Raw genomic sequence first — 115,343 nt, 5'->3', positions numbered from 1 at the left:
AGGTGGCGCCCGGTGTACTGCTCACCGAGTCCATCGCGGCGGCCTACCGGCAGGGTGTGGCCGATCTGGTGGCGGCCGGCGCCACCCCGGTGGCCTCCGTACCGGCGCTCACCGGCGGGTTCGCCGCCGAGCCCACCGTCCTCACGGTGCCCGCGCGGGCACTGCGGCCCGGCTCCCGGCTGCTGGCGGAGTGCTTCGGTCCGGTGGCCCTGGTCGCGGAGTACGGGAGCGTGGCGGAGCTGCGCGAGGTCCTCGCCGCGCTCCAGCCGTCCCTGGCCGCCTCGGTGATCTCCGCCGGTCCGGACGACCCGGATCTGCCGTGGCTGGTGGAACAGCTGGCGCGGCGGACCGGGCGGGTGGTCGTGGACGGCTGGCCGACCGGTGTGGCGACCGCCTGGGCACAGCAGCACGGCGGTCCCTGGCCCGCGACCAGCAGGCCCGAGGCCACGAGTGTCGGGGCGTCGGCCCTCGACCGCTTCACCCGTCCGGTCGCCTACCAGGGCGTGCCCCAGGCCGCGCTGCCGATGGCGCTGCGTGACGGCAACCCGTGGGGTGTGGTGCGGCGGCTGGACGGTGCCCCGGAACCGGCGGGGGCCGCCGCGGCGGGGGGCCGGGCGTGAGCGGGCCGCTGGAGGGCGTGCTGGTCGCGGACTTCAGCCGGGTGCTCGCCGGGCCGCTGTGCACCATGACCCTGGCGGACCTGGGGGCCCGGGTGATCAAGGTGGAGCGGCCCGGCTCCGGTGACGACACCCGCTCGTGGGGGCCGCCGTGGTCGGCCTCGTCCAGTACGTACTTCGAAAGCGTCAACCGTTCCAAGCTGGGTGTGGCCCTCGATCTGGCGGACGACGGGGACCGCGCCCTGGCCCGGGAGCTGGCCCGCCGTGCCGATGTGGTGGTGGAGAACTTCCGTACGGGCTCCCTCGACCGGCTCGGTCTCGGCTACGAGCAGGTGGCCGCCGTCAACCCGGGGGTCGTGTACTGCTCGGTGACCGGTTTCGGCAGTGGCGCCGGGGCCGGGCTGCTGGGGTACGACTTCGTCGTCCAGGCGGTCGGCGGTCTGATGAGCATCACCGGTGAGCCGGACGGCGACCCGGCGAAGGCGGGCGTGGCCCTGGTGGACGTGCTCACCGGCAAGGACGCCGCGATCGGGGTACTGGCCGCGCTGGCGGACCGGGCACGGACCGGGCGGGGCTGCCGGGTGGAGGTCAATCTGCTCTCCAGCCTGCTGGGCTCCCTGGTCAACCAGGCCCAGAGCACTCTGGAGACCGGCCGCCCGCCGGGGCGGATGGGCAACCGCCATCCGTCCATCGCCCCGTACGAGACCCTGCGCTGCCGTGACGGGATGCTGGCGGTGGCCTGTGGCAACGACGGCCAGTTCGCCAGGCTGGCCACCGTGCTCGGTGTCCCGGAGCTGGCGGACGACAAGCGCTTCGCCACGAACGCCGCCCGGGTCGGCCACCGTGAGGAGCTGGTGGCCGCGCTGGAGGAACGCCTCCTGGGAGACGACGGAGCCCGCTGGCAGGAGCGGCTCACGGCGGCGGCCGTCCCGGCCGGACGGGTCGGCACCGTCGCCGACGGCTTCGCGCTGGCCGGGGAACTGGGGCTGTCCCCCACCGTCGCCCCGGACGGGGGCGGGACCCCGGCCCCGAGGCACCCGGTCACGTACTCCACCGGTCTGGTGCGGGGGGCTCAGCCGCCGCCCCGGCTGGACGAGCACGGGGAAGCGGTCCGCGCCTGGCTCGCGGGCCCCGGGACGGGGCCGCCGCCCACCGCCGGCTGAGTCCGCGCACTCCCCCGATGGCCCCGCCCGCGCCACCGCCGGACCCGCCCGCACCACCGCGGGCCGTCCTCCACCGCCGTACCGCGGCAGGGTCCCGTGGACGGTGCACCGATCGTCCGCCCGGCCCCGGCCCCGGACCTCGCCGGAGCCGGCCACGGGCGGGGCAGACGCGGGCCCGCCCACGCACAGCCCCCCGCTCCCCCGACCTCAGACGAATCGTTCTTCCCCCCGCCCCATCATCCGGATCCGCACCTGAAAGGCAGGACGCCCATGTCCACCCCACCCGGCACGTCCACCGGCACCGCCCGTACCAGGATCGACCCGCTCGACCTCGCGGGCATCGACGACATGCTCAGCCCCGAGGAGAAGGCGGTCCGGGCGGCGGTCCGGCAGGTCTGCGACACGGCCGTCGACCCCCATGTCGCCGAGTGGTTCGAGAACGGCGAACTCCCCGCCATCCGCGAACTCGCCAAGGAACTCGGCGGTCTCGGTCTCCTCGGCATGCATCTGGAGGGATACGGCTGCGCGGGCATGAGCGCGGTCGACTACGGGCTGGCCTGTCTGGAGCTGGAGGCCAGTGACTCCGGTATCCGCTCCCTGGTCAGCGTCCAGGGGTCGCTGGCGATGTACGCGATCTGGAAGCACGGCAGCGAGGAGCAGAAGCAGCGGTGGCTGCCCGCGATGGCCGCCGGCGAGGCCATCGGCTGCTTCGGTCTGACCGAGCCCGACCACGGCTCCGATCCGGCCGGTATGCGGACCCGGGCCCGTCGCGACGGCGGCGACTGGGTCATCGACGGCCGCAAGATGTGGATCACCAACGGTTCCGTCGCCGATGTCGCCGTCGTGTGGGCCCGTACGGATGAGGAGGACGGGGCGGTGCGCGGCTTCGTGGTGCCGACCGCCACTGCCGGGTTCTCCGCCCCGCTGATCAAGCACAAGCTCTCCCTGCGGGCGTCGGTGACCAGCGAACTCGTCCTGGACGGGGTCCGGCTGCCCGCCGACGCGGTGCTGCCCGGGGTGCGCGGACTGCGCGGCCCGCTGTCCTGTCTCAACGAGGCGCGCTACGGCATCGTCTGGGGAGCGATGGGGGCCGCGCGCAGCTCGCTGGCGGCGGCACTGGAGTACGCCGGGCAGCGTACGCAGTTCGGAAAGCCGATCGCGGGTTTCCAGCTCACCCAGGAGAAGCTGGCGCACATGGCCGTGGAGCTGACGTGCGGGACGCTGCTGGCACTGCATCTGGGCCGCCGCAAGGACGGTGCGGGGCTGCGGCCGGAGCAGGTCAGCATCGGCAAGCTCAACAATGTGAACAAGGCCCTGGACATCTGCCGTACCGCGCGCACGGTCCTCGGGGCCAACGGGATCTCGCTGGAGTATCCGGTGATCCGGCATATGACCAACCTGGAGTCGGTGCTGACGTACGAGGGCACCCCGGAGATGCACAAGCTGGTGATCGGCCAGGCGATGACGGGGCTGCCCGCCTTCCGCTGAGGGCGGCCCCGGCCAAGAGACACCGGGTGGGCCCGGGCGCTGGATATCGCGCCCGGGCCCACCCGGTGTCTCTGTCGCTTTTCCCGGTGGGGCCGTCGGACGTCGGCCTCCTCGGGGTTGGGCCGTCAGACGTCGGCTGACTCCCGCTCGTCCCTGCCGCCGCTGTCCGTGCCCAGGGGCGCCTGCCGGGGGATGGCGTCGTTGTACGGGGCGTCGCTGCGGCCGTGGGTGCGGTGGACGGCCATATAGACGAGCCCGATGGCGACGACGACCGCGCCGGAGAGCAGCACGATGTAGTTGTCGTACCAGGGCGCCTCGGGCGTACGGGGCCAGACCATGGTGACGATGGCGACGAGGCCGTAGACCAGGGCCGCGATATTGACCGGCAGGCCCCACTTGCCGAGGGTGTACTCCCCGGAGGGCTTCCAGCCCTTGAGCCGCGCCCGCAGTGCGGCGAGAACCACCATCTGGAAGCCCAGATAGATACCGAGCGAGGCAAAGCTGATGGTCTTCGTCAGGGAGTCCTCGGAGAACTTCGCGCCGAGGACGATGACGGCGGGGACGGCCCCGGCGAGCAGGAGGGAGTACGGGGGGATGCGCCGGGCCTGCGAGAACCTGCGCAGCAGACGGCTGCCCACGATCATCTCGTCGCGGCCGTAGCTGTAGGCGAGCCGGCTGGCGGCGGCCTGGAGGCTCATGGCGCAGGAGACGAAGGAGAGCAGGACGATCCCCAGGATGACCTTGGCACCGGCGGTGCCGAAGGAGGCGTCGAGGACGGCGGAGACGGGGTCGGCGTTCTCGCCGGAGATGACGGCGGGGATGTCGGCCACGGCCAGCACGAGTGCCACGGCGACGAAGGTGGCCGCCGCGCCGCCCACGTAGATGGTCCGGCGCATCGCCTTGGGGATCATCCGGCCGGGGTTGCGTACCTCCTCGGCGACGTCGCCGCACGCCTCGAAGCCGTAGTAGTTGTAGATGCCGACCAGGGACGCGGCGGCGAAGGCCCAGAGGTAGTTGGTGCCGTCGCCCGCGCCGAAGCTGTCGAACAGGACGCCGAGGTTGTGGTGCCGGTCCGTCACCAGCAGCCAGACGCCCACGGCCACGGCACCCAGCAGTTCGGCGGCGAAGCCGATGATCGCGGCGGTGGCCAGGACCCGGGTGCCCAGGTAGTTGATGATGGTCGCCAGGGTCAGGATCGCCAGGGAGCAGAGGATGACGGTGTTGACCGAGGTGTCGAAGCCGAACATGGCGGCGAGGTAGGGCCCCGCGCCCGACACCACGCCCGCGATGGTGGTGAAGAGGGCGATCAGATAGATCCAGCCGGTCATCCAGGCGTAGCGCCGGCCCCAGAGGCGGCGTGCCCAGGGGTAGACGCCGCCCGCGACGGGGAACTGGGCCACGACCTCGCTGAAGACCAGGGCGACCATCAGCTGTCCGGCGCCCGCGATGACCAGGGACCAGATCATCGGGGGCCCCGCGGCGGCCAGACCGACGGCGAACATCGTGTAGATGGCGACGACGGGGGACAGATAGGTGAACCCGAGCGAGAAGTTCGCCCAGGCACTCATGTCCCGCTTGAACTCGGAGGCGTACCCGAGCGAGGCGAGGTGCTCGTCGTCGCTGCCGTGATGCCCCGTGGGAATGCTGGGACTCATGGAGACTCCCGTTGATTCGTACCGGAAAAGGAAGAGTGACCGGAAGAGATGAGGAGGGGAAGGCGCGGTGGGGGAACGCGGGTGTGCTGATGTGTGCGGAGCGGCCGGTTCGCCGGCTCCGGAGCACTCAGCGGGATGCGTCGTCGGCCCTTGGGCGGGGCCGGAAGTGCGGTGGCCCGTAGGATGCTCCGTGATGCGTGGGCGAAAAACTACAAGCCCATGTCTTATTGCACAAGAGCCTTCACTGTTACACGCTGGTGTCGGCGTTCCGGGCGCCGGACCAGCGGCGGCCCGGGACGGGCGGCCGGACCGCGGGAGCCCGGGGGCATGGACGAGGAGAGCGGATGACCACGAGCGGCGCACCGGTGATGCGCGCCCTGCTCATCTCCCCGCTGAACGCGGGGGGCCGTGCGGAGGAGGTCGTGGAGCGCATCAGCAGGGCCATCCTGCTGGGCCTCGTCGTGGACGGGGAGCAACTGCCCACCGAGGTGGAGTTCGCGGGCCAGCTCGGTGTCTCCCCGATGACCCTGCGTGAGGCGCTGGCCATCCTGCGGGAGCAGGGCCTGGTCGCGACGCGCCGGGGGCGCAACGGCGGCACCTTCGTCCAGCGGCCGGCCAGTCCGCCGCTCACTCCGCTGAAGGAGCGGCTCGCGTCCACCACCGTCTCGCGGCTGCGCGACCTGGCCGACGAGCAGTTCGCCGTCTCGGGGGCCTCGGCGCTCCTCGCCGCGGAACGCGCCTCGGCGGCCAGTGTGCGGCGTCTGCTGCATCTGGTCGAGCAGCTCGCGTCCGCCGGCGAGTACGGTGCCCGTATCAGGGCCGACAGCCGTTTCCACATCGAGGTGGCGATGGCCTCGCAGTCCGAGCGGCTGACCCGTCTGGAGGTGAACCTCCAGGCGGAGCTGACGGCCCTGCTGTGGCTGCCCGTCGAGCCCCAGACGGTGCTGGAGGAGACGGTCTCCGAGCACCACGCCATCGCCACGGCCATCGCCGAGGAGGACGGAGAGCGTGCCCGCGCCCTGGCCGAGCGGCATGTCCAGCGCAATCTGCGCCGACTGATCGAGTTGCATCTTGTGGTGGCGGAACGATGACTGTGGAGGCGTCCGATGTACCCCGAGAACACCGCGCCCAGCGGAGGGACGGCAGAGGTGGGGAAGGAGTTGGAGACCCTGCTGGAGCAGGTCGGGGGCCTGCTCAGGGAAGTCTTCGACCGCCTGGGGACGATCGCCGGTGAGGTGGTGGGGCTGCGCAGGGCCGCGCTGGCCGAGCGGGGCGCCTTCACCGTACGCGATGTGGCCGCCGTCAAGCCGGCGCTCCTGCGGCAGCTCACCGAGCAGCCCGGCGCGGACGGCTTCGGGTTCTTCACGGCGTCGGGCGTGCTGCGGGACCGCGACCGGCACTTCGAGTGGTGGCAGCGCGGCGGGACGGGGGCCGTCCGGCTCCAGCTGAATCTGGACCCGACCAGCGTGGACGTGTACGACTACTTCGAGATGGAGTGGTTCACCGCGGGGCGTGACCGCGGGCGGCGCTCGGTCTTCGGTCCGTACGTGGACTACTACGGTGCCGACCGGTACGTCATCACCCTCGCCGCGCCCGTCACCGACGAGGTCTTCGTGGGCGTGGCCGGGGCCGATCTGCGAGTCGCCGAGTTCGAGCCGCTGCTGCTCGGGGCGCTGCGCGAGACCGGGCACGACGCGGTGCTGGTCGGACCCGAGCGGCGGGTCATCGCCGCGAACACCTCGCGCTGGCTGGTGGGGTCCCGGCTGCCACGGGTGCCGGTGGCGGGCCAGGACGGATTCGTCGCGGTCGGTGAGGTCGGGCTGGACAGCGACTGGGTGGTGGCGCTGGCGCCCCACGCGTAGGCCGCCGCCGCACGAGTCCCCGCAGGGACCGTACGCGGAGCCCGCCGGCTCCGGCCCGGGGTGCCCTTCCGCGCGCCGGGACGAGGAACCCGCAACGACAAGGAACGGCAGGGCGGGACCGCAGGACAAGGATCCACAGCGCAAGGGACCGCAGGGCCGCCACGGCCGTGCGGTCCCTCGTCGTTTCCGGGCCCCCGTACCCGGCTCGGATGACGTACGGCCGTCCCGCACGGAAACAACTTCCGCGGTATCTATTGACTTACAAACTCTAGGTTTAGAGTATTTGCCTCACCACTGCTCGCCACGAGAGTTGGAGAGTCCCACCATGACGGGCACCGCAACGACCGACGCAGCTCCGTACTTCGACGTCGCCGACCCGGGTTTCTCGATCACCTCCGCCGCCGTGCACGAGGCGCGCGAGAGCGGCTGGTACGCCAGGACCAACTACGGCCTCGCGATCCTGCGCTACGACGAGGTCAGCCGGCTGCTCAAGCACCCCCGGCTCCGTCAGGGCAGCGTCGCCTGGCCCGCGCACAACGGTGTGACCGAGGGCCCGTTCGCCGACTGGTGGGCCAGCTGGGTGCTCAACAAGGAGGGCGAGGAGCACCACCGGCTGCGCAGGCTGATGAACCCCGCCTTCTCCCCCAAGCTCATCGGCTCTCTCGTACCCCGGTTCCAGGCGCTCGCCACCGAGCTGATCGACGGCTTCGCCGAGGCCGGCCGGTGCGAGTTCGTCTCGGAGTTCGCCGAGCCCTACGCGGCGCGCGTAATCGCCATCATGCTCGGTATCCCCGAGTCCGAGTGGCAGGTCATCGCCCGTGAGTCGACCACGATCGGCCTGGCCATGGGCGTGACCATCCGCGAGGACCTCGGCCGGATCGAGGAGGCCCTGGCCTCGCTCTACGCGTACGCCGACGAGCTGATCGCCGACCGCCGCCGCCATGAGCGCGACGACTTCGTCACCCGTCTGGTGCGGGCCAGCCGTGACACCGACAGGCTCAGCGACACCGAACTGCGCGACGGTCTGCTGCTGCTGATCTTCGGCGGCTTCGACACCACCCGCAACCAGCTGGGGCTCGCCCTCCAGTCCTTCGTCCGCCACCCCGGCCAGTGGCGGCTGCTCGCCGAGCGGCCCGAGCTGGGCGGGAAGGCCGTCGAGGAGGTCATGCGCGTCAATCCGACCGTCCGCTGGGTGACCCGCGAGGCCGTCGAGGACTTCACCTTCCAGGGTCTGGACATCGAGGCCGGCACCACGGTTCATCTGTGGAGCGAGTCGGCCGGCACCGACCCCCGTGTGTTCGGCGAGCGCTCCTTCGACATCACCGCCGAGCGCAAGCCGCACTTCGGCTTCGGCGGCGGAGCCCACCACTGCCTCGGCCACTTCGTCGCCCGCAGCGATATGAGTGAGGCCCTGCCGCTGCTGGCCCGCCGTCTGCGCGATCCCCGGATCGGCGAGGGCTCCGAGTGGCTCCCCGACTCGGGCAACACCGGCCCCGTCCGGCTCCCCCTCACCTTCACCCCCGCTTCCTGAACCGGGAGCGGGCGTCCCAGAGCGAGAGGAATCCCCATGAAGGTCACCGTCGACCTGGCCCTGTGCCAGGACCACGGCCAGTGCGCCATCGCCGCGCCCGCCGTCTTCCGCATCAACGACGAGGGCAAGCTGGAGTACGACGGCGAGCCCGACGACTCGCTGCGCGACGAGGTCGAGGAAGCCGCCGACGTCTGCCCCGTCCAGGCCATCCTCGTCCAGGACTGACGGGACCGCGCCCATGACCGCACACGTCGCCGTCGTCGGAGGGTCGCTCGCGGGCCTGCGGACCGCCGAGCAGCTGCGGGCGGCAGGCCACACGGGACCCGTCACCGTCTTCGGTGCCGAGCGCCATCTCCCGTACAACCGGCCCCCGTTGTCCAAGGAGCTGCTGTACGCGCCGGGCGCGGCCTCACCCGGTGAACTGCACGCCAAGGTGGCCTTCCGCCGCCGGGCGTCGGTCGCCGACGTCACCTTCCGGCTCGGTACGCCGGTCGTCGCGGCCGACCTGCCCGGCGGCCGTCTGTCGCTTCAGGACGGCTCCTCCGTCGCGTACGACGGACTCGTCGCCGCCACCGGACTGCGGCCGCGCCGTCTGGAGCTGCCCGGTCCGCACGCCGGACGCCATGTCCTGCGCACCCTTGAGGACTGCGTCGCCCTGCGCGGCGGTCTGCGTCCGGGCGCCGCGGTCGTGGTGCTCGGCGCGGGCTTCATCGGCTGCGAGGTCGCGGCGACCGCGCTGCGGCTGGGCTGCCGGGTCACCGTCGTGGAACCCGGCGGCGGGCCGATGCAACGGGTTCTGGGCGCACGGCTGGCCGACGGGATCCGGCGCCACCACGAGGCCGCCGGAATCACCTTCGTCATCGGACGGTCCGCCGCCCGCTTCCTCGGCGAGGGCTCCGTCACCGGGGTGGGCCTCGACGACGGGAGCACACTCGCCGCCGAGGCCGTCGTCGAGGCGGTCGGCTCCGTACCCAACACCGAGTGGCTGGCGGGGAACGGCTCCCTCGATCTGAGCGACGGAGTCCTGTGCGACAACCGGCTCATGGCGCGGGGAGCCGAACGCCTCGTCGCCGCGGGCGACATCGCCCGCTTCCCCAATCCGCTCTTCGACGACGTACCCCGCCGTGTCGAGCACTGGTCCATCCCCACCGACACCGCCAAGCGGGCCGCGGCCACCCTCACCGAGGCCCTGACCGGAGCCGGAGCGGGCCCCGGCGACCGGGTCCCGTTCGCGCCGGTCCCCTCCTTCTGGAGCGACCAGCTGGATCTGCGGTTCCAGAGCTTCGGCTCACCCGCCCTCGCCGACGAGGTACGGGTGGAGGAGGGCGACCCGGACCGTCCCGCGGACGGCGTCCTGGCCACCTGCCACCGGCGCTCGGCCCATGTCGGAACCATCGCCGTCAACCTTCCGCCCGCCCGGCAGCGCGAACTGCGCGCGGCCTTCACCACCCTCCCCGCGGCCGTCTGACCGCGGGGCAGCCCTCCCGGGGGGCCCGTCCGGCCCCGGGTAACCGATCCCCGCGAACCACCGCCGGGAGCCCCTTCCACCACACCACCGGGAGCCCGGGGCCCTTCCACCAACATCCGTCGCCCGTAACCGCCCGCGACCCCGTTCCTCCCGCCTGCCGCGAGACCACTGCGAGGTACCCATGACCATCACGTCCACGAGCACCATCACGGCGCTGGACCGGCACCGCGAGCGCAATGCCGACCAGGACGCGGTCGACGCCGTGCGCGCCCGCATCGCCGACGCGGGCGTCGAGTACATCTACTACCAGTCGGTGACCGTCAACGGCCGGGTCATCGGCAAGGTGGTGCCCGCCGGGCACCTGCTCCGCAATCTGGAGAAGGGCGTCCAGATGCACCGCACGGTGCTGGCCGACTTCCAGGTCGACCGCGCCGGAAACCTCCTCGGCGGCGGCACCCAGGCGGCCGAGTTCACCGCCGTCCCCGACCTCGACACCTTCGCCGTACTGCCCTGGGACACCGGCGTCGGCCGGTTCTTCTGCCGTCTGTACGAGCCGGAGCACCGGGCGGAGATCGGCGGACGGCCGCTCGCCACCGACGTGCGCGGCAATCTGATGCGGCTCCACGCGGAGTTCACCGCACGGACCGGCCTGGAGATGCGCTCCGGCTGTGAGCCGGAGATGACCTGGACCGGCCCGGGACTGGAGGTGCGCCACCGTCCCGACGACAGCCCGGCCTACCGGGTGGACCTGCTGGAGCGCAGCCGCCCGATCTACCAGAAGGTCATGACGTACGCCCGGGCTCTTGGCCTCGACATGATCGAGGGCGACTACGAGGACCCGGGCCAGATCGAGCTGAACTGGATGTACGACCATGCCGATCTGACCGCCGACCGGCTCATCACCTATCGGCAGATCTGCCGCCAGGTGGCCCGCGAGCTCGGCGTCACGGCCAGCTTTATGCCCAAACCGGCCACCGGCATGATGGGCAACGGCTGCCACCACAACCTCAGTCTGTGGCGCGGCGGGGAGAACGTCCTGGCCGAGCCCGGCCGCCGGGAGCTGCATCTGACCGAGACCGGCCGCCACGCGCTGGGCGGCATCCTGACCCATGCCGCGGGCGCCATGGCCGTGATGGGCCCGACCGTCAACTCCTACAAGCGGTACTGGGACTCGGGCCAGTTCGCCCCCTCGCAGATCAACTGGGGCATGGACAACAAGACCTGCACGGTACGCCTGTCCGCCAACGGACGCCTGGAGTTCAAGCTCCCCGACGCCATGGTCAACCCCTATCTCTCGCACGCCGTCCTCATCGCCGCGATCTCCGACGGTCTGGACAACCGGATCGACCCCGGTCCGCCGCAGCAGGGCTCCAGTTACGGCGCCGAGTCCCGGTTCACGGCCCTGCCGCTGACCCTGGGCGAGGCTCTGACCGCCTTCTCCGGGGACCCGGTGGTCAGGCGGGCGCTGAGCGAGGAGACCGCCGACCTCTACCACGCCTACAAGTCGGACGAGTGGGCCCGCTTCTGCGGGGTCGTCACCGACTGGGAGCACATGATGTATTCGGAGGACACCCCGTGACCACGCCCCTGCGCCTCGCCTGTATCGACTCGGACGCCCCGCCGCTCTTCCTCCTGACCGACCCCGTCAAGGGACGGCTCGGCTATGAACCGGCCGTCGGTGAACTGCTCGCCGCCGAACTGGGCCGCCCGCTGGAGTGGGTCTGTCTTCCGTGGTCCCAGATGCTTCCCGCCGTCCGGCGCGGGGAGGCCGACGCCGTGCTGTGCGGCCAGGGCGTCACCGAGTCCCGGCTGCGCGAGGTCGACTTCACCCGCCCCTACGCGGTGTTCCACGAATCGGTGCTCGTACGCCGGGGCGATCCGGTGCACACCCCCGCTGATCTGCACGGACGCCGGGTCGCCGCGATCGCGGGCAGTACCAATATGACCCTGGCCAAGACCTTCGAGGGCGCGGTCACCGTCTCCTTCGGCGGCGACACCGACGATGTGTTCGGCGATATGCTCGCGGCGCTCAGATCCGGTGAGGTGGACGCGGTCGTCGACGACGACGTGGTGTTCGTACCGCTCGGCGAGCACCCGGACTTCGAGCAGGCCTTCACCGTGCCCACGGGAAATCAATGGGCCGTCGGCGTCGCGAAGGACCGCCCGGGCGACCTGGCGGCGCTGGACGGCGCGCTCGCCCGGATCACCGCCGACGGCAGACTGGAGCGGGTGTGGGCCGAGTGGCTCCCGGGCCTGGAGTACCCGTTCGCGGCTCCGGGCTCCGGGCCGGACCCGGCCGCCGCCGCGCGGGGCCCGGTGTGAGGCCCCGTATCGCCGTCATCGGCCGCCGCTCCGCCTCCGTATCCGGTCTGCGGTTCAGCGCCACCGTCGCCGCCGAGGCCATCGGCGACGCCGTCTTCGCCGCCGGCGGCGAGCCGCTGATCCTGCACGGCGGACCGCGTGAGCGGATGGCCGAACTGCCCGCGCGGCTGGCCGGGTTCGACGGGGTGCTGCTGCCCGGCGGCTCGGACGTCCATCCCGCCCACTACGGACAGGTTCCCGGTCCGAGGACCGTTCCGGACCACGAGGAGCAGGACGCACTCGATCTCGCCGTCGCCCGTGCCGTCATCGCCCTCGGGATCCCGGCGCTCGCCGTCTGCCGGGGCATGCAGGTGCTCAACACCGTCTGCGGCGGCACCCTGCTCCAGGATCTGCCGGACGGCCCGGTGCCCCATCTGGACGCCCTGCACGAGGTCACGGTCGAACCGGGCTCCCGGCTGGCGTCCGTGGTCGGGACCACCGCGTTCAAGGTCTCCTCCTACCACCACCAGGCGATCGACCGGCTCGGCGAAGGACTGCGGGTGGTGGCCAGGGCGCCGGACGGCTGTGCCGAGGCGGTGGAGCACACCGGGGCGGACGTGCTCGCCGTCCAGTGGCACCCGGAGGACCTGTTCGACAGCTCCGGTCAGGACGCGGCCCTCTTCCGCGATCTGACCGGCCGTGCCGCCGCACGGCGTGCCGCGACCCGAAAGGAACGCCCAGCATGACCAAGCCCACCGAGGACCGGGCCCTGGCCGTCCGCGCGGAGCTGGAGAAGCGCTTCGCCGGGCTCGCCCTGCCCACCCGGCCGTATATCGACGGGCGGTGGACCGACCCCGCCGGCGGTGACACGTTCGACCGGATCTCCCCGCGCGACGGACGGCTGATCGCCCGTGTCGGCGCGGGCGGGGCGCGGGACGTCGACCGCGCGGTGGCCGGTGCCCGGCGCGCCTTCGACAGCGGTGTCTGGTCCGGGCGTCCGCCCCGGGAACGGCGCCTGGTGCTCCAGCGGCTGGCCCGGCTGGTCGAGGAACACGCCGAGGAACTGGCCCTCATCGAGTCCGTCGACATGGGCAAGCCGTACACCGACGCGCTCGCCGTCGATCTGCGGGTGACCGTCCAGTCCCTGGACTTCTACGCGGAGGCGGTGGACAAGCGCTACGACGAGGTGGCGCCCACCGCTCAGGACAGGCTCGCCACCATCACCCGGGAGCCGCTCGGGGTGGTCGGCGCGGTCGTGCCGTGGAACTTCCCGCTGATGATGGCCGCCTGGAAGATCGCGCCCGCGCTGGCCGTGGGCAACTCCGTCGTCCTCAAGCCCGCCGAGCAGTCCCCGCTGACGGCGCTGCGGTTCGCGGAGCTGGCAACCGAGGCGGGCGTCCCCGACGGCGTCCTCAATGTGGTGCCCGGCCTCGGACCGACGGCCGGAGCGGCCCTGGGCCGCCACCACGGAGTCGACGCCGTCGCCTTCACCGGCTCCGGCGAGGTGGGCCGCGAGTTCCTGCGTTACGCGGCGGACTCCAACCTCAAGGAGGTCTCGCTCGAACTGGGCGGCAAGTCACCGCAGATCGTCATGCCCGACGCACCGGATCTGAGCGTGGTCGCCCGCGCGGTCGCGAACGGCGTCTTCTTCAACCAGGGGGAGGCGTGCTCGGCCGGGTCACGGCTCCTGGTCCACCGGGACATCGAGGAGGAACTGCTGGAGCTGGTCCTCGCGGAGAGCCGCCGGCTCGTGGTGGGCGATCCGCTCGACCCGCGCACCGACATCGGCGCGCTGGTGGAGGACAGGCATCTGGAACGGGTCCTCGGGTATGTGCGCGGGGCCCTCGACGAGGGGGCGCGGCTCGTCCTCGGCGGTGACCGGATCCTCGCCGGGACCGGGGGCTACTACGTCGAGCCGACCGTCTTCGACCGGGTCGACCCCCGGTCGCGTATCGCCCGCGAGGAGGTCTTCGGACCGGTGCTCTCGGTGTTCTCCTTCGAGAACACCGAGGAGGCGGTACGGCTCGCCAACGACACCGAGTACGGCCTGGCGGCGGCGGTGTGGTCGAGGGACCTGTCGACCGCGCACCGGCTCGCGCGGTCGGTCCGCGCCGGCACCGTGTGGGTCAACTGCTTCGACGACAGCGACATCACGGTCCCGTTCGGCGGCTACGCGCAGTCCGGCCTCGGCGGCCGCGACAAGTCCCTGCACGCGCTGGAGAAGTACACCCAGCTGAAGTCCACCTGGATCAGGCTGTGAGCGCGCGGGAGCGGGTGCCCGTCGTGCTGCGGTCCGAGGTGGAGCCGCCGGGCGGCGCGCCCCCGGGCGGGGATCCGCGGATCGCCGTCCTCGTGTCGCTGAACTTCCCCGGCATGACCGAACCGGTCGCCGGTCTGGTACGGCGCTTCACCCGGACCACACTCGACACCCTGGGCGCCCTCGGAGCGGGTTACGAGCTGATCGACACCTCACTCGACGCCCCCGGTCCGCCGGAGGACGTCACCCGGTACGACGGGCTGCTGCTCCTCGGCGGGGGCGATGTGGACGCGGGCCTGTACGGCTTCCACGGCCCGGTCCCCGGCACCTACGGCGTCGACCGGCGCGCGGACGAGCACGGCCTGGCCGCGATCCGGGCGGCGGTGGCGGCGGAGCGGCCGGTGCTGGGCATCTGCCGGGGGTCGCAGCTGATCAATGTGGCGTACGGCGGCACCCTGGTACCGGATCTGACGGACTACCGGCTGCACCACGGCGGCCCGGGGCAGCCGATGTTCCTCGACGAGAAGGTGAGCGTCGACCCGGACTCCCGCCTCGTGGGGCTGACCGGCACTCCCCTGCTCACCGTCCGCTCGGGCCATCACCAGGCCGTCGACACGGTGGGCGAGGGTCTGGTCGCGGTGGCGCACGCCGCCGACGGGGTGATCGAGGCGACCGAGGACCCCCGGCGCTGGGTGGTGGGCGTCCAGTGGCACCCGGAGGACCCGGACGGACCCGAGGCCGACCGGATGCGGCTGTTCGAGGGCTTTCTCTCCGCCTGCCCCCGCTGATCCCCGCGAACGGCCCCCGGCGGACGGCGATCCCCCGGGGCGTCCGCCTGCGGCACACCGGGGGAACTCCCGTATCCCACCCCTCCGGCGTTCGAGGAGCAGGGCCGGCCATCCCAGCCCCTCCCGCGATCGAGGAGCCGGGTCCGGGGCAGAGCCCCGGGAGTACGGGGGACCGACCCCAGCCCTCGGTGCCACCCGGGGCACATGTCAGCCCTCCCGCGATGGAGGAGCAGGGCCGGTCATTTCAGCCCCTCCGGCGATTGAGGAGCGGGGTCCGGGGCAGAGCCCCGGGAGTACGGGGGGACCGCCACCAGCCCTCGGTGCCACCCGGGGCACATGTCAGCCCTCCCGCGATTGAGGAGCGCGTCCGCCCCGGGAAGCACGCCCGTGAAGCCGCCCGGGGACACACGCCCACGGGCCCCCTCGCACATGACCGTGCGGCCTTCCGGAAAGCTCCGGAAGGCCGCACGTTCCTCATGGCACGGGCCCGCCGTGACCACGGCACCGGCCGCCCCGGGGGTCGGGGCCCGTGGCGGCCGGTGCCTGAAGCCGCGACGCGCGGGATCACCCTCGTACCGGACGTACCCGGGTCACCCCGGCACCACGACGGACATCCGTGCCGGACGCCGTACGCCCGGCGGGATCCCCACGGCACGACGACCTGCCGAACGCCTCACGGACGGTCGTCCCGACGGACAGCCCGACGGCTGCCGGGCCGCCGCCCGGCAGCCGCCGATCCGGCGCCGCCCGCGGGCGGTACCTCAGCGCTTGTGCCGCAGCGCCGCGATGTTGTCGTAGCCGATCCGCGCGTACTCCAGCGACTGGCCGGGTACCGAGCCGCTGGGCGCGTTGTCCTGCTCGACCATCGGGTTGTGGTAGTTCTTCTCCCCGACACGGGAGAAGAACCGCTCGTAGTCGATGTCGCCGGTGCCGAAGGGCACCATGTCGTATCCCATGCCGCTGCCGGTGTTGATCACACCGTCCTTGGCGTGGAACAGCGGGTAGCGCTTGTTGTAGCGGTCGACCAGCCGCGCGGGGTCGAAGACGCTGGTGCGCTTCTGCCCGTCGTGCGCGGTGTAGGTGTGGAACTTGTACCGGGCCACGTGCGCCCAGAAGATGTCCATCTCCAGCCAGACGTTCCGCGGGTCGGTCTCCTGGAGGAAGTACTCCAGCTTGCGGATGCCGGAGCTGCGGGTCGGGCGGCCCTGCGCGTCGAGCGGCCCGCCGTCGAGCAGGAAGTCGTAGGCGCCGTCGTGGTTGTGGGTGTAGAGCTTGATGCCCGCCCTGCGGGCGATGGCGCCCATGGCGTTCCACTTCTCGGCGGCGGCGTCCCATTCGGCCTTGGTGGAGCCCCAGGTGGGGTCGCCACCGGTGCCCATGTGCTCCATACCGAGGATGTTGGCGATCTCCAGGGCCTGCTTGAACCGGTCCAGGTCGGGGGTGCTCAGCGGCCACGAGCCGGGGATGAAGCCGTGGTTGCCCTGGGCCCGCAGCCCGAAGTCGTCCAGCCAGGAGCGCAGCAGATGGGCGCCCTGGACGGAGTCGAGGTTGCCGCCGCCGGGGGCGTTGGCGTGCTGGCCGTAACCGGCGAACTCGACCTGCTTGTAGCCGTAGCGGGCGAGCTGCTTGAAGACCTCGCGGAAGCCGGAGGGGAGGTCGCTGGTGAGCGGGTCCCGGCCGATCGCGTCGCGGACGGTGTAGAGGATGATGCCGCGCTTGTGGGCGGGGACGAGGGCCTTCTTGTCATGGCCGTGCCCCTTGCCGCGGTCCTTGTCGTCCGCGAGGGCGGGCGAGGCGCCGAACACCGGGGCGGCGACGGCCGCGGCCCCGATGGCGGTGCAGGTGCTGAGGAAGCGCCGGCGGTCCACGCCGAGGGTGCGGCGCAGGGAGTCGTCGGTGCCGGGTTCGTCCTTGAACGGGGTCACGGTCTCTCTCTTTCGGCTGGGGTTTGTTCCGGAGCGGAGCCTCGGTTGAGGCCGGCCAGGTGGAGCAGCAGGGACTTCACGTCGGTGGCCGCGACACGGCCCTCGACTGCGCGGGGGGTGGAGCACAGGATGAGCGGACCTTCGTCGTCGCTCGGGGGGAGGCGGCCGTGGCTGCCGCGGATCGGTGAGGGGTCGAGGGGTACGACCGCGAGGCGGTAGCGCATGCCGAGCTTCTTGCGGGCGACCGCCTTGGCCGCCTTCAGCCGGACATAGGGGTCCTCGGGGTCCATGAACAGCTCGACCGGGTCGTAGCCGGGCTTGCGGTGGATCTCGACGAGCTGCGCGAAGTCGGGGGCGCGGTCGTCGTCGAGCCAGTAGTAGTACGTGAACCAGGCGTCGGGCTCCGCGATCGCGACCAGTTCACCGGAGCGCGGATGGTCGAGGCCGTGGGCCTTCTTGCCCTCGTCGTCGAGGATGTCCTCGATCCCGTCGAGCCCGGAGAGTGCTTCGCGGGTGGCGTCGAGGTCCTCGGGCCTCTTGACGTAGACATGGGCGAGCTGGTGGTCGGCGACGGCGAAGGCACGGGAGGCCATCGGGTCCAGGTACTCCATGCCGTCCTGGGTGTGGACCTCCAGCAGCCCGGCCCTGCGCAGGGCGCGGTTGATGTCGACATGGCGGTCGACCCGGGTGATCCCGTACTCGGAGAGGGCGACGACCGTGCGGCCCTCGCGCCGGGCGTCCTCCAGCAGGGGGGCCATGGCGGCGTCGAGCTCGGTGGCGGCGCGATGGGAGCGCGGGTCGTCGGGCCCGTACCGCTGGAGGTCGTAGTCGAGATGCGGAAGGTAGCACAGCGTCAGATCGGGGTGCCGGGTCCGCATGATGTGCCGGGTCGCGTCGATGATCCACTGGCTGGAGACGAGGTCGGCGCCCGGCCCCCAGAAGTGGAAGAGGGGGAACTCACCGAACCGCGAGACGAGTTCGTCGTGGAGCGCCGGGGGGCGGGTGTAGCAGTCGGGCTCCTTGCGGCCGTCGGCGTAGTAGATCGGCCGGGGGGTGACGGTGAAGTCGGTGTCCGCCCCCATCGCGTACCACCAGCAGACATTGGCGACCGTATAGCCGGGGTGGGCCCGGCGTGCCGCGTCCCACACCTTGTCGCCGGAGACCAGCCCGTTGTGCTGGCGCCACAGCAGCACGTCGCCGAGTTCGCGGAAGTACCAGCCGTTGGCGACGATGCCGTGCTCGGACGGCAGGGTGCCGGTGAGGAACGTGGACTGGGCGGCGCAGGTCACGGCGGGCAGCACGGTGGACAGGGGTGCCCGGGAACCGGAGCTGCCGAGCGCCTTGAGATGGGGCATGTGGTCGAGGAGCCGGGGGGTGAGACCGACGACGTCCACGACCAGGAGGGGGGTGGGGCTTGTGGTGTCCGTCATGGCAGCTCCTTCAGCCCGAGGCCGGTCAGCAGATCGCGGGCGAGCGTGAGTTCGGCGGCGATGCCCTCGGCGAGCTGGGTGCGGCTGCGCGGGCGCAGCTCGTCGGGGAGGACCTGCCAGGTGTACGTCTCGACCTCCAGATGACGGGTCAGGGGCACGGGGCCGCCGACGAGCCGGGTGAGGGTGTCCTCGAGCACGGGGAGGGTGGAGGTGAGCGGCGGGGCGGGCGGGGAGTGCAGGGGGATGTGGAAGTGGGAGCGCCAGGGGGACGATTCGGGCAGTACCTGGACGAGTACGGCTTCGTCGAGGTCGTCGGTGCCCCGGAGTCCGGCCGCGGTGCGGGTACGGGTCTGGTGGAGGAAGCGGGGTTCGGCGAAGGCGCCGAGGGCGGCCCGCACCTCGGGCAGATGGGGTTCGCCGGCGTGCAGGGCGGCGGACAGCTGGGCCTTGGGGACGGTGATCGAGGCGGCGGCGAGATCGGCCAGCGCCTGCCGGGGGTCCTCGAACGAGGTGGCGAGGTGGCAGGTGTCGATACAGACGCCGATACGGTCGGAACCGACGGCGGTCAGCGGCCCGATGGCGTCGGCGGTGGTCTCGACGACACAGCCGGGCTCGGGTTCGAGCGCGATCCGGATGGACTTCCCGGTGAGCTCGGCCAGCGCGTCGAGCCGTTCCGCGAGCGTGGTGAGGGCGGCGGTGGCGGTCGCGGCCCCGGTGTCGTCGAAGGCGGTGCGCCAGGCGAGGGGCAGGGTGGAGATCGTGCCCTCGGTGACGTCGTCGGGGAGGAGGGCGGCGAGCAGCCGGGCCAGATCGGTGGTGTGGGCGAGCCGCTCGGGTTCGGTCCAGTCCGGCCGGTAGACGCGGTACTTGACCTCCCCGGAGCCGAACCCCTCGTAGGGGAAGCCGTTGAGGGTGACGACCTCCAGTCCGCGGCGGTCGAGTTCCGCCTTGAGTCCCCGCAGGGCCGACGGGTCGGTGATCAGGGCGCGGGCCGCGTCCCTGGCGAGCCACAGGCCGATACCGAGGCGGTCGCGGCCGAGCCGTCTGCGTACGGGTTCACAGTGGTCGCGGAGCTGGGCGAGGACGCCGTCGAGGGTCTCCGCGGGGTGGACGTTGGTGCAGTAGGAGAGGTGGACGGTCGAACCGTCGGGGTGGCGGAAGCGCATACGTCCCTCCCCTCATTCCCCGCCGCGGAGGATGGAGTTGCCCTCGTGGAGGGCGTCCGGCGCGGGGACGTCGAGCTGGAGCCGGCCGCTGATGCCGTAGAAGGCGACCGGGTTGCGCCACAGGACCCGGTCCACGTCGTCGTCGGAGAATCCGGCGGCGAGCATGGCGTCGCCGACCTTGCGGGTCTTCAGCGGGTCGCTCTTGCCCCAGTCGGCGGCGGAGTTGACCAGCACCTTCTCCGTGCCGTACGTCCGCAGGACGGCGACCATGCGGTCCTCGTCCATCTTGGTGTCCGGGTAGACGGAGAAGCCGAGCCAGCAGCCGCTGTCCTTGGCGTGCTGGACCGTCGTCTCGTTGAGGTGGTCGAGCAGGACGTGCTCGGGGGGAAGGGCGGACTCGCGGACGACGTCGACGGTGCGGTGCAGTCCGGCGAGCTTGTCGCGGTGCGGGGTGTGCACGAGGGCGGGCAGCCCGTGGTCGGCGGCGAGCTGGAGCTGGGCGGCGAGCGCGGTGTCCTCGGCGGGGGTCATCGAGTCGTAGCCGATCTCGCCGACGGCGACGACGGAGTCCTTGACGAGGTAGCGGGGCAGCTCGTCGAGTACGGGGGTGCAGCGCGGGTCGCCCGCCTCCTTGGGGTTCAGCGCGATGGTGCAGTGGTGGGCTATGCCGTACTGGGCGGCCCGGAAGGGCTCCCAGCCGAGCAGCGCGTCGAAGTAGTCGTAGAAGCTCTCGGGCGAGGTACGGGGCTGGCCCAGCCAGAAGGAGGGCTCGACCAGGGCGCGGACTCCGGCCGCGTACATGGCTTCGTAGTCGTCCGTGGTGCGGGAGGTCATATGGATGTGGGGGTCGAAGATGCGCATCAGGACTCCTCGGAGTGCTCACCCGTGAGGGTCAGCACGCGGATCAGATCGGGGGGTGTGGCACGGCCAGCGGCCGTGCGCTCTGCGGCGAAGTCGGTGAGCATCCTGGCGAGTTCGGCATCTCCCGCGGCGCGGCGCTCCAGAGCGGCGACGGCGTCGAGGCCCACACCCGTGAAAAGGCACTTCAGGATGGCGTGCCGCCAGGCGTGGGTGTCCAGGTGCTCGGCGGCGTAGGGGCCGACGGCCGCGGCGACCAGCCGGGTGTCGTTGGTGCGCAAGGCGTCCTCGACGAGCGGGAGCGCGGCGTCGGGCGGGGTGAGGCCGCCGAGGCCGGGCAGGGCGAGGAGGAGCGCGCGGCGCTCGGAGGCGGTGCCCCGCGCGTAGAGCCGGATGAGGGTGCCGGCACCGGGCCCGGCCCCTGCTCCGGCCTCGGTGAGGAGCAGGACGCGTACGGAGTCGGCGTGTTCCTGGCCGCAGCGGCGGCCCGCCTCGGCGAACCGCAGCTCCCAGGCGGGTGTCCGCCCCGGCGGTGAGGTGGTGCCCGCGGTGGGGCCGCCGCGGGCGTCGGCGGCGGTCTTCAGGGCCGCGTCGAGCCAGGCGCGGGCGCTGTCGTCGAGGAGGGCGTCGAGTTCCTCGCGGGACCTCAGCATGCCGTCGCTCCCTTCGCGCGGAGGAACTCGATGGACGCACGGGCCTGTTCGGGGCCCGCGTGGGAGTGCCGGGGCAGTTCCACGACGGTCAGTCCCTGGTAACCGGTTGCGGCGAGCGCCTCCAGCACGGGCGGGAAGTCGATCTCGCCGTCTCCGAACGGAAGGTGCTCATGGACACCCCGGCGCATGTCCTCGATCTGCACATGGCGCAGCCAGGGCGCCGCCTCCCGTACACACTCGGCGGGCGACAGCTCCTCCAGGCACTGGCAGTGCCCGATGTCGAGCGTGAGCCCGAGGTGCCCGGGGTCGCCGAGCAGCGAGCGCAGCCGGTGGAAGTCGTCGATGGTGGCGAGGAGATGCCCGGGTTCGGGCTCCACGGCCAGGGGGACACCGGCGGCTTCGGCGGCGTCGAGCACGGGCGAAAGGGACTCCGCGAGCCGCTTCCACGCGGTGTCCGGGTCGGTGCCCTCGGGGGTGATTCCGCTGAAGCAGTGCAGGGCGCGGGCGCCGAGATCGGCGGCGACGCGTACGGAGGTGATCAGCAGGTCCCTGCGGGCGGCCCGGGCGCCGGGGTCGGCGTCGAGGAGCGTGGGGCCGTGCTTGCGGCGCGGGTCGAGCACATAGCGGGCGCCGGTCTCGACGGTGACGTCGAGCCCCAGTTCGGCGAGGCGGGCGGCGGTCTCCCGGGTGCGCGCGGCGAGGCCGGGCGCGAGCGGGTCGAGATGCATATGGTCGAGGGTCAGTCCGACTCCGTCGTATCCGAGGTCGGCGAGCAGCGCGAGGGCGTCGGTGAGACGGAGGTCGGTGAGCCCGTTGGTGCCGTAGCCGAAACGGAGTCCGGGGGCGGGCGCGGGGGCCCGACCGGGCACGGAGGCGCCATCGGGCATGGGGGCCCGACCGGGCACGGGTGCCGGTGCGGTGCCAAAGGCCGGCGTGGGGCCGGTAGGCGCCGGGCCGGAGGGCGGCGTGGGGCTCATGTGGGGCTGACCTTTCGTGCGAGTGCGCGGGCGAGCGGGACGAGGCCCGTCAGCGCGAGTGCCGTCGCGGTGCCGGTGGTGTTTCCGGCGCGGGCCGCGAGGGCGGCCTGGAGCGGGATCATGGCCCGGATGCCTCCGCCGACGGCCCGCTGGGTGAGCGGCGGGGAGGGGTTGAGCGCGGCGTGCGCGAAGCCCTTCCCGGCGGTACGGACATAGGTGCCCGCGAGCCCGGTGGCGATCAGCGAGGCCGGGGTACGCCCCGTACTCTCCCCCGCGGCGAACAGTCCGGTCCCCAGCGTCGCGGCGAGCGCGGCGAGCGGAACTCCGGTCGATCCTCCCTGGGTCTCGTGCCGTGACACGGAGGTGACGGCGTAGGTGTGCGCGCCGAGCGCGAGCGCGGCGGGCAGGGCGCGGGCGGTCTCGGGGCCGCGGACGGGCCCGCGAGCCCGTCGTGCCGGCTCCGCACGGTTCACCGCCCGGGCGCCGGGGACCGGGCCCGTTGTCCTGACCGCCGGGGACGGGGAGGCGGGCGCCTGACGGAATCCGTGCGGCCGTGCGCCGGTACGGGAGCCGGGCCGGGGGGCGCCCGGCCCGGCGGGGGCGGGGGCCGGGGTTCCGCCGGAGCGGACCGGCCGGCCGGTGCCGGACGCCCGGGACGCCGTGGCCGTGGCACCCAGCAGCAGATCCAGGGATCGCGCCGCCGCCATGGCCGCGGGGCCCGCCTTGGTGTGCTTGAGACGGATGTCGTAGGACCAGACGGTGGCGGCCAGCGCGGTGGCCACGGCCAGCGCGGGGCGGCCAGCGCGGGAGGCGAGGGCGAGGCCGGTGGCCGTGAGGACGGCTGCCGCCGTGAGTGCGGCCCGGGGGGTGATCCGTCCGGAGGGGATCGGGCGGTGCGGGCGGTCGATCGCGTCCTCGTCGCGGTCCGCCCAGTCGTTGAGCGCCATGCCCGCCTCGTACAGGCACAGCGAGGTGCCGATGGCGAGCGCGGTGCCCCGGCCGGGGCGCACTCCGATGGCGGCGGCTCCCGCGAGGGCGTCGCCGGGGACGGTCAGCAGGGCGGACACCCTCAGCAGTTCGGCCCATGCGCCGAGCCGTTCACGGGTGGTGGCACGGCCCGCCGGTTCCGGGCCGTGGTCCCGCGGGGGTCCCGCAGGGGTCCCCGGCCCGTCGCCGCCAGAGGAACGTACCGGCTCGTGCTCGGGCACATCGCCGCTGGACGACCCTGCCGACATCTGCGGGGGCACATCGCCGCTGGACGAACCTGCCGACTCCTGCTCGGGCACAACACCGCTGGACGAACCTGCCGGCACCTGCGCCGGGACCTCGCCGCCCGAGGACCGTACGGCGGCCCCGTGCCCGGCTCCGGACCCCTGACCGGAGTCGGGCACCGCCGGGGCACCGCCGGGATCGTGACCGATGGATCCGGACACGCCGCTGGACTCGTGGCCGGTGTCCCCGGGGCCGTGGCCGATGGCCTCCCGTCCGCCGGGTTCCCGCCCGGCACCCGGGCCCTGGTCACCGACGGCACCGGCGCCGCCGGCAGCGCCCCGGAAGGAGCCCACGGCCGGGCCCGACGGGCCGGACCCGCCGGCCCTGGTCACCGACCCGCCGCTCACGGAGCCGACGGCGACCGCCCCGGCGTCGGGGGACCCGAGGTGCGCCGACCCCGCGTCCGGGGACGCGAGATGCGCACGGGCCGGCCCGGTCACCGCCGGAACCGTCCGCCGCTGCGGAACCGCCGGCATGTCCGGGACCACGGGGATCACCGGAATCTCCGGTATCGCCGGGGAGGTGCCCCGGGGGCGCGCCGACCGCACCCCCGGGACGGACTGCCCGGGCGCCCGGGCTGCTCCGGACGCCCGGAGTTCCCTCTCCCCGTGCCGGGGCGGAGTCCCGCCGGGCTCGGGCGCGAGGCGCCGCGCCAGCCCCGCGAGGGCTTCGGCGGCCACCCGGCGGACGGCCGCCGTGCGGCCGGGGCGCGTACGGAGGAATCCGCCGGCCGCGCCGGGGCCACCGCTCCCGCCCCCGGGGCCCGCGGTGGTCATCCGGCCCAGCAGGGTCACCGGACCTCCCTCAGCCGCCGGGCGAACGCGAGCAGTTCGCCGTACTGCTCGGACAGCGCCGCGGGGCCGTTGTCCGGGTCCTTGAAGTAGAAGCCGAGCCCGGGCAGGGGCCCGGAGAGGCCGGCCTCGTGGGCACGGGCCACCAGCCGGGCGAGATCGAGGACGAGGGGCGCCGCGAGCGCGGAGTCGCAGCCCTGCCAGATGGTCTGGAGGATCATGCGGGAGCCGAGGAAGCCGTCGAAGGCGATGTGGTCCCAGGCGGTCTTCCAGTCGCCGAGCGCGGGAACGTCGTCGATATGGACCTCGCCCTCGGGTGTCCGCCCGAGGACATCGCTCAGTACCCGTTCCTTGCCGGCGTTCTTGGCCGCCGCCGCGGCCGGGTCGGCCAGCGCTGCTCCGTCCCCGCCGCCGAGGAGATTCGTGCCGGACCAGGCCCGTACGGGCAGGGCGCGTTGCACGAACATCGGGGCGAGCACGGAACGGAGCAGCGTCTGACCTGTCTTGCCGTCGCGGCCGGCGTGGGGAAGTCCGCCGGCCTCGGCGGCGTCCATGAGGTCCGGGGTGCGCAGCCCGGTGGACGGGGTGAAGTTCACGAACGGGCAGCCGGCTCGGACCGCGGCCGCCGCGTAGAGGGAGCTGGGGGCGAGCCGCTGGGCGCCCGGCTCGGGAAGGGGCTCGGTGGAGGCCACATTGACGACCACGACGCGGGCCAGTTCATGGCGGTCGCGGAAGGCGTGGAGGTCGGCGGCGAAGGTGCCGATGAGTTCCTCGTCGGTGCGGCCGTCGCCGGGCAGCGGGCCTCCGGGGCGTATCTCCCCGTCGGCCGCTTCGAGTTCGCCGCGGATCGCGGTGGCGAGGCCGTGCGGCAGTACTCCGGCCCAGGTCAGCTCCTCGGCCCGCTTGGTCAGCGGGGTGCAGGCGGTGTCATGACCGCCGAAGACCAGGGACGGCAGGGAGGGCAGTCCGGCGTGGGTGAACGGATCGGTCTCGGTGACCATGCCGGTCGGCGGATGCAGCCCGGCGGTGACCGCCGCGCATCCGGCGACGGCCGTGGTGGCCACGGAACCGCGCGCTCCGACGAACCAGACTCCGGTGCGTACCCGGTCACCGCCGCCTGCGTGCTCGACGGTGCGTGCTGTGTCGCTCGTCACGGACTGCCTCCCTGCCAGAATCACGTACTCGTGTCACCGATGGTCACTGCTGTGACGGGGTTGGTTGGGTGACGGCGGGCGGGGGGTACGGCGCCTCCCCGCCCGCCGCCGTCTCGGGTCCTCTAGGAGGACAGCTCCTTGAGGGTGATGTTGCGGAAGGACACCTGGTCACCGGCTCCGTGGTTCTGGAGGCCGATGTAGCCGTCCTTCAGGCTGCGCTTCGGGTCCTTGTTGGTGAAGTCGTTGATCTTCGCGCCGTTCAGGAAGACCTGGACACGCTCACCCTGGACCTTGATCTCGTACTGGTTCCACTGCCCCGGAGGCCGCAGCACCCGGTCGCGGGCCTTGAGGTCCGCCGACTTGAAGCCGTAGACCGAACCGGTGGTCCGCGCGGGGGCGTCCGTGGCGTCGATCTGGATCTCGTAGCCGTTGTTCACGGCCGACCAGGGGTCGTCGGAGGCGGGGAAGCCGATGAAGATCCCGGAGTTGTCGTCACCGTCGAGCTTCCAGTCCATCTTCAGGGAGTACGACTTCAGCTCCTTGGCCTGGTACCAGAGCATTCCCATGCCGCCCTCGGACCGCAGCTCACCGTTGACCACGTTGAACTTGCCGGGACCGGCCTGCTTCCAGCCGTTGGTGGTCTTGCCGTTGAAGATGGTCCGCTCACCCGTGTCGGGCTTGCAGTCCGCCTTCACCTGGCCGGACGCGTAGCGCAGACCGCCCAGCAGGTGGTCGCGGAAGGCCGGCTCGGCGTACGACTCCTTGGTGTGGCCGCCGCCGGTGTAGAAGGAACGGCCGCCCTCGTAGGTCTGGCACCAGGCGATGGGGTGGTCGCCCTTCATGGTGCCGCCCTGGTAGGTGGTCTCGTCGAGGGACGCCAGCACCTTGGCCTGCTCACGCGGGTTGGTGCCGTAGTTGTACCACTCGTCGGTCCGCACCCACTCCTCGCCCAGGTGCTTGGTGGCGGGGTGCTTGTGGTCCTCGACCCGCACGGTCGCGGGCTGGATCTGCGGGTGACCGGAGAAGTAGGCGCCGACGAGGCCGCCGTAGAACTTCCAGTCGTACTCGGTGTCGGCCGCCGCGTGGACGCCCATGTAGCCGCCGCCGGTGGCGACGTAGTTCTCGAACGCCTTCTGCTGCTCGGCGTTGAGGACGTCACCGGTGGTGGAGAGGAAGACGACCGCGTCGTAGCGGGCCAGGTTGCTGGTGGTGAACTGGGCGGCGGACTCGGTGGAGTCGACCGTGATGTTGCTGGTCTTGCCCAGCTCCTTCAGGGCCGCGGTGCCGGCCGGGATCGCGTCGTGGCGGAAGCCTGCCGTCTTGGAGAAGACGAGGACGCGCTTGTTGGTGCGGTCCGGCGGGGTGTTGGAGAGCTCGAAGTCGTCGATGTCGTAGAGCGCTCCGGCGCCGCCCTTGAAGACCAGGAACAGCTCGGTGGACTTCTTCGGCACACCCCTCAGCGGGATGTCGATGTCCTGGAAGGTCTCCCAGCTGCCGGTCACGGGCACGGGCCCGGAACCGAGGATCTTACCGGTCGGAGATCCGGTGCGGACCTCCAGGAAGCCGCCCGCTCCGCCGCTGGAGATTCGCGCGGTGAGCTTGGTCGAGCCGCTCAGGTTGTACGGCTTGAACGAGATCCAGTCGTCGTTGTCGATGTCACCGACGGTCTTGCCGCCGTTGGCGGCGGGCTTGTCGTAGGTGCGGATGCCGGACTGGGCGCTGAAGTGCTCGGCCTGGCGGTGGCGCGGCTGGAGCTGCACCTGGTCGTTGGTGGTCAGGGGCGCCTGGCCGCCACCGCCGTTGTCGGTGTACTCGGCCGCGAAGACGCCGTAGATGTTGGCGTTGGGGTCGTGCCCGCCCTCACCCGAGGTCTTGATGGTGCCCGAGCAGCCGTTGGCGGAGGTCAGCTTGTGCGCGTGGCTGTCGTGGCCGAGGAGGTAGTTGACCGTGACCTTCGTGCAGTCGATGGCCCCGGCTTCCTCGTCCTCGGGGTCGGTCACCTTCACCTTGAAGGGGACCTCGTCGCCGAAGTTGAACAGCGCGCCGTCGGCGGGCAGTTCGAGCGTCACCTTCGGGGCGGTGTTGCCGACCACGATCTGGACGCTGGCGGCGGCGGTGCGGCCGGTCGGGTCCTTGACGGTGACGGTCGCCGTGTAGGTGCCGTTCTTCTTGTACCGGTACGAGGGGTTGGCCTCGGTGGACTTGCCGCCGTCGCCGAAGTCCCAGGCGTACGTCAGGGCGTCGCCGTCGGGGTCGGCGCTTCCCTCGGAGGAGAAGTTGACCCGCAGCGGGCCCTTGCCGGACGTCTTGTCCGCCTTGGCCTCGGCCGAGGGCGAGCGTCCGCCGGTCGCGTTCTCGATGCGGTACAGCGCCGAGTGCTCGTTGCCGCCGAACCAGGCGGTGCCGTAGTCCAGGACGTACAGCGCGCCGTCGGGGCCGAACTGCATGTCCATGACCTGGGTGCCGCTCCACGGGAACGGGTTGATCTTGGAGACCGCGCCGTCCGGGCCCTGCTCGATCCGCTTGATCCAGCGGCGGCCGAACTCACCGGCGAAGTAGTTCCCGTCGTACGCCTCGGGGAACTTCACCGGGGACGGGTTGTCCTTGTCGTACTGGTAGACCGGTCCGCCCATCGGGGACTCGCCGCCGCCGCCGAACTCGGGCACGGAAGCGCCGTCGTAGGGGATCCACGCCTTCTTGGCGGGCGGCAGGTCGACGAGGCCGGTGTTGTGCGGGGACTCGTTCTTGGGGGCCGCGCAGTCGAAGGCGGCTCCGGACGTCTTGGTCGCGAAGTCGTAGTCCACGTACGGGACGCCGAAGGTGTTGCACAGCGGCCAGCCGTAGTTGCCCGGCTTGTCGACCTTGACGAAGCCGACCGCGCCGGCGGGACCGCGCTTGGGGTCCGCGGCACCGGCGTCGGGGCCGTAGTCGCCGATGTAGGCGACGCCGGTCTTCTGGTCGACGCTGAAGCGGAAGGGGTTGCGGAAGCCCATCGCGTAGATCTCGGGCCGCGTCTTGGCGGTGCCCGGCGCGAAGAGGTTGCCCTCGGGTATGGAGTACGAGCCGTCCGCGTTCACCTTGATGCGCAGCAGCTTGCCGCGCAGGTCGTTGGTGTTGGCGGAGGTCCGGCGGGCGTCGTACGCGGGGTTGCGGTTCGGCCGGTCGTCGATGGGCGAGTAGCCGTCGGAGGCGAACGGGTTGGAGTCGTCACCGGTCGACAGATAGAGGTTGCCCTGTGCGTCGAAGTCGATGTCGCCGCCGACGTGGCAGCAGATGCCCCGGGTCGCGGGGACGTCGAGGATCTTCTTCTCACTGGCGTTGTCGAGGGTGCCGTCGGCCTTGAGGACGAAGCGGGAGAGGCGGTTGACGCTCTCGAACTTCGCGAAGTCCGCGGCGGTCCCCTCGTTGGGGGCGTCACCGGGCGGGGTGTCCATCGGCGGCGCGTAGTAGAGATAGACGAACCGGTTCTCGCTGAACTTCGGGTCCAGGCCGATGCCCTGGAGACCCTCCTCGTCGTGCGAGTAGACCGGGATCTTGCCGACGATCCGGGTGTTGCCCGCGAAGTCGGTCATCCGCAGCTCGCCGTTGCGGGAGGTGTGCAGCACGCTGCGGTCCGGCAGCACCGCCATGGACATCGGCTCGCCGGTCTCGGCGGCGCCCTTGGCGAGGGTGACCTGCTGGAACGATTCGGCGGCCGGCTCGGGATCAGCGGCGGCAGCGAGCTGGGGTGCGGTGAAGCTGAACGAGGTGGCGGCCAGCAGGCCACCGGTGAGGAGCGCGAGTGCTCTGCGCGCTCGTGGTCTTCTTCTGTTCGTGTGCACGAAATTTTCCTCCGGGATGGACCGGTAGAACGGGGCGGGGGTGCCGTGGAACCGGAGTGCGCCGTCACACCGGGGACCACCTATGTCCTGTACACAACTGGGACGGTAGACGGGTTCGTCCAGATCTGAAAGCCCTTGCGCAGAAGGGAAGTTCAACTTTTTCCCAGCGCAGGACAAAGACGGCCCCGGGCAGGCCGGACCGACCCGGCGGCACCTCGGTCCGCCGGGCCATGACATCTGGTCCGAGCTGCTGTTATGGGCCTCGGAGGGGGCTAGTCGCCGCTTCCGAAGGCCGCGTCGAACGAGGCGGTGGGAGGATCGAAATCGAACCGCTTCAGATCGGCAAGCGCTTGTGGCGCACCGGCCAGCCGGTCCATTCCGGCGTCCTCCCACTCCACCGAGATGGGGCCGTCGTAGCCGATCGACCGCAACATCCGGAATACGTCCTCCCAGGGGACGTCACCGTGTCCGGCCGAGACGAAGTCCCAGCCTCGCCGGGGGTCGCCCCACGGCAGATGCGAGCCGAGCCGGCCGTTGCGCCCGTCGAGACGCTTGCGCGCCTCCTTGCAGTCGACGTGGTAGATCCGGTCCCGGAAGTCGTAGAGAAAACCGACCGGGTCCAGGTCCTGCCACACGAAGTGGCTGGGGTCGAAGTTCAGCCCGAAGGCCGGGCGGTGGTCCACGGCCTCCAGGGCGCGCTGGGTGGTCCAGTAGTCGTACGCGATCTCGCTCGGGTGCACCTCGTGGGCGAACCGCACGCCCTCCGCGTCGAAGACGTCGAGAATCGGGTTCCACCGCTCGGCGAAGTCCTCGTAGCCGCGGTCGATCATCGACTCCGGAACCGGCGGGAACATCGCCACCAGATGCCAGATGGACGATCCGGTGAAACCGACGACGGTGTTCACCCCGAAGGCAGCCGCGGCCCGCGCGGTGGCCTTCAGCTCGGCCGCGGCCCGGCGGCGTACGCCCTCGGGCTCACCGTCGCCCCAGATCCGCGCGGGCAGGATGCCCCGGTGCCGCTCGTCGATCGGGTTGTCGCAGACGGCCTGGCCCACCAGATGGTTGGAGATCGCCCAGCACCTGAGGCCGTACTTCTCCAGCAGCGCGTGCCGCCCCGGAAGGTAACCCGGGTCCGCGAGCGCCTTGTCGACCTCGAAGTGGTCCCCCCAGCAGGCCAGCTCAAGACCGTCGTAGCCGAAGTCACGGGCGAGCCGGCACACCTCCTCCAGGGGCAGATCGGCCCACTGACCGGTGAAGAGCGTGAACGGACGTGGCATGGAGACTCCTAGTCCTCTGCCTGTACGGGGGTGTAGACAGCGTTCTTCTCGGCGCTCTCCTCCACCGCGGCGAGCACCCGCTGCACCTGGAGCCCGTCGGCGAACGACGGGTCCGGGTCGCGGCCCGAGGCGATCGCCTCGACCAGATCGCGCGCCTGGTGGGTGAAGGTGTGCTCATAGCCGAGCGCGTGGCCCGGCGGCCACCACGCCTCCAGATACGGATGGTCCGCCTCGGTGACCAGGATGCGCCGGAAACCGGAGGAGGCGGCGGGCTCGGTGTGGTCGTGGAAGGACAGCTCGTTGAGCCGCTCCAGATCGAAGGCGAGCGACCCCAGCTCGCCGTTGATCTCGAACCGCAGGGCGTTCTTGCGGCCCGACGCCATCCGGGTGGCCTCGAAGGAGGCGAGCGCCCCCGAGCCGAGGCGCCCGTTGAACAGGGCCGCGTCGTCCACGGTGACCGTGCCCCGCGCGGTGCCGCCGGAGCCGGAGAGCCCGGCGGAGGCGCCCGCGAGCAGCGGCCGTTCCCGTACGAAGGTCTCCGCCAGGGCCGAGACCCCGACCAGGGGCTCCCCCGCGAGGAACTGCGCCAGGTCGACGATGTGCGCGCCCAGGTCCCCGAGCGCCCCCGAGCCCGCGTGTTCCCGCTGGAGCCGCCAGGTCAGCGGGAACTCCGGGTCCACCAGCCAGTCCTGGAGATAGATGAACCGCAGATGGCGCAGGGCGCCGAGCCGGCCCTCGGCGATCAGCCGGCGCGCGTAGGACACGGCCGGGACCCGCCGGTAGTTGAAGCCCACCATCGCCAGCTGTCCGCGTGCCCGGGCACGCGTCGCCGCGGCCGTCATGGCCTCGGCCTCGGCGACGGTGTTCGCCAGCGGCTTCTCGCACAGCACATGCTTGCCCGCCTCCAGCGCGGCGACCGCGATCTCCGCATGGGAGTCACCCGGGGTGCAGATGTCGACCAGCTGCACGTCGTCCCGGGCTATGAGGTCGCGCCAGTCGGTCTCGGCCGCCGCCCAGCCGTGCTTGTCGGCCGCGGCACGCACGGCTGACGCGTCACGTCCGGCGATCGCGGCGAGGACCGGCCTGACCGGCAGGTCGAAGACCCGGCTCACATTGCGCCAGCCCTGCGAATGGGCGGCTCCCATGAACGAGTATCCGACCATGCCGACGCCGAGTGTCGGCGGAGCGGCCTCACTGTCCCTGTGTTCCATACGGTTTCCTCCTCGTCGGTCTGCGCGTTGGGGGCGGGCGGCCCGGTCAGATGAAGCCGGTGGGCAGGTACTGGTCGACGTTGTCCTTGGTGACGACGGCGGAGTACAGGGTCAGCGAGTTGGGGATCTCCAGCTCGGCCAGACCGCTGATGCCCTTGCCCTGGGCCACGGCCCGGGCCACGTCGATGGCGGAGGCGGCCATCGTCGGCGGGTAGAGCACGGTCGCCTTCAGCACGCTGTTGTCGGCCTTGATGGCGTCCATGGCGGACTTGGCCCCGGCGCCGCCGACCATCAGGAAGTCCTTGCGGCCGGCCTGGGCGATGGCCCGCAGCGCGCCCACGCCCTGGTCGTCGTCGTGGTTCCACAGGGCGTCGAACTGCTTCTGCGCCTGGAGCAGCTGGGCCATCTTGGCCTGGCCGGACTCGACGGTGAAGTCGGCGGCCTGGCGGGCGACCTTCTTGATGTTGGGGTAGTTCTTCAGGGCGTCGTCGAAGCCCTGGGTGCGCTGCTTGGTCAGCTCCAGGTTGTCGAGCCCGGCCAGCTCGATGACCTTGGCGTTGGGCTTGTCCTTGAGCTGCTGGCCGATGTAGTTGCCGGCGTTGAGGCCCATGCCGTAGTTGTCGCCGCCGACGTAGCAGCGGTACGCCTGCGGGGAGGCGAAGATCCGGTCCAGGTTGATGACGGGGATGCCCGCCTTCATGGCCTGGAGGCCGACCTGGGTGAGCGCCTTGCCGTCCGCGGGGAGGATGACGAGGACGTCGACCTTCTTGTTGATCAGGGTCTGGACCTGGCCGATCTGGGCGGCCGTGTCATTGGAGCCCTCGGTGATCTCCAGGGTGACGTCGGAGTACTTCTTCGCCCGCGACTTGGCGTTGTCGTTGATGGCGTTCAGCCAGCCGTGGTCGGCCTGGGGGCCCGCGAAGCCGATGGTGACGGCCTTGCCGGGCGCGTCGTCGGCGACCGGGACGTTCTCGGCGGCCGGCTCCTTCTTCTCGGGCTCGTTGCTGGTGCAGGCGGTGAGGAAGGCGCCGGCGGAGACCGCGGCGGTCCCGAAGAGCAGTCCTCTGCGGCTCGGCTTCGAGTTCTGTGGCATGGCGAATGAAACCCTTCGGCTGGGCGTGGCGTGGGAGAGGGAGGGTCGGGGGTGAACGAGGGTGTTCGTGCGTGCGGAACGGGAGCGGGTGAGCCGGTCAGGCGTCGCCGCTGTTCCGCAGTGTGCGGTGCTGCACCAGGACCGCGGCGACGATGATCGCGCCCTTGGCGATCTGCTGGACGGCGCTCTCCAGGTTGTTGAGGGCGAAGATATTGGTGATCGTGGTGAAGATCAGGACGCCGAGCACGGAGCCGACGATGGTGCCCCGGCCTCCGCTGAGGAGCGTGCCGCCGATGATCGCGGCGGCGATGGCGTCGAGTTCGTAGAGGTTGCCGTTGGTGTTCTGGCCGGAGCCGGAGAGCACGACGAGCATGAAGGCGGCGATACCGCAGCACAGTCCGGACAGCAGGTACAGATAGAGCCGCTGCCGCTTGACGTCGATACCGGCGAGCCGGGCGGCTTCCGCGTTGCCGCCGACGGCGAAGGTGCGGCGGCCGAAGGTCGTCCGGTTGAGCACCAGCCAGCCGATGACGACGACGGCCGCGAAGACCAGCACCAGCGGCGGGATGCCGAGAATGTAGGCGTCCTTGACTCCGAGGTCCAGTACCGATTCGACGGTGACGATCTGGGTCTTGCCGTCGGTGATCTGGAGGGCGAGCCCGCGGGCGGAGGCGAGCATCGCGATGGTGGCGATGAAGGGCACCATACCGCCGTACGCGATCAGCAGTCCGTTCACCAGCCCGCAACCGAGGCCGACGATGATCGCGGTGAAGAGAATGCCCGCGAAGCCGTACTCCTGGGTGGCGAGGGTCGTCGCCCACACCGATGCCAGGGCCACCATCGCGCCCACGGAGAGATCGATGCCGCCGCTGGTGATGACGAAGGTCATGCCGACGGTGACGACACCGATGATGGATGCCTGGGTGAGGACCAGCTGGAGATTGCTCGTGGCGAGGAACTCGTCGGGCTTGGTGAATCCTCCGACCACGATCAGGGCGGCGAGGACGCCGAGCAGGGAGAGATTGCGGACGTCGAGGCGCATGCCGAGCGGACGACGCGAACCCCCGCCCGCCGGTGGCGACTTCACAAGGCTGGGCGGCGCGTCCTGCTGCGCCGGAGAGGCTGGCTGCGTCATGCCGTCGGGGTTCCTTCCATCACAAGGTCGAGTACGCGGTGCTCATCGAGTTCACGGGCGTCGGCCGTGTGCACGACGCTGCCCTCACGCAGCACCAGCACCCGGTCGGCGAGGCCCAGGACTTCGGGCACTTCGCTGGATACGAGAAGTACGGCAAGGCCCTCGTCGGCCAGCCGGCGGATCACTGCGTAGAGTTCGGCGCGCGCTCCGACGTCCACCCCCCGGGTGGGCTCGTCGAGGAGCAGCACCTTGCAGCCGCGCAGCAGCCAGCGGGCCAGTACGGCCTTCTGCTGGTTGCCGCCGGAGAGGGTACGGATACGGGCGTCGGGGTTGTCGGGGCGCAGGGAGAGTTCCCTGGTCGCCTTCTGCGCCTCGGCGCGCTCCGCCCTGCGGTCGATCCAGCCGGCCCGGGAGAAGCGGGAGAGGGTGGAGATCGACACATTGCGGGTGACGGACTCGATCAGCAGCAGGCCCTGGGCCTTGCGCTCCTCGGGGGCGAGTCCGATCCCGGCGCGCACGGCGGAGCCGACGCTGCCGGGGCGCAGGGGCACTCCGTCGACGAGGACCCGGCCGCCGTCGGGCTTGCGGGCGCCGTAGATCGTCTCCAGGATCTCGGAGCGGCCGGAGCCGACGAGCCCGGCGAGGCCGACGATCTCCCCCGGGTACAGCTCCAGGTCGACGGGGGCGAACTCCCCCTTCCTGGTGAGCCCTTCGGCCCTGAGCACGGGCTCCTTGCCGCGGGCGCTCCCGGGCGCGGGGCGCTCGGGAAAGATGTACTCGACGTTCCGTCCGGTCATCAGAGCGACGACCTCGTTGGTCGGTGTGGACTTGGCGGGCAGTCCCACCGCGACGGCCCGGCCGTCCTTGAGGACGGTGACCCGGTCGCCGATACGGCGGATCTCCTCCAGGCGGTGGGAGATGTAGACGACGGCGACACCGTCGGAGGTCAGATCGGCGACGATCCGGAAGAGGTTGTCGACCTCGTCTGGGTCGAGGGCGGCGGAGGGCTCGTCCATCACGATGAGACGTACCTCGTGGGAGAGCGCGCGGGCCATGGAGACGATCTGCTGCTGGGCCGCGGAGAGGTCCCCGACGAGCCGGGCGGGATCGATCTCGGGGTGGCCGAGCCGCTGGAGGAGCCGGGCCGTGGCGGCGCGGGCCTCACCGGCCCTGATGACGAAGCCGGCGGTGGTGGGCTCATGGCCCAGATAGACGTTCTCGGCGACCGACAGCCCCTCCACCAGGTCGAGTTCCTGGTAGATGGTGGCGATGCCGAGTTCCATCGCGGCGATGGGCGACTTGAGCGAGACCTCCTCGTCGCGCCAGGTGATGGTGCCGCCGTCGGGCTGATGGGCTCCGGCGAGCACCTTGATCAGGGTGGACTTGCCCGCGCCGTTCTGCCCGAGGAGACAGTGCACTTCACCGGCGATGACCTCCAGGTCCACGCCGTCGAGCGCGCGGACGCCGGGGAACGACTTAGTGATCCCGGACATGGTGAGCAAGGGTGGTTCTGGTGCCATGACAAATCCCCTCGGCGGGTGCGGCCGCCTGGCGTGTCGCGTGGAACGAGGTGCTGGACGGCGTCTGGTACGTGTGGGGGGCACGAGTGACGTAGAGTGCGCGCGCTCAGGTGAGCGCGGTGCCCGTGCTCGTGGTGGCACGTGTTACCTGTCGCACTGAGCAGTGATGTGATTACTGTCAGTAGTGGATGGAGGGCTCGGGGTGTCCCCCGGTCGTTCTGTGCTGTCGTTCGTCGGAAGCGGGAGTGCGGGACGGCGGGTTACGGGTGTGGCGCGGTACGGGGTGTGGCTGTGAGTCGTCGGGGTCGCCGGCCCTCTCAGGCAGGCGAGAACAGATGGTCGCTGATGAGCCGCGCCGCGCCGATCACCCCGGCCTGCGCGCCCAGTTCGCCGATCACGATGGGCAGGTTCCCGGTGGCCAGCGGCAGCGACTGGCGGTAGACCTGGGTCCGTACGGCGGCCAGCAGGGTGTGGCCGAGTCCGGTCACACCCCCGCCGATCACCACGAGTCCCGGGTTGAAGAAGCTCACGAGTCCGGCGATGACCTGGCCGACACGGTTGCCGCCCTCCCGGATCAGTTCGAGTGACGTGGTGTCACCCGCCGCCGCGGCCGCCGCGACGTCGGCGGCGGTCAGCTGCCCCGCCGCTTCGAGCCGTTCGGCCAGTTCCGGGGAACGGCCGCTGCGGGCCGCCTCCTCGGCGTCGCGGGCGAGGGCCGCGCCGCTGAAGTGCGCCTCCAGACAGCCCCTGTTGCCACAGGCACAGGCGCGTCCGTACGGGTCGACCTGGATATGGCCGATGTCACCGGCGCTGCCCGTCGTACCGCGGTAGACCTCACCGCCGACGACGATGCCGCAGCCGATGCCCGTACCGATCTTGACGCAGAGGAAGTCGCCCACGGAGCGGGCGACCCCCGCGTGCTGCTCACCGGTGGCCATCAGGTTCACGTCGTTGTCGACCATCACCGGGCAGCCGAGGTCCTGGCTGAGCGCCTCCCGCACGGGGAAGCCGTCCCAGCCGGGCATGATCGGCGGCGCAACGGGGATGCCCTCGGGGAAGCGGACCGGGCCCGGGACACCGATTCCGGCGCCGTCAAAGCCCTCCGCCAGACCGGTGGCCTTGAGCTTGGCCGCCATCGACAGCACCTGCTCGAAGACGGCGACCGGTCCCTCGCGGACGTCCATCGGGTGGTTGAGGTGCCCGAGCACCTCCAGCTCCGCGTTGGTGACGGCGACGTCTATCGAGGTGGCGCCGATGTCGACACCGAGGAAGCGCAGCTCCGGCGCGAGCCGGATGTTGTGCGAGCGGCGCCCGCCCCGGGAGGCGGCGAGCCCGTCGGCGACGACCAGGCCCGTCTCCAGCAGCCTGTCGACCTCGACGGCCAGCTTGGACCGGGAGAGATCCACCAGATCACCCAGCTGGGCACGGGAGTTGGGCCCTCCGTCGCGCAGCAGCCTGAGCAGTCGCGCCTGGTGCGCGTTGGCAGGTCGAGCGGTCATGCGTCTCAATGCCCCTCCCCTCCCCTGGCCATCGGCGTGGGGACCCATCCGGTCCTGACTGATCAGGCTTTCGAGGGGAACGTAGCAGCGCTTTCACCAAGTGGGAAGAACTTGAGCAGAGTTCCGACATAACTTTTTCCACACTCTGGACAAAGCCTTGATCGGGCGAGGACGATCAAGGCCCCCGCAAGGACCCCGCATGGGATCGTTCCGGCCGGGACCGGGCCGGGTGCCTGGCGTTGGGGTGACTGCTGGGCCGTCGGCGGCGACATCGGCGGGCGGGGCCCACCGACGGGCGCGGCTGCCCCGTACCGGTGGCCCGGTACCGGTCGGAACGGAGGTACGCCCGCGCGGCCCCGCCCCGGACGGCCGGACCGGATCCGTCTGCGGTGGCCATGTGCGCGCGGGGACGGGCGTCCGGTGGGGCGTCGACGACTCGGCGGAGGTGCCGCCACACACGCACGGGAGGGCACTGAGCCGGGGAGGTCGGGCAGGAGTACGGCCGGGCACGCGGGCGCGGTGGGCAGGGGACGGAGGCCGGGACACAGGTACGGAACCGGGCAGGGGCCAGAACACGGCTTCCGGGCTCGGGCAGGGCCGGAACGACGGGCACGCGGGCGCGGTACCGGGGCCGGAGCGGACGGCACGCGGGCCCCGGGCTCAGGGACGGTTCGTCCGCAGCAGGTCCTCCAGGCGGTCGAGGAACACCACCTGCCCCTCCACCAGCTTGTCGCGCGCGACCGCCGTCCCGGCCCACTCGACGCGGTCGATCTCCGGGAACTCCCGGACACGGCCCGAGCGCGGCGGCCACTCCATGGTGAAGGTGCCGGGCACCACCGAGGCGATGTCGAGGTCGCCCTCCAGCGCCCAGAGCGTCACCAGCTTCCCGCCCTGCTGCCGGTTCTCCCCCAGGGGCAGCCACTCGCCCGCCGGCGGTGCGAGCCCCAGTTCCTCCTCGAACTCCCGGCAAGCCGCCGCCATGGGCTCCTCGTCGGGGCCGTACTCCCCCTTCGGGAAGGACCAGCCCCGCTCGTCCCTGCGCGCCCAGAGCGGGCCTCCCATATGACCGATGAGTACCTCGGTCCCGGCGCCCCGGTCACGGAACAGGACCAGGCCCGCACTTCGCTTCGCCACCATGGCGTCAGTCTGCCGGGCGACGGCGGCGGTATGCGGACGAACCGCTCGGGGCGGTGGACGGACCCGCTCGGGGCGTGGACGGGTCCGCGCCGGAGCGGCCGGCATGAGCGCCCGGGAGCGGCGAGGGGGTCTCCGCCCGGGAACGGCGGGCGTCACGGCCCCGGAGCAGCGGGGCGTTCACCGCCCGGGAGCGCGGCGGCGGTACGGCTCAGGGGCAGCGGACGATCTGCCCCGCGTACGAGAGATTGCCGCCGAACCCGAACAGCAGCACCGGGTCGCCCTTCTTGATCTCCCCACGCTCGACCAGTTTGGCGAACGCCATCGGGATCGAGGCCGCGGAGGTGTTGCCCGAGTCGACGACATCGCGGGCGACGACCGCGTTCACCGCGCCGATCCGCTGGGCGACGGGCTCGATGATCCGCAGGTTCGCCTGGTGGAGGACGACGGCCGCCAGGTCCTCGGGCGCCACGCCGCCGCGTTCGCAGACGCGACGGGCGATGGGCGGGAGCTGGGTGGTGGCCCAGCGGTAGACGGTCTGGCCCTCCTGGGCGAAGCGCGAGGGGGTGCCCTCGATCCGTACGGCGTGTCCCATCTCGGGAACCGACCCCCACAGCACCGGGGCGATCCCCGGCTCCTCGCCCTCCTCGACCGCCTCGACGACCGCGGCGCCCGCGCCGTCGCCGGTCAGGACACAGGTGGTGCGGTCGGTCCAGTCGGTGATGGCCGTCATCTTGTCCGCGCCGATCACCAGGGCCCGCCGGGCGGAACCGGCGCGTACGGCGTGGTCGGCGGAGGCGAGCGCGTGGGTGAACCCGGCGCAGACCACGTTCAGGTCCATCACCGCCGGTGAGCCCATGGCCAGACGGGCCGCGACCCGCGCCGCGGTGTTCGGGGAGCGGTCGACGGCGGTGGAGGTCGCGACCAGGACCAGGTCGATGTCCCGGGCGGTGAGCCCCGCCGCGGCGAGCGCCTTGGCCGCCGCGTGGGCGGCCAGTTCGTCCACCGGTTCGTCGTCCGCCGCCTTGTGCCTGGTGCGAATACCGACGCGGGTACGGATCCACTCGTCGCTGGTGTCGACGAGGGCCGCGAGATCCTCATTGGTGAGCACGGTGGCGGGCTGGTAGTGCCCCAGCGCGGCGATACGCGAACCGATCATGGACGGGGTCCCCTTCTGCGGGCATGCGAAGGCCCCAGTCTTGGCGGCTACCACCTGGTAGGGCGACAGGCGACCCGACAGGATTCGCACCCAGTTTTCTGTAGGGGGCGCTACCAGGGTCGTTCGCACCGGCTCTCGATGGCGGTCCGGAGCGCCCGGGAGACCACGGCGAACCGGCTGAACGGGGCGGCCTGCGGTAGCTCGGGGACCAGATGGAGCACCGCGGCCAGGTGGCCGCGGCGGGCCGCGGTCTCGATGAGCAGCTCGGTGGAACACTCCCGCTCCTCGCCCGGGACCTTCGGCAGGCTCTCGTACTCGGCGTTCAGGTCCGCGATGTCCGACCGGGACGGGGTGCGCGGGGCCGGGAAGGCGGCGACGGGCCCGAGATGGTCCACCGTCAGACGGACGACCGAGACGGCGAGTGCGAACTCCTCCCGGGCCCGGCCTCCGGTCTTCTCGCACTCCGCTTCCCACGCGGTCAGGAACTCTTCGTACAGATCACGGCGGCGTGTGCGCCCCAGATGGACTCCCCACGTCCTGGCGTCGTCCCACGGCCCGGACCGCCACAGCGCGCGGATCTCGTCGTCCGTCCGCCCGCTTTCGAGGAGGGCCCACAGGAGCGCGAACCGGTTCTCCGACGGCGCGGTCTCCGGCAGGGCCGACTCCCGTGCGCGGGAGAACCACAGATCCGCGCGCGCCCGGTCGCCCAGCGCCTCGAACGCCCCGCCGAGCGCCGCCTCGACGACGGCGGCCTCCTCCGGCTCCCAGGGGACCACGCGGGAGTGGGGGTCGGCGTAGTCCGGACCGGCGTAGTCCGGATCGGCGTGTTCCCGTGCGACGGCGAAGACGGCCCGGGCTTCGTCGGTCCGGCCGGCGCGTGCCAGGATCAGAGCCGTTTCCGCGGAGGCCGCGATCCGGGGACCGGTCCGGGCGATCGCGGCGATCAGCTCACCGGCCAGGCCACTCGCGCCCCGCCGTGCGCACAGCCGGGCCGTCGGCCGCAGATATCTGACGGTCAAAAATTGGTCCCAGAAGCCCGGCGGCGGCATCAGGTCCAGCATCGCCCGCACCAGATCCTCGACGGTCGCACCGCCTGCGGGCGGCAACCGGACCCCGTGGTCCGCGGGCGGCCCCTCCGCATCCGGGCCCGGAGCCGTCCGGGCGCCGTCCGCGGTGTCCCCGGGCCGTGCCGCCGCCTCCCGCGCCACAAGAGGGTCCGGACCGGGATCCACAAGAGGATCCGGACCGGGACGCGCATTCGTCCTGCCACGTGGTTCCATGACGCAGAAACTAGCGCCGCCACGCGACGGCGGCCCCGATATCACGGGTGGCCGGCCGCCCTCCCCGCCACCGCGGCCCCGTCCCGTACCACCGGTACGGGACAATGAACGGCGTCAGGGCGGTCGGCAGCGCATGTGCCGGCACACGTACGGAATCGGAGCGGATCACCATGGGACGGGTCACCGAGCGCCGCCGCACCATACGTATCAGGGACGGCGCGGTCTCGGCCCGCCCGGACACACTGGTGGCGGAGGAGCCGCTGGAGATCCGGCTCAACGGCAGACCCCTGGCCGTCACCATGCGCACGCCGGGCGACGACTTCGCACTCGCGACGGGTTTCCTCGTCAGCGAGGGGGTGATCGGGGCGGCGGACGAGGTGCGGACGATCGCGTACTGCGCCGGAGCCACCGCCGAGGGCGTGAACACGTACAACGTGGTGAATGTGAGGCTCGCTCCCGGCGTCCCGGTGCCGGACTTCGGTCTGGAGCGGCATGTCTACACCACGTCCTCGTGCGGCCTGTGCGGCAAGACCAGCCTGGACGCCGTCCGTACGACCGCGCGGTTCCCGATCGCCGACACTCCCCCGGTCCGCCTCGAACCCGCCCTGCTCGCGACGCTCCCGGACCGGCTGCGGGAGGCCCAGCGGGTCTTCGACCGGACCGGAGGGCTCCATGCGGCCGCCCTCTTCTCCGAGGACGGCGACCTGCTGGACGTCCGCGAGGACGTGGGCCGGCACAACGCGGTGGACAAGCTGATCGGACGGGCGGTCGGCAGCGGCGGGCTGCCGCTCTCGCGCGCGGTCCTGCTGGTCTCCGGGCGGGCCTCCTTCGAACTGGCGCAGAAGGCGGTGATGGCGGGAATCCCGGTTCTGGCCGCGGTCTCCGCGCCGTCCTCGCTCGCCGTCGACCTCGCCGCCGAGACGGGGCTGACGCTCATCGGCTTTCTGCGGGGAGAGAACATGAACGTCTACGCGGGAGAGCACCGCGTCGCCCTGGGCACGGAGGTCTGACGGCCTGGGAGGAGTGCGAGACCTCCCTGGTCCGGGACCTCCGCGCCCAGGTGGGTCACGCGTTCATGAAGTGGTGCACGGGCAGGGCGCGTTCCACGATCCGGATGTCGCCGATCCAGCCGTGCAGCAGCTGGTCGAGTACACCCCCGTACTCATAGCCGCCGACCAGCCAGGGCAGTCCGATGCCGGTCAGCCCGTTCGTACGGGTGGCGGGGTTACGGGCCACGGGGCAGCCCTCCACGTACAGCGTGGTCAGGCGGGTGTCGTTGACCACGCCCACATGCGTCCAGACGGAGCGCTCCAGCTCATGGCTCCAGCTGGTGATCGTCCGGGGCTGGTTGAGCGGCGCGTACGCCCACTGCACCGCGGGTCCGTCCGACAGCGAGAGGGTGGCGACCATCTCGTCGAGGTCGCCCTCGGTCTTCCCGGCCGCCTTCAGCGTGCCGCGCCGGCAGATCATCGCCGACCAGGCGTGCCGGCTCGCCTGCCAGTCCTCGGGCAGTCTGACGAAGACCTCGATGGTGTAGCCGGACCGGAAGGTCTTCGTGTTGAGCGGGGCCTTGTCCGCCGTTCGCAGATACGCGCCGCGCAGCGGGGGCTTGCCGCCGTCGAAGTACAGGCTGCCGTGGCCCGGCTGGTCGGGGTGGTGGCTGTCGGACCAGCGCAGCGCGTCGGCCGGGCTGCCGGACACGGTCTCCCGCAGCAGGTCGTTCCCCTGCCCGGAGAGGTCCTTGACGCGCAGGCCGGCGTCGGCGGGGCTCCCGTCGGGGCGCGCGCCGCCCGATCCCGAGCCGTCGAAGCGCCAGTACGCGACCGTGCCGGGCACCAGCAGCTTCGACGCGGGACGGGCGGGGCGCGCGGGCACCGGCGCGAAACCGGCGAAGCGCTGCTCGAAGTCGATGGGGACGGAGAAGTTGTCCTGGGGGCCGGTCACCTCGATCTCCCGGCGCTCCAGCTCGTTGAGGTCCTCCCAGTCACGGCCGAGGATCCACGGGGAGACGGTCTCGACGTCGATGGTGTCGCGGGCGAGATCGAAGCGGTAGAGACGGATCATCGCGCTGCCGCCGTAGTAGCGGTTCTGGTAGTTGGCGATGTGCAGATGGACGTCCCGTCCCGCGTTGTTCTTCATGGTGGTGCGGGCGGCGGGCCAGTAATGGCCGTTGAGCGTGAGGAAGATCTGGTCGTGGCCGGCGATCAGCTCCTCCCACAGGCGCTTGCCGTGCGAGGAGAAGCGGGCCGGATCGCCGTACTCGTCCGCGTACACGAGATCGTGGGTGGTGAGGATCACCGGGGACTTCGGGTGCCGCGCCATGACCTCCTTCGCCCAGGCGAAGGAGGCGGCGGAGGGGCGCCAGTCGAGCGCGAGCACCAGCCACTCGCGGCCGGCCGCGCGGAAGCGGTGGTACGTGTTGTACCCGTCGGGGGACGCGCCGCCGAAGGTGGGCAGCCCCCGCAGCCGCTTCGGCCCGAACGCGTCCAGATACGGGGTGCGTCCGCGGCTGTCGTCGGTCCGCGAGTCGACGTCGTGGTTCCCCGCGACGACGCTGTAGCCGACGCGCCGCCGGTCGAGGATCTCGAAGGCGTCGCTCAGCGGGCCGAATTCCTCCTTGAGCCCGTGCTCGGTCAGGTCGCCGAGATGGGACAGGAAGACGATGTTCTCCTCCCGGCCGCGGTCGAGTATGTACCGCAGGGACGCCTTGACCGGCTCGTCCTGGATGCTCTCGCCGTCGAAGAGGTACTGGGTGTCCGGCATGACGACCACGGTGAACCGCGGGTTCTCGGGGTCGGGCCGCCAGGACGGCCCGCCGGCGGCGGGCTTGCGGGAGTCGGCCGGGGCGGCCGCGGCGACGCCCGCGCCGATGGCACCGAGCCCGGCGGCGGCCCCGGTGATCCCGGTGGCTCGGAGGATGGTACGGCGGCTTGCGGCGTTCTGGGGGCCGCTGGGCCGGTGGAGCGGGCTGCACATGGAAGGTCTCCGCGGGCTGTTGTTGTCGGTTCAATCAGCGGCCAGCCAACCTGTGTGCGGGTGCGGTTGGGGGCCACGAGGATGGCCGGGGGACGAACCCTCCATGAACGCCGACGTGTTCTCCCCCGGAGGGGACCGGTCGCGTGCGAGTGGCGGTCCCGTTGCCTGCGGGTACGGGAGCCGGTTCCGTGCGGTACGGCGCCGCCGCGGCCTCCGCCGCGGCCCGTGCGTCATGAGCCCGGGCGGGCCTCCGCCCGCCCGCCGTCCCGCGCGTGCGAGGTGGCCGGGGTCGGGCCGGGTGGGGTTCGTATGTGTCGGCGGATGGCTCGCGAGGACCGGCACAGCCCGTAGCGCGCCAGTGCATGTACCGTACAGATTTCATGGAGATTCCGGCCCGACTCACTTACCCGGGAGTCAGAAGGTCGTCCCCTCCTTCCGCATCTGCCCGGACATCTGCGTCTGACCTGTGCTGATGCCATTCGTCCACAGTTCCTGAACGGCCTCCCGCCGACAGCGGACAGTGGGGTAGCGTCGCGGCGCTGTGCGGAGCGCCACAAGGAGCAGGCCATTGCGCGAGTTCACCGTCCCACCGCTGGACGCGCCCCCTCAGGTCGGCGGGCTGGCCGACACCGTGTTCGACCATGCCCTTCAGGACCCCGGACGGGCCGTTCTCAGCCGGGGCGACGATGCCGGCGGATGGCGGGACGTGACCGCGGCTCAGTTCCGTGACGAGGTGCTCGCGCTGGCCAAAGGGCTGATCTCACAGGGCGTACGGTTCGGGGACCGGATCGCGCTGATGTCCCGTACGCGGTACGAGTGGACGCTCTTCGACTTCGCGATCTGGACCGTCGGTGCCCAGTCCGTGCCCGTGTACCCCACCTCGTCGGCCGACCAGGTCCTGTGGATACTGCACGACTCCGAGGTGACCGCCTGCGTGGTGGAGCACGAGGACCACGCCATGACCATCGGTTCGGTCGTCGACCGGCTGCCGATGCTCAAGCGGCTGTGGCAGCTGGACACGGACGCGGTGGCCCTGCTGACGGAGTCGGGCGCGCATATCGACGACGAGGTGGTGCACCGGCACCGGCGCGCGGTCACCCCGGACTCGACGGCGACCGTCATCTACACCTCGGGAACCACCGGCCGCCCCAAGGGCTGTGTCCTCACCCACGCCAACCTCATGTTCGAGTGCGACACGCTCACCGAACGCTGGGGCCCGGTCTTCCGCGCCAGGCCCGGCGACGAGCCCGCCACTCTGCTCTTTCTGCCGCTGGCGCATGTCTTCGGACGCATGGTGGAGGTGGCGGCGGTCCGCAGCCGGGTCAGGCTCGCGCATCAGCCGGAGCTGCGGTCGGACGCCCTGCTCCCGGCGCTCGCGTCGTACCGGCCCACCTTCGTGCTGGCCGTGCCGTACGTCTTCGAGAAGATCTACAGCGCCGCACGGCGGGAGGCGGAGCGCGAGGGCAGAGCCGGCCCCTTCGACAAGGCCGTCGGGGTGGCCGTGCGGTACGCGGAGGCGCTGGAGCACCGGGCGTTCGGGCTCGGGCCGGGGCCGTCGGCCGCGCTGCGGGTGCGGCACCAGTTCTTCGAGCGGGCCGTGTACGGAAGGATCCGCGCGGCCATGGGCGGCCGGGTGCGGCACGCGATGTCGGGCGGCTCGGCCATGGACCGGCGGCTCGGTCTCTTCTTCGCGGGCGCGGGCGTCACCGTCTTCGAGGGGTACGGGCTGACGGAGACCACGGGCGCGGCGACCGGGAATCCCCCGGAGCAGACGAAGTACGGCACGGTCGGCCTGCCGGTCCCGGGGACCACGGTCCGTATCGCGAACGACGGCGAGGTGTGGCTGCGCGGGCCGCAGGTCTTCTCCGGATACCACGCGGACCCGGAGGCCAGCGCCGCCGCGCTGCGCGGGGGCTGGCTGGCGACCGGTGATCTGGGGGCCCTGGACGACGACGGCTATCTGACGATCACCGGGCGGAAGAAGGAGATCCTGGTGACGTCGGGCGGCAAGAGCCTGTCGCCCGTACCGCTGGAGGAACGGGTGCGCTCGCATCCGCTGGTCGCCCAGTGCATCGCCGTCGGCAACGACCGTCCGCACGTCGCCGCGCTGGTCACCGTCGACCAGGAAGCCGTCGACCACTGGCTGACCATGCGCGGCAAGCCCGCGCTGTCCCCCGCCGAGCTGGTGCGGGACCCGGATCTGGAACGGGAGATCCGCCGGGCGGTGGTCGCCGCCAACACCCTCGTCTCCCAGGCCGAGTCGATCCGTACGTTCCGGATTCTGGCGCATCCCTTCACCGAGGAGCACGGGCTGCTGACCCCTTCGCTGAAGCTCAAGCGGAAGGCGATCGAGGCGGCTTACGCGACCGAGGTGGCCGCGCTCTACCGCTGAGCCACCGCTGAGCCACCGCTGAGCGGACACCTCCGGACACCCGGCGAACGCTACCTGACGGTTCATCAAATAACGCTGTATCAGTTATTGACGGCCCATCAGGTCCAGCCCAGAATTCGGACATCCCCGATGGGAGGGATCCACTGTGTTGCGAACCGTCCGCACCCTCGCCGCGGCCACCGCGGCGCTGCTTCTCGCCACCGCCTGCAACTCGGCGTCCACGTCGGGGGAGTCCTCCGGATCATCCGGAAAGGGCTCCTCCGTACGCGGCGTCACCAAGGAATCCATCAAGGTCGGGGGCATCGTCTCCATGACGACCGCCAGCGGCTACTCCAAGAAGGACACCGACCTCGGCGCGAAGGCGCGCTACGACCGCGCCAACGCGGAAGGCGGGGTCAACGGCCGGAAGATCGACTACCTCGGAGCCGAGGACGATGGTCAGGATCCAGCCAGAAACCTCGCCGCCGCGCGCAAACTGGTCCAGCGGGAGAAGGTGTTCGCGGTCTCCCCGATGAGTTCGGTGACCTTCTCCGCCGGGGACTTCCTCAACCAGCAGAAGGTCCCCACCTTCGGCTGGGGCACGGTCCCGAGTTTCTGCGGGCCCGAGTACATCTACGGCTTCGGCGGCTGTATGGTCCCGATGCCCGGCGGCACCATCACCCAGAGCTGGCCCGAGGGCCTGGCGCAGGTGCTGGGCGGCGCGAAGGGCAAGTCCGTCGCGATCCTCGCCACGGACAACGACGCCGGCACCTTCGCCATCCGCACTTATAAGCAGGGCTTCACCGCGGCGGGCTTCAAGGTCGACTTCGCCAAGGCCATCGTCCCCGCCACCTCGCTGCCGAACGACTGGTCCGCGTACACCAAGGAGATCCTGCGCAGCAACGGCGGCAAGGCGCCCGACGCCGTCGTCTCCGTGATGCAGACCCCTTACAACATCGGCCTGTTCACGGCGGTGAAGCGCGCCGGCTACAAGGGCGTGATCACCGATCCCACCGACTACGACCCCGGTCTGCTGGCCAAGGACGCCACGCGCCAGGCGCTGGACGGGGTGCATGTGCTGCTGTCCTTCGAGCCCTTCGAGTCGGGCAGCCCGGCCATGAAGCAGTTCAAGGAGGACATCCGCAAGGCGGCCGGCAAGGACGTACCGCTCAATATGCACATGATGACGGGCTATATGTCCGCCGACCTCTTCCTCTCCATCGCCGAGAAGGCCGGGAAGGACCTGACGGTGGAGAGCTTCCAGCAGGCCGCGAAGAGCTTCTCCGACACCGGCACGCTGGTCGGTGACCGGGCGATGCCGAAGGGGCAGCGGGAGTCGTTCGGCTGCGGCGCGCTCGTCCAGCTCAAGGACGGGGCGTACCGGATCTCCTCGCCCTTCAAGTGCTACCAGCCGATCCCCTTCAAGTAAGGGGGGTCCCTCATGGCGGATCTGCTGGGCTTCGTGCTGAGCGGGCTGGTCTCCGGTGCGCTGTACGCGCTGCTGGCGACGGGACTCGTCCTGTCGTACTCGGCCTCCGGGCTGTTCAACTTCGCACACGGCGCGACCGCGTATCTGTGCGCGCTCGCCTTCTACGAACTGCACTCCGGGTTCGGCTGGCCCGCCGTGCCCACCGCGCTCCTGCTCGTCCTCGTGGTCGCGCCCGGCATCGGCTGGGCCCTCGACCGGCTGATGTTCCGCAAACTCGCCCGGGTCGGCGAGACCGCGCAGATCGTGGCCACGATCGGTCTGCTGGTCGCGCTTCCCGCGCTGGGCCTGTGGGTGGTGGAGCTGCTGGAGCACGCGGGTGCCCCGGTGAAACCCGCGGAGAACCAGTTCGGCCTGCCGGGAGTCGGTCCCAGCCCGGCGACGTCCTGGCAGCCGCTCGACGGGGTCGGCATCGACTCCGACCAGCTCATCACCTGGGTGACCACGGCCGTGGTCGCGGTCGCGCTCTGGGTCCTTCTGCGGCACACCCGCCTCGGGCTGCGGCTGCGCGCCGCCGTCGACAACCGGGGGCTGGTCGAGCTGCGCGGTATCAGCGCCGACCGGCTCTCTTCGATCGCGTGGATGCTGGCCTCGGGGCTGGCGGGGCTGGCGGGCGTCCTCGCCACCCCGCTCCTCGGGCTCTCCGCGCACGACTACACCCTGTTCCTCTTCGTCTCGGCGACGGCTGCGGTGCTCGGGCGGTTCGCCTCGATCCCGATCGCCTTCGCCGGCGGGCTCGGGCTCGGCGTTCTGCAGAACCTGGTCGCCGGTTACGCGTCCTTCGCCGACCGGATCACCGGGTTCCGTACGGCGGTGCCGTTCCTGATCCTGTTCGGCGGGCTGCTGTTCCTGACCCGCCGCGGCCGGACCGCCGGCATCGCGGCGGCGGACGCCCCGCCGATCGACTATCTGGCGGGCCGGTCGTGGAGGCGCACCTGGGGTCCATGGGCGGTGGGCGGGCTGCTGCTGGGCCTCTCCTTCTACACCGTCACCACACCCTTCTGGAGCGGGATCCTCGCGCAGGGGCTCGCGATCTCCCTGGTCTTCGTCTCCTTCACCGTGGTGACCGGACTCGGTGCGATGGTCTCGCTGGCACAGGCGACCTTTGTGACGGGCGCGGCGCTGGTGGCGGGTCTGCTGATGAGCCACGGCTGGCCGTTCGTCGCGGCCGCCGCGATCGGGACCTGCGTGGCGGCCGTGCTCGGCGCGCTGGTGGCCCTGCCCGCGCTGCGCCTGGGCGGCCGTTCCCTCGCCCTCGCCACCCTGGCCCTGGCCTTCCTCGCGGACCAGGTGCTGTTCCAGATGGGCTGGCTGCGGAACGGGGACACCGGGTGGGAGATCCCCCGCCCGGTCTTCGGCCCCTTCGATCTGACCGACGACCGGGCGATGGGGCTGGCGCTCCTGGTCCTGGTCGCGGCGGCCGTGGCCGCCCTGAGCGCGCTGCGCAACTCCCCCTCCGGGCGCGCGATGCTGGCGGTACGGTCGGCTCCCGCGGCGGCACTCGCCAGCGGGGTGTCGGTGATCCGGACGAAGCTGCTGCTGTTCACGCTCTCGGCGGGGCTCGCGGGCTTCGGGGGCGTGATGTACGCCTCGTACAACACCCGTATCACGGCGACCGACTTCACCGCGATGACCGGTCTGATCTGGCTGGCGGTAGTGGTCGCGGCGGGTCTGCGCCGGCCGCAGTTCGCCGTGGTCGCCGGGCTGGTCTTCGCGATCATGCCGCATCTGCTGTCGGAGTATGTGACCGAGTCCGCGCATCTCCCGGTCATTCTCTTCGGTCTCGCGGGTCTCGCCCTCGCGAACGACCCGGACGGCTACTGCGCGGCCGTGTCGGTACGCCGTCACGCCCGCGCCCTCGCCAAGGGCACGGGGGCCCCGGGCACGGGAACGGTCGCAGCTGCCGGCGCCACCACAGGCGCACTGTCCGGGGCCGGGGCTGGGGCTGGGGTTGGGGTTGGAGTCGGCAACGGAGCGGCAGCCGGGGCCGGTACGGAAGCCGGTACGGTCACGGCTACCGGAACCCCGGCGGAAGCCGGTACCGGAACGGCGGCCGGAGCCGACCCGGGCGTCCTCACCGGTACGGCGGGGGACGGGAAGCCGTCACCCAATGGGAGCGGGAGCGCGTTCCCCGGCCCCGGGACCCCGGCGTCGGCCGCCGTACCGGCATCCGGGGAAGGTCCCCTGCTCAACGGCCCGGGAGCCTCCCGGGCCAACGGCTCACCGGTCGCGGATCCGGTAGCTGCAGAAGCCGCGGCGGCTGCCCGGGTGCCGTCCGCCGCCGCCCCCGTACTCCAGCTCATCGGCGTGGACGCGGGATACGACACCGCACCCGTTCTGCACGGTGTCGACCTGGAGCTCCGCTCCGGGGAGATCCTCGCCCTCCTCGGCCCCAACGGCGCCGGGAAGTCGACGATCTGCCGGGTCGCCGCCGGGGTCATCACCCCCACCCGGGGCACCGTCCGGGTCGGGGGCCGGGACGCCACCCGCGACGGCCCGGTGCTGCGGGCGCGCGGTGGAGTGCTGCTCGCCCCCGAGGGGCGGGGCATCTTCCCGTCGCTGAGCATCGAGGAGAACCTCGCCCTCCAGTTGGGCGACGCCGACGCCCGGAACGCCGTCTACGAACGGTTCCCCGGGCTCGCCGACCGGCGTACGGTCCCGGCCGGGTCGCTGTCCGGCGGTGAGCAGCAGATGCTCGCCCTCGCCCCGCTGCTCCAGCGTCCCCCGGAGGTTCTGATCGCGGACGAGCCCTCCCTCGGGCTGGCTCCCCGCGTGGTCGAGGAGGTGTTCGGGCTGCTGACCGATCTGAGGGCACGGGGCACCGCTCTGCTGCTGGTGGAGGAGAAGGCGGCCGAGGTCCTCGGGATCGCGGACACCGTGGCCTATCTCGCCCAGGGCGGTGTCTCCTGGAGCGGTCCGCGCGCCGAGGTGGAGACGGACCGGCTGACGGAGGCGTATCTGGGGCTCACGGAAGGGGTCCGGCCATGAGCGGATATGTGCTGGAGGCGTCCGGTGTGGGGGTGCGGTTCGGCGGGATCCGCGCCCTGGAAGGGGTCGGACTCGGAATCGCGCCCGGTGAGGTCTGCGGGCTGATCGGTCCCAACGGCGCGGGCAAGACCACGTTCTTCGACGTCGTCTCGGGGATCCGCCGGCCGGACGAGGGGCGGGTGCGGCTGAACGGAGTGGACATCACCCGCCGCTCGCCGGTCTGGCGGGCCCGCCACGGTATGCGCCGGACCTTCCAGCGCCAGCAGCTCTTCGGTCAGCTCACGGTCGCCGACAATCTCCTGGTGGCGCAGGAGTGGCGCGGTGGCGGCGGGGGGCTCGCGGCGGATCTGGTCGCCTCGCCCACCCGGCGTACGAGGGAGACCGCACGCCGGGCCAGGGCCTCGGCCGTGCTGCGCGACTGCGGTCTCGACGCCCTCGCCGACGGCTACGCGGGCGCCCTGCCCGTGGGCCAGGCCCGCATGGTCGAGCTGGCGCGGGCCCTGGCCGACCCTCCCCAGGTGCTGCTGCTGGACGAGCCCGCCTCGGGGATGTCCGGCGACGAACGGGCACGGCTCGCCGCCGTCGTACGGCATCTCGCGGAGGAGGAGGGCTGTGCGGTCCTCCTCGTGGAGCACAATGTGGCGTTCGTGATGGAGCTGTGCGCCCGGGTCGTCGTCCTCGATCTGGGCACGGTGCTGGCGGAGGGCACCGCCGCCGAGGTACGGGCCGACGCCAAGGTCGTGGAGGCGTATCTCGGTACCACCTGAGTCCCTGCCGTCCCCCACGGCCCCGACGATCGGATCGCGGACCGGAAACCGTTCGACGAGCGGCTCTCCCGGAGCCGTTCGAGATCGCCGGGGCCCATGGGTCGGGCGACCGGGCGCTGTTCGGGGAGCGCGGTGTCGTCCGCCGGTGCGGTCCGGGGCGCTCGGACCTCGGCGGCGGTCCCGGCGGAGGGGCGTCTCGCTGAAATGAACGTTCTATTCAATGGCATACCCCCTGCGCGGCGCGGCCGGGCGCCGACGGGCGACGGGCGCTCGGACGGGCGGTCCCGGTGCCCCGGCCGACGGCAGACGGTCCCGATCCCGGCCGACGGCACAGGACGGCAGACGGTCCCGATCCCGGCCGACCGCACAGGACGGCACTCGTCGGCGCGTCGCGGGAATGCCGTCACCGGGCCGTTCGTTCTCCTGGAACACCACGGAGTACGTGTGTGGGTACCCCGACGACGTAAGGATCCACCCCTCGTGAGCAAGGTCCCCTCCCTGACCCTCAACAACGGCCTCCGGATGCCGCAGCTCGGCTTCGGCGTCTGGCAGGTGCCCGACGACGAGGCGGCGACGGCGGTCGCCACGGCGCTGGAGGCCGGGTACCGCAGCATCGACACCGCGGCGGTCTACGAGAACGAGGCGGGCACGGGCCGCGCCGTCGCCGCCTCCGGGATCCCCCGCGAGGACCTCTTCGTCACCACGAAGCTCTGGAACGACTCCCAGGGCTACGACAAGACCCTGCGCGCGTTCGACGCCTCGCTGACGCGGCTCGGGCTCGACTACGTCGACCTGTATCTGATCCACTGGCCGAGGCCGTCCAAGGACCTGTACGCCGACAGCTACCGCGCCTTCGAGAAGCTCCTGGCCGACGGCCGCGCCAAGGCGATCGGTGTCTCCAACTTCCTCCCGGAGCACCTGGAGCGGCTGATCGGCGCGTCCTCGGTCGTCCCCGCGGTCAACCAGATCGAGCTGCACCCCCAGCTCCAGCAGCGCGAACTCCGCGAGATCCACGCCCGGCACGGCATCACCACCGAGGCGTGGTCACCGCTGGGCCAGGGCAAGGGGCTGCTGGAGGCACCGACGGTCGTCGCCGTCGCCCGCAAGCACGGGCGCAGCCCGGCCCAGGTGGTGCTGCGCTGGCATCTCCAACTCGGCCACGTGGCCATCCCCAAGTCCGTGACGCCGTCGCGGATCCGCGAGAACATCGACGTCTTCGACTTCGAACTGGACGCCGACGACCTGGCGGCCTTCGCGGCACTGGACGAGGGCAAGCGCCTGGGCCCCGACCCGGCCACCTTCGACTACGTCTGAGCAGCACGGTCGGGACCCTCTCGTACGATCACTCGGCGGCGGCAGCGCGCACCCCGGTGCGCGACGGCCGCCGCCGGGGCGGTCGGACGGCCGGTGGCGACTGAAGACACGGACCGAGGAGTACGGGAATTGAGCGGGGCCTTCACACCCGGCCGCTACCGGGTGCGCAATGTCGGCAGCGGGCTGCTTCTGGAGGTGTACGGAGGGGTCAAGGGCAGCGGCGCCGTCGTCCAGCAGGGCAAGGAGAACGGCACCGCAGCCCAGGAGTGGCAGATCGACCCCGTCCCGAACGGGAGCGGCCTGTACCACTTCGTCAGTGCGGCCAGCGGCAAGCGGCTCGATGTCGCCGACGCCTCCACCGAGAACGGCGCCCGCGTCCAGCAGTGGCGGCCCAACAACTTCGGCGCCCAGGAGTGGATCATCGAGCGCCATCTGGACGCGCCGGGCACCGTCGCCCTCGTCAGTTTCGTCAGCGGCCTGCTGCTGGAGGTCGCCGACGCCTCCACGGACGACGGCGCCCGCGTCCAGCAGTGGGAGGACACCGACTCCCCCGGCCAGCAGTGGCGCCTCGAACCCTGCGCCCAGGGGCGGTGACCGGATCCTCCGCGCTGAGCAGAACCGGGCGTACGACGGTCCCTCCCTCCTCGGTGGTGCGGCCGGCGATGGCCGGGGAGGGCTTGGGCCGACCGGGGACCGTCCACGGGGCGGGCGCCCCAGCGGCCTCCGGGGATGTGCCGTCAGCGGCGCGCCGTGTGCACCGTACGGGCGGTGAGCAGATAGGTGTCCGCGCGCTGTGTCAGACCCTGCGGGTCCTCGGGGTCGAGCAGCCGGTCCAGTACGGCGAGATCGTCCGCGTCGAGCACCCCGTCCATGGCGGTACGACGGTGGGCGAAGGTGGCCACGAGCTGTTCGCGCACGGTGAGCGGCAGCGGCGCGGGGATGTCCAGCAGGAAGGAGCGGGTCCCGCCCGGGTTGAGGCCCGCGCCGGTCAGCAGGGCCCGCCAGTCCTCCACCTCGTCCTTGGAGCCGGGCAGTTCGGCGCGCATCCTGGTGAACCAGTCCGCGGCGGCGGCGTCCATCCTGGCCTCCAGGGCCGGCCGTCCGAGCCCGATGTCACGCGGGAGATGGCGGGCCGGGAGTCCGCCCTCCACCAGCGCCAGCAGACCCCCCGGCCGCAGCAGTCCGGCGAACCCCGCGAGCGCGGCGCGCTGGTCGCCGATGTGGTGCAGCGAATCCCCCGCCCAGATCAGATCGGCCTCGCCCAGACGGGCGAGATCGCCGGGGAGTTCGGCGTGCAGAGTCCGTACACGGTCGCCGGTACCCGTGCGGTCGGCGCGGGCGCGGGCCCGCTCCAGCAGCGGCGGGTTGCCGTCCACGGCGACCACCTCGGCGTACGGGAACACCTCGGCGAGCAGCACGGTGAGCACTCCGGGGCCGCTGCCGACATCGAGGACCCGGCGGACACCGGCCGCCGGGATCAGTCCGCTCAGCCATGCGGCGGCCTGCCGGTACAGGTCGCCGTGCAGTTCGGCTCCGCGCTCCAGCTGCGGCCCCATGGCGTCCCAGTCGAACTCTGTCGTGTGGTGGTGATGACTCATGGCACCAGAGTCATGCGACGCGGCGCCAGGGGCGAGGAAAATTGCGGTTCCGGCAAAGTGGATTCCCCGTACTGGGTGCGGTAGTCACGCGGGCTGACCCCGCGGACCCTCTTGAAGGCCGCGCTCAGCGCGAAGGAGCCGCTGTAGCCGACCTTGCGCGCCACGGACTCCACCGTGGCATCCGTCGTCCGCAGCAGATCGGCGGCGAGATCCAGCCGCAGGCGGGTGAGATACGCCATCGGGGGCTCCCCCGCCAGTTCGTGGAACCGGCGCGCGAGCTGGGCCCTGGACACCCCGCACTCCGCCGCCAGCTTCGCGACCGTCCACGGCCGGGCCGGACCGTCCTCCAACAGTCCGAGCGCGCGGCCCACGACCGGGTCGCCCACGGCCCGGTACCAGCCGGGGGCGCTCGCCTCCGGCCGGGAGAACCAGCTGCGCAACGCGGTGACCAGCACCAGATCCAGGATCCGGTCGAGCATCACGCTCTGCCCCGGGTCGTCCCGCATCAGCTCCTCCTCCAGCACCGGCAGCAGCGGGCAGGTCCAGCCCTCGGCGGGCAGGTGCAGCAGATCGGGCAGCGCGTCCAGCAGCCGGGACTGGACCTCACCCGCCATCTGATACACCCCGATCTGCATGACCGATGAGCCCTCGGGGTCGTTGCCCCAGCTACGCACCCCCACGCTCATGACCTCCGCGAGCGGTTCGCCCCGCAGTGTGCGGCAGTCCCCGCCGGGACCGACGTACGCCAGCGGCTCGGTCTCCGGGGTGTCACCGATGGTGTACGGCGCCGGGCCGCGCGCGATCGCGACGTCCCCGGGGCGCAGCAGCACCGAGTCTCCCCGCTCGGGCGTGATCCAGGCCTCGCCCCTGGTCATGCACATCAGCGCGAGGGGGGCGCGGTCCTCCACCCGGACCGACCAGGGCGGCTCCATCACCATCCGCAGCAGAAACGCGCCCCGGGCGCGAGGGCCTTCGAGCAGTCCGGCGAGAGCATCCATGGCCCCAGCGTAGACGGATACATATGGCAATGAGCCTTTCACGCATGGAGAGTCCACGGGAGCCGGGCCAGTCTGGGGACATGACGCAGAATGCGAAGCAGGAAACAGTGCTGGTGACGGCGGCGACGGGCAAGACGGGGACACGCGTGACCCGGCGCCTCGACGAGAAGGGTGTACGGGTGCGGGCCGGGTCCCGCAAGGGCGCGGGCGCGAACGGGGTGGCCTTCGACTGGGAGGCGCCCGAGACATGGGCCCCGGCCCTGGCGGGCGCGACGGCCGCGTATGTGGCGTACTACCCGGACCTGGCCGCACCCGGTGCGGTCGAGGCGATGCGCACCTTCGGCCGGGAGGCCGCCGCGGCGGGCGTCGGGCGACTGGTCGCGCTCTCCGGCAGGGGCGAGCCGCAGGCGGTCGCCGCGGAATCGGCGCTCGGGGAGTCGGGTGTCGGCCTCACGGTCGTCCGGGCCTCGTTCTTCGCGCAGAACTTCTCGGAGGGACCGATGGCGGAAGGGGTCGCGAACGGGGAGATCCTCTTCCCCGCGGGCGACACGGCCGAGCCGTTCATCGACGCGGACGATCTCGCGGATGTCCTGGTCACGGTGCTGACCGAGGACCGTCACGCGGGACGGGTCCACGAACTGACCGGGCCCCGGCTCCTCACCTTCGCCGAGGTGGCCGCGGAGATCTCGCGTGTCTCGGGACGGCAGGTCCGCTATGTCCCCGTCTCCTGCGCGGACTACAGCGGGGCCGTACAGGAGATGGGCTACCCAGAGGCGGACGCGGTGTGGCTGGCGGAACTGTTCACCACGCTGATGGACGGCCACAACGCGTCGACGACGGACGGCGTACAGGAGGTACTGGGCCGCGAGGCGCGTGACTTCTCCGATTTCGCCCGCGACATCTGGGGCGGATAGCCGGTACGGGTGGGGCGTCCGGACCGGGGAAGACGCTCCCGCCGACGGGTGGGGCGGGATCCGGTTCGGAGCCCCGCACCGGACCGGACTGAACCGGACCCGGACCGGAACGGACCGGACTGAACCGGACCGGGGGCGAACGGCGCGGGGCTCCCCCGGTGCCCTACTCCGCTTCGTGGGCCCGGGCGATCCGTTCCACCCGGGTCGCGAGCCGGATGTCCTTCTCGGTCACCACGCCCCCGGCGTCGTGCGTCCGTACGCTCAGCGACACCGTGTTGTAGCCGAGCGCCAGGTCCGAGTGGTGGTTCAGCTCGTCCTGGACGCGGGCGATGTGCACCACCAGCGCGACGGCGGCGAAGTGCGAGGAGAGACGGTACTCACGGGTGATGCGGTCGTCCTGGAACGACCAGCCGGAAAGCTCCCGGAGGCGGTCCTCGATCTCCTGGTGTGACAGCGGCTCTGTGGCCATGGTCTGACATCCCTTCGGTACACGGTGGCGCCCTCACAGGAGGGTGCCCGTTCCGGCGGCCGGTGTGTACGCCCTACCGGAGGAAGTCGCCCAGGAAACCGGCCGGCCCCGGTCAGCCCGCCCGGCGCCACCAGGGCGCGGCACCGGCGGGGACCGGCGTGAGGGTCACACCGGACACGGCCGGTAGGGCGGCCGGTAAGGCGGCGGCCGTGCGGCCCCGCCCGCCGGGTCCGTGGCCGGGGGTGCGGGGGCAGGCTGATGGGACGGATTCCCTCCGGGTCGGGTGCGGGTCCGGCTTCTCCTCGTCCACGGTCTCCGTGCCGGCGGGCGTTCGCGTCACCCGCCGGTGTGCAGCCGGGATACATCGTCGTATGCAGTCCGGGTGGAGCCGGAACGCCCGGCCGGAGTACGCCCGGCCCGGGAGCGGAACCGGAGCGCCCGGCCCGGCTACCGGGCCGGGCCGGAACCCGAGTGGCCGGGGTATGCCGGGCCGGGAGCATCACGGGCTCGATGCCCTCCCGGGGACCCGGGGCCGGAACAACGGGCGGTCGCCGGGACCGGGCGGGGCACCCAACTCACCCCGCCGCCGGAGCGACCGGACGAGCTGCTGCCGCGCCCCGCCCGCCGTCCGGGGCCTCCGCCCGGGCCTCCGGGCGCCCGGGGTCAGTCCCGCGACTCCAGGACCCGGTCCATGGTGTCCGCCTCCCCCGCCGCCTTGTCGGGCCGGTGCCGCAGCACCCGGGCGAACCGCAGAGCGACCCCGCCGGGGTAGCGGGAGGAGCGCTGAAGGCCGTCGTAGGCGATCTCCACGACCAGCTCCGGCCTGACGCGTACCGTGAATCCGTCGTCCGCCACGGAGAGTTCGCCGAGCCGCCGGGTCTGCCAGCGGAGCATCTCGTCCGTGAGCCCCTTGAAGGTCTTGCCGAGCATGACCCAGGAACCGTCGGCGGCCCGCGCCCCCAGATGCAGATTGGAGAGCAGGCCGGTGCGCCGGCCGTGGCCCCACTCGGCGGCGAGGACGACGAGGTCCAGGGTGTGGACGGGCTTGACCTTGAGCCAGGAGCGGCCCCGGCGGCCGGCGGCATAGGGCGCGTCGAGAGCCTTCACCAGGACGCCTTCGTGGCCACGGGCCAGGGTCGCGGCGAGGAACACCTCCGCCGCCTCACTCTGCGCGCTGTCGGCGGGATCGGCGACGACGGTACGCCGTACCCGCTGCGGCTCGGGCACCAGCCGGGACAGTACGGCGTGCCGTTCGGAACCCGGGAGGTCGAGGACGTCCTCGCCGTCGGCGGCGAGGACGTCGAAGAAGACGGGGGTGACCGGGAGTACGGCGCGGGCCGCGCCCACATCGGTGCGGGAGCCGACGCGGGAGGCGATCTCCTGGAAGGTGACGGGCCGCCCGGCTGAGTCCAGGGCGATGACCTCGCCGTCCAGGATGAACCGGTCGCCCGTCATGGCGCGGGCCGCGTCGATCACTTCGGGCAGCCGGCCGGTGATGTCGTCGAGCGAGCGGGTGAAGATCCGGATGTCGTCGCCGTCGCGGTGCACCTGGACGCGGATGCCGTCGAGCTTCTCCTCCACGGCGCAGGGGGCGGCCAGGGTCGCCACGGCATGGGTGACCGACGGCGCGGTATGGGCGAGCATGGGCAGGACGGGACTGCCGACCCGCAGCCGGAACCGGGCCAGGGCACCGGGCCCGTCGGCGAGGAGGGCGGTGGCGACACGGGGCAGCGAGCCGTCGAGCATGACCGCCCGGCGCACCGCGTCGGCGGGCGCGTGGGCCGCCCGGGCGACGGCGTCCAGGGCGATCGCGTCCAGCGCCCCCTGGCGGACCTCGCCCAGCAGCAGCCGCGTGAGGAAGCGCTGTTCCTCCTCGGTGGCGGCGGCGAGGAGTTCCCGTACGAGCCGACGGCGTTCGGCCCCCGAGCCGGGACCCCCGAGACCCGCGAGCGCGGTCAGGGCCCGGTCGGTCGCGTCGACGGTCAGTGCGGGCGCCCCGGCGGCGGGGGGCGGGTCCTTGAGGGAACTCCAGCCGACACCGATCCGGCCCTGCGGCAGCCGGCCGGCGAGATAGGAGATGACCAGAGCCACCTGCGCGGGCCCGGTGTCGGCGAACAGGTCCGCGAGCAGGGCGGTCTTGCGCGAACGCGCGGAGGTGGCGGCCACGTCCCGGGACACTTCGGCGACTCGTGCCAGGAGCATGCGGCCATGGTGCACCGGGCGGCGGGAGGCCGCACCCGCAGCCGGGCGGGGGGTGGGGGGATTCCCTGGGCACACATGTACGAAGTACGGTTGCACGGTTGTGTGATCACCGTGGCCCCGCCGGGCCGAAGTGCGTTCGTACGAGGGGCAGTTGCGGAACGCGGAGTTCCTTCGGGACCCGCGCGGGTTCGGGTCGGACAGGGTGGGGTGCTGTGTGCGGCAGAAGCAAGGAGATGCGCCGGTTGTGCGCGCGGTTGTCGGCGAGCCTGCGGCTGCCCGCACCCGCCGATCCGCCCGAGCTGTTCTCGGCGGTCGCCGGCGCGGTGAGCGAACTGCGCGACCGTGAGGTCCGCCTCTGTTTTCTGCGGTTCCCGCCGGGAACGGTCAGCGGCATCTGGCTGGACGGGGACGACGGCGATCTGATCGTCGTCGAGGCGACCGCGCCGCCTCAGCACCAGCTGGTCATCCTGGGGCATGAGATCTGGCACATGTACGCCGGTCATCGCGGCGGGCACGCGGCCGGAGCCGCGGCGGCCCGCGCGCTGGCGCCGGACGTGGACCTCGGGACGGTGGTCGCGGCCATCGCGGCCCGGGGCGACCTCGTGACGGAACAGGAGCGGGCGGCCGAGCTGTTCGGCATCATGCTCGGCAGCGAGCTGCGTCCATGGCTGGACGCCCGCCCCGGGCCCGGCGGTCCGCCGGAGGACGGGCTCGCCGGGCGTATTCAGGTGTCCCTGGGACGCCGCGGGGTCGTGGGCTGAGAATGTACGGATCCAGTGGCGGCGCTCAGGGATACGGGCCGCGGGAAGCGGGGCCCGGGGCCGGTCGGCATACCGGTGGCCCGTGGGTGATCGGTGTGCATCTGTTCGGGACGTACGTGACCGGTCCGTACGTGACCGGTCGGCGCGTGGTCCGTTCGCACATGGCCGGTGCGACCGGATCCAGTCAGCGGGTATGCGGCCCGTACATAAACCGGGCGCAGGTGCTCGGGACATACGTGACCGGTCGGCGCGTGGCCGGTTCACACAAGGCCGGTGCGACCGAATCCGGTCAGCGGGCATGCACCCCGTACGTAACCGGGGCACAGGTGCTCGGGACGTACGCGACCGGTTCGCACATGGCCCGTGCGGCCGGATCCGGCCAGCGGGTATATGGCCCGTACACAACCGGGACGCAGGTGCTCGGGACGTACGTGGCCGGTCGGCGAGTAGCCGGTCCCTGCGTGACCGGTTCGACCGTGACCGGTCGGCGCGTACTCGGTCCGTACGAGTCGGATCCGTACCTGGCCGGTGCGGCCCATTCCGGTCCGGCCGTGGCTGATCCCCAGGTCACCGGTCCGACCGGGACCAGGCCGACGGTGACCGGTGCGGCCGTGATCAGCACCTCCGCGGCCGGGGCACCCACGGCGGGCGCACCCACCGCGCCGGTCCCATGACCGCCGCACCCGCGGAACCGGTCAGATGACCACCGGCCCCGGCTTCGGGCCCGAGCCGCCAGTCCCGGAACGCCGATCCGGCGACCGCCGTCCTCCGCCCGCCAGGGCATGACCGCATGAATCCGTACTCCCACCCCGTACCCCGTACCCCGATCCGCTTCCCCGTTCCCGTGACGCGGGCCGGCGACGGACCCGATCCCCCGAACGAACCCGCACGCTGGAGGCCGGTGGCCGATGGGCGACCTGACGATGACCGTTCCGGGCGCGCTGCTGTTCGGGGCCTTCCTGCTGAAGGTCCCCGCACTGCGCCGGAACCCTCGGGACGCGCTGCTGCGGTGTGTCTGCGTGCTGCTGCTGCTGGCCAGTCTCGTCTTTCTGCTGGCCGCCGTCCCCGTGCTCGCCGCCGTCAACCGGCTGACCGGCATCCCCAATCTGGCCGCGCCCCTGGTCTACAGCGTGCTGAGCGCCCTCAGCGGAGTCTGCATCGTGCTGGTCATCATCTGGCGGGGCGGCACCACGGAACGGACGAAGCGCGCCTCGTTCCGGTGCCTGGCCGCCTACGGGGTGGTGATCGTCGCGCTGGGGGTGCTGTTCGCGCTGGGGGACGCCCCGGTCGAACGGCTGAGAGACCTCGACACCTACTACGCCGGCACCCCGTACATCCGCGAGATGATCGTGCTCTATCTGCTGGCGCACACGGTCGCGGCGGGGGTGACGACGATCCTGTGCTGGCGCTGGTCCCTGCGCGTCCACGGGGTGCTGCGGGTGGGTCTGACGCTGATCGTCTGCGGCTATCTCCTCAATCTGGGCTACGACGCCGCCAAGTTCACGGCCGTCGGCGGCCGGTGGACGGGGCACGATCTGGACTGGCTGAGCACCCATGTGGCCCGGCCGCTGGCGTCGGCGTCGGCGTTGCTGATCGGCGCGGGGTTCGTGTTCCCCCTGGTCGCCCAGCGGATCCGCATCGAGTGGGGTGCGGCCGTGCGCCACCGGCGGCTGGGGACCCTGGTACGCCGGCTCACGAGCACGGCGGGCCGGGGCGCCCCCGGGGTCGCGATCGGCCCCTGGGCCTCGATGGAGCTGCGGCTCACCCAGCGCGAGGCCGCCATCCACGACGGGATCATCGCACTGCGTCCGTACTTCGACGAAGAGCTCCGCTCCCGGGTCGAGTCCACCGCGCTGGACCGGGGGCACTCCCCCGCCGAGGCCCGGATCATCGCCGACGCCGGAATGATCGCGGCGGCCGCGCAGGCCCGGGAAACCGATCCCGTACGGACGGTTCGGCCGGGGGGCGGTGAGTCCGTACGGCCCTCCACGGAGGCGGACGACCTGGTGCTGATCTCCCTGGCACTGCGCCGCTCACCTCTCGTCCGTCCGGCGCGCCGCCCCGCGGCGATGTCCGAGAGCGGCGGCCCCTGGGCGTCCCCCTGACACTTCCGTCGGCGGCCCCCCTGGTCCTCGCCCGCACCGGCTCCCCGCCGCCGGGCCGTCATCGTCGGAGGCGGGTTCGCGGACATACCGGTATACCGGCGGCGGCTGTACGAGAGACCCCGGAGAGCCCCCGAGTCCCGACCCAAAGTCGCGGAGTCGCGGAATCCCAGAGCCCCGACCCGGAGTCCCGGAGTCCCGGAGTCCCGGAGTCCCGGAGTCCCCAGGGATCATGTGCCGATCGGTGACACCGTCGCTACCTCAACCCGGCCCACGGGCACGCTCTTTCGGCCGCCGTACGGCTTCCCGCCCGTGCCGAGCGGGAAGCCGGGCCGGATCACCGGGAGTCCAGGCGTCACGGCGTCCGGGGACGACGGCACCGGGCCCCGGGCGCCGGGTCCGGCAGACGATCGCGAGGCCGACGAGGTGGCCCGGGGGCCATCGCGAGGACCTCCGAAAATGCCCCCGAGGCCGGCCACCGGCCAGGACGTGGTCACCCCCGGCTCGACCGGGCCGCCGCCCCGCGCCGTCACCCGGCCGCTCAGCCGCCGGGTGAACCACCAGGTGAGAACGTCCACCGGTTCGTGACACCCCGGCCGGGGAGCTCACCCGCGTGACGCCCCGTCACCCGCGTTCGACGGGCTGATCCGCCCCGACGCACCCGTCCGTGCCGTACGCGAGCCACCGCTGATCCCGTCGACGGGGCCACCGCTGACGGCCCGTGAACTCGGCTTCTCCGGACCGGGTGGCACGGGAGACCGGACCGGAGACCCCGGCGGCGCGTCCGGACCACGACTGGGTGAGGGAACGCCGACGGCCGTGCCGGAACATTACGCAACCCTGTCCGAAAAAAACGTCACCTTGCCCGACCCGGCCCCCGTATACAGAACCCTGGGTACGGTGTGGTGCCAGGCTCGCGGCTCTCGCCACCGCGGTCCACGACAACCGTCGAACCGGGGGAGCGATGTGAGCAGCAGGAGCGCCATGCGCCGGCTCCGCGACGATCTGGCGCATGCCGTCGAACTGGCCGGGCCGGCCACCCCCCGGGAGGTCTTCGCCACCCTGTGCGGGCGGCTGTGCGAACACCGGGGCAGACCGGTGGAGCTGCATCTGGTGGAGTTCCCGCCCCACACCGCCAGCGGGCTCTATCTGGACATGGCCGACCGGGACATCATCTGCGTCCAGGCGAGCACCCACCCGTTCCATCAGCTGGTCATCTTCGGCCATGAGGTCTGGCACATGGTCGCCGGGCACAGCGGACATCACGCCCCTCCCCCGGCTCCCCCCGGTCCGTCCGCGCATCCGGTGCAGACAGCACCGGCGGACCACGGCCGTCCCGGTGGCCGGAAACCGCGTACGGCGGTGCAGATCCCGGCCGCCCGTACCGACTTCCGGCAGACGGAGGAGGCGGAGGCGGAGACCTTCGGCCTGCAACTGGGGAACAGGCTGCGGAAGTGGCTGAACGGCACGGCCCCCGCCGAACCCCGGAGCGGGGTCGCCCGGCGGATCCACACCTCACTCGGCCACCCCTACCGGGGCTGACGGATGCGCAACAGCGACTACTACCTTCCCGCCATCGCCCTCGGGATCGCCTTCGTCGCCAAACTGCCCGCGCTGCGGCGGGGCTGGCGCGACCCGCTGGTACGGTCCGTCCACTTCCTGCTGTTCAGCGCGGCGGCCTGCTTCTTCTTCGCCGCCCCTCCCACGATCACCGCGGTCAACCGGATCACCGGCATCCCGAATGTCTCTGCGCCGCTTGTCTACGGGATCATGTGCGCGTTCAGCTGCGCCTGTCTGGTGCTCGTCGTCAACTGGCAGGGCGGGCCCGCCGAGCGGGTGCGGCGGGGTTCACGGCGGTGGATCGCCGTCTACGGTGTGGCGATCGTCGCCGTGCCGGTCCTCTTCGCCCTCGGGGACGCCCCGGACGAGCGGCTGCGGGACCTCGACACGTACTACGCGAACACCCCGTACATCCGCGAGATGATCATCACCTATCTGGCGGCGCACATCACCTCGGCCTGTGTGACCACCCTTCTGTGTCTGCGGTGGGCGCGGGCCGTCCGGCAGTGGCTGCGGGCCGGTCTGACCGTGCTCGTGATCGGTTTCATCCTCAATCTGGGTTTCGGGGTCGCCAAACTGACGGCGGTCGTGGCCCGGTGGGCGGGCGCCGACTGGGACCATCTCAGTTCGGCGGTGGCGCCGCCGCTGGCCGCCGTGGGCGGTCTGATCACGACCGTCGGGTTTCTGCTGCCGCTGCTGGGCCCGCAGTTCTCCGACATCTGGCGCGCGTGGATCACCTACACACGGCTCGGTGTGCTGTGGCGCCGGCTGCGCCCGGTCCGGGGAGAGGCCACCCCGCTGCCGGTGATACCCTGGTGGGCCTCGCCCGAGCTGCGGCTGACGGTCCGGGAGACCGTGATCCACGACGAACTGCTCAGGCTCCAGCCGTATCTCGACGACCGGGTGCGCCGGCGGGCGTACGAGTCGGCGATCACCGGGTCCGCGCCGAGGGAGCACGCACGGACGGTGGGCGTCGCGGCGATGGTGGCCGCCGCGGTCGAGGCACGCCGCACGGGACGGATCCCGGAGGACGACGAGCAGGCGGCCGTGCACGCCCAGGCCGGTGCGGAGGCCCTCACGGCGGCCCTCAGCCCGGGGCTGGAGCGGCTGGTACGGCTCTCCGGCGCGTTCGCCTCGCCGCATCTCACGGACGCGGTACGGGAGGAGGCGACCCGCACCCGGACCGCGGACCCCGGCCGGACTGCCCCAGGACCGGACACCGCCACACCGGCGGCCGCCGGAGCCGGACCGGCCGGCGGGCGCTCGTCCGCCTCCGCCCCGGGGAGCACCACGGCGCCCCGGCCCCGGACGGCGAACGCCGAACGGCCCCGCACGCGAACCTCCAGCGCCGAACCACCTCGCCCGCGAACCGCCAGCACCGAGCGGCCCCTTGCGCCGGAGCCGCCCACGGAGAGCGGCACCCGGTGATCCGCCCGGCCCCGGAAAGTCCCTCCGCCCCGCTCCGGCGCGCCGTCGTCATCGGCGGCGGCCTGGCCGGGATGCTCGCGGCGGCGGTCCTGTCGGGGCACGCGGACGAGGTCACCGTCGTGGAACGCGACTCGCTCCCGGCCGGGCCCGAGCCCCGTACCTCGCTCCCCCAGGCACGCCATGTGCATGTGCTGTGGTCCGGTGGCGTCCGCGCCTTCGAGGAGTTGCTGCCCGGCATCACGGACCGCTGGCTGGCGGCCGGGGCCCGCCGGATCCCGCTGCCCTCGGGCCTGGTGTCGCTGACGGCGCACGGCTGGGTCCGGCGCTGGCCGCAGGAGATGCAGCACATGATCGCCTGCACCCGCGATCTGCTGGACTGGGTGGTGCGCGACCATGTGCTGCGACTCCCCGGCGTCACCCTGCTCCAGCGGCACGAGCTGCTGGGGCTGGCGGGCTCGGACGGCCGGGTGACGGGGGTCCGGGTGCGGGCGCCGGACGGGGCAGAGCCGTCCCTGGACGCCGATCTGGTCGTCGACACGGGCGGCCGGGGCTCGCGCGCCACCGACTGGCTCCGGTCCCTGGGCTTCGGCGGCATCGAGGTGGACGAGGTCGACTCGGGGCTGGTGTACGCCAGTCGGCTCTACCGGGCACCCGACGGCGGCGAGGGCTTCCCGGTCGTCAACGTCCAGGCAGACCCGCGTGAGCCGGTGCCGGGGAGGACGGCGACGATCGTTCCGGTGGAGAACGGGCGCTGGCTGGTCACCCTGTCGGGTACCCGGGGCGGGGAACCCTCCTCCGATCCGGCGGAGTTCGAGTCCTTCGCCCGTTCGGTGCGCCACCCGGTCGTCGGCGAACTGATCGCGCGGGCGACCCCGCTGTCGGACCGTGTGTCACTCTCGCGGAGCACGGTCAACCGCCGCCGCTACTTCGAGAGGGCGCCCGCCTGGCCGGACGGGTTCATCGTCGTGGGCGACGCGGTGGCCACGTACAACCCGGTCTACGCACAGGGGATGAGCGTGGCCGCGCAGGGGCTGGTGGAGCTGAGGAACGCCCTGCGCCGGCACCCTCCGGGCGCTCCGGGGCTCGCGCGCCGCATCCAGCGGGCGCTGGCGGGGCCGGTGGGGCTGGCCTGGGAGCTGGCCACCTCCCAGGACATCCTGTACCCGGGGGCGGTGGGCCGACCGGCGCGGGCCGGCTCTGCGCTGATGAACCGTTACGTCAACCGGCTGTGCGACGCGGCCACCGGGCGCGCCCGGGTGACCGGGGCGTTCTTCGCCGTACTCACCCTGTCCGAGCCCGTGACGGCCTGGCTGCGCCCGGACGTCGTGCTGGGGACGCTGCGCGGGCCGGGCCGGCGGTCGGCCGAGGGGCCGCCGCTGCCGGAGGCCGGCCGTCTCGGTCCCCGGCCGGAGCGGGGGGCAGGGCCGCCGGACGGCATCCGGATCACGTAATGTGACCCGGATCACACCAACTGGTTCCGCCGGCGTGCAGTGGGCCGGGGGCCGGGCTGCGTCGTAGTGCACGAGGACCCGAGTCGCACCGAGTCGTACGAGGATCCCGGTCGTACGAGCAACCGCCTCGCACGAGCAACCACGTCGCCCAAGAACCATGTCGCACAAGCAATCACATCGCACAAGAACCGCGTCGCACGAGGAACCGAGTCGGCAGCCGCGAAGGAGCACTTCATGTTCCCCACCGTCGAGCAGACAGTCCCGGGCCGGCTCATCGGGGGCGCCCCGGGGCCCGTCACCGTGCCGGTCCGCTTCACCTACAGCGCGGACGATCCGCTCGCGGTCCATCTGGTCTTCCCGGCCTCGGCCTCGCTGAGCGGCACCACGGTGACCTGGACCTTCGCCCGGGCGCTGCTGGATCACGGGCTGGGCGCGCCTGCCGGTACGGGCGATGTGCACATCCGGCCGTGCGGGCCGGACACCACGACGGTGGAGCTGCGTTCACCCGAGGGGGTGGCGCTGCTCCGGTTCGGCACCGCCCGGCTGCGGCACTTTCTGCTCCACTCGTACGCGACGGTCCCGGCGGAGCTGGAGGCACGGGCCATCGACATCGACGGCGGCCTCACCGCGCTGCTCCGGGAGACCCGGGGGTGAACCGGAGCCGGGCCACCGGCCGAAGCCGACGGCGGCCGACGGGCCGCTCGAATTCGGCTCGCCACGCCCCCTACCTGCTGTATTACGGTCGGAGTATGACAACACTCGTGTCCGAAACCGGTGTGGGTCCTCTGCTGCGCGGCTGGCGTGAGCGCCGGCGGGTGAGCCAGCTGGAGCTGGCGATCCGCGCCGACTCCTCCGCCCGGCACATCAGCTTCATCGAGACGGGACGCTCACGCCCGAGTGAGGAGATGATCCTGCGGCTCGCGGAGCACCTGGACATTCCGGTCCGGGAGCAGAACGCGCTGCTGGTGGCGGGCGGATTCGCACCCCGCTACAGCGAGACCTCCTTCGACGACCCCTCGATGGGCGCGGTGCGGGAGGGGCTCCAGCAGTTGCTCCACGGCTATGAGCCGTATCCGGCGATCATCGTGGACGGCACCTACAACGTCGTCGCCGCGAATCTCGGGATGACCAGGCTGCTCGACGGGGTCGCGGAGCATCTGCTCACTCCCCCGCTCAACGGTATGCGGATCACGCTCCACCCCGAGGGGCTGGCCCCCAGCATCCGCAACTTCCGGGAGTGGCGGGGCCATCTGCTGCACCAGATGGAGCGTCAGATGGCGCTGGCCCGCTCCGAGGCGCTGCGCAAGGTGTACGAAGAGGTCGTCGCCTATCCCCTTCCGGAGACCGGCGACGACCCGGAGGACGGGGAAGCGGCTCCTCAGTCCTCCCATCCCTTCGCGCTTCCGCTGGTGATCGAGCAGAACGGCAGGGTGCTGACCTTCATCTCGTCCATCTCCACCTTCAACACCCCGATGGATGTGACGGTCGCCGAGCTGGCCATCGAGACGCTCCTCCCGGCCGATCCGGCGACCGTCGACTACCTCCGGTCGCTCACGTCCTAGCGCCGGCCCGCAGGGCCGCCCACTGGAGTGCGGCGAACCCGGCGACGACGGCCGCCTGCATCGGGATCCAGACGGCTCCGGCGGTGCTCGGGTCCAGCCAGATCACGAGGGAGGCGACGCTCAGGACCGCCCACACCACGTTCATGTCGACGATGACCTTGACGGCGGACGCGGGCGGCTCCCGGCGCGCGGCGAGCGCGCCGACGGCGAGGCCGAAGACGATGAGAAAGACACCCAGGCCCAGCAGGAGCCTTTCGTCGACTCCGAGGAGCCGGCCGATGGGCCCGGAGGCCACGGCGTACGCCAGTCCGTTGCCACCGGTGACGACGGCGTCGAGGGCGAGGAACCGGCGGAGCATCACACGGGGCTCGGTGGTGCGGGCGATACCGGTGAGGAACGTGGCGGACATGGCGGATCAGCCTCCAGCGGAGTCATACGTTCGGTCTGGTGTGACAGAGCCCGGGCGGAGTGCGCCGCCCGGGTTCTGATGACGTAAGACTGCCTGCGGGGGCGGATACGGGTCGATTACGCGAGAGGTAATGCCGAGGCGGGGCCGTGCGGGGCGGCCGCCGGGGACGGGCGAGCACCGGACGGGGTGCGGGCCCGGATCGGAAACGGCGGGGCACCACAGCACGCGGCTACGGCAGGACGTCCGGGCGGCCTTCTGCCGATCGCGCCCAAGCACAGGGTGCGGATGCCGCTGCTCGCCGACACGGACCGGGCGGTGGCCTGGACGTCCGGCGTCGCGGCACCCGGTATCGGGCTGGGGCGCGGTGTTCGTCCTCACCCCGGACCGCACACTCCACCGCAAGCAATTCTCCCTGTTCGGGGACGACGTTCCGGTTGAGCGAGACCCCGGCGGGACGACTGGCCGCGTTCCGGCAGCCGTATGCGCGGGCCGGGGGGCCACCGGTACGCGGGCAGGGAGGTGAAGGCCGGACGAGTTGCGGTGTGGCCGCCTCCGTGGTGATCAGGCGATGCTCTCGTCGACGGCGGCGAGAGCCCCCGGTTCGGGTTCCCTCTCGGATTCGGGCTCGGCGGTGGGCGTCTGTTCGGCGGGCTCGCCGGAGCGGGTGGCCTCGGCACGGAGCATGGCGTTGAGGGCAGCGAAGGGGTCGATGGGCATGATGTCGCACCTCTGTGTGTCCAGGGGAGATAAGGGGCTGTCGCTGGGAGCCGGGAACAGCTCAGCAGCGCAGCACCACACAGCGGACCGGGATGCGCACGGGCGGCGGATGCCCTTCGCGGTACGGGACCGGGCGGGCGCTCCGCTTCCCCCGACGGTGATCGGGGGCGATCGGCCCGGCCGCGGCCCTGACGCGTACGAGCGGGGCCGCTTGGGGGTCGGTCTCCTCGGACGGGCCGGCCCCACCGGGGTCGGCGGGCGCGGAGGCGGGTGTCCTCGGCTCGGCGGCCTCGGCCGCGGGTGCCCCGGAGCCCGCCGACATGCCCAGCAGTGCCAGCAGCGCCACGACCACGATCAGCGCACCCCGCCACGCGGCACCGCGCGCCGTGACGCCGGTGGTGACGCCTGCGGCGACGGAGACCGTGACGGCCTGGGGCTGTTTCATGGGCGCGACCTCCTGGACATGCATCCAGGTCCCCGGATTCACACGCGCCACGACACCCCGGCGCGATAGTCCGCCCCACCGGAGGACGGGAGTTACGCCGAACTCCGCCCCCGGTCACCCGACTGCCCCCCGGGCCCCGAACCGCCCCGTCACCCGACCGTCATCGGCCCCTGAGCGAGCACCGTCACCCAACCACCCCAGCCCCCGAACCACCCCGTCACCCAACCGCCCCGGCCCTCAAGGACCCCCGTCACCCGACCGTCATCGGGCCCCGAACCACCCCGTCACCCAACCACCCCAGGCCCCACCGGCACCGTCACCCGACCGCCTCAGACCCCGAACCGCTCAGGCCACCCGTCCGGCGGCGGTCCGGCACGCCCACCTCGGCCACCGCACTCCGACCGCCCGCCGATCGCACCGGCCTCGCGGGGCCGACCGACCCGCCTCAGACCGCGTCCAGGCTGTCCGAGTGCCGTGCCGCTCCCTCCACCGCCGACTCCGGCACCTGTCCCTTCGCTGCCGGACGGTGCGGCACTTCTCCCTCCGCTGCCCGCTCCTCCGGCGCGGGTCCTTCCGCGGTCGGCCGCCCACAGCCGTCCCGGGCACAGCCGTCCCGGCCCGGGACGAGGTCACCTGGGACAAGGTCGCCCGGCGGCCGGAAGCGCCCTTGCCCGCGCTCGCGGATCGGGCGGACCGCACCGTCGTGGCTCGGCTCCCGGCCGCCCGCCGACGAATGCTTGCCGTCCGGCGCGAGGACCCCGCCGACCTCGGACCCCGCCGATTCGTCCCCGGGGGGAACACCCACGCCCCCCGGCTCCGCCGAACCGCCGGGAGACGCACCGGAGCCCCCCTCGGACCCCGCCGAACCGTCCAGGACGCGAACCGTATCCGCCGCGACCCCCTCAAGCCCGGTCTGCCCGATGGGGACCTGGGGCCCCGCGCACTCCCGCAGCCAGCGGCGCAGGACCCGGTGCACACGCTCCGCGCCGACGAGTTCCGCGCCGTCGTCGACCGGGCGGGACAGGGAGACCGGGGAGAGCAGAAAGGGCTGGGACTGCTCCCCGCCGAGCCCTCCGTGGGAGCCGATCTGCTCCTCGAAGGCGTGGACGCTCCCGGTCGCCGGGTCGTACATCGAGTTGACCATGATGTCTGCGACATGGGGGAAGGAGTCCGTACGGCGCACGGCGTCGGCGGCGCCCTTGCCGAATCCGGCGAGCGGGCCGTCGTCGGACAGCTCGGCGAGCGGGACCTCCGCGCCTCCGGCGCCGAGCACGACCGAGCCGTGCTGCTCGCTGCGCACCAGCAGGAAGCCGATGCCGGGGTGGTTGGCGAGCGTGCCGAGCAGGGCGGGGTGGCGGGCGTCGATCTGCTCCCGGCTCAGGCGCTCGGGCACATCGGGGAAGGAGATCAGCGCGAGATTGCCCGAGGCGAGCACGATCGGGTCGGATCCGGACTCCGGACCGCCCCCGTCGTGCTCGGCGAGCTCGTCCGCGCCCTCTGCCATCCGCCGGTGCAGCGCGTTGCGCAGGGCGACCCCGGCGGCGTCGCGCGCCTCCGATCCGCTCTTGGAGCGCCCCGCCCTTCTGGGCACCGGCAGCCCGCAGCCGGCCCGTACCAGATCCCTGAGGGTGAGCCCGTAGGCGCCCTCGAAGGTCTCCCCCGGGCTCTGGCCGTGGTCGGACAGCAGCGCGATCCGGTAGGGGCGCGGCGCGTGCTCGGCCGCCTTGGCGATCAGCGCGAGCGAGCGGTCGAGCCGCTCCAGCACCTGGGCGGCGTCCCGGCCGTGCGGACCCGAGTGATGGGCCACCTCGTCGTAGGCGACGAGGTCGGCGTAGACGGCGGTGCGTCCGGCGAGCATGTCGCCGATGACCGCCGCGACCACGACGTCCCGCTCGACGACGGTCGCGAACGCCCTGATGAACGGATAGAGCCCACCGCGCCTGACCCTCGGCGTCTCGCCGCGCAGCCGGGCCCGCGTGGACTGTTTGATCTCGCGGGCGACCTCGGCGAAGAAGGAGACGGCGGTGCGCACAGCGTTGGCGGGGTCGGAGAAGTAAGCGAAGTAGCCCGCGCGGGAGCGGTTGGCCCGGCCTCGGCGGGCGGCAACGGAGAGCACCAGGGCGACCTGGTCGGCGCCGCCGCTGAAGAGGTTGCCCCGGCTGGCGCCGTCGACGGTCAGCAGCCCTCCGTCGCCCGTGCGCCCGATCGCGCGGCGCTGGAGCTCCACCGCGCTCGCGGGCCGGTTGCTGACCATGATCCGGCCGGTGTCCTTCTCGTACCAGCGGAAGGCGGGGACATCGTGGTTGGAGCCGTGCAGGATGCCGAGCTGGCTGGCGCCGGTCTGGCTGGACCAGTCGGTGCGCCAGGGGGTGAGCCGGTGGGAGGTGCCGATCCACTCCGCGACGGTCGGCATCACCCCGTCCTTCGCCGCCCTCAGCAGGACCTCGTGCCCGACGCCGTCGAGCTGGAGGAAGACCATGCCGTAGCAGTCCGGGCCGCCGTCCCCGTCGCCGTGCCTACGGCGGCGGCGGGTGGCGAGCCGGGAGAGCCGGCGCCGGTAGGCGTTGTCGTCGCGGACGGCGAGCGCGGTGGAGGTGGCGGAGGCGACGGCGGACATCACCGCGGCGACCACGACCGCGGTCTCCGGCCCGGCGTCCCCGCGCCCGTCCGGGATCAGCCGGAGCGCGACCAGCAGCAGCGACCCGTTCAGGAAGAACACCAGCAGGCCGAGCACCAGTGCCGGGACGAGCAGCAGCGCCCGTACGACCAGGGGCCACACCAGCGCGGTCAGCAGGCCGAACGCGCCCGCGCCCCAGGCCGCGGTCACGGCGGTCCGGGTGATGCTGTCGCCGTCGGCCGACTGGAGCCGGAAGTCGGGCAGCGCGCCGGCGAGCGCCAGCATCGTCAGTGTGGACACCGCCCACACCACGATCACTCGCAGCAGGGCACTGCCCGCCCTGCGCCATCGCCCCTCGGTCACGCCGCCTTCACCCCATCCGTCGATCAGAGCTCCAGCGTGGCACAGCGGTGCGACTGAACCCGGCAGCCTGTGGACAAACCCGCTCAGCAGCCGTCGTACCCCGCCGTCGGCATGGAGAGCCTGCGGTGGACGTCCGCCTTCATCGCCGCGTCGTACACGGGCTCGTCCAGGCCTGTCGTCCGCAGCCCGACGCCCCGGCGCGCGCACTCGGCGACGAAGTCGGGCACCGAGGTGAGGGCCCGCGCGAGGACGCGTTCACCCGCGGCGACGAAGAGGTCGATCCCACCGGCGTCGACATCGGTCCACAGCCCTCGGTGGTCGGGCCGCAGACCGTGCAGGACGAGCCGGCGGGTGATCACGTGCCCCTGGTCCGCCGCCCAGCGTTCACAGAGTACGTACTGACCACGGGTGTCGACGAGGAAGGGGTCCCGGTCGAGCTCCTCAAGGGGTGTCAGACCGGCGATCGCCGCCACTCGTAAGCCGCCCATGGCCCGTCCCCTCTGCAGTTGTCGGTCGCGCCCGACCCTACCCCGGCCACCGGCTCCGCCCGGCCTTCCGGCATCCCGGACCCGGGTACACATACTCGATGAAATCCTCACAAAACACCCGGGAGGAATGGGCGGCACCGTCCGCCCTGAGGGCGGGGCCCACGTCGTCCGGTGGGTGCGGCCGCCGGCGGAGGATCACCCTCGTACCGACGGGACAGCCCTTAGGCTCATACGAAAGACCTGACGGAAGATCTGCGGAGAACTGTCGTACGGAGTCGGTCCGGGCGAGGAGGGGACGCGTGCCGGTGGAGGTTACCTGGTGGGGTCATGCCACCTGCACCGTCGAGGATTCCGGACTACGGGTGCTGACCGATCCGCTGTTCGTACGACGGCTGGCCCATCTGCGGCGCCGGCGCGGTGACGTGCCGCCGCCCGAGGCCGCGGTCGCCGACGCCGTGCTCGTGTCCCATCTGCACTCCGACCATCTGCATCTGCCGTCGCTGGCACGGCTGGCCCCCGGCACCCCGCTGATCGTGCCGAGCGGTGCGAGCCGTGCCGTGCCGGGACTGGCCCGGCTGGGGCTGCCGGTCACCGAGGTGGGTCCGGGTGACGAGGTACGGGTCGGGCGGCTGGCCGTACGGGCCGTACCGGCCCTGCACGACGGGCGGCGGCTGCCGCTCGGGCCGCGCCGTTCGCCCGCGTTGGGCTATGTGATCGACGGCGAGGCCAGGACGTACTTCGCCGGGGACACCGGTCTGTTCGACTCGATGGCCGACGAGGTGGGCCCGGTCGATGTCGCCCTGCTGCCGGTCGGCGGCTGGGGGCCCTATCTCGGGCACGGGCATCTCGACGCGGGCCGCGCGGCCGAGGCGCTGGCCGCGCTGGCGCCGCGCTCGGCGGTTCCGGTGCACTACGGGACGTACTGGCCGATCGGGATGGACGGCGTCCGGCCGCACGAGTTCTACGCGCCGGGCGACGAGTTCGTCCGCAAGGCCGCGCGACTCGCCCCCCGGGTCGCCGTGCACCGGCTGGGCCACGGCGAGCGGTGCAGGCCGGAGGCCGCCCGGTGAGTTCACGGCTGGCTGAGGTGTTCGGGCGGCTGGCGGACACCGCGGGACGGCTGCCGCCGGAGTCCACCCAGCAGGCGGTCGGCTATCCGTCGCTGTTTCTGCTGGTGACCCTGGGCGCACTGGTACCGGTGGTGCCGACGGGCGCGGTGGTCAGCTCCGCGGCGGTGGTGGCGCTCCATCAGGCTCACCCGCTGTCGCTGCTCTATGTCTTCCTGGTGGCATCACTCGCCGCGTTCCTCGGGGATGTGACGCTGTACTGGCTCGGGCAGCGCGGGGTCCGCTCCAAGAACGGCTCCCGCTGGCTGGCCGAGCTGCGCGGACGCGCCGCGCCCGACCGGCTGGCGCAGGCACAGAGCAAGCTGGAGGACCACGGTGTCCTGGTCCTGGTCCTCTCCCGGCTGATACCCGCCGGACGTATTCCGGTGATGCTGGCGTGTCTGCTCGCCCGGATGCCGCTGCGGACCTTCGTCCGCGGGGACATACCGGCCTGTCTGGCGTGGGCGGCGACGTACCAGCTCATCGGGATCCTCGGCGGGTCGCTGTTCGACAAGCCGTGGCAGGGCGTGGTGCTGGCCGTGGCACTGACGGTGGTGATCAGCGGGGCTCCCGCGATGTGGCGGCGGCTGCGCCCGGGGCGGCCGGGGTCCGCAGGCGGGCCGGCGTAGCCCACGGCCGGGCCGGCTCACGTACGTACGGCTGAAGCACACCCACGTACGTGCTGCTGAAGCGCGTCGCCGCCGACCCGAAGCGGGGTGCCGGGGTGCCGGGGCTGGAGCGCACCGCACCCGTCCCGGTGCCTGCGCAACGCCGCAAGGCGCGCCGCCCGTCTCAGCCGCCGAGCACCCGGGAGCCGCCCACCGCCAGATCCCAGAGCCCTTCCCGTGGCCGCCCGGTGCGCTCCCACGCGGCCCGCACCCGGGTGAGCGGTTCCAGCACCGGCTCGGCGGAGAGGACGAAGGTCGCCCAGTGCATGGGGACCAAATGCCGTGCGCCGAGGTCCTCGAAGGCCCGTACCGCCTCCTCCGGGTCGAGGTGCACATCCTTGAGCCACCACCTCGGCCGGTACGCGCCGATCGGCAGCAGCGCGAGATCGAGACCGGGATGGCGCCGGGCGATCTCCCCGAACCAGTGGCCGTAACCGGTGTCCCCCGCGAAGTAGAGGGACTGCCCGAGCGCGTCGGTCAGCACCCAGCCGCCCCACAGCGAGCGGCAGGTGTCGGTCAGGGTGCGCTTGGACCAGTGGTGGGCGGGGACGAAGTCGAAGCGGACGCCGTTCAGCTCGGCCCCCTCCCACCAGTCGAGTTCGGTCACCCGGGTGAAGCGGCGGCGGCGGAACCAGCGGCCGAGGCCCGCCGGGACGAAGACGGGCGTACGGCGTGGCAGCCGCCTGAGCGTGGGGGCGTCCAGATGGTCGAAGTGGTTGTGGCTGATGACCACGGCGTCGACGGCGGGAAGGTCCTCCCAGCGCACACCGACGGGGGTGATCCGGGCCGGGGTGCCGAGGATACGGCGTGACCACACCGGGTCGGTGAGCACCGTCAGACCCCCCACGCTCAGTACCCAGCTGGCGTGTCCGGCCCAGGTGACGGCGACGGCCGCGGAGTCCACGACGGGCAGCGGTCCGGGGGCGAAGGGCAGCCGGGGGATGTCCCGCAGGCCGTCGGGACCCGGGCGGACCGCGCCTTCACGGGCGAGGCGCGCCATGGCCCGCAGTCCGGGCAGGGGGGCGGTGAGACGGTCGGCGAAGGAGCGGGGCCAGTGGCGGAGCTCGCCGAGGGGGCGGGTGACCCGCGGGGGGCCGCCGGTGGTCTCCCGCGGCGCGCCGGTCGGCGGGACCGCCGCTCCGGCCGTCCGTTCCGGAACCATACCCTCCAGAACGCTCCCCACTGCGGTACCGACCGCTGCGGAACTTCCCTCCGGGGTGCTTCCGCCCGGAGTGCAGCCCTCCGGGGCGCTTCCCTGGGCCGGTGCTTCCGCCGTCGTGGACCGCTCCTCGGCTGCCCGTTCCCCTGCCGTCCGTTCCACTGCCGTCCCATCCGTCGTACGGTCCGTCATCCGGGGCTCCGTTCAACGCAGTTCGTCCAAGACCGTGCCAAGACTGCTCAACGCACCGGCGACGTGCGGCAACTCCAGGGGCGCCGGTGAAGTGAGAGACTCCAGCCGCTCATGCGGAGTTGCTCCGAGCAGGGGTCCGGTCGCCAGCCGCACCCTGAGCGCGCCCAGTTCGTCGTCGAAGCGGTGACCGCCGGGAACGGGGGTGCCGAGGCGGCCGGTCAGATACTCCTCCAGCTCCATGGAGTCGTTCACGCCGATATCGGCGAGGCGGGTGCGCAGCGGGCCGAGGTCGGCGTAGAGATGGCGCCCGGCCCTGGGCGGCCGGGCGAGCGCGCCGGCGGCGAGGACCGTGCGGTGGACCGCGGAGGCCAGAGCCGCGTGCAGGGCGGTGGCCCGCTCGGCGCGGACGACGACCGGGCCGGGTTCGTCCAGGGCGTGGGCGGCGGTGACGGCGAGCGGTCCGGCGACGGTCGCGCCGAGCGCAGTGAGGATGTCGAGGGCCCTGGCACGCCGGGCCGTCCCCTCGGCCGTGGGCGGCAGGCGGGCCACGGCGACGGGCCATCCGGAGGGCAGGAGGGCGCCGGCGAGATCGCTGATGACGGTGACGTCCGCGGGGGCCATCTCGGCGGGGCTGAGCAGCACCGTTTCCCGGGGCCGGTGGAGTGTGTCGCGCCAGGTCTCGTCGCTGATGATGTGCAGGCCCTCCGCGACGGCGGCCTCGCACGCCTCAAGCACGGTCTCCGGCGGGGCGACGGTCGCGGTGGGGTCGTCGACGACGGAGAGCAGCAGCAGCCGGGGTTCACCGCCCTCGGCACGTACTCTCCGCACGGTCTCCAGCAGGGCGTACGGATCGGGCACGCCACCGCACTCGGCGGGGGTCGGCACATGGTAGGCGGGCCTGCCCAGCAGCCGCGCCTGCGGCGTCCACCAGGCCGGGCAGGGGCGGGGCATCAGGACGTCGCCGCCGTGCGCGGCGATCAGAGCGAACAGCAGGGGCTGGGGTCCGGGCGCGGCGATCACCTGGTCGTCACGGCCGCGCAGGCCCCGCCGCCACCAGTAGCCGCAGGCGGCCTCCCGCAGTTCGGGCCCGCCGCCGGGCGGTTCTCCGGTGGACCGTTCCGCGGAGGCGGCCAGCACATCGGCGAGTTCCCCCACGACGGGGAGTCCGCTCCCGGGCGCGGAGGGCCCGAACCGGACGGGCCCGTGCCCTTCGGGGCCGTTCCGACGCATCCGTCACCTCCGCCGCTGGCACCCCCGGCTCTCTGCCCTTTATACGGAGGTTCCGCCCGGTCCGCTCGTGCGGGAGGGCCGACGGTGACACTCCGCCGGGCCGCCGGGAAGGGCCGGTTCCCCGTCCTGCCGGCGGCCGGGCGCCGGTGTGCGGGCACGCGCCCCGTCCGGCGGCCCGGCGCCGGCGCGGCTCACGTGATGACCGGGTGCCGGTGGGGCCGGTGGCCGGGTGCCGCCGGGAACGGCCGCGCGACCGGGTGCCGGCGGAAGGGCCCCGGGACCGGCCGGGTGGCGGGCACCGCACAGCCGGACGGCGGGTGCCCGGGGGCTGACGGCGAGTGCCCGGGGCCGACGGCGGACGCTCGGGCCGGACGTCGGATGCCGCTCAGCCGGGGACGGCGGACGCCCGCGGCGGGACGGCGGATGCCCGCGAGTGTCCCCCGCCCGGGAGCACGGGCCGCCCGGCGGCGGGTACGCCGATCGGATGCCCGGCCGCGTGGAAGCGGGGAGTCCGGGTACCCGCGATCCATGTCCACTGTGCGCGCACGACAGGATCCCCGGCCGCGGCCCCGGGTCTCACGGCTGTTCAGCCGACTGGACCGGCAGGTGTTCCACACCGTGGCCGCCCGGCACTGGCGCGGGGCCGATCCCCTGCTGCCACGGCTGAGCCACGCGGCCGATCACGGGGTGCTCTGGTTGGGTACGGCGGCCGGGATCGCCGCCCTGGGGCGCGGGGCCCGCTCGCGCCGGGCGGCCGTGCGCGGGGTGGCCTCGCTGGCGCTGGCGTCCGCCGTCATCAACACGATCGGCAAGCGGTCGGTGCGCCGGGCGCGCCCGCTGCTGGACGCGGTGCCCGTGATGCGGCACCTCAAGCGGCAGCCGTTCACGACGTCCTTCCCCTCGGGGCACGCAGCGTCGGCCGCCGCGTTCGCGACGGGGGTCGCCCTGGAGTCCCGGGGCTGGGGAGCGGTGGTCGCCCCGGTCGCGGCCTCGGTGGCGTTCTCGCGGATCTACACGGGGGTGCACTATCCGAGTGATGTGCTGGCGGGCGCGGCGCTCGGCGTGGGCGCGGCCTTCGCGATCCGGGGGATCGTTCCGACGCGCTCGCAACTGCCCCCGCCGGGCCGCCCGCACACGGACGCGCCCGCGCTCCCGGACGGCGAGGGCCTGGTCGTGGTCGCCAACCGGCTCGCGGGCTCGGCGGAATCGGTGGCCGAGGTGGGCAGGGCGCTGCCCAAGGCGGAAGTGGTGGAGTGCGACCCCGCCGACCTGGACGAGGAACTGGAGAAGGCGGCGCGGCGCTGCCGGGCGCTCGGTGTCCACGGCGGCGACGGGACGATCAACCGGGCCGCGGCCGTGGCGCCGGCGCACGGGCTGCCGCTGGCGGTGTTCCCCGGCGGTACGTTCAACCACTTCACCTACAACCTCGGCATCGAGTCGGTGCGGGACACCTGCCGGGCGCTCGCGGGCGGAGACGCGGTGCGGGTCGATCTGGGCCGGTTCACCCCGGGCCCGCTCACCCCGGCGGGACGGGCGGAACACGGTCACTTCCTCAACACCTTCAGCCTGGGCGTCTACCCCGAGCTGGTGAGGATCCGCGAGCGCTGGTCCCCGCGGATCGGCGACTGGTCCGCCGGTGTGCTCGCGGCGGCGAAGGTGCTGCGCGAAGGCCGGCCGCTGGAGGCCGCGGTCGAGTCCCGCCACCGCCCGATGTGGCTGCTGTTCGCCGGGAACGGCGCCTACCAGCGGGTGGGCCCGGCCCCCGGCAACCGCCAGAACCTGGCCGACGGCCTGCTGGATGTACGGGTGGTGCACGGCGGGCGCTTCCCCGGGCTGCGGCTGCTGGCGGCGGCCCTTGCGGGACCGCTCAGCCGCTCCCCCGTCCACGCGGCCCAGCGGCTGCACCGGATCCGGATCACCGGTCTGGCGCCCGGCACCCCCATGGCGTACGACGGTGAAGTGACCGAGGCGCCACCGGAGTTGACCGTGGACAAGGCGGTGGCGGCCCTCACGGTCTACCGTCCGCAGGCACTGCTCTGACCACGGCGGCGACCGGGCACGCGGACCGGAGACCGGGAACCTGCGCCCCGGCCCTCAAGGCCGCGACGGGGCCCAGCCTGGAGAGCTGCCCAAATAACAAGACAGGTATCTCACTATTCGACTCTTCTGGCCTACGGTGTCCTCACCGGACAGCCGCTGACCACCGTGAGGACCCGCTATGCGTGAGACTGCCGTCTACACCCACGGACACCACGAGTCGGTACTCCGCTCGCACACCTGGCGTACGGCGGCCAACTCCGCCGCGTATCTCCTCGGCGAGCTGACACCCGATGACCGGATCCTCGACATCGGCTGCGGACCGGGCACGATCACCGCCGATCTGGCCGCGCTGGTCCCCGAGGGCGGTGTCACGGGCGTCGATCTGGCGCCGGACATCGTGGAGCGGGCACGGGCGCACGCCGCCGAACGGGGACTGGTCAACACGGAGTTCGCGACAGCCGATGTCAATGCCCTGGAGTACGGGGACGACTCCTTCGACGTCGTCCACGCACATCAGGTGCTCCAGCACCTCGGCGACCCGGTGAACGCGCTGCGCGAGATGCGCCGGGTCTGCCGGCCGGGCGGCCTCGTCGCCGTACGGGACAGCGACTACGGGGCGTTCACCTGGTTCCCGGCCGTCCCCGAGCTGGACGACTGGTCCGCGCTCTACCGGAAGGTCGCCCGCTCGAACGGCGGTGAACCGGACGCGGGCCGGCGGCTGCTGTCCTGGGCCCGTGAGGCCGGTTTCAGCGACATCCGGCCCGGCGCGAGCGTCTGGTGCTTCGCCACACCGGAGGAGCGCGCCTGGTGGAGCGGCCTGTGGGCGGACCGTACGACCGGGTCGCGTTACGCGAACATCGTGGTGGACGGCGGGCACGCCTCCGAGGGGCGGCTCGCCGCGATCGCGGCGGGCTGGCGGAGGTGGGGCGCCCACGAGGACGCGTGGTTCACCGTGCTCCACGGCGAACTGCTGTGCCGCGTCTGAGCACGGACCGCCCCGGCGGCACGGACCGTCCCCGCCGCCCCCGGCCTCGAACTACCCTCCCCCGTATGGACATTCTGGGAACCACCCTCCGTATCTGCGTCGACGACCTCGACACCTCCGCCGACTTCTACGCGCGGCTCACCGGCGCCACTCCGCAGCGTTTCGAGCGCGGTGGGGTCTCGGCGGCGGCCGTCGGGTGCTTTCTGCTGATGAGCGGCCCGGAGCGGGAGCTGGAGGTACTGCGGAAGGTGACGGCCACGATCGCGGTGGACGATGTGGACCTGGCGTACGCCACGCTCTCCGAGGTCGGGGCGAACATCGTGGCGGGACCGGTGGCGACCCCGGTCGGCCGCAATCTGCTGGCCGTCCACCCCGACGGCTCGGTCTTCGAGTACGCGGACCGCAAGACCGGGGACCAGTAGCCCGGACCGGAGTCTGTGTCCGGGGTCCGGGGTCCGGGGTCCGTGCGGTACGGAGCGGGGGTGCCCCTGCTCCGTACCGCACGGACTCTCACGCCGTGACCGCCGTCAGTACACGCGTCGTCAGTACACGCGGTTGATGTTCTCCTTGTTGTTGGCACCGAGGCTCGCGCTCCACGGCGGCGGCATCTGCATACAGCCGAGGGCGGGGTGCGTGTCGGAGAGCCTCGGACAGGCCGTGTTCCCGTGCAGAAGGCCGACGGCGTGCCCGGTCTCATGGCAGATCGGGCCTCTGCCGTAGTAGCCGTGTTCGATGATCACGTACTGCTGGTCACACCGGTACTCCCCGGGGCTGTTGTCGTCACAGTACGCAAGTCCGATGTCCCGCGCTCCGAGACGGGCGTCAAGACCACGACATGGCCGGCATGGATCACCCAGTCGGCAGCCGTCGTGTTCGGGAGCCGGTCGCTTCCATGCGCGATGATCACCTTCGCCCCGGCGGGGCCGTCCGAGGGTGTCGCCGCCCGGGCCAGGGCCGGCGAGCCCACCGCGACCGCGGCGATCGCACTCACGGCGACGGCACCACGCATTCCCCAGGGCATCACACAATCTCGCTCTCGTGTCAGTAATTGCTATTGATCTGCGACCTGTTGTTGGCGCCGAGGGTCATACCGAGGCCGATGGGCTTCCTCATGCACCCGAGAGCCGGGTGGCTGTCGTTCAGGGCCGGGGCCGCGTCCTCGCCGTGCAGAAGTCCCACCGCGTGTCCGGCCTCGTGGCAGACGACACCCTCGTGATACGCGGAGGGTTCGATCCGGATGTAGTGCTGGTCGCACTTGGAGCCCGGCAGGCCGGCGTCGTCGCACCAGGCGATGCCCGCCGCGGAACCGGGCACAGTACCTTCCGCGAAGTACATGTCCGTCGCGCCGCCTCGACGCTTCTTTCGGACATGTCACGTGGTAATTCACCGTGGGAACGAGATTGTCGGTCGTCACGGCGGCCGAACTCGTGGTCGCGGCCAGCAGAAGCGTGATGAAGGCCAGCGTCAGAACGCCGCCGGAACGCCGTTGCTGGCGGGTGGACTTGGTCGCGGGCATGGCTCCGCCTCGGTTCAAGAGCACGCAAGGGGCAGGGAGAAGACAAGGAGTTAGCCGGTGGAACCCCGTTTCCCGGCCACTGCGGGCATCGTTAGCCCAACAACCTGTCAATCGCGACAAGGTCCAGACCACATCACCGGATACCAGGGCGGGCTGTCGGTGTGCCTCCCGGTGGGAGAAATCCTGGTCGGTGCCCTGCCGGGACATGGGGGAGATTCCTGACGGACCAGGGAGCGACCGCGCCGACAGCCCTGCATCACCGGGTAATGGAGTACCGCTTCCGGGCCTTGGGGCGGGAAACGGGCGCACGCCCTGGCACGGGGACGGGCGTCCACGGTCCCCTGCGCACGGCCGCACGATCCCCGGCTCCCGGCCCCCGATGCCGGACCAGCGGGCAGGGGCCGGACCGGCGGACAACGGTCCGACCGGCGGGGAAGGGGCCGCACCGGCGAACCGTGAACGTCGGCCCGGGCAGGTGGCCATGACGACCGTCCGCCCGGGCCGCGGAGGTTCACTCCCCCGGTCGCATCCGGTACTCGTACGCGTCCGGGACCGGCTCGTCCGTCAGCGCGGCCCAGACCTCGTTGAGGCTCTCCTCGCCCTCGCGCAGATCCGCCACCTCGAAGCCCGCGTCGAAGATGGCCCGGGCCTCGTCGCGGTGGCCCTCGGCGAGGAGGAGCCCGGCGTGGATCAGACGGAAGCGTCCGCGCCGCTGGACGGCCGGGCGCAGCCGGGCCCAGACCGAACGGGCGTCGGCCGTACGGGAGACCGCGAGCAGGGACTCGATCGCCTCCCGGCCCAGCGCGGCCGTCGCCGCCGTCCAGCTCTCCCCGTCGTCGCGGCGTTCCTGGCACAGGTCGTCGAACGCCTCCAGATAGCGTTCCGCGGCCCGCTCGGGATGTCCGCCCTCCTCGTCCGCGACGGCGAGACAGCGGAGCAGCGGCCAGCGGGAGGGCGCGAGTTCGAGCCCGCGCTCCCAGCTGCGCACGGCCTGTGCCAGATCACCCGCGTGCCACTGGGCCACCCCGAGGTGGTACTCCGTGAGCGGATCGGCGGGCGCGGTCTCCAGCATGTCGCGCCAGGGGGGCGAGACCAGTGAGGGGCCGGGCGGGGCCACCCGGCGGGGCTCGGGCAGCACCCCCGTGGTCAGCAGCTCCCGCCAGGGGGCCTGTTCCTCGCCGAGCGTGGACTCCTCGAAGGGGGTGCCGGGCAGTTTCACCCCCGCGCGCAGGACTTCGAGGGCGCCCCACCCGGAACCGGTGGCGAGGGTGCGGACCGGTTCGGCGTCCGCGCAGGGCCGCCATGCCTCGTACGCCGCGTCCACGGCGTCCCTCGGCAGGACGCGGGCGAGCCGGGTCTCCACCTCGGCACAGGCCGCCGCCCAGTTGTCGCCGTGGACCGTGCCGGCGTCGGCGGCCAGCGGTCCGTACGACTCCAGCCAGCTGAACTCCTCGCCGCCCTCCAGGCGTACGTGCTCCAGCTGGGTGCGGGCGAGCCCGGCCTGGATCTCGGCGTATCCGGGGGTGTCCGGCTCGGTCAGCCACCGCTGCCAGCGCCGTCCGCCGCGCCCGGAGCCCCAGACGAACAGCTTGCGCCCGCGCAGCACATCGGTCGACGTCTGGACGAGCCCCCGGCCGCTCTCGTCGAGGGAGGCGATCCACTTGCGCGCCTCGACGGGCACCTCGTAGAAGTAGTCGGCGGGATACTCGCTCCGCAGCGGATACGTCCGGTCCTCGCCCCGGAACTCCGGTACGGGCACCCGGCGCAGGGAGCGTTCGTAGCCGAAGTGCCATGCCTCGTCGGCGGGGGCGAGCACACGAGTCGTCCGGTGCTCCTCGACCGCGATGTTGGACCACCAGTAGACGGGCGCGGCCCGCTCGTGCGGATTGCGGATCCGTACGCCGACGTGGAGGAAGTCGGAGTCGGCGGGCAGCCACAGATCGACCTGGAACGGAAGGTCCCGCAAGCGCTCCCACTCCCAGAGCCTGACCATCTCCCCGCCGTCGGGCGCGGTGACGACCGCGGCGTGCAGGGGGGCGCAGGACAGGGCGGTGTGGCCGGTCGCGCCGATGTTCCACTCGATGCCGCCGGAGTACCAGGCGCCGTTGAGCGCGAAGTCGGCGGGCTGGAACACCGGGTTGCGGTAGAGGAGTTCCCGGTCGGTGGGCTTGTGGACCAGTGAGTGGACCCGGCCGCCGAGTCCGGGCAGCACGGTGGCGCGCAGCCGGTCGTTCTCGATGACGATCGCGTCGAGGCCGGTGGGGGTGCGTTCACGGCCGTAGCCGTCGCGTACGCGCTCGGGCAGCAGGGTGCGCAGGGGCTCGTACCCGATCTGCCGGGCCATCTCGCGCGGCAGATCCCTTCGGGAGCGCTCGTCGATGGCGTGTGTCTCGTCGAGCGGGCGCAGCGCGGGCAGCGGATTCGCCGGTCCCACCGGAGCCGCGGGAAGGGTCAGTACGGTGCGCCGCACGGTCGTGGCCAAGGCAACCTCGCTTCATTCGCAGCGTTGTTCGCAGCTTCGTTCCCGGATGTGTCCACGGTTGTGGCCACGGTGGTGTGCACGGGCCGTCGGGCCGAGGCGCGCGGAACGCCACGGCCGGACGGGGAACCTCGAACAGTCATCCTCCCGCCGAACGGGCACTCCGCGCGGCGGTCTTCGGCAAATCCACGGACTCCGCGGAATCTAGGTAGCGAAGGCGTCGACGATCAGGTCCGTGAGCAGTGCCGCCGCTGTGCCCTCGGGGTCGAGATCGGGGTCGTAGATGGTCACGTTCATACCCACGCAGCGCGGTGAGCGCACCAGGGCGGCGAGGATCGGGGTGAGCTCGGCGGGCAGCAGTCCGTCCGGGTCGGGGCTGTCGACGGCGGGCATCACCGCGGGGTCCAGCACATCGGCGTCCAGATGGACCCAGTAGCCGTCCAGGGCATCCTGTTCGAGGCTCCGCACGACCCCCGCGGCGGCCTCGGCGGGCCCGGGTGAGCGCACCTCTCCCACGGTGAGGACCGGCATCTTCAGCCGGGCCAGTTCGACCAGGTCCTCGTCGCCGTCCCGGATGCCGATGAGACGGACGTCCTCGTCGCGCAGATAGGGCTTCAGGCCCTCCAGATCGGCCAGGTCGTCCTGCCCTCTGCCGGTCGCGATCGCCAGTTCCTCACCGCCCGCGGCCCCGACCCCGTCGGAGTTGCCGGTGTGCCGGAAGTCGGCGGAGGCGTCGATCGCGGCGAGTCCGTACCGTCCGAGCCGGCGCAGTGCGAGGGAGGCGCCGAGCTGGATGGAGCAGTCACCCCCGAGGACGAGGGTGAAGTCCCCGGCCCGCACATGCCGCTCGACGCGGTCGGCCAGCCGGGGTGTGTACGCGGCGATGGCGGCGGCGTTGAACACCCCGTCGCCCTCCCGCCAGTCCCCCCGGTCGTAACGCGGCGGAACGACGACCCCGCCCTCGGCCGCCCCCAGCCGCTGAACGATCCCCTGCTCCCGCAGAGCTCCGGCGAGTTTGTAACAGCCCGGGACGGTTCCCGGGGCGGGGGGCCGCAGCCCCAGATTGGATGGCGCGTCGACGACCACGATGTTCCGCATGCGTGCCATCCTCACCCTCGGTCCGCGGATGTTCAATCCGCGCGCCCGGTTGCCCGCGCGTCGCCGCCGAGGACTGCCGAGGACCCGTGCTCGGGGGTGGTCCCGGCCGCTTGAGAGCTCCTCCTCGGGGGTGGTTTGCGTTGTTCTGCGGCGGTTACTGCCCGGGATGCCCAGGGCCCGCCCGCGCCCCGTACGCCCCACACACTGTGCGCGTACCGGCAACAAGAGTGCGCGTACGGCCCATGCCGTTGCTCGCTGCCGCTGGCATTGTCGAGCCCGGGACAGTACGGCCCCACCCCACGCGGCTCCCCGGAGCCGCCGGACGAGACGAACCGCACCACCATGCAGAGGCGATTACACGGCGGAAGCCGGACGGGCAGACTGCTGGCCGCGCTGGCGGGCGCCTTTCTGATGCTGCTGACCCTCGGCACGACTGAGTCAGGTGCGGCCCCGCAGGGTTTCACCGCCGAGGCGCTGGCCGCGGGCCTGACGCAGGGCGAGGCGACCGCCCTCCAGGCCGAGGTTGACCGCCGACGTGCGGAGCTGGGCGGCACCCAGATCACGCCCAATGTGGTCGATCTGGGCAACAGGGTCACACTGAGGGTGGCGATTCCCGGCGAGAGGCACCCCCGTGACCTCAGCGGCGGCCGGGCAGCCGCCAGCCCGCACTGCGGTGTTTGGGGAGCAGACCACCGATACTTCTGCGCCTTCTCCGGTCCCGACTTCTCGGGCAGCGAAATCGCCATGTACACCTGCGCCAACTACTCCATCCCAGGGTCGTGGGGCGCCGGTTCCTGGCACAACAACCAGACACGCGGCACCACGTCACGGATGTACAACAGTCGCAACCAAGTCATCTTCATCACCGATCCGGCCCCCGACTGGGACACTCGCGGCAATTGGAGGCCGGTGGCCAAGGTCCGCAACTGCTGAACCGCAGGACCGCCTTCGCCTGAATAGAGCGGGGCGCACGGACCACCCGTGCGCCCCTCCCACATCTCGGATCCCCCGCTCCTGCTCGGACCCGGCCAAGCGCCCTACCGGGCCCGCCGGTGGAAGAACAGCCCCCCGCACAGCGCGCCGATGATGAACATCAGCAGCAGCGCCAGATAGAGCGGCATCATGACCAGCGGGACGATCAGGCGGATCTTGACCTGCTGGGTGTTCTCGGCCATGAAGACGATCGCGAGGGCCACCAGCACCACGACCGCGGTCCGGGCGGGGGTGAACCAGGATCCGGCGCGGCCCCGGCCGCTCTTCCGCACTCTCGGTGCTTCCTTTGAGCTCATGGGTCCAGGATGGGCGCGGGCCGGTCCCGGGGGCGGGGTGGACTGGGCCGTACGGGTGAGCGGGCCTGACGGTGTCCTTCCGCCTCCGCGTACGGGCATCCGCCCGGAGCGGCCCCCGGGCGGGGCACCCGCCCTGGCCAGCACCCCGTGCGGGATTCCGCCCGGGACGGGAGCCCGCACCGGCGGGGCGCCGCCGCGGGCGCCGGTTCAGAGCAGCGCCGGTTCCTCCAGTGTCAGCGTCCCCGCGTCCGCGTCCAGCACCGCCGCCGCGCCCAGCGGAATCGTCTGCTGGGTGTCACCGTGCCCGAAGCCGAGTTCCTCGACGACGGGTACGCCCAGCCCGCCGAGCCGGTCGTACAGGACCTCGCGGACGCGCTCGTAGGGACCGCAGCCCGCCCAGGAGCCGAGGGCGACGCCCGCGAGGCCGTCGAGCAGGCCGGAGCGCAGCAGCTGGGTGAGAATGCGGTCGAGGCGGTAGTCCTCCTCGTGGACGTCCTCCAGGAGGAGGAGCCCGCCGCGTGCGGACGCCCGGGCGTGCTCCGTGCCCACATCTGCGGCGAGGATGCTGGCGCAGCCGCCGAAGGTGATGCCCCGGGCGCGGCCGGGCACCATCGTGCGGGCGGTCCCGAGGCCGAGGGTCCGGACGCTCCCGGGCTCGAACAGCGTGGCCCGCAGGGACTGACGGGTGGGCTCGTCCTTGAGGAACGTCAGCGCACCGGCCATCGGCCCGTGCAGGGTGGCGAATCCCGCCCGTACCGCGAACGCCTCGTGCAGCGCGGTGACATCGCTGTATCCGACGAACACCTTGGGCCCCGCCGCCCGGATCGCGGCCCAGTCGACCAGGTCGGCCATGCGCTGCGCGCCATAACCCCCGCGCGCGCAGATCACGCCCGCGTACGCGGGGTCGCACCAGGCTTCCGTCAGATCCCCGGCGCGGTCCTCGTCGGCGGCGGCGAGATAGCCGAGCCGGGGGTGCCCGCCCCGTACGTGCGGCATGACGACGGGGTCGAGGCCCCAGCCGCGCAGCACGTCCAGGCCCTCGTCGAGGCGCTCGCCGGGTACGGGCCCGCTGGGCGCGACGACGGCGACCCGGTCCCCGGGGGTGAGCCGCCGCGCCCGGGCCAGGGGTACGAGACTCATCGCTTCAGCTCCAGGAGGGGGACATCGGGACGTTCGATGCCGAAGGTCTGGGCGTACAGGGAGAGTTCGGCCTCCAGCGCGCGGACCATCGTCTCGGCCCTGCGGAAGCCGTGCCCCTCCCCCTCGAAGGTGAGATACGCGTACGGGACTCCGCGTCCCGCCATCCTGGCGATGAACCGTTCGCTCTGGGCCGGCGGGCAGATCACGTCGTCGAGGCCCTGGAGCAGCAGGAAGGGCGCGGTGATCCGGTCGGTGTGTTCGAGCGGGGAGCGCTCCCGGTAGCGGGCGGGGACCTCGTCGATGGGCCCGATCAGGGAGTCCAGATACCGGGACTCGAAGTCATGAGTCCCGTCGCCGGCCCAGCCCAGCAGGTCCAGTACGGGATAGCTGATGGTGCCGCAGGCGTAGACGTCGCTCGCCGCGAGCGAGGCCGCGGTGGTCCAGCCGCCGGCGCTGCCGCCGCGGACGGCGAGACGGGCGGGGTCGGCCGTGCCTTCGGCCGCCAGCGCGCGGGCGACGGCGGCGCAGTCCTCGACGTCCACGACGCCCCACTGCTCGCGCAGCCGCTCGCGGTACTCCTTGCCGTATCCGGTGGAGCCGCCGTAGTTGACCTCGCAGACGCCGATGCCCCGGGAGGTGAAGTAGGCGATCTCCAGATCGAGGACGAGCGGGGAGCGGCCGGTGGGTCCGCCGTGCGCCCAGACGACGAACGGCGGCAGCTCATCGCCGGGGGAGGCCCGGTCGGGGTTGTGGGGCGGGTAGACGTGTGCGTGGATCTCGCGGTTGCCGGGGCCGTCGAACGTCCGGATCTGGGGCTCGGGGTAGTACACCGGGTCCACCGGGTCGTCATGGGCCGAGCCGATGACCCGGGTGTGCCCGGTACGGGTGTCCAGTTCGACGATCTCGTACGCGCTGCGCGGGCTGGCGGCGACACCGATCACCCGATCGCCGTGTACGACGAGGTCGGGCGCCCACTCCGTCCAGGGACCGGCCGCGTCGACGACCTCGCCGGTGTCCGGGTCGAGGACTCCGAGCGAGGTGGTGCCCCTGCCGTGGATGACGGCGATCAGGCCGTCATCCAGCGGCTGGAACCATCTCAGGCCGATCTTCCACAGGGGGCCGCCGAACTCCTCGCCCCGGCCGGGGCGCAGGGCGGTGCTCGCGACCACGCCCGGGACGAGGTTCCCGGGCCGGATGCGGTGCGGCTCCCACCAGCCGCCGATGTCGGACACGAACAGCAGGGATCCGTCCGGGGCCCAGTCCACCTGGGGGATCGATTCGTCCGTGTCCCCCACGAGCGGGCGTACACCGGTGAACGGGCCGTCCTCGGTGACCTCGCCCAGCATCACGACGGTGCCGTCCCAGGGCATCTGCGGATGGTCCCAGGCGATCCAGGCGGCGTGCCGTCCGTCCGGCGAGAGCCGGGGCCCGGTGGTGAACCGGTGCCGGTCGTCGGTGAGTTCCCGGACGGCCGCGCGGTCTTCTGCGGCCGAGCCGTCGAGGGGTACGGCGGCGATCACCCGGCGTACGTCGGTCGGTTTCTCCCCGGTGAACTCCTCCAGAACGCACCAGACCTCGCCGCGCCCGGTCAGGATCGCCGGGTCGGCGAACCGCAGTCCGCCGCCGACGGTGGACAGGGGGGTGAGGGGGCGCGGGCGGGCGCCGGGCGTGTCCGGCTCGTAGGCGTACAGCCGCTGGTCGGGGAAGTGGACGAAGACGACGACCGGGGCGCCCGCGGCGTCCGTCGCTCCCGCCCAGGGGTGCCCGCCGTACTCGACGACCCGGCTGCGCACATTCCAGGGGGCGGGCAGGACGGCTTCCTCCGTGCCGTCGGCGCGGCGGCGGACCAGGGCACGCCGGCCGCCCTCGGCGGGGCGCGGCGCGGTCCACCACACCTCGTCCCCGACCAGGCCGAGGTATTCGGGCCGTCCGTCGTGCGTGGCGGCGAGCTCGGCGCCGATCGGCGACGGCCAGGTTCCGTACGCTCCCGTGGGTACCATGTCCGACTCCCCTACGCCGACCGGAGATAGTGGTCGAGGACGTCGACGCCGAAGTGGAGGGCCTCGACCGGGACCCGTTCGTCGACTCCGTGGAACATCGCCGCGTAGTCGTAGCCCGGGGGCAGCTTCAGCGGCGAGAAGCCGTAGCCGGTGATACCGAGCCGGGAGAACTGCTTGGCGTCGGTACCGCCCGCCATGCAGTACGGGACCACATGGCCGTCCGGGTCGAAGCGCTCGACGGCGGCGGCCAGTTTGCGGAAGGTCGGCGAGTCGGCGGGGGCCTCCAACGGCACCTGGCGGTGGTGGAACTCCCACTCCACGTCCGGTCCGGTGAGCCGGTCCATCGTCTCCTGGAACTCGTCCTCCGCGCCGGGGAGCATCCGTCCGTCGATATACGCGGTGGCGTGGCCCGGGATCACATTGATCTTGTATCCGGCGTCGAGCATGGTCGGATTGGCGCTGTTGCGGACGACCGGCTCGACGAGGGCGGCGGCGGGGCCGAGCGAGGCGATCAGCGCGTCCGCGTCGAAGCCCTCGGCGTACACGTCGGTGTCGATGCCGTGCAGCCGGGCCAGTTCGGCGAGGGCGGCGCGGACGGTGGGGGTCAGTCGTACGGGCCAGGGGTGGTCGCCGATCCTGGCGACGGCCGCGGCGAGCCGGCTGACCGCATTGGCCCGGTTGACCTTGGAGCCGTGTCCGGCCCGGCCGTGGGCGGTGAGCTTCAGCCAGGCGGTGCCGCGTTCACCGGCGGCGATGGGATAGAGCCGCATCCCGTCCCGGGCGTGGAAGGTGAAGGCCCCGGACTCGCTGATGCCCTCGGTGCACCCCTCGAAGAGGCTGGGGTGCCTGTCGGCGAGAAAGCCCGAGCCGTCCTCGGCACTGGCCTCCTCGTCGGCCGTGAAGGCGATGACGACGTCCCGGCGGGGCCGGATCCCGGCACGTGCCCAGGCCCGGACGACGGCGAGGATCATCGCGTCCATGTTCTTCATGTCGACCGCGCCCCGGCCCCAGACCACGCCGTCGCGGACCTCCCCGGAGAAGGGGTGCACGGTCCAGTCGGAGGGCTCCGCGGGGACGACGTCGAGATGGCCGTGGACGAGGAGGGCGTCCGCGCCGGGGTCGGTGCCCTCGATCCGGGCGACGACATTGGCGCGCCCGGGGGTGCGCTCCAGCAGTACGGGTTCGAGTCCGGCGTCGGCCAGCCGCTCGGCGGCGTACTCGGCGGCGGGCCGTTCGGCGCAGTCGCCGCCGCCCCGGTTGGTGGTGTCGATCCGGATCAGCTCGGAGGTGAAGGCGACCACCTCGTCGAGCGCCTGACGGTCGACGGGGGTCGCCTCGCCGGGAGGCACCGGGCCCCCGCTGCTTGTGGTCACATCAGCCATACTGCTCCTCCATCGCCGCCGAGACGATCGTCGTGACCGCCTTGAAGGTGCGAATGGTGTCGTACATGGTCTCACCGGTGTACGCGACCGTCCGCTCACCGGTGGACGCGACCCCGGGCACCACGGTGGCGGCGGCGCCGAGATGGTCGGCGTCGAACTCCAGCTCGACGGTGAACGGCCCGCCCCTGACCGGCTCGTGCCGGACGGCGAGCCCGGCCGCCTCCTTGGCCGCCGCGCGGATGTCGGCGGCGGTACGGGCGGGGGTGCGGCACACCGCCGCGTACCGCGAGACATGGTCCTTCACCGCGACCTTGCGGGCCGCCGGGGCGTAGCCCTCCGCGTCCACGCAGGTGAGGTCGTCCCCGGTGACGAGCACCACCGGAACGCCGTACTCCGCGACGACATGGGCGTTCAGCAGGCCCTCGCTCGCGCGCTCGCCGTTCAGCCGTACGGCGGTGATCGAGTTGGCGAGATAGGTGTGGGCGAGCACTCCCTCGCTGCCCGCGCCCGTGTGGTACCCGACGAAGGCGATGCCGTCGACGTCGCCGTGCTGCACGCCCTCCACCATGGCCAGCGGCTTGTGCCGGCCGGTCAGCATCTCCACCCGCTCGTCGAGGTGTTCCAGGAGGAGGTTCCGCTGGGTCCAGTGCGCCTCGTTGATGAGTACCTCGTCGGCGCCGCCGTCGAAGAAGCCGAGCGCGGCCGCGTTCACATCGGAGGTGAACATGCTCCGGCAGCGCTCCCACTGCGGGGTGCCCGGCAGCACGTCGGCCGGCCAGGTGACTCCGGTCGCGCCTTCCATGTCGGCACTGATGAGGATTTTCATAGCTCACTCTAACCCTGGCGGATCCCGGCGAACCTCCGCAGGTCAGAGCGGGGGCGGCGGCCGGCACGGGCCGCCCGGGACGGTGGATCGTAGCCGGGAGGCGGGCGGCACGGAAGGGCCCCGGGGTGAAGAGGCCCGGTCTGAACACCGCGACCGGGCCCGGCCTGAACACCGGGATGAGCCAGCCCGGCAGACACAGGATCAGGCCCGGCCGGGGGACCGGGAGAGCCGGGGCCGGGGACCGCCGGTGAGACCAGCAGAGCAGAAGCCGGAGGACCAGGACCAGGCCCGGCTGAAGAACCAGGACGAGCAGAGGCCGGTGAGACCAGAAGAGCAGAAGCCGGAGGACCAGGACCAGGCCCGGCTGAAGCACCGGAATGGCGGGAGGCCGTCCGTGGCCAGGAGACCTCCCGCGCCCTCCTGCGTCCCCCGTCACCCCCGCCCGGGAAGAACGCCGCTCTCGGTGGCCGGGAGGCTCAGCCCGGCCAGGAGCTCGGCCTGCCGGCGCCGGTAGACGGCCACATTCCGGAGCTTGATGTCCTCGTAGCCGCGCACGGTGTCGGGCAGTTCGGCGAGTTCCGTCACCAGGCGGAGGTCGGGCGTGTCCGTGTCGAGGACCCGCAGGAGCGTGGCGCGGTAGTCGTCGACGAGGGAGCGCTCGACCCTGCGCACCCGCGCGTACCCGAAGGGGTCGATCCGGGTGCCGCGCACGCCCCGCATCGCGTGCAGGGTCCGGAACACCGGGCGGGCCAAGGGGCCGAGCCCGATCTTGCGCCTGACCCCGAGGGCTCGCAGTACGGGCGGGTGGAGGCGGTGGGTGAAGCGGGAGCCCGCGCCGAACCGCGCCTCGATCTCCTCACGGAGGGTGTCGTCGAGCGCGAGCCGGGCGACCTCGTACTCGTCCTTGTAGGCCATCAGTTTGTAGAGGTTGCGCGCGACCGCCTCGGTCAGCCCGGAGGTCCCGTCGTCGAGGCGGCGGATCCGCTCGACGTACCGGGCGTAGTCGCGGGCGTAGCGCTCGTTCTGATACGCGATCAGGTCGGGGACGCGGATGTCGAGAAGCCTGGCGAGTTCGCTGCCGGGCTCGGCGGCCACGAGGGACCTCACTCCGGCGGTGGCCGGGTGGGCGGGCCGGGGGGTGCGGCGGGGCCGGGGCGCCGGCGTGGCGGCGGCGAGCGCTCCGGGGTCGGCCAGCAGCTGCCGGCCGCGCCGGAACGCCTGGATGTTCGCGTCCACCGCCGTGCCGTTGAGGGCGATGGCCCGCTCCAGGGACTCCGCCGTCACGGGCAGGGCTCCGCTCTGGTACGCCACGCCGAGCTGGAGGACGTTGGCGTACTGGTCCGCGCCGAACAGGCTCTCGGAGCGGTCCCGGGCGTCCAGGTAGTACGCGCGGGCGCTCGCCGCCCCGATGACCTCCCTGACCCGGTCCTGGCCGGGGAAGGAGACGGCGGTGTCGACGACCATACGGCCGGTGGGGACCTCGGTGGTGGAGACCACGGAGACGGTACGGCCGGGATCGGCCACGGAGAGGTATCTGCTCTCGGCGCCCACCAGCAGATCGCAGACCAGGTAGAGGTCGCACTCCGCGTCGGCGAGCTTGGCCGCCTGCTCCACGGCCGTGGAGGTGATCTTGACGTCGGACACGACGGCGCCGCCCTTCTGCGCCAGTCCGGTCTGGTCGAGGGTACGGACCCGCTTGCCGTCGAGGACGGCGGCGGTGGCGACGATCTGGGCGACGGTGACGATGCCCGTACCGCCGACGCCCGCGATCCGCAGGGTGAACTCCTCCCGGTCCCGGCCGTCCGGGCCGGCGGGCACGGGCGCGGGCAACTCGGCGGCGGCGAGGTCCGGCGGTGTCCGGCGCTCCTCGCGCCCGCCGGGGGTCACGGTCACGAAGGAGGGGCAGTCCCCGTCGAGGCAGGAGTAGTCCAGATTGCAGGAGGACTGGTCGATGGCCGTCTTGCGGCCGAACTCCGTGGTGACCGGCTGGACGGACAGACAGTTGGACTTGGTGCCGCAGTCCCCGCAGCCCTCGCAGATGCGTTCGTCGATCACGACCCTGGTCGTGGGCGTCTCGGCCTTGCCGCGCCGGCGCTTGCGGCGCTTCTCGGCGGCGCACTCCTGGTCGTGGATGAGCACGGTGACACCGGGGGTGGCGGCCAGCTCCTCCTGACTGGCGATCAGCCGGTCGCGGTGGCGGACCTCGACGCCTCTGGGCAGCCGGGTCCCGCGCAGCCGCTCCGGCACGTCACTGGTGACGATGACCTTGGAGGCTCCCTCCAGGAGCAGCAGGGCGGCGACCTTGTCGACCGGGAGGGCGCCGACCGCGTCCTGGCCTCCGGTCATGGCCACGGCGGAGTTGTACAGCAGCTTGTAGGTGATGTTCACCCCGGCGGCGACGGCGGCCCGGACGGCGAGGCTGCCGGAGTGCGTGAAGGTGCCGTCACCGATGTTCTGGACGAAGTGGTCGTCGTCGATGAAGGGGGCCATACCGATCCACTGGGCGCCCTCACCGCCCATCTGGGTCATTCCGACGACATTGCCGACCTGTTCGGGCTCCATGAACACAGCCATGGTGTGGCAGCCGATCCCCGCTCCCACCAGCGACCCCTCGGGGACCTTGGTGGAGGAGTTGTGCGGGCAGCCGGAACAGAAGTACGGGGTCCTCGTCAGCAGCGGCAGATCGATCCGGCCGCGCCGCCGAGGGGGCTCCGCGGTCACCAGTTCCCCGTACACGGACAGCCGGCGGGTGAGCCCGGCGGCGACGGTCTCGGGGCCCAGCTCCCCGATCGCGCTGAACAGCGCCGTCCCGTCGGGTCCGCGCTTCCCGTGCACGACGGGCGCGCCGGGCATCCCGTAGAGGATCTCCTTGACGGCGGCCTCCACGAAGGAGCGCTTCTCCTCCACGACGACGATCTCGCGCAGTCCGGCGGCGAACTCACGGACGACGGTGGGCTCCACGGGGTGGATGGCGCCGAGCTTCAGCAGGCGGATCCCGAACCGGGCGAGCCCCGTCTCGTCCAGGCCGAGGCCGCGCAGGGCCTGCATCACATCCAGATGGGACTTGCCCGCGGTGATGATGCCGATCCGGTCGTCCGGAGTGCTCGCGAGGATCCGGTTGACCCCGCTGACCCGCAGATACTCCTCGGCGAGCGGCAGCCGCACCGTCATCAGGCTGCGCTCCAGCGCGGCGAGTCCGCTGCCGAGCAGCTGCCCGCTGGGGCGGTGGGTGTAGGCGGGGGCGGGTAGCACCGGAGGTGTCCAGCGGGGGCGCACCACCGCGCTGCCGGCCGCGTCGGCGACATTGGCGACGACCTTCATGGCCGTCCACACCCCGGCCGCCCTGGACAGCTCGACCGCGTGGTACCCGAAGTCCAGGATGTCCTGGGAGTCGGCCGGATAGAAGACGGGCACGGCGAGATCCGCCAGGGCGAGTTCGGAGGCGCAGGGCACCGACGACGACTTGGCGGCGGGGTCGTCACCGACGAGGGCGAGCGCGCCGCCCCGGGGCGCGGTGCCGACGAGGTTGGCATGGCGCAGGGCGTCGCTCGCGCGGTCGAGGCCGGGGGCCTTCCCGTACCAGAGCCCGAGGACGCCGTCGGTACGCAGCCGGCCCACCTCGCCCGCGAGCTGGCTGCCCATGACGGAGGTGGCGGCCAGTTCCTCGTTGAGGCCCGGCCGGAAGACCACGTCGTGCGCGTCGAGCAGGGGCGCCCGGCGCAGGAGTTCCAGATCGAAGCCGGCCAGTGGGGAGCCCTCGTAACCGGAGACGAACGCGGCGGTGCCGAGTCCGGTGCGCCGGTCGTGCCGGATCCGGTCGAACAGCAGGCGCACCAGGGCCTGCACCCCGGTGAGATAGATCCCGCCGTCCTCGCGCAGATAACGGTCCTCAAGGGTGAATCCGTGCGACGTCTCGGTCGGATCCGTCGCGGCATCCACTGGAGTCATGCGATCCCCTCATTCAGACCGGCCCGGCATACTGTTCAATTGGCACAGATGCTAGGAGCAGGTACCACACTTCGGTCAATGAGATGTGCGGACTACTGAGCCATTGGCTTAGCGCTCATCCGGTGTCCGACACAAGGAAGGGCCATCGGTACACCCATGGACGATCTCGATGTCTCACTGCTGCGGCTCCTCGTGGAGGAACCCAGGGCCGGAATGCGGGAGTACGCGCGTGTCCTGGGCGTGGCCCGGGGGACCGTACAGGCCCGGCTGACCCGCCTGGAACGCGACGGGGTGATCGACGGCTACGCCCCGAAGCTGAGCCCGGCGATGCTCGGCTATCCCGTTCTGGCGCTGGTCCATCTCCATGTGGCGCAGGGCCGGCTGGAGGATGTGATCGACTCGCTCCACGCGCTCCCGGAGGTGCTGGAGGCGCACTCGATCGCGGGTGAGGGGGATCTGGTGTGCCGGGTGGCGGCCAAGGACAACGCCTATCTGGAGTACGTCATCCAGCAGCTGGTCAGGGTGCCGGGTGTGGTCCGCACCAAGACCGAGGTCATCCTCTCGGAGCGGGTGCGCTACCGCGTTCTGCCGCTGGTGGCGCGGCCGGGCCGGTCCGCGCCGGGGACGCCCTGACCGGGCGTCCGCCCCCCTTTTTTTGACGCTCGGGTCACCTCCGAGGCGCTCAAGCGTGCACCGACGGTCGATCGTGCTCGACCCCTCTATTTGAGCGCTCGGTTCACCTCCGAGGCGCTCAAGCGTGCACCGACAGTCGATCGTGCTCGACCACTCGTTCCTCGCGGCCTCCGCGCGTTCTCCCTTTCGGCACCCGCGCGCCTCTTCAGCTCACTCGCGAAACACCCGGTGACCCGCCCCTGCGGGTGCGGCACCCGCCTGGGCACGTTCTTGCTTTCGGGGGCTCGGGTGCCTCTTCAGCTCACTCGCGAAAAGCCCGATCACCCACCCCTGCGGGTGCGGCACCGGCCTCCGCGCGATCTCCCTCTCGGCACCCGGGCGCCTTCTCGGCTCACTCGTGGAAAGCTCGGTGGCCCGCTTCTGTGGGTGCGGCACCCGCCTTGGCGCGATCACCCTCTCGGCACCCGCGCGCCTCTTCGGCTCACTCGGGGTTGCGGTGCGGGCCCGGCGGTTGTGGCGCGGTTCAGGCGCCCCGGCCCACGATCAGCCAGATGGACGGCAGTTCGATCCGGGAGCCGTTCTCCTCGTACTCGGTCGTCGTCAACGGCAGCTCACCGCTCGCGAGGACGGACAGACCCGCCGCGCGGACGAGGTCGGCCACTTCGGAGTCGGGCACGGCCCCGGGCACGATGCCGTGGCGGAAGACGGGCAGCAGCTTGGCGGGCGGGCCGGGCTCCGCCTGCGCGAGCCGGGCCAGCCGGGGACCGGCCGCCTCCGCCAGCTCGACGACGAAGGCGCGCCCGCGCTCGCCGATCAGTACCGCGATCGCTTCGGCGAGCGGCCGCCGGTCCTTGGGGTCGCTCTGGTGGAGGACTCCGCGCATATAGACATTGCAGTCGCCCAGTTCACCGTGCAGTCGGGCGACCGCCTCCGGATCCACGGCGTCGAGCTGCCGGAAACGTATCTCCCCGGACGGTACGGGCCCGCCGGCCTTGTGCGCGCCCGGGGTGGGCCCGCTCCCGCCGGACGCCTTCTCCCGTCTCTCGGCCCGAGTGCGCCGCAGCTCGCTCTCGTGCTTCTCCCGCCGTTCCGCCAGCTTGATCGCGGCGGAGGACAGATCCACGCCCACCACCCGGGGGAAACGGTCGGCCAGGAACCGGGTCTGGGTGCCGTTGCCGCAGCCGAGGTCGAGCAGGGGAAGCGCGGGCGCGTCCACGTACGGTTCGTAGATCGCCAGATGCGGTCCGGCGGTGAGCGCGGGTTCGGCGTCCCAGAAGACCTCGCCCGGCTCACCGGTCGCCTCGTTCCAGAAACCCTCCCAGGCCTCCCTGTAACGATGTGTGACGCTCATGACCAGCTCCCCAGGGTGAATGACTTCACGTCAAGATCGGTCTATCGCGCATGTGTTGTCACGGCAAGCCGACGGGGGCACCACCGGCCGTGCCGGCGTCCGGACCGCCGTGCCGTGCCGCCGTTCCACCGCGCCCGGTCCACCGCGCCGGATCCGGGCCGTGCCGCCCGGCGGCCGGTCAGCGCGGGGCGACCTCGAACCACACCGTCTTGCCCCCCGCCGTACGGCTCGCGCCCCACTCCCGCGCCAGCGAGCCCACCACTCTCAGCCCCCGCCCGCACTCGTCGTCCGGGCCGGATTCCCGCAGCACCGGCAGGGTGTGGTCGTCGTCCGACACCTCGCACAGCAGTGTCGTGGAGCGTACGAGCCTCAACTCGGCGCGGTCACCGCCCGCGTGCCGTACGGCGTTGGCGACGACCTCGCCGACGAGCAGCTCCACGGTCGCACCCACCGCCTCCAGGCCCCAGCGGCGCAGCTGTGCGGCGACCAGCCGTCGCGCTCTGGCGGCCTCCCCCGGCTCCAGGGACAGCTCCCAGGCGGCGACGGACTCGGCGGGAATGCCGCCGAGGCGGGCCATCAGCAGGGCGACGTCGCCCTTGCGTCCGCCCCGGGCGCCCAGGGCTCGGATGACGGCGTCGCAGGCGTCGTCCATGGACGCTGCCGGGTGCGCGGCGGATTCGCAGAGGGCCGCGAGTCCCGGACCGATGCCCTCACCTCTGGCCTCCACCAGCCCGTCGGTGCACATCACCAGCCGGTCCCCGGGCGCCACCGGCACCCGGCGGCTCTCGAAGGGGACCCGGCCGACGCCGATCGGGGCGCCCGTCGGCAGGTCGAGGAGTCCGCCCCGGCCGTCGGCGGCACGGACCAGCACGGGCGGCACATGCCCCGCGTTCGCGATCACCAGCTCATGGCCGATGGGGTCGTAGACCGCGTAGAGACAGGTCGCGAGACAGCTCTCACCGAGGCGCAGGGCGAAGTCGTCGAGTTGGCGCAGCAGCAGCTCGGGCGGCGGATCGAGGGCCGCCAGGGTCTGTACGGCGGTCCGTAACCGGCCCGTCGTCGCGGCCGTGTGGAGACCGTGGCCCATCACGTCGCCGACGACCAGCGCGACCCGTGAGCCGGGCAGCTTGACGGTGTCGGCCCAGTCGCCGCCGGCCCGGCCGGGCCGGGTGCCGGGCAGTTGGCGGGTGACCGTGTCGCACCCGGCGAACCTCTGGGTGGCCCGGGGCGGCATCGAGTCCTGAAGGGTCTCGGCGGCCGGCTCCCGGCGGGTGCCCATCCGGGCGTTGTCGAGGACAAGTCCGGCGCGGGCCGCCAGCTCGGCCCCGGTGACCCGGTCCATGTCGTCGAAGGCCGGGCGCCCCGGATGGCGGAGCAGGATCATGAACCCCAGGACGACATCGCGGGCCTTCAGCGGCACGACCAGCAGGGAACGCCCGTTGATCAGCGGCCGGATGTCCCGTTTCTCGAACTGCGAGGCGATGGCGGTGCCCATCCGCTCACTGATCCTGGGCACCAGCACGGGTTCTCCGGTGGTCATGCACTGGAAGAAGGGAGTGCGCTCGGGGAACGTCATGGACTCGCCGACCGGCACCACATCGTCCCAGCGGCCCGGCGCGTCCATATGCTCGACGGCGACCCGGTGCCAGACCGTTCTCGTGTCGGGCGGACCGTCCGGGAACCCCTCGCCCGCCAGGACCTGTTCCCGCAGAAAGGTGCCCGCGACATCGGTGAAGCGCGGTACGACGGCCGCGCTGACCTCCTGGATCGTACGGGCGAGATCGAGCGAGGAACCGATGCGGCCGCTCACCTCGTCGAGGAACTCCAGGCGCTCGCGCACCGCCGCGTTTTCGAGGTCCTCCCGGGGATCGCGCGCCCCGGCGGGCCCGTCCGGGGCGCTCTCCCCCTCGGCCCGGCCGCGACGGTGGTGCCCGGCGCGCCGGGGCACGCCCCAGTCGGGGGTGACCGGCACCCGGTCGTGGTGGGTGAACTCCAGTACGGGATAGCCGAGATCGAGGATCTGGGAGACGATCCGGTTCGCCTCCCCGACGCTCAGGCTCGGCAGGATCTCGGGGAGTGTGCGCGCGAGTTCGCCGGAGCCGGGGAACTCGGTGTGCGACGCGAAACCGGGGGCGACCCGCTCGATGGACCGGCCGGGGGCATCCGGGTCCGCCGCGCCCGCCTGCCGGGCGTCCGCCGCGAGCACGATCAGCCGCTCGTCGCCCGGCCCCACCATGGGATAGGCCCACCACAGCACATCGACGCGCGCCCCGCCCCGGCCGCCGAGCCTGGCCCGGCCCGCGGTGGCGTAGGAGGTGAGCCCTTCGAGGGTGGCGTGCAGCCCGGGGCCGAGACCGCCGAACGCGTCGTAGGCACCGAGGTCGTCGTACGAGGCGTAGGGGCCGTATCCGGTGTCGGAGGGGAGCGCTCCGGAGACCGGGAGCAGATCGGCGGCGGGCCGGCCCACCGCCTCCTCGCCCGCGGGGCCGAACAGCCCCCGCGCACCGGACGACCAGTGCGACACCAGGCCGTCGCCGTCCACGACGATCACGGCAAGCGGAATCCGGCCGGACACGGCGTACTGCCGCGGCACCCTCGGCGGAACACCACTGTCCATGGGTGGGAGGCTCCTTCCCCGCGCCTGGATTCGCGGCTCGGCTCCACGGTACGGCGCTCGGGAGGGCGTGCGCGGGGCAACGGACGAATAGGTCGTGCGCCCGCGCGAATCCCCTGTTCCTTCGCACTGCCGGAGGAATGACTCAGTCCGTATGCCCGCGCCGGCACCGCGCTCCGGACGTGCGCCGCCCGTGCCGCAGGGGTCGGTGGTGACCGGCCGGTAGCCTGTGGGGACGCCCTCGCGCCCGCGCACCTGAGGCCGGAGAAGCGGAAGGTTCCGGAGGGGCCGGTGGTGCGGGTGTCGACCAACAGGCCGGTACGTCCGGGGAGAACGCGCCTACGGGACGGGCAAGGCCGTCTGTCGGTGTCACGGGTCCTTCCGGGCAGCGCCCCGTCCCGGCCGGAAGGCCCTGGGGAGCCGGCGCGTTCGTTCGGCCATCGGCCTGCCGACCGTCGGATGACCTGCCGCAGGGCGGGCCCATCATTCCGGTGCTGTCCCGCACGGCCCCTCCCGGGAGGGGCCGTGGCCGCGCTCCGCGCGGTGAGGGGTCCGCTGCGGAGGGGTGAGCGCGGGGCAGCGCCCGGGTGTGCCGGGCGCTGCCCTCCGGGCTTGCCGGGCAGGGGTGTTCGCGGTGTCAGGTCAGTGCGTCGCGGATGGCGGCTTCGACCTGGGTGGCGGTATTGGTGTGGCCGGCGGCGTTGGGGTGCACGACCGTGGCCCGCGTCCCGCCGGAGCACGTCAGGGTGAACGGCCCGAGGGCGGGTTCGTTCGGCCAGTACGAGGCCGCCTCGCCGCAGACGCCCTCCACCCACTTCGTCGCCCGGGGCCCGCACGCGTCGTGGCCGGCGCTGGAGGCGGCGGTGTCGACGTATGTGTCACCGCTCAGTTCCGTGATGGCCTGGATAATCGTGTTGAGGCGGGTGTACACGTCACCCAGCCAGGCGATGTCGCCGTGGGTGACCGGGACCGTGCCGACGTTCTTGATGTCGGCGGCCAGTTCGGTGGTGTCCTTGCGGTCACAGGTGGCGGGGTCGGACGGGACGACCGTGGGGTAGCCGACCGTGATGACCTTGGCGTTGGGCGCCTTGCGGTGTACTTCGGCCAGCATCGCGGCGTACTCGCGGACGATCCGGTCGTACTTGTCGGCGATGGGCTCCGGGTCGAAGACCGATTCGCCGCTCTCGTAGGCATCGCGGCACGGGGTGGCGTCGTCCGGCTGGCCGAAACCCCCGATGAGGCAGGACATGAGGATGGCACCGAACGGCAGGCTGTTGCCGCCGACGCCGATCGTGACCACGTCGGTGTCGGCGTTCAGCTTCGCGCGGTCGGCCTGGGGGGCCACGCTCGGCCAGCCGTCCTCGGGGGCCTGGACGGGACTGATGGGGGTCTGCCGGGCGGTGGCGATGTCGCGGATGGTGGCACCGCCGCAGCTGACGTCGGTCAGCGTCACCGGCCGGCCCCCGGGCGGGCCGGCGGCGAGCTTGCCCGCGACGAGGCTCGGATACGCGCCCGTCGTACGGTCGCAGCCGTCACGGTCCGGGCCGCCCAGGGCCGGACTGGGGTCGCCGACGAACAGGCCGGCGGTGTACGAGTCGCCGAGTGCCGCCCACCGCACGGGCTCCGGCGCGGCTGAGGCCGTGGCCGGTACGCCGGCCGCGAGCGTCAGCATGGCCAGCGCACCCAGCGCGGCCCGGCGGAGGAAGGCCCCGCCCCGCACGGAGCCGGCGGCTCGTTCCTGTTCCCGTGAGGTCGGTGAGGACGTCTTGATATGGAACACGTAGCTCTCCTGAAGCAGACCAACGGCCGGTCGATTGCGCTGCGTACTCAAGCAGCTACGTTTTGTGATGGTCCAGACTCTGGGAGATCATTCACTCCACCGTGTCCACGCCACCGCAGAAGGCGTTCGGCGGGGCCGGAACACCCAGACCACTCCACGAATGCCGGTGCACACCGCACACACCGAGGTCTTCCCGGCCGGGACGACGACACCGGCCAAGCGCCCGGCGCGCGCGACTCCGGCGGTACGTCCGCGTCCGGAACAATGGCCGGCGGATCACGGTGTCGATGTGCTCGGCGCGTTCGACGCGTTCAGCGCGTTCAGCGCGTTCAGCGCGTTCAGCGCGTTCAGCGCGTTCAGCGAGCAGACGCGCGACCGGCCGGAGAGACGCCTTCGGGTCCATGCCCAGGTAACACCCGGGCCCGGACAGGCTGTGATCTCGGATTGCGGCTTCCGAGGGGGTTCTGAACCCGACGAGAAGCCTTCGGTGTCCCAGGCGCTCGGAGTTCGGCGTTGAACCGCACCGACTCCCCGCACCGGTCGAGGAGTTGTGCAGGCGCCCCGAAGCCCGCAGCCGGGAGGCCGTCCACGACCCGACCGCTGCGCCCTGGTACGTCAGGGGCGTGTCGGGTGCTCGGCTGGGGCTTTCCCGCGGCCCGTGGCGCGCTCGGCGCAACTCGACGCCGCGGGGAAAGCCACTCGAAACGGTGAGTGCTGCCACGACGGGCCCCTTGCCCTGCCGCGGCCCGCCGGGGTCACCCTCCCGGACCCCGGATCGCCCGGGTCACTCGCCCGGGCCCGCGGTCACTTCTTCTCGACCTCGGCGGCCAGATTGGCGAGCAGGGCGTCGTAGATCCGGGCGAGCCCCTTGGGGGCGAAGGTCTTCTCGAAGAATCCGCCGATACCTCCCGCACCCTTCCAGACGGCGGTGACGACGGCCTTCGACCGGCCCTCCCCCGCCGGGGTGACCGTCCAGGTGGTGACCATGGAGGAGTTGCGGTCCTTCTCGACCAGCCGGCCGTCGGTCGGCTCGGTGACATCGAGCAGACAGTCGCGGACCCGCTTGCTCGTGGCCTGGAGCTTCCAGTGGACGACGGTGCCCTCCCCGTCCCCGCCCTCACGGACCTCGTACTCGCTGAAGTGCTCCGGCAGCAGCTTCGCGCGGGAGTTCTCGTAGTCGGCCAGTGTGTCGAACACCGTCTCCGCGTCCGCAGCGATGATTCGTTCCGTCGTGGCCTCGACCTGCGCCATTGCCGTTCCTCCAGCACTCGGTTGTTCGGGGTCGGCGCTAGCCAACCACCTCGGTCGCGAGGGCCCAAATCCGGGGCGCGGGCGAGACCGACGCATGGCCCATGCAGCGATCAAGGGAACATGTGTTCTATTCTGCTGGGAGAGCTATCGAGGAGGCGACCATGCGCTGGGACCATCTGGCCGAGACCCCGTCGACGCCGCAGTCCGGGGAGGGCGCGCTGTTCGGGATGTCCGCGGTGCGGACCAGGACCTTCGACACTCCCGAGTTCCGGGGCGTCACCTTCCATGAGGTCCGGGCGCGTTCGATTCTCAACCGGGTCCCCGGCGCATCACGGATGCCGTTCGAATGGACGGTCAACCCCTACCGCGGGTGTACTCACGCGTGTGTCTACTGTTTCGCCCGCAAGTCCCACAGCTATCTGGACCTCGACACCGGGCTCGGCTTCGACTCCCAGATCGTCGTCAAGGTCAACGCTCCCGAGCTTCTCCGCCGTCAGCTGGGGTCCCGACAGTGGCAGGGCGCGCACATCGCGATGGGCACCAACGTCGACTGCTACCAGAGGGCGGAGGGAAGGTACCGGCTGATGCCGGGCATCATCGCCGCCCTGCGCGACCACGCGAACCCGTTCTCCATCCTGACCAAGGGCACCCTGATCCTGCGCGATCTGGATCTGCTGCTCCAGGCGGCCGAGGCCACCGAGGTCGGCATCTCCGTCTCGGTGGGCTTCACGGACCAGGCCCTGTGGCGCACGGTCGAGCCGGGCACCCCCTCCCCCGAGCGCCGCCTCGACGCCGTCCGCACCCTCACCGGCCACGGGATCGGCTGCGGGGTGCTGATGGCGCCCGTGATCCCCTTCCTGGGCGACCACCCCGATCAGCTGCGCGCCACCGTCCGTGCAATAGCCGAGGCGGGCGCCACCTCCGTGACACCGCTCGTCCTCCATCTGCGGCCCGGCGCCCGCGAGTGGTTCATGGCATGGCTGGGCGAGCACCACCCGTATCTCGTACGGCGCTACGAGCGGCTGTACGCGGGCGGGTCGTACGCGCCCACGTGGTACCAGCGCCGGATCACCCGGCTGGTCCATGAACTGGCGGCGGAGTACGGGATCGGTCCCGCCGGCCGGGGGATGCCGCGCCGTATCCGGCCCGAACCGGAGCAGGGGCCCGCGCTTCCGCTCGGACAGGAGCCGACACAGCTCACGCTGCTCTGACCCGGGGTCCCGGGACTCCGCGGCCCGGGGTGGCGGTGCTCAGGACGCCGGGACCTCGGGGCGGGCCTCGGTATCGCCGCCGTCGCCGGTACGGGTCCCGGTGCCGGTGCCGGTGCCGGTGCGGGTGCCTGCCCCGGTCCCGGTGCCGGTTCCGGTTTCCGCCCGGGGTGAGGGGCCGCCCGTGATCCAGCGGCCGGTGCCCGTGTCGTACACATACGAGGTCCTGCCCCCGACCGCGCTCGTACGGAACGGCCGGCCGCCGTCGTCGTCGACGCGTACGGTGCCCGAGCGGTCGCCGCTGCTCCACTCCAGTTCCAGATACCAGTCGCAGCCGCACCCGGCCGTGGTGGCGGTGACGAGCAGGATCTCGGGGTCCTCGGCCGAGACCCGGTAGGGGAACGCGACGGCCGGCAGGGGCCCGTTCTCGTCGTAACCGCCCACCGAGCGGGCGATCGGGCGGGACTTGTCGAGATCGACGTCGAACATCCGGGGAGTGAGCGATCCCCCGCAGCCGAGACTCATCTGGTAGGCGTTCCCCGGGGCCGGGGCGCGCCGGGCCGCGACCCGCACGCGCAGCGACTGGAGCACCACCGCCTCGTCGGTCCTGCCCTGCACGGTGATCCGCACCCCCGTCCGGCCGCCGTGCACCGCGCCGACGGCCCTGGCCCAGGGCGCGGCGTCGGCCTCGCCCGGCGGCGGGGGCACGGCGTCGGGGCGCCGGTCGACGAGATAGCCGTGGTCGCAGCCGTTGGCCCAGACATGCTGGTTGACCCGCACGGTGAACGGCGACCCGGCGGCCGGGGACTTCGGCGCTCCGGTGGACCGTGGGGGCGCCGCGCCGGGCGTCTCCGGGCCGCCGCCGGGGGCGGGGGCGGTGGTGCGAGTGCCGGAGGGCGAAGCGCTCGGGGACACCGGCCCCGCGGACGAGGTGCCCCGCGCGCCGGACGTGGGCGAGCCGCCGACGGTGCCCGTGCCCGGCTGCTGTGCCGCGGCGCGCCGTCCGTCGGCCGGCCGGAGCGGCGAGTGGTCGAACGCCGGCAGCAGGACGAAGGTGAGCGCGGTCGCGACGGCCCCTGCCCCGTAGACGAGGCGCCTCCGTCGCCGGGGAGGGCGCGTGGTTCCGGCGGGCCGCCGTCCGGCGGGCGGGGCCCCGGCGCCGCGCCCCTCCCCCAGGACGACGGTGACTTCGGGACGTGCGCCTCCGTCCCGCTCCGGCCCGTCGTGCGAAGAGCGGATGGTGTCGGTCGGTTCGCCGGGGCGGGAGTCCGCTCCTGTTACAGGGGCCGCGGGGTGGGCGAGTCCACCGGAATCCGGAGGGTCCGCATGGTCGGGACGGTCAGCGCGATCGCGGTGACCGAGGTGGTCCTGGTGGCCCGAGGGGCTGGAGGGATGCGGGCGACCGGAGATGTCCGACGGGTCCCCGGGGTCGCCCTGCACCGCCGGACCCGCCTCCGCCGCCGGACCCGCCCCCGCGGCAGGACCCGCCTCCGCAGCCGGACCCGTCGCCACGCCCGAGCCCCCCGCCTCCTGGCGCCGGCGGCGGTCCGCGTCCGCCAGGATCCAGAGGCGGTGCAGGGCGACCAGGTCCTCACCGCCGAGACCGCACAGCCGGGCGAGGCGTTCGACGGGCGCGAACTCCATGGGGACCGTATGGCCCGAGCAGTAGCGGTGGAGGGTGGAAGCGGACACACCCACCCGGCGCGCGAGCGCGCCGTAGCTGCGGCCCGATGCCTCCCTCAGCTCGTTGATTCGCCGCGCGAACGCACCGGACTCGGAATCTCGTGATGTGTTCACAACCGTTCCAGCTCTCCGACCGTCCCGGGGCGGCATTCCACCCCGTCGGGTAATGCCACGTCAGCGGGGGTGGAATGGTTCCACCGTTCCGGAGGCGGCCGGAGCGCTTGTGCGCCGGGCCATGGGCTGCCGAAGCTGGTGACCGCTCGACCAGCCATCAAGCAACGGGGATGCACTTCCATGAAGATGTTCCGTACCGCCGCCGTGACCGCGGCGGCCCTCGGCCTGACCGTCGCCTCCTTCGCGACGGCCCATGCCGCACCTGCTCCCAAGTTCCTCTCGGCCTCACAGCTGCCGGCCGCGCCGACACCCTGGACGGCCGGACCGGTGAAGGCGGGTCTGCCCGGCGACTTCTGCACCGGGAACACCGCGCCGAAGGCGTCCAGCAAGTACCGCCTCTTCACCACCGAACTGGACACCGGCGCCCGGCAGACCATCACGGTCGCCACCACCGAGGCCAAGGCGAAGACCCTCGTCACCAAGCTCCGCGCCTCGATCGAGAGCTGCCTCGGCCGGCTCCAGCAGCAGTACCCGGGACTGGAGGGCGAGGCGTTCTACCACGGGCGGATCAATGTCGAGGAGGGCGCGCACGTCTACAGCGTCGACACCTCGGACCCCGAGGCCGGCTCGACGGACATCGCACTCTACTCGGTCGGCCGTGACGGACGGACGGTCACGGTCATCGGCTGGGGCCAGCTGGGCGACCTCGACGGCGCGCCGCTCGCGGGTTTCCGGACGACCACGAAGACCGCGGTCAACAAGCTGTACTGAGCGACGGCTCGGTACGGCGGACGACCGATACGAGTGTCCGGCAGTTGCCAGTTCAGGGGACTGACGGACACGGGGGGAGCCGCGGGCTCCGGAGCCGACACCTTCCCGGCCCGGAGCCCGCGGCGCGGTTCGGCCCACGGACCGGCGCATTCCACCCACGCTGTCCGGCGACGACCCGGCGCCCTCCGCCCGACTCAGCGGGTACGGCCCCGACACCTTCCGCCCGCCCGGGTCGGTCACGCCCGACCGCCGCGGTACCCGTCCGGTGGCACCCGACGGGCCCGCGGTACGCGCCCGCCTCAGTCCGCCAGGCGGGCGAGCGCCGCCCACGCCGCCGCCGCCAGCCGGGGATGGGTCCGGGCCGACTCCAGTACACCCGCGGCCCGTTCGTCGCCGAGCGCGCCCAGCCCCTCCACACACGCCAGCGCCACCCGCCAGTGGGGGTCACCGGGAGCGAGCCTGCGGCGGAGCACCGTGATCAGGGCGGGTACGGACTCGGGCGCCCGCAGCCTGGTCAGCAGCCGTACCGGAACCAGGGCGTAGGCGACGCGCAGTTCATTGGTGGCGAGCGCGGCGGCGGCTCGGGGCGTACGGGGGTCGGCCAGCTCCGACAGAGCGTGCGCGGCGGCGACACAGCGCTCGGGGTCACGGTGGTTGAGCAGCAGCACCAGCGACTCGAAGGCCCGGCGGTCCCCGGCGCACCCCAGCCGGAACGCGGCCATCTCCCGTGCCCACAGTGGGCGTTCCCGTTCGGTGAGGACACCCGCGAGCTCTTCCCGGTCCTCCGTCACCAGCAGGCGTTCGTACGCCGGTGAACCGCCCGACTCGCCCCGCAGACGTTCGGCCAGCGACCGGAGCTCCTCGTCCATGGGATCAGCGTATCGGCGGCCGGAAGGGCCCCGGAGGGGAACCTCGCCCGGCGGGGACCGCGCGACCCAGATCACACCGGCCCAGGTCTGGCGCGCTCATTACTCACGAGTTAATCTCATGTGAGCGGGTTACCCCGCGGCTCATGGCGGCCTGGTGACGCAGCCGCCGCGAGTGCAGTCGGTTCGGCGAACACCGTGGTGCGTGAGTCGGTCACGTACCGCGAACGGCACGGCTTCGGGACGGAGCCCGCCGACAGTACCCACGACCCGTTCTCGGTGCGCGCTCCGCGCCTTCGGGCGCTCGATTCCCGCGCTGCCGCCGCCCGCGCGCTTCCCGCTCGTCTGTCTCGCCAGTCTGTTGTTTATCACGCGTGCGGCCTCCACCAGTCGTCACTCACCCTGGAGTCCCCGGATGGACACCCCTCTGCACACCGTCGCCGTCGTCGGCCTCGGCACCATGGGCACCGGTATCGCCGAAGTGCTCACCCGCGCCGGCCGGGAAGTCGTCGGTATCGACATCAGCGAGGAGGCCGCCCGCCGGGCCGTCGCCTCGCTCGAAGCCTCCACCGCCCGGGCCGTCCGGCGCGGGCGGATCACCGAGGAGGAGCGCGCCGACACCCTGGCCCGCTTCCGGACGTATCCCGACCTCCGGGCGGCCGCGGACGCCGAACTCGTGATCGAGGTCGTGTCCGAGTCGTTCGAGACCAAGCAGCAGGTCTTCCACGAGCTGGACGCGGTCGTCCGCCCCACGGCCGTCCTCGCCACCGGCACCAACGCGCTCTCGGTGACCAGGCTCGCCGCCGAGTCCCGCCACCCCGAGCGGGTGCTCGGGATGCACTTCTTCAACCCGGCCCCGGCGATGAAACTCGTCGAGGTCGTCTCCTCGGTGCTCACCGCGCCGGCGGCCGTCGACGCGGTCACCGCTCTCGCCCGGGAGCTGGGCAAGGAACCCGTCGCGGTGGGCGACCGTCCCGGATTCGTCGCGGACGGGCTGCTGTTCGGCTATCTCAACCAGGCGGCGGCGATGTACGAGGCGAAGTACGCCTCCCGCGAGGACATCGACGCGGCGATGAGGCTGGGCTGCGGGCTGCCGATGGGACCGCTGGCGCTGCTCGACCTGATCGGCGTCGACACGGCCCGTACGGTCCTGGACGCGATGTACGCCGCGTCCCGGGACCGGCTCCACGCGCCCGCCCCGATCCTCAAGCAGCTCAGCGAGGCCGGGCTGACCGGGCGGAAGGCGGGCCGCGGTTTCTACACCTACGCGGCCCCCGGCACCCCGGACGTCGTGCCGGACGCCCTCACCCCGGGGCCCGAGGCGGCCGGGGAGGCCCCGGGCCGGGAGATCCGGTCGGTCGGGGTGGCCGGTTCCGGCACGATGGCGAGCGGGATCGCGGAGGTGTTCGCCCGGTCCGGCTATGACGTGGTGATCGCCGGGCGCTCGCCGGAGAAGGCCGAGGGCGCGAAGGCCCGGATCGGCGCGTCCCTCGCACGCTCCGTCGACCGGGGCCGGATGACGGCCGCGGCCAGGGAGGAGGCCCTGGCCAGGATCACCCCGGCGGGCTCGCTGGACGCGCTCGCCGAGGTCGACCTGGCCGTGGAGGCCGTCGCCGAGGACCTGGAGGTCAAGCGGCAGCTGTTCGCGACGCTGGACAAGGTCTGCAGGCAGGGCGCGGTGCTCGCCACCACCACCTCCTCGCTGCCGGTCGTGGCCTGTGCCCGGGCGACCTCACGGCCCGAGGACGTGATCGGGATGCACTTCTTCAACCCGGCCCCGGCGATGAAACTGGTCGAGGTCGTCCGTACGGTCCTGACCGCCGACGATGTCCACGCCACCGTGCGCGCGGTGACCGCGGGGATCGGGAAGCACCCGGTGGACTGCGGCGACCGGGCCGGATTCATCGTGAACGCGCTGCTGTTCCCGTATCTCAACAACGCGATCAAGATGGTCGAGCAGCACTACGCGACCGTCGACGACATCGACGCCGCGATCAAGCTGGGCGCCGGATACCCGATGGGTCCGTTCGAACTGCTCGATGTCGTCGGGCTCGATGTGTCGCTCGCGATCGAGAAGGTGCTGCACCGCGAGTTCCGCGATCCGGGCCTGGCGCCCGCACCGCTGCTGGAGCATCTGGTCGCCGCGGGCTGCCTCGGCCGGAAGACGGGGCGTGGCTTCCGCGAATATGCCCGGCGCTGACCGGCGGGCCGGCTGGGGCGGGCTGCTGGAACCTCCCGGCGGACCGCCCCGGCCGCCCGCGCCGAAGACGGCCGCGCCAGGTGGCCGGGACCCTGTTCCGGCCGCCGGCCGGGGCGCCCCGAAGGCGCGCCCTCCTGCACGGATGCAGTACGTTCGGGGCATGGCCCAGCCCGCTGATCCCAGTCGCCGATCTTCCCGCCCCAAGACCGCTCCGGACGCCCCGGAAAGTGCCGCGGGCAACCGCGCCGCCGCCCAACGGCTCAAGATGCGCCGCGAGTTGGCGTCGGCGGCCATGGAGTTGTTCGCGACCAAGGGGTACGAGGCGACGACCGTGGACGAGATCGCGGCCGCGGCCGGGGTGGCACGGAGGACGTTCTTCCGCCACTTCCGCTCCAAGGAGGAGGCGATCTTCCCGGACCACGACGACACGCTCGTGCGCGCGGAGGCGGTGCTGAACGCGGCGCCGCCCCACGAGCACCCGCTCGACACCGTGTGCCGGGGCATCAAGGAGGTCATGCGGATGTACGCCTCCTCCCCCGCGGTGTCCGTGGAGCGCTACCGCCTCACCCGTGAGGTGCCGACGCTCCGGGAGCGGGAGATCGCCTCGGTGGCCCGTTACGAACGGCTGTTCACCCGCTATCTGCTGGGCCACTTCGACGAGCGCGACCATCACGCCGGCAACGACGATCCGCTGCTGGCGGAGGTGGCCGCGTCCGCGGTCGTCACGGCGCACAACCATGTGCTGCGCCGCTGGCTGCGGGCCGGGGGCGAGGGCGATGTGGAGGCCCAGCTCGACCACGCGTTCGCCATCGTCCGCGAGACCTTCGGCTCGGGGATCGGCGCGGGCCGCACCGCCCCGGCGTCCCCGTCCGCCGCCGAGCCCCCGGCGCTGGTCTCCATGGCGCCGAAGGACGAGGTCCTGGTGGCCGTGGCCCGCACGGACGCGCCCCTGGACGATGTGATGCGCACGATCGAAAGGGCGCTTCAGACGCGCCGCGCCTGACGACCGTGGTCACCGGGCCTCCCGCCCGGTGACCACGACCGGCACGGCGACCCCCCGGCCCGAAAAGCCCCCGGGGCCGTGGGCCGGGGACCGGGCACGGCTCCCCGTACCGCCGTGAACCCATGTGGTTCCCGGCGCCCCCCGGCCCCGGAGGCCACGGAGCGGGCCCGCGGCCTCCGCTCCCGTCTCCCCGTCCCCGTACCCGACCCCCGGCGACGGACCGCGCCCGGCCGCCGGGGCTCCGGCCCCGCCCGGGCCACGGCGACCCGCCCCCATGAGGACATCACTGCCGCACGCCTCGCCCTCCGCACCCCCGGGGCCCATCCCGGAGCGGTGCGAGCGCCCACCGGAGTGATCGGAGGCGACCCGGGTGTGACCGGGGAGCACCACGGAGTCACGGTCCGGATCGGATGACGCCGGGGAATCAGGCCGGGAGACCGGGACGGCACGTACGCACAAGGCCCGGAAAACGGGCCCTTCCGGGCACCTTCGGCGGGGGCCGATGCGCCCCCGCCCGGCCCTCGCGTTGCTCATCCGTGCCGTAGGGCTGACACTTGAGTGAAATTATTGGCACGCAGTGCCTTGTCACCTGTCACAGCGTGCCATACGGTGAAGGCGTCCGGGCGGCCGGCGTGCAGAGACCACGCGTACGCCGGCTGTCCCCGCAACCCGCGACCCACACGCGGCTGCGCGCCCGGACGCCTGCGTCACAGGCTCCCGACCGCGCCCACCAGCGCTGCCGACAGCACCACCACCCGCCGAACCGACGGCACACCTCCACAGCAGCACCGCCCCCAAAACCCTCTTCGGGAGTCCCACGGGACCCCGACGCGCTTCGCCGGAGGCAACACCGTGAAGGAAATCCTGGACGCGATTCAGTCGGCGGACTCCACGTCCCCAGACTTCGCCGCGCTGCCCATCCCCGAGTCCTACCGCGCGGTGACGGTGCACAAGGACGAGGCCGAGATGTTCGCCGGTCTCGAATCCCGCGAGAAGGACCCCCGCAAGTCCCTCCACGTCGAGGACGTGGCGGTGCCGGAGCTGGGTCCGGGTGAGGCGCTGGTCGCGGTGATGGCCAGTTCCGTGAACTACAACTCGGTGTGGACCTCGATCTTCGAGCCGCTGTCGACCTTCGGGTTCCTGGAGCGGTACGGAAAGGTCTCCGAGCTGACCCGGCGCCACGATCTGCCCTACCACGTGATCGGCTCCGACCTCGCCGGTGTCGTCCTGCGCACCGGCCCCGGCGTCAACGCCTGGAAGCCCGGCGACGAGGTCGTCGCACACTGCCTGTCGGTCGAACTGGAGTCCTCCGACGGCCACAACGACACCATGCTCGACCCCGAGCAGCGCATCTGGGGCTTCGAGACCAACTTCGGCGGCCTCGCCGAGATCGCCCTGGTCAAGTCCAACCAGCTGATGCCCAAGCCCGGCCATCTCACCTGGGAGGAGGCCGCCGCCCCCGGCCTGGTCAACTCCACCGCCTACCGCCAGCTCGTCTCCCGCAACGGCGCCGGCATGAAGCAGGGCGACAACGTCCTCATCTGGGGCGCGTCCGGTGGACTCGGCTCGTACGCCACCCAGTTCGCCCTCGCCGGCGGCGCCACCCCCATCTGCGTCGTCTCCAGCGACCAGAAGGCCGCCATCTGCCGCGCCATGGGCGCCGACGCCATCATCGACCGCAATGCCGAGGGCTACCGCTTCTGGAAGAACGAACACGAGCAGGACCCCCGCGAGTGGAAGCGCTTCGGCAAGCGCATCCGCGAACTCACCGGCGGCGAGGACGTCGACATCGTCTTCGAACACCCCGGCCGCGAGACCTTCGGCGCGAGCGTCTACGTCACCCGCAAGGGCGGCACCGTCGTCACCTGCGCCTCCACCTCCGGCTACACCCACGAGTACGACAACCGCTACCTCTGGATGTCCCTCAAGCGCATCATCGGCTCCCACTTCGCCAACTACCGCGAAGCCTGGGAGGCCAACCGCCTCATCGCCAAGGGCAGGATCCACCCCACGCTCTCCAAGGTCTACTCCCTCGACGACACCGGCCAGGCCGCCTACGACGTGCACCGCAACCTCCACCAGGGCAAGGTCGGCGTCCTCGCCCTCGCGCCCCGGGAGGGCCTCGGTGTGCGCGACGAGGAGATGCGCGCCCGGCACCTCGACTCCATCAACCTCTTCCGCGACGCCCCGGCGGAGCGGACCGCCCCGCGCGGTGCGAACGTCTGAGGTCCGACAGATGACAGAGCGCAACAAGGACCGGCCGTGGCTCATGCGGACGTACGCGGGTCACTCGACCGCCGAGGCGTCCAACGAGCTGTACCGCCGTAACCTCGCCAAGGGCCAGACCGGTCTGTCGGTCGCCTTCGACCTGCCGACCCAGACGGGGTACGACCCCGATCACATCCTCGCCCGGGGCGAGGTCGGCCGGGTCGGCGTGCCCGTGTCCCATCTCGGTGACATGCGCCTGCTGTTCCAGGACATCCCGCTGGATCAGATGAACACCTCCATGACGATCAACGCCACCGCCATGTGGCTGCTGGCGCTCTATCAGGTCGTCGCGGAGGAGCAGGGGGCCGATGTCCGGGCGCTCCAGGGCACCACGCAGAACGACATCGTGAAGGAGTATCTGTCCCGGGGAACGCATGTCTTCCCGCCCGGCCCCTCGCTGCGGCTGACGACGGACATGATCACCTACACGGTGAACCACATCCCGAAGTGGAACCCGATCAACATCTGCAGCTACCACCTCCAGGAGGCCGGAGCCACTCCGGTCCAGGAGATCTCGTACGCCATGGCCACCGCGACGGCCGTGCTGGACGCGGTCTTCGCCTCCGGTCAGATACCCGACGACCGCAGGGGTGAGGTGGTGGCCCGGATCTCCTTCTTCGTGAACGCGGGCGTCCGCTTCATCGAGGAGATGTGCAAGATGCGCGCCTTCGGCCGTATCTGGGACCAGGTCACCCGGGAGCGGTACGGGGTCGAGGACCCCAGGCAGCGCCGGTTCCGCTATGGCGTACAGGTCAACTCCCTCGGGCTCACCGAGGCGCAGCCGGAGAACAACGTCCAGCGGATCGTCCTGGAGATGCTGGCCGTCACCCTCTCCAAGGACGCGCGCGCACGTGCCGTACAGCTTCCGGCGTGGAACGAGGCGCTGGGGCTCCCCCGGCCCTGGGACCAGCAGTGGTCGCTGCGCATCCAGCAGGTGCTGGCGCACGAGTCGGACCTGCTGGAGTACGAGGACATCTTCGCGGGCTCGCATGTCGTCGAGGCCAAGGTGGACGCGCTCGTCGCCGAGTGTCTGGCCGAGATGGGGCGGATCGAGGAGATGGGCGGCGCGATGGCGGCCGTCGAGTCGGGTTATCTCAAGTCCCGGCTGGTCTCCTCGCACGCCGAGCGGCGCGCCAGGATCGAGGCGGGCGACGAGAAGATCGTCGGGGTGAACATCTTCGAGACCACCGAGGACAACCCGCTCACCTCGGATCTGGACACGGCGATCATGACGGTCGACCCGGCGAACGAGGCGCGGGTCGTCGCGGGGCTGCACGCGTGGCGGGACAACCGCGACGAGGCCCGCGCGACGGACGCGCTGGCGGCGCTGAAGAAGACGGCGGCGGGCACCGACAATCTGATGGCCGCCACCCTGGAGTGCGCCCGCGCGGGTGTCACCACCGGGGAGTGGGCCTGGGCGCTGCGCGATGTGTTCGGTGAGTTCCGCGCGCCGACGGGTGTCTCCTCGGCGCCGGTGGCGGTCACCGCCGAGGCGGGCACTCCGATGGCCCTGGTCCGCGAGAAGGTGGCGCGTACGGCTCAGGACCTGGGCGCCGGCCGGCTGCGGCTGCTGGTCGGCAAGCCGGGGCTGGACGGGCACTCCAACGGCGCGGAGCAGATCGCCGTACGGGCCCGTGACGCGGGCTTCGAGGTGGTCTACCAGGGCATCCGGCTCACCCCTGAGCAGATCGTCTCCGCCGCGCTGGCGGAGGACGTGCACTGTGTGGGGCTGTCCATTCTGTCCGGATCGCACGCGGAGCTGGTGCCCGATGTCCTGGCGCGGCTGCGCGAGGCGGGCGCGGCCGATGTTCCGGTCATCGTCGGCGGGATCATCCCGAACGCCGACGCCACCGAACTCAAGGCGGCGGGTGTGGCCGCCGTGTTCACCCCGAAGGACTTCGGTATCACGGAGATCATCGGACGTATCGTCGACGAGATCCGGAAAGCGAACAAGCTCGACCCTCTGGAGGTACCCGCATGACCCTCGATCGTCTCCGTCCGCGTCGTTCCTGTCTGGCGGTCCCCGGCTCCAACCCCCGCTTCCTGGAGAAAGCCCAGAGCCTGCCCGCCGA

89 protein-coding genes (1 of these 89 running past the window's edge) are annotated in these 115,343 nt (G+C 72.3%); 42 read left to right on the top strand and 47 right to left on the bottom strand.

Annotated features, from left to right (window positions below; all coding sequences use genetic code 11):
* The 3 genes from ACIBCM_RS30480 to ACIBCM_RS30470 form a co-directional block, all read left to right on the top strand.
* Positions 1-620 carry the end of an aldehyde dehydrogenase family protein gene (locus tag ACIBCM_RS30480; RefSeq protein WP_399248834.1) on the top strand. 1,030 nt of this gene lie to the left of the window's left edge, so only the last 620 of its 1,650 coding nucleotides appear in the window; the start codon falls outside the window, past its left edge; the stop codon is at positions 618-620.
* The gene (locus ACIBCM_RS30475) at positions 617-1,780 is read left to right on the top strand and encodes a CaiB/BaiF CoA transferase family protein (RefSeq protein ID WP_399248831.1); all 1,164 of its coding nucleotides are present in this window, start codon (positions 617-619) and stop codon (positions 1,778-1,780) included. Before ACIBCM_RS30480 ends, ACIBCM_RS30475 begins: the two co-directional genes overlap by 4 nt.
* 270 nt (positions 1,781-2,050) lie before the next feature.
* Positions 2,051-3,268 (top strand): acyl-CoA dehydrogenase family protein, encoded by a 1,218-nt coding sequence (locus ACIBCM_RS30470; RefSeq protein ID WP_399248829.1) that lies wholly within the window; start codon positions 2,051-2,053, stop codon positions 3,266-3,268.
* A 125-nt stretch (positions 3,269-3,393) separates the two neighbouring features.
* Here the strand turns inward: ACIBCM_RS30470 and ACIBCM_RS30465 are convergent, their stop codons facing one another.
* Positions 3,394-4,923, bottom strand: coding sequence for an APC family permease (locus ACIBCM_RS30465; RefSeq protein WP_399248827.1), 1,530 nt, complete (start codon positions 4,921-4,923; stop codon positions 3,394-3,396).
* A gap of 344 nt (positions 4,924-5,267) precedes the next feature.
* Between ACIBCM_RS30465 and ACIBCM_RS30460 the strand changes: the two genes are divergently transcribed.
* From ACIBCM_RS30460 to ACIBCM_RS30415, 10 genes are all read left to right on the top strand, one after another.
* Positions 5,268-6,014, top strand: coding sequence for a FadR/GntR family transcriptional regulator (locus ACIBCM_RS30460; protein ID WP_399248825.1), 747 nt, complete (start codon positions 5,268-5,270; stop codon positions 6,012-6,014).
* Between the two features lie 15 nt (positions 6,015-6,029).
* Entirely contained in the window at positions 6,030-6,785 is a 756-nt protein-coding gene (locus ACIBCM_RS30455) for a hypothetical protein (RefSeq protein WP_399248823.1), read from the top strand.
* A 325-nt stretch (positions 6,786-7,110) separates the two neighbouring features.
* Positions 7,111-8,316 (top strand): cytochrome P450, encoded by a 1,206-nt coding sequence (locus ACIBCM_RS30450; protein ID WP_399248821.1) that lies wholly within the window; start codon positions 7,111-7,113, stop codon positions 8,314-8,316.
* 36 nt (positions 8,317-8,352) lie between these two features.
* Entirely contained in the window at positions 8,353-8,541 is a 189-nt protein-coding gene (locus tag ACIBCM_RS30445) for a ferredoxin (protein WP_399248819.1), read from the top strand.
* 13 nt (positions 8,542-8,554) lie between these two features.
* Entirely contained in the window at positions 8,555-9,784 is a 1,230-nt protein-coding gene (locus ACIBCM_RS30440) for an FAD-dependent oxidoreductase (RefSeq protein ID WP_399248817.1), read from the top strand.
* Between the two features lie 181 nt (positions 9,785-9,965).
* Positions 9,966-11,363, top strand: coding sequence for a glutamine synthetase family protein (locus ACIBCM_RS30435; RefSeq protein ID WP_399248815.1), 1,398 nt, complete (start codon positions 9,966-9,968; stop codon positions 11,361-11,363).
* Positions 11,360-12,106: an ABC transporter substrate-binding protein gene (locus tag ACIBCM_RS30430; RefSeq protein ID WP_399248813.1), complete on the top strand. Its 747-nt coding sequence runs from the start codon at positions 11,360-11,362 to the stop codon at positions 12,104-12,106. Before ACIBCM_RS30435 ends, ACIBCM_RS30430 begins: the two co-directional genes overlap by 4 nt.
* Complete coding sequence (locus tag ACIBCM_RS30425; RefSeq protein WP_399248810.1) at positions 12,103-12,831, top strand: gamma-glutamyl-gamma-aminobutyrate hydrolase family protein; 729 nt, start codon at positions 12,103-12,105, stop codon at positions 12,829-12,831. The genes ACIBCM_RS30430 and ACIBCM_RS30425 overlap by 4 nt, the downstream gene beginning before the upstream one ends.
* A complete protein-coding gene (locus ACIBCM_RS30420) occupies positions 12,828-14,345 on the top strand; it encodes an aldehyde dehydrogenase (RefSeq protein WP_399248808.1) in 1,518 nt (505 codons plus the stop codon). Before ACIBCM_RS30425 ends, ACIBCM_RS30420 begins: the two co-directional genes overlap by 4 nt.
* The gene (locus ACIBCM_RS30415) at positions 14,342-15,130 is read left to right on the top strand and encodes a gamma-glutamyl-gamma-aminobutyrate hydrolase family protein (RefSeq protein ID WP_399248806.1); all 789 of its coding nucleotides are present in this window, start codon (positions 14,342-14,344) and stop codon (positions 15,128-15,130) included. Before ACIBCM_RS30420 ends, ACIBCM_RS30415 begins: the two co-directional genes overlap by 4 nt.
* Before the next feature lie 761 nt (positions 15,131-15,891).
* Here ACIBCM_RS30415 and ACIBCM_RS30410 read toward each other — a convergent pair.
* The 18 genes from ACIBCM_RS30410 to ACIBCM_RS30325 all read right to left on the bottom strand — a co-directional run bounded on the left by ACIBCM_RS30410 (position 15,892) and on the right by ACIBCM_RS30325 (position 40,311).
* On the bottom strand, positions 15,892-17,055 hold the full coding sequence (locus tag ACIBCM_RS30410) for a sugar phosphate isomerase/epimerase family protein (protein WP_399248804.1): 1,164 nt from the start codon (positions 17,053-17,055) through the stop codon (positions 15,892-15,894).
* A complete protein-coding gene (locus tag ACIBCM_RS30405; RefSeq protein WP_399248802.1) occupies positions 17,052-18,485 on the bottom strand; it encodes an alkaline phosphatase family protein in 1,434 nt (477 codons plus the stop codon). The genes ACIBCM_RS30410 and ACIBCM_RS30405 overlap by 4 nt, the downstream gene beginning before the upstream one ends.
* The gene (eboE, locus tag ACIBCM_RS30400; RefSeq protein ID WP_399248800.1) at positions 18,482-19,651 is read right to left on the bottom strand and encodes a metabolite traffic protein EboE; all 1,170 of its coding nucleotides are present in this window, start codon (positions 19,649-19,651) and stop codon (positions 18,482-18,484) included. Before eboE ends, ACIBCM_RS30405 begins: the two co-directional genes overlap by 4 nt.
* Positions 19,652-19,663: 12 nt before the next feature.
* The gene (locus ACIBCM_RS30395) at positions 19,664-20,512 is read right to left on the bottom strand and encodes a TatD family hydrolase (RefSeq protein ID WP_399248798.1); all 849 of its coding nucleotides are present in this window, start codon (positions 20,510-20,512) and stop codon (positions 19,664-19,666) included.
* A complete protein-coding gene (locus ACIBCM_RS30390) occupies positions 20,512-21,162 on the bottom strand; it encodes an EboA domain-containing protein (protein WP_399248796.1) in 651 nt (216 codons plus the stop codon). The genes ACIBCM_RS30395 and ACIBCM_RS30390 overlap by 1 nt, the downstream gene beginning before the upstream one ends.
* Entirely contained in the window at positions 21,156-22,049 is an 894-nt protein-coding gene (locus ACIBCM_RS30385) for a sugar phosphate isomerase/epimerase family protein (RefSeq protein WP_399248794.1), read from the bottom strand. Before ACIBCM_RS30385 ends, ACIBCM_RS30390 begins: the two co-directional genes overlap by 7 nt.
* Before the next feature lie 86 nt (positions 22,050-22,135).
* Positions 22,136-23,374, bottom strand: coding sequence for an SCO3242 family prenyltransferase (locus ACIBCM_RS30380; protein WP_399248854.1), 1,239 nt, complete (start codon positions 23,372-23,374; stop codon positions 22,136-22,138).
* Positions 23,375-24,201: 827 nt separating this feature from the next.
* The gene (locus ACIBCM_RS30375) at positions 24,202-25,356 is read right to left on the bottom strand and encodes an inositol-3-phosphate synthase (RefSeq protein WP_399248792.1); all 1,155 of its coding nucleotides are present in this window, start codon (positions 25,354-25,356) and stop codon (positions 24,202-24,204) included.
* A gap of 122 nt (positions 25,357-25,478) precedes the next feature.
* Complete coding sequence (locus ACIBCM_RS30370) at positions 25,479-29,177, bottom strand: ThuA domain-containing protein (protein WP_399248790.1); 3,699 nt, start codon at positions 29,175-29,177, stop codon at positions 25,479-25,481.
* A 272-nt stretch (positions 29,178-29,449) separates the two neighbouring features.
* Complete coding sequence (locus ACIBCM_RS30365) at positions 29,450-30,454, bottom strand: sugar phosphate isomerase/epimerase family protein (RefSeq protein ID WP_399248788.1); 1,005 nt, start codon at positions 30,452-30,454, stop codon at positions 29,450-29,452.
* Positions 30,455-30,462: 8 nt separating this feature from the next.
* A complete protein-coding gene (locus ACIBCM_RS30360; protein ID WP_399248786.1) occupies positions 30,463-31,665 on the bottom strand; it encodes a Gfo/Idh/MocA family protein in 1,203 nt (400 codons plus the stop codon).
* Positions 31,666-31,711: 46 nt separating this feature from the next.
* A complete protein-coding gene (locus ACIBCM_RS30355; protein WP_399248784.1) occupies positions 31,712-32,758 on the bottom strand; it encodes a substrate-binding domain-containing protein in 1,047 nt (348 codons plus the stop codon).
* Positions 32,759-32,855: 97 nt separating this feature from the next.
* Positions 32,856-33,893: an ABC transporter permease gene (locus ACIBCM_RS30350; protein ID WP_399248782.1), complete on the bottom strand. Its 1,038-nt coding sequence runs from the start codon at positions 33,891-33,893 to the stop codon at positions 32,856-32,858.
* Complete coding sequence (locus ACIBCM_RS30345) at positions 33,890-35,413, bottom strand: sugar ABC transporter ATP-binding protein (RefSeq protein WP_399248779.1); 1,524 nt, start codon at positions 35,411-35,413, stop codon at positions 33,890-33,892. The genes ACIBCM_RS30350 and ACIBCM_RS30345 overlap by 4 nt, the downstream gene beginning before the upstream one ends.
* A gap of 317 nt (positions 35,414-35,730) precedes the next feature.
* On the bottom strand, positions 35,731-36,912 hold the full coding sequence (locus ACIBCM_RS30340) for an ROK family protein (RefSeq protein WP_399248775.1): 1,182 nt from the start codon (positions 36,910-36,912) through the stop codon (positions 35,731-35,733).
* Positions 36,913-37,572: 660 nt separating this feature from the next.
* Positions 37,573-38,049, bottom strand: a complete 477-nt coding sequence (locus ACIBCM_RS30335; protein ID WP_399248772.1) for an NUDIX domain-containing protein — start codon at positions 38,047-38,049, stop codon at positions 37,573-37,575.
* A 208-nt stretch (positions 38,050-38,257) separates the two neighbouring features.
* The gene (locus ACIBCM_RS30330; RefSeq protein ID WP_399248770.1) at positions 38,258-39,205 is read right to left on the bottom strand and encodes a beta-ketoacyl-ACP synthase III; all 948 of its coding nucleotides are present in this window, start codon (positions 39,203-39,205) and stop codon (positions 38,258-38,260) included.
* A 110-nt stretch (positions 39,206-39,315) separates the two neighbouring features.
* Positions 39,316-40,311, bottom strand: coding sequence for a hypothetical protein (locus ACIBCM_RS30325; RefSeq protein WP_399248768.1), 996 nt, complete (start codon positions 40,309-40,311; stop codon positions 39,316-39,318).
* Between the two features lie 344 nt (positions 40,312-40,655).
* Here ACIBCM_RS30325 and fdhD point away from each other — a divergent pair, with 344 nt between their 5' ends.
* Positions 40,656-41,495, top strand: coding sequence for a formate dehydrogenase accessory sulfurtransferase FdhD (fdhD, locus tag ACIBCM_RS30320; RefSeq protein WP_399248766.1), 840 nt, complete (start codon positions 40,656-40,658; stop codon positions 41,493-41,495).
* 55 nt (positions 41,496-41,550) lie between these two features.
* Here the strand turns inward: fdhD and ACIBCM_RS30315 are convergent, their stop codons facing one another.
* Positions 41,551-43,461 carry a LamG-like jellyroll fold domain-containing protein gene (locus tag ACIBCM_RS30315; RefSeq protein WP_399248764.1) on the bottom strand — a complete coding sequence of 637 codons (1,911 nt, stop codon included), beginning with the start codon at positions 43,459-43,461 and terminating at the stop codon, positions 41,551-41,553.
* Between the two features lie 568 nt (positions 43,462-44,029).
* On the opposite strand from ACIBCM_RS30315, the gene ACIBCM_RS30310 reads away from it, so the two are divergent.
* The 6 genes from ACIBCM_RS30310 to ACIBCM_RS30285 all read left to right on the top strand — a co-directional run bounded on the left by ACIBCM_RS30310 (position 44,030) and on the right by ACIBCM_RS30285 (position 52,981).
* The gene (locus ACIBCM_RS30310; protein ID WP_399248762.1) at positions 44,030-45,853 is read left to right on the top strand and encodes an AMP-dependent synthetase/ligase; all 1,824 of its coding nucleotides are present in this window, start codon (positions 44,030-44,032) and stop codon (positions 45,851-45,853) included.
* A gap of 145 nt (positions 45,854-45,998) precedes the next feature.
* Entirely contained in the window at positions 45,999-47,261 is a 1,263-nt protein-coding gene (locus ACIBCM_RS30305; RefSeq protein WP_399248761.1) for an ABC transporter substrate-binding protein, read from the top strand.
* Between the two features lie 12 nt (positions 47,262-47,273).
* Entirely contained in the window at positions 47,274-50,306 is a 3,033-nt protein-coding gene (locus ACIBCM_RS30300) for an ATP-binding cassette domain-containing protein (RefSeq protein ID WP_399248759.1), read from the top strand.
* Entirely contained in the window at positions 50,303-51,073 is a 771-nt protein-coding gene (locus tag ACIBCM_RS30295; protein WP_399248757.1) for an ABC transporter ATP-binding protein, read from the top strand. The genes ACIBCM_RS30300 and ACIBCM_RS30295 overlap by 4 nt, the downstream gene beginning before the upstream one ends.
* A gap of 480 nt (positions 51,074-51,553) precedes the next feature.
* Complete coding sequence (locus tag ACIBCM_RS30290) at positions 51,554-52,387, top strand: aldo/keto reductase (RefSeq protein ID WP_399248756.1); 834 nt, start codon at positions 51,554-51,556, stop codon at positions 52,385-52,387.
* Positions 52,388-52,516: 129 nt separating this feature from the next.
* Positions 52,517-52,981 carry an RICIN domain-containing protein gene (locus tag ACIBCM_RS30285; RefSeq protein ID WP_399248754.1) on the top strand — a complete coding sequence of 155 codons (465 nt, stop codon included), beginning with the start codon at positions 52,517-52,519 and terminating at the stop codon, positions 52,979-52,981.
* A gap of 143 nt (positions 52,982-53,124) precedes the next feature.
* Here the strand turns inward: ACIBCM_RS30285 and ACIBCM_RS30280 are convergent, their stop codons facing one another.
* Both ACIBCM_RS30280 and ACIBCM_RS30275 read right to left on the bottom strand, forming a co-directional pair.
* Entirely contained in the window at positions 53,125-53,985 is an 861-nt protein-coding gene (locus tag ACIBCM_RS30280) for a class I SAM-dependent methyltransferase (protein WP_399248752.1), read from the bottom strand.
* Positions 53,982-54,983: a cupin domain-containing protein gene (locus ACIBCM_RS30275; protein ID WP_399248750.1), complete on the bottom strand. Its 1,002-nt coding sequence runs from the start codon at positions 54,981-54,983 to the stop codon at positions 53,982-53,984. The genes ACIBCM_RS30280 and ACIBCM_RS30275 overlap by 4 nt, the downstream gene beginning before the upstream one ends.
* Positions 54,984-55,063: 80 nt before the next feature.
* Here ACIBCM_RS30275 and ACIBCM_RS30270 point away from each other — a divergent pair, with 80 nt between their 5' ends.
* A complete protein-coding gene (locus ACIBCM_RS30270) occupies positions 55,064-55,897 on the top strand; it encodes an NmrA family NAD(P)-binding protein (protein ID WP_399248748.1) in 834 nt (277 codons plus the stop codon).
* Between the two features lie 163 nt (positions 55,898-56,060).
* On the opposite strand, the gene ACIBCM_RS30265 is transcribed toward ACIBCM_RS30270, so the two are convergent.
* Both ACIBCM_RS30265 and ACIBCM_RS30260 read right to left on the bottom strand, forming a co-directional pair.
* Positions 56,061-56,366 (bottom strand): 4a-hydroxytetrahydrobiopterin dehydratase, encoded by a 306-nt coding sequence (locus ACIBCM_RS30265; protein ID WP_399248746.1) that lies wholly within the window; start codon positions 56,364-56,366, stop codon positions 56,061-56,063.
* Positions 56,367-57,029: 663 nt separating this feature from the next.
* Positions 57,030-58,568, bottom strand: coding sequence for an ATP-dependent DNA ligase (locus ACIBCM_RS30260; RefSeq protein WP_399248744.1), 1,539 nt, complete (start codon positions 58,566-58,568; stop codon positions 57,030-57,032).
* Positions 58,569-58,801: 233 nt separating this feature from the next.
* On the opposite strand from ACIBCM_RS30260, the gene ACIBCM_RS30255 reads away from it, so the two are divergent.
* The 7 genes from ACIBCM_RS30255 to ACIBCM_RS30225 all read left to right on the top strand — a co-directional run bounded on the left by ACIBCM_RS30255 (position 58,802) and on the right by ACIBCM_RS30225 (position 67,432).
* The gene (locus ACIBCM_RS30255) at positions 58,802-59,329 is read left to right on the top strand and encodes a toxin-antitoxin system, toxin component (RefSeq protein ID WP_399248742.1); all 528 of its coding nucleotides are present in this window, start codon (positions 58,802-58,804) and stop codon (positions 59,327-59,329) included.
* Between the two features lie 908 nt (positions 59,330-60,237).
* A complete protein-coding gene (locus ACIBCM_RS30250) occupies positions 60,238-61,434 on the top strand; it encodes an MAB_1171c family putative transporter (protein ID WP_399248740.1) in 1,197 nt (398 codons plus the stop codon).
* A gap of 963 nt (positions 61,435-62,397) precedes the next feature.
* A complete protein-coding gene (locus ACIBCM_RS30245) occupies positions 62,398-62,973 on the top strand; it encodes a hypothetical protein (RefSeq protein WP_399248738.1) in 576 nt (191 codons plus the stop codon).
* Positions 62,974-62,976: 3 nt separating this feature from the next.
* Positions 62,977-64,419 carry an MAB_1171c family putative transporter gene (locus ACIBCM_RS30240; protein WP_399248736.1) on the top strand — a complete coding sequence of 481 codons (1,443 nt, stop codon included), beginning with the start codon at positions 62,977-62,979 and terminating at the stop codon, positions 64,417-64,419.
* 71 nt (positions 64,420-64,490) lie between these two features.
* Positions 64,491-65,870 (top strand): FAD-dependent monooxygenase, encoded by a 1,380-nt coding sequence (locus ACIBCM_RS30235; RefSeq protein ID WP_399248852.1) that lies wholly within the window; start codon positions 64,491-64,493, stop codon positions 65,868-65,870.
* Positions 65,871-66,104: 234 nt separating this feature from the next.
* Positions 66,105-66,524, top strand: a complete 420-nt coding sequence (locus ACIBCM_RS30230; protein WP_399248734.1) for an SsgA family sporulation/cell division regulator — start codon at positions 66,105-66,107, stop codon at positions 66,522-66,524.
* A 95-nt stretch (positions 66,525-66,619) separates the two neighbouring features.
* On the top strand, positions 66,620-67,432 hold the full coding sequence (locus tag ACIBCM_RS30225; protein WP_399248732.1) for a helix-turn-helix domain-containing protein: 813 nt from the start codon (positions 66,620-66,622) through the stop codon (positions 67,430-67,432).
* Here the strand turns inward: ACIBCM_RS30225 and ACIBCM_RS30220 are convergent.
* The 5 genes from ACIBCM_RS30220 to ACIBCM_RS30200 form a co-directional block, all read right to left on the bottom strand.
* Entirely contained in the window at positions 67,422-67,841 is a 420-nt protein-coding gene (locus tag ACIBCM_RS30220; protein WP_399248730.1) for a hypothetical protein, read from the bottom strand. The genes ACIBCM_RS30225 and ACIBCM_RS30220 overlap by 11 nt on opposite strands.
* A gap of 561 nt (positions 67,842-68,402) precedes the next feature.
* A complete protein-coding gene (locus ACIBCM_RS30215; protein ID WP_399248728.1) occupies positions 68,403-68,558 on the bottom strand; it encodes a hypothetical protein in 156 nt (51 codons plus the stop codon).
* 61 nt (positions 68,559-68,619) lie between these two features.
* A complete protein-coding gene (locus ACIBCM_RS30210) occupies positions 68,620-69,003 on the bottom strand; it encodes a hypothetical protein (RefSeq protein ID WP_399248726.1) in 384 nt (127 codons plus the stop codon).
* 445 nt (positions 69,004-69,448) lie between these two features.
* Entirely contained in the window at positions 69,449-71,983 is a 2,535-nt protein-coding gene (locus tag ACIBCM_RS30205) for a phage holin family protein (RefSeq protein ID WP_399248724.1), read from the bottom strand.
* A gap of 83 nt (positions 71,984-72,066) precedes the next feature.
* The gene (locus tag ACIBCM_RS30200; protein ID WP_399248722.1) at positions 72,067-72,471 is read right to left on the bottom strand and encodes a hypothetical protein; all 405 of its coding nucleotides are present in this window, start codon (positions 72,469-72,471) and stop codon (positions 72,067-72,069) included.
* A gap of 299 nt (positions 72,472-72,770) precedes the next feature.
* On the opposite strand from ACIBCM_RS30200, the gene ACIBCM_RS30195 reads away from it, so the two are divergent.
* Positions 72,771-73,541, top strand: a complete 771-nt coding sequence (locus tag ACIBCM_RS30195) for an MBL fold metallo-hydrolase (protein ID WP_399248720.1) — start codon at positions 72,771-72,773, stop codon at positions 73,539-73,541.
* A complete protein-coding gene (locus ACIBCM_RS30190; protein ID WP_399248718.1) occupies positions 73,538-74,206 on the top strand; it encodes a DedA family protein in 669 nt (222 codons plus the stop codon). The genes ACIBCM_RS30195 and ACIBCM_RS30190 overlap by 4 nt, the downstream gene beginning before the upstream one ends.
* Positions 74,207-74,369: 163 nt before the next feature.
* Here the strand turns inward: ACIBCM_RS30190 and ACIBCM_RS30185 are convergent, their stop codons facing one another.
* Complete coding sequence (locus ACIBCM_RS30185) at positions 74,370-75,407, bottom strand: MBL fold metallo-hydrolase (RefSeq protein WP_399248716.1); 1,038 nt, start codon at positions 75,405-75,407, stop codon at positions 74,370-74,372.
* 201 nt (positions 75,408-75,608) lie between these two features.
* Positions 75,609-76,826 carry an aminotransferase class I/II-fold pyridoxal phosphate-dependent enzyme gene (locus ACIBCM_RS30180; RefSeq protein ID WP_399248714.1) on the bottom strand — a complete coding sequence of 406 codons (1,218 nt, stop codon included), beginning with the start codon at positions 76,824-76,826 and terminating at the stop codon, positions 75,609-75,611.
* 528 nt (positions 76,827-77,354) lie between these two features.
* Here ACIBCM_RS30180 and ACIBCM_RS30175 point away from each other — a divergent pair.
* The 3 genes from ACIBCM_RS30175 to ACIBCM_RS30165 all read left to right on the top strand — a co-directional run bounded on the left by ACIBCM_RS30175 (position 77,355) and on the right by ACIBCM_RS30165 (position 80,273).
* Positions 77,355-78,866 carry a bifunctional phosphatase PAP2/diacylglycerol kinase family protein gene (locus ACIBCM_RS30175; RefSeq protein ID WP_399248712.1) on the top strand — a complete coding sequence of 504 codons (1,512 nt, stop codon included), beginning with the start codon at positions 77,355-77,357 and terminating at the stop codon, positions 78,864-78,866.
* 178 nt (positions 78,867-79,044) lie between these two features.
* Complete coding sequence (locus tag ACIBCM_RS30170; RefSeq protein WP_399248710.1) at positions 79,045-79,851, top strand: methyltransferase domain-containing protein; 807 nt, start codon at positions 79,045-79,047, stop codon at positions 79,849-79,851.
* A 65-nt stretch (positions 79,852-79,916) separates the two neighbouring features.
* Positions 79,917-80,273 (top strand): VOC family protein, encoded by a 357-nt coding sequence (locus ACIBCM_RS30165; RefSeq protein WP_399248708.1) that lies wholly within the window; start codon positions 79,917-79,919, stop codon positions 80,271-80,273.
* Between the two features lie 120 nt (positions 80,274-80,393).
* On the opposite strand, the gene ACIBCM_RS30160 is transcribed toward ACIBCM_RS30165, so the two are convergent.
* The 4 genes from ACIBCM_RS30160 to ACIBCM_RS30145 form a co-directional block, all read right to left on the bottom strand.
* Positions 80,394-80,591 carry a hypothetical protein gene (locus tag ACIBCM_RS30160; protein WP_399248706.1) on the bottom strand — a complete coding sequence of 66 codons (198 nt, stop codon included), beginning with the start codon at positions 80,589-80,591 and terminating at the stop codon, positions 80,394-80,396.
* 301 nt (positions 80,592-80,892) lie between these two features.
* Entirely contained in the window at positions 80,893-81,165 is a 273-nt protein-coding gene (locus ACIBCM_RS30155; RefSeq protein WP_399248704.1) for a hypothetical protein, read from the bottom strand.
* Positions 81,166-81,878: 713 nt separating this feature from the next.
* Positions 81,879-83,849 carry a DUF5107 domain-containing protein gene (locus ACIBCM_RS30150; protein ID WP_399248702.1) on the bottom strand — a complete coding sequence of 657 codons (1,971 nt, stop codon included), beginning with the start codon at positions 83,847-83,849 and terminating at the stop codon, positions 81,879-81,881.
* Positions 83,850-84,050: 201 nt separating this feature from the next.
* Entirely contained in the window at positions 84,051-84,944 is an 894-nt protein-coding gene (locus ACIBCM_RS30145; protein ID WP_399248700.1) for an arginase family protein, read from the bottom strand.
* Positions 84,945-85,286: 342 nt separating this feature from the next.
* Between ACIBCM_RS30145 and ACIBCM_RS30140 the strand changes: the two genes are divergently transcribed.
* Positions 85,287-85,877, top strand: coding sequence for a hypothetical protein (locus ACIBCM_RS30140; RefSeq protein ID WP_399248698.1), 591 nt, complete (start codon positions 85,287-85,289; stop codon positions 85,875-85,877).
* Between the two features lie 104 nt (positions 85,878-85,981).
* On the opposite strand, the gene ACIBCM_RS30135 is transcribed toward ACIBCM_RS30140, so the two are convergent.
* The 6 genes from ACIBCM_RS30135 to ACIBCM_RS30110 form a co-directional block, all read right to left on the bottom strand.
* A complete protein-coding gene (locus tag ACIBCM_RS30135) occupies positions 85,982-86,233 on the bottom strand; it encodes a LapA family protein (RefSeq protein ID WP_399248696.1) in 252 nt (83 codons plus the stop codon).
* A 207-nt stretch (positions 86,234-86,440) separates the two neighbouring features.
* Entirely contained in the window at positions 86,441-87,373 is a 933-nt protein-coding gene (locus tag ACIBCM_RS30130; RefSeq protein WP_399248694.1) for an LD-carboxypeptidase, read from the bottom strand.
* Entirely contained in the window at positions 87,370-89,373 is a 2,004-nt protein-coding gene (locus tag ACIBCM_RS30125) for a S9 family peptidase (RefSeq protein WP_399248692.1), read from the bottom strand. The genes ACIBCM_RS30130 and ACIBCM_RS30125 overlap by 4 nt, the downstream gene beginning before the upstream one ends.
* A gap of 11 nt (positions 89,374-89,384) precedes the next feature.
* Positions 89,385-90,755, bottom strand: a complete 1,371-nt coding sequence (locus ACIBCM_RS30120) for a M20/M25/M40 family metallo-hydrolase (RefSeq protein WP_399248690.1) — start codon at positions 90,753-90,755, stop codon at positions 89,385-89,387.
* Positions 90,748-91,581, bottom strand: coding sequence for a M55 family metallopeptidase (locus ACIBCM_RS30115; protein ID WP_399248688.1), 834 nt, complete (start codon positions 91,579-91,581; stop codon positions 90,748-90,750). Before ACIBCM_RS30115 ends, ACIBCM_RS30120 begins: the two co-directional genes overlap by 8 nt.
* Before the next feature lie 432 nt (positions 91,582-92,013).
* Entirely contained in the window at positions 92,014-95,529 is a 3,516-nt protein-coding gene (locus ACIBCM_RS30110) for an indolepyruvate ferredoxin oxidoreductase family protein (protein WP_399248686.1), read from the bottom strand.
* A gap of 156 nt (positions 95,530-95,685) precedes the next feature.
* Between ACIBCM_RS30110 and ACIBCM_RS30105 the strand changes: the two genes are divergently transcribed.
* Positions 95,686-96,162, top strand: a complete 477-nt coding sequence (locus tag ACIBCM_RS30105) for an Lrp/AsnC family transcriptional regulator (RefSeq protein ID WP_399248684.1) — start codon at positions 95,686-95,688, stop codon at positions 96,160-96,162.
* A 523-nt stretch (positions 96,163-96,685) separates the two neighbouring features.
* Here ACIBCM_RS30105 and ACIBCM_RS30100 read toward each other — a convergent pair.
* From ACIBCM_RS30100 to ACIBCM_RS30090, 3 genes are all read right to left on the bottom strand, one after another.
* Positions 96,686-97,513, bottom strand: coding sequence for a class I SAM-dependent methyltransferase (locus ACIBCM_RS30100; RefSeq protein WP_399248681.1), 828 nt, complete (start codon positions 97,511-97,513; stop codon positions 96,686-96,688).
* Positions 97,514-97,691: 178 nt separating this feature from the next.
* Entirely contained in the window at positions 97,692-100,130 is a 2,439-nt protein-coding gene (locus ACIBCM_RS30095; RefSeq protein ID WP_399248679.1) for a SpoIIE family protein phosphatase, read from the bottom strand.
* Between the two features lie 634 nt (positions 100,131-100,764).
* Positions 100,765-101,907, bottom strand: a complete 1,143-nt coding sequence (locus tag ACIBCM_RS30090; RefSeq protein ID WP_399248677.1) for an SGNH/GDSL hydrolase family protein — start codon at positions 101,905-101,907, stop codon at positions 100,765-100,767.
* A 160-nt stretch (positions 101,908-102,067) separates the two neighbouring features.
* On the opposite strand from ACIBCM_RS30090, the gene ACIBCM_RS30085 reads away from it, so the two are divergent.
* Positions 102,068-102,424: a hypothetical protein gene (locus tag ACIBCM_RS30085; protein WP_399248675.1), complete on the top strand. Its 357-nt coding sequence runs from the start codon at positions 102,068-102,070 to the stop codon at positions 102,422-102,424.
* Between the two features lie 287 nt (positions 102,425-102,711).
* On the opposite strand, the gene ACIBCM_RS30080 is transcribed toward ACIBCM_RS30085, so the two are convergent.
* Positions 102,712-103,158, bottom strand: coding sequence for an SRPBCC family protein (locus ACIBCM_RS30080; RefSeq protein ID WP_399248673.1), 447 nt, complete (start codon positions 103,156-103,158; stop codon positions 102,712-102,714).
* 161 nt (positions 103,159-103,319) lie between these two features.
* Here ACIBCM_RS30080 and ACIBCM_RS30075 point away from each other — a divergent pair, with 161 nt between their 5' ends.
* Positions 103,320-104,369, top strand: a complete 1,050-nt coding sequence (locus ACIBCM_RS30075) for an Rv2578c family radical SAM protein (RefSeq protein WP_399248671.1) — start codon at positions 103,320-103,322, stop codon at positions 104,367-104,369.
* Between the two features lie 39 nt (positions 104,370-104,408).
* On the opposite strand, the gene ACIBCM_RS30070 is transcribed toward ACIBCM_RS30075, so the two are convergent.
* A complete protein-coding gene (locus ACIBCM_RS30070; protein ID WP_399248669.1) occupies positions 104,409-106,163 on the bottom strand; it encodes a helix-turn-helix domain-containing protein in 1,755 nt (584 codons plus the stop codon).
* Between the two features lie 180 nt (positions 106,164-106,343).
* Here ACIBCM_RS30070 and ACIBCM_RS30065 point away from each other — a divergent pair, with 180 nt between their 5' ends.
* A complete protein-coding gene (locus ACIBCM_RS30065; protein WP_399248667.1) occupies positions 106,344-106,934 on the top strand; it encodes a hypothetical protein in 591 nt (196 codons plus the stop codon).
* A gap of 299 nt (positions 106,935-107,233) precedes the next feature.
* On the opposite strand, the gene ACIBCM_RS30060 is transcribed toward ACIBCM_RS30065, so the two are convergent.
* A complete protein-coding gene (locus ACIBCM_RS30060; RefSeq protein ID WP_399248666.1) occupies positions 107,234-107,803 on the bottom strand; it encodes an adenylosuccinate lyase in 570 nt (189 codons plus the stop codon).
* 412 nt (positions 107,804-108,215) lie between these two features.
* Between ACIBCM_RS30060 and ACIBCM_RS30055 the strand changes: the two genes are divergently transcribed.
* The 4 genes from ACIBCM_RS30055 to ACIBCM_RS30040 all read left to right on the top strand — a co-directional run bounded on the left by ACIBCM_RS30055 (position 108,216) and on the right by ACIBCM_RS30040 (position 115,252).
* Positions 108,216-110,000 (top strand): 3-hydroxyacyl-CoA dehydrogenase family protein, encoded by a 1,785-nt coding sequence (locus ACIBCM_RS30055; RefSeq protein WP_399248663.1) that lies wholly within the window; start codon positions 108,216-108,218, stop codon positions 109,998-110,000.
* Positions 110,001-110,160: 160 nt separating this feature from the next.
* Positions 110,161-111,003: a TetR family transcriptional regulator gene (locus ACIBCM_RS30050; protein ID WP_399248661.1), complete on the top strand. Its 843-nt coding sequence runs from the start codon at positions 110,161-110,163 to the stop codon at positions 111,001-111,003.
* An 852-nt stretch (positions 111,004-111,855) separates the two neighbouring features.
* Positions 111,856-113,229: a crotonyl-CoA carboxylase/reductase gene (ccrA, locus tag ACIBCM_RS30045; RefSeq protein ID WP_399248659.1), complete on the top strand. Its 1,374-nt coding sequence runs from the start codon at positions 111,856-111,858 to the stop codon at positions 113,227-113,229.
* A 10-nt stretch (positions 113,230-113,239) separates the two neighbouring features.
* Positions 113,240-115,252 (top strand): protein meaA, encoded by a 2,013-nt coding sequence (locus ACIBCM_RS30040; protein ID WP_399248657.1) that lies wholly within the window; start codon positions 113,240-113,242, stop codon positions 115,250-115,252.
* The last annotated feature ends 91 nt before the right edge of the window (positions 115,253-115,343 follow it).

The organism is Streptomyces sp. NPDC051018 (assembly GCF_044456085.1).
Taxonomy (GTDB): domain Bacteria; phylum Actinomycetota; class Actinomycetes; order Streptomycetales; family Streptomycetaceae; genus Streptomyces.
Note: the sequence above shows the minus strand (reverse complement) of the source record. Positions and strands in the feature narration are given on the sequence as shown.

What these genes read in the sequence shown, in the direction of transcription:
- ACIBCM_RS30470 (WP_399248829.1), top strand. Translation starts at nt 2,051, where the DNA reads ATGTCCACCCCACCCGGCACGTCCACCGGCACCGCCCGTACCAGGATC.
- ACIBCM_RS30465 (WP_399248827.1), bottom strand. Translation starts at nt 4,923, where the DNA reads ATGAGTCCCAGCATTCCCACGGGGCATCACGGCAGCGACGACGAGCAC.
- ACIBCM_RS30460 (WP_399248825.1), top strand. Translation starts at nt 5,268, where the DNA reads ATGACCACGAGCGGCGCACCGGTGATGCGCGCCCTGCTCATCTCCCCG.
- ACIBCM_RS30455 (WP_399248823.1), top strand. Translation starts at nt 6,030, where the DNA reads ATGTACCCCGAGAACACCGCGCCCAGCGGAGGGACGGCAGAGGTGGGG.
- ACIBCM_RS30450 (WP_399248821.1), top strand. Translation starts at nt 7,111, where the DNA reads ATGACGGGCACCGCAACGACCGACGCAGCTCCGTACTTCGACGTCGCC.
- ACIBCM_RS30445 (WP_399248819.1), top strand. Translation starts at nt 8,353, where the DNA reads ATGAAGGTCACCGTCGACCTGGCCCTGTGCCAGGACCACGGCCAGTGC.
- ACIBCM_RS30440 (WP_399248817.1), top strand. Translation starts at nt 8,555, where the DNA reads ATGACCGCACACGTCGCCGTCGTCGGAGGGTCGCTCGCGGGCCTGCGG.
- ACIBCM_RS30435 (WP_399248815.1), top strand. Translation starts at nt 9,966, where the DNA reads ATGACCATCACGTCCACGAGCACCATCACGGCGCTGGACCGGCACCGC.
- ACIBCM_RS30420 (WP_399248808.1), top strand. Translation starts at nt 12,828, where the DNA reads ATGACCAAGCCCACCGAGGACCGGGCCCTGGCCGTCCGCGCGGAGCTG.
- ACIBCM_RS30405 (WP_399248802.1), bottom strand. Translation starts at nt 18,485, where the DNA reads ATGACGGACACCACAAGCCCCACCCCCCTCCTGGTCGTGGACGTCGTC.
- eboE (WP_399248800.1), bottom strand. Translation starts at nt 19,651, where the DNA reads ATGCGCTTCCGCCACCCCGACGGTTCGACCGTCCACCTCTCCTACTGC.
- ACIBCM_RS30395 (WP_399248798.1), bottom strand. Translation starts at nt 20,512, where the DNA reads ATGCGCATCTTCGACCCCCACATCCATATGACCTCCCGCACCACGGAC.
- ACIBCM_RS30390 (WP_399248796.1), bottom strand. Translation starts at nt 21,162, where the DNA reads ATGCTGAGGTCCCGCGAGGAACTCGACGCCCTCCTCGACGACAGCGCC.
- ACIBCM_RS30385 (WP_399248794.1), bottom strand. Translation starts at nt 22,049, where the DNA reads ATGCCCGATGGCGCCTCCGTGCCCGGTCGGGCCCCCGCGCCCGCCCCC.
- ACIBCM_RS30380 (WP_399248854.1), bottom strand. Translation starts at nt 23,374, where the DNA reads ATGTCGGCAGGGTCGTCCAGCGGCGATGTGCCCGAGCACGAGCCGGTA.
- ACIBCM_RS30365 (WP_399248788.1), bottom strand. Translation starts at nt 30,454, where the DNA reads ATGCCACGTCCGTTCACGCTCTTCACCGGTCAGTGGGCCGATCTGCCC.
- ACIBCM_RS30360 (WP_399248786.1), bottom strand. Translation starts at nt 31,665, where the DNA reads ATGGAACACAGGGACAGTGAGGCCGCTCCGCCGACACTCGGCGTCGGC.
- ACIBCM_RS30355 (WP_399248784.1), bottom strand. Translation starts at nt 32,758, where the DNA reads ATGCCACAGAACTCGAAGCCGAGCCGCAGAGGACTGCTCTTCGGGACC.
- ACIBCM_RS30350 (WP_399248782.1), bottom strand. Translation starts at nt 33,893, where the DNA reads ATGACGCAGCCAGCCTCTCCGGCGCAGCAGGACGCGCCGCCCAGCCTT.
- ACIBCM_RS30345 (WP_399248779.1), bottom strand. Translation starts at nt 35,413, where the DNA reads ATGGCACCAGAACCACCCTTGCTCACCATGTCCGGGATCACTAAGTCG.
- ACIBCM_RS30340 (WP_399248775.1), bottom strand. Translation starts at nt 36,912, where the DNA reads ATGACCGCTCGACCTGCCAACGCGCACCAGGCGCGACTGCTCAGGCTG.
- ACIBCM_RS30335 (WP_399248772.1), bottom strand. Translation starts at nt 38,049, where the DNA reads ATGGTGGCGAAGCGAAGTGCGGGCCTGGTCCTGTTCCGTGACCGGGGC.
- ACIBCM_RS30330 (WP_399248770.1), bottom strand. Translation starts at nt 39,205, where the DNA reads ATGATCGGTTCGCGTATCGCCGCGCTGGGGCACTACCAGCCCGCCACC.
- fdhD (WP_399248766.1), top strand. Translation starts at nt 40,656, where the DNA reads ATGGGACGGGTCACCGAGCGCCGCCGCACCATACGTATCAGGGACGGC.
- ACIBCM_RS30315 (WP_399248764.1), bottom strand. Translation starts at nt 43,461, where the DNA reads ATGTGCAGCCCGCTCCACCGGCCCAGCGGCCCCCAGAACGCCGCAAGC.
- ACIBCM_RS30300 (WP_399248759.1), top strand. Translation starts at nt 47,274, where the DNA reads ATGGCGGATCTGCTGGGCTTCGTGCTGAGCGGGCTGGTCTCCGGTGCG.
- ACIBCM_RS30295 (WP_399248757.1), top strand. Translation starts at nt 50,303, where the DNA reads ATGAGCGGATATGTGCTGGAGGCGTCCGGTGTGGGGGTGCGGTTCGGC.
- ACIBCM_RS30280 (WP_399248752.1), bottom strand. Translation starts at nt 53,985, where the DNA reads ATGAGTCATCACCACCACACGACAGAGTTCGACTGGGACGCCATGGGG.
- ACIBCM_RS30275 (WP_399248750.1), bottom strand. Translation starts at nt 54,983, where the DNA reads ATGGATGCTCTCGCCGGACTGCTCGAAGGCCCTCGCGCCCGGGGCGCG.
- ACIBCM_RS30270 (WP_399248748.1), top strand. Translation starts at nt 55,064, where the DNA reads ATGACGCAGAATGCGAAGCAGGAAACAGTGCTGGTGACGGCGGCGACG.
- ACIBCM_RS30265 (WP_399248746.1), bottom strand. Translation starts at nt 56,366, where the DNA reads ATGGCCACAGAGCCGCTGTCACACCAGGAGATCGAGGACCGCCTCCGG.
- ACIBCM_RS30260 (WP_399248744.1), bottom strand. Translation starts at nt 58,568, where the DNA reads ATGCTCCTGGCACGAGTCGCCGAAGTGTCCCGGGACGTGGCCGCCACC.
- ACIBCM_RS30255 (WP_399248742.1), top strand. Translation starts at nt 58,802, where the DNA reads ATGCGCCGGTTGTGCGCGCGGTTGTCGGCGAGCCTGCGGCTGCCCGCA.
- ACIBCM_RS30250 (WP_399248740.1), top strand. Translation starts at nt 60,238, where the DNA reads ATGGGCGACCTGACGATGACCGTTCCGGGCGCGCTGCTGTTCGGGGCC.
- ACIBCM_RS30240 (WP_399248736.1), top strand. Translation starts at nt 62,977, where the DNA reads ATGCGCAACAGCGACTACTACCTTCCCGCCATCGCCCTCGGGATCGCC.
- ACIBCM_RS30235 (WP_399248852.1), top strand. Translation starts at nt 64,491, where the DNA reads ATGCTCGCGGCGGCGGTCCTGTCGGGGCACGCGGACGAGGTCACCGTC.
- ACIBCM_RS30230 (WP_399248734.1), top strand. Translation starts at nt 66,105, where the DNA reads ATGTTCCCCACCGTCGAGCAGACAGTCCCGGGCCGGCTCATCGGGGGC.
- ACIBCM_RS30225 (WP_399248732.1), top strand. Translation starts at nt 66,620, where the DNA reads ATGACAACACTCGTGTCCGAAACCGGTGTGGGTCCTCTGCTGCGCGGC.
- ACIBCM_RS30220 (WP_399248730.1), bottom strand. Translation starts at nt 67,841, where the DNA reads ATGTCCGCCACGTTCCTCACCGGTATCGCCCGCACCACCGAGCCCCGT.
- ACIBCM_RS30215 (WP_399248728.1), bottom strand. Translation starts at nt 68,558, where the DNA reads ATGCCCATCGACCCCTTCGCTGCCCTCAACGCCATGCTCCGTGCCGAG.
- ACIBCM_RS30210 (WP_399248726.1), bottom strand. Translation starts at nt 69,003, where the DNA reads ATGAAACAGCCCCAGGCCGTCACGGTCTCCGTCGCCGCAGGCGTCACC.
- ACIBCM_RS30200 (WP_399248722.1), bottom strand. Translation starts at nt 72,471, where the DNA reads ATGGGCGGCTTACGAGTGGCGGCGATCGCCGGTCTGACACCCCTTGAG.
- ACIBCM_RS30185 (WP_399248716.1), bottom strand. Translation starts at nt 75,407, where the DNA reads ATGGTTCCGGAACGGACGGCCGGAGCGGCGGTCCCGCCGACCGGCGCG.
- ACIBCM_RS30180 (WP_399248714.1), bottom strand. Translation starts at nt 76,826, where the DNA reads ATGCGTCGGAACGGCCCCGAAGGGCACGGGCCCGTCCGGTTCGGGCCC.
- ACIBCM_RS30175 (WP_399248712.1), top strand. Translation starts at nt 77,355, where the DNA reads ATGTCCACTGTGCGCGCACGACAGGATCCCCGGCCGCGGCCCCGGGTC.
- ACIBCM_RS30170 (WP_399248710.1), top strand. Translation starts at nt 79,045, where the DNA reads ATGCGTGAGACTGCCGTCTACACCCACGGACACCACGAGTCGGTACTC.
- ACIBCM_RS30165 (WP_399248708.1), top strand. Translation starts at nt 79,917, where the DNA reads ATGGACATTCTGGGAACCACCCTCCGTATCTGCGTCGACGACCTCGAC.
- ACIBCM_RS30145 (WP_399248700.1), bottom strand. Translation starts at nt 84,944, where the DNA reads ATGCGGAACATCGTGGTCGTCGACGCGCCATCCAATCTGGGGCTGCGG.
- ACIBCM_RS30140 (WP_399248698.1), top strand. Translation starts at nt 85,287, where the DNA reads ATGCAGAGGCGATTACACGGCGGAAGCCGGACGGGCAGACTGCTGGCC.
- ACIBCM_RS30135 (WP_399248696.1), bottom strand. Translation starts at nt 86,233, where the DNA reads ATGAGCTCAAAGGAAGCACCGAGAGTGCGGAAGAGCGGCCGGGGCCGC.
- ACIBCM_RS30130 (WP_399248694.1), bottom strand. Translation starts at nt 87,373, where the DNA reads ATGAGTCTCGTACCCCTGGCCCGGGCGCGGCGGCTCACCCCCGGGGAC.
- ACIBCM_RS30125 (WP_399248692.1), bottom strand. Translation starts at nt 89,373, where the DNA reads ATGGTACCCACGGGAGCGTACGGAACCTGGCCGTCGCCGATCGGCGCC.
- ACIBCM_RS30120 (WP_399248690.1), bottom strand. Translation starts at nt 90,755, where the DNA reads ATGGCTGATGTGACCACAAGCAGCGGGGGCCCGGTGCCTCCCGGCGAG.
- ACIBCM_RS30115 (WP_399248688.1), bottom strand. Translation starts at nt 91,581, where the DNA reads ATGAAAATCCTCATCAGTGCCGACATGGAAGGCGCGACCGGAGTCACC.
- ACIBCM_RS30110 (WP_399248686.1), bottom strand. Translation starts at nt 95,529, where the DNA reads ATGACTCCAGTGGATGCCGCGACGGATCCGACCGAGACGTCGCACGGA.
- ACIBCM_RS30105 (WP_399248684.1), top strand. Translation starts at nt 95,686, where the DNA reads ATGGACGATCTCGATGTCTCACTGCTGCGGCTCCTCGTGGAGGAACCC.
- ACIBCM_RS30100 (WP_399248681.1), bottom strand. Translation starts at nt 97,513, where the DNA reads ATGAGCGTCACACATCGTTACAGGGAGGCCTGGGAGGGTTTCTGGAAC.
- ACIBCM_RS30095 (WP_399248679.1), bottom strand. Translation starts at nt 100,130, where the DNA reads ATGGACAGTGGTGTTCCGCCGAGGGTGCCGCGGCAGTACGCCGTGTCC.
- ACIBCM_RS30085 (WP_399248675.1), top strand. Translation starts at nt 102,068, where the DNA reads ATGCCGGTGCACACCGCACACACCGAGGTCTTCCCGGCCGGGACGACG.
- ACIBCM_RS30080 (WP_399248673.1), bottom strand. Translation starts at nt 103,158, where the DNA reads ATGGCGCAGGTCGAGGCCACGACGGAACGAATCATCGCTGCGGACGCG.
- ACIBCM_RS30075 (WP_399248671.1), top strand. Translation starts at nt 103,320, where the DNA reads ATGCGCTGGGACCATCTGGCCGAGACCCCGTCGACGCCGCAGTCCGGG.
- ACIBCM_RS30065 (WP_399248667.1), top strand. Translation starts at nt 106,344, where the DNA reads ATGAAGATGTTCCGTACCGCCGCCGTGACCGCGGCGGCCCTCGGCCTG.
- ACIBCM_RS30060 (WP_399248666.1), bottom strand. Translation starts at nt 107,803, where the DNA reads ATGGACGAGGAGCTCCGGTCGCTGGCCGAACGTCTGCGGGGCGAGTCG.
- ACIBCM_RS30055 (WP_399248663.1), top strand. Translation starts at nt 108,216, where the DNA reads ATGGACACCCCTCTGCACACCGTCGCCGTCGTCGGCCTCGGCACCATG.
- ACIBCM_RS30050 (WP_399248661.1), top strand. Translation starts at nt 110,161, where the DNA reads ATGGCCCAGCCCGCTGATCCCAGTCGCCGATCTTCCCGCCCCAAGACC.
- ACIBCM_RS30040 (WP_399248657.1), top strand. Translation starts at nt 113,240, where the DNA reads ATGACAGAGCGCAACAAGGACCGGCCGTGGCTCATGCGGACGTACGCG.